The following is a 99,757-nucleotide window of genomic DNA, read 5'->3' as shown; positions in this document are numbered from 1 at the left end:
GGGACCGATCATGACGGTCACGAAGAACAGGCCGAGCACGATGGCCAGTTCGGTCCCCAGGGCGATCAGCCGGTCCCGTTCGCGCTTCGCGAAATTCACGATGTCTGCTTTCACGAAATCCTCGCGCGTTCTCCGAAACCGGTGGTGCGTTCGTCCGGCATGGCGGCGAACCTTAATCGGGTAAGTTCAACAAACCAACTCCGGGGAACATCACATGACACGCACTTTCTTTCTGATCAGCGCACTGGTCCTGCCGCTGACGGCGCAAGCCGCCGAACTGACGGTCCGGATCGACAATATCGCAAGCGACCAGGGCACGATCCTTGTCGCCCTCTACGAAAGCCCGCACGGGTTTCTGAAAGACGATGGCGAGACGGCGGCCAGATCCGTCAAGGCCATGCCCGGGGCTCTGGAAGTCACCTTCGCGGATCTGAAAGCCGGACGCTATGCGGTGGCGATGTACCACGACGCAAATGACGATCGGGAGCTCAATCGGAATCTGCTGGGACTGCCGACCGAAGGCGTCGGCTTCTCCAACGATGCGATCGCCCGCTTCGGTCCGCCCGATTTCGACGATGCGGCGGTCACCCTCTCGGCGGACGAGCGGCGGTCGCTGACGGCCACACTGGCGTACTGACGCGCGGGGGCCGCGGGTTCTGCGTGACTCGACCCGAGAGTGCCGCTATCTAGCCGCTCATGAGTGAGCGTGCTTTCGACCGCGAAGACCTTTTTGTCGCCGCGACCGGCCCGGGATCCGTGATCGCGGGCCGCATCCGGCTGCGCACGCTGGTAGTCGTGCGCTGGATCGCGGTCATCGGACAGATGTTCTCGCTGCTGTTCGTGCGCTACGGGCTGGGATTTGAACTGCCGATCCTGCCCTGCGTGATCACGGTGCTGGCCTCCGCCGGGCTGAACGTGATCCTGGCGGTCCAGTATCCGAACACGGCGCGGCTCTCCAACCGGGGTGCCGCGCTGTTCCTGGCCTATGACCTGCTGCAGCTCAGCGCGCTGCTGTATATGACGGGTGGACTGGCCAACCCGTTCTCGATCCTGATCCTGGTGCCGGTCACGATCTCGGCGACGATCCTGTCGATCGGCAGCACCTTCATCCTGGGCGCGATGGCGTTGCTGTTCACCAGCCTGCTGGCGTTCTATCACCTGCCCCTGCCGTGGTCCCCGGAACCGTTGACCCTGCCGACCCTCTACAGGGGTGCGATCTGGACCGGTCTGGCGCTGGGTATCGTCTTCATGTCGGTCTATGCCGGACGGGTGGCGTTCGAGACGCGCCGCATGTCGGACGCCCTGGCCGCGACCCACACCGCGCTGGCGCGCGAGCAGCAACTCAGTGCCGTCGGCGGGCTGGCCGCGTCGGCCGCGCACGAACTGGGCACCCCGCTGGGTACCATCCATCTGGTCGCCAACGAACTGTCGCGCGAACTGCCGCCGGATTTCGAGCACCGCGAGGATCTGGACCTGCTGGTCAGTCAGGCCGAGCGATGCCGCGACATCCTGGCGGAACTGTCGCGCTCGCCGGGCGACGGCGACGACGCCTTCAAGCTGACGACGATCGTCGGTCTGGTCGAGGCGGCCGTGGAGCCCTATCTGGCGCTGGGTACACCGGTCGATATCGAACCCCAGACCGGCCTGCCGCCCACCGTCTATCGCAGCCCCGAAGTGCTGCATGGGCTGGCGAATTTCGTCGAGAACGCGATCGATTTCGCGCGGACACGGGTCTGGATCCGCATTTACTGGGATGCACAGGACATCACCATCCATATCGAGGACGACGGGCCCGGTATTCCGCTGGATGTTCTGAAGAATATGGGCGAACCTTACCGGACTTCACGATCCGAGAAGGGGGGGATGGGATTGGGCGTTTTCATTTCAAAAACCCTGCTGGAACATTCCGGGGGCCGGGTACAGTTTGCCAACCGGACCGACGAAGGCCGAATCGTCGGTGCCCGCATTGCCATCCATTGGCCGCGTGGCATTATCAATCCCGCGCATCCTGCTGAATCGGCGGGCGGCGTATGACCAACAAGAAGAAAAGATCAGACGAGAGGACACCTCAATGACCGACAGGACCCCCGCCGAGGGAACAGGCCAGATCGACCTGGAAAGTCTGGACGACCGCTCGCTGCTGATCATCGACGATGATCGTCCGTTCCGGCAGCGGCTGGCGCGTGCGATGGAGAAGCGCGGTTTCGATGTGGAGACAGCGGAAACGGTCGAGGAGGGCATGGCGCAGGTGCGCGAGATCCATCCGGCCTTTGCGGTCGTCGATCTGCGCCTGGAAGACGGCAACGGGCTGGATATCGTGACGGTGCTGCATGAAATCCGCCCCGAGGCCCGCGTGGTCATGCTGACCGGATACGGCAACATCGCGACCGCGGTGGCGGCGGTGAAGGCCGGGGCCATCGACTATCTGGCGAAGCCTGCCGATGCGGATGACGTGGCCAAGGCCCTGCTGGTCATCGACGGCGAACGTCCCGCACCGCCCGAGAACCCGATGTCGGCCGACCGGGTGCGCTGGGAGCATATCCAGCGTGTCTATGAATTGTGCGGGCGTAACGTCTCCGAGACGGCGCGGCGTCTGAACATGCATCGCAGGACGCTGCAGCGGATTCTGGCCAAGCGCTCCCCGCGCTGAGACCGGTCCGCTTCAGGCCACCCGGGCCTCGCGGTCGCGGTTGGTCAGGATGGCGTCGATGTGGCGGCCCTGAAACAGGCTGATCCCCAGGCTGCGGCCGAAATCGATGGCGCGCTGATCGTCGCAACGGCACAGCACGATCCGCGTCGGACCGATGCGCTGCACCGCCTTGACCATCTCGACATGGTTCGGGCCCTCGATGTCCCAGGTGTCAGGGGTCCAGACCAGTTTCTGCAGGTCCAGCTTCAGCATCTTCTTCTCGATCAGCGGTGCCGTCAGGTGCGTGACCCCGTCCAGGCACACCCGGTATCCGCGATCCCGGACAAAGTCCCGCGCAAAGGCGAAACCCGCGAAATCGGCGAACAGATCGGCGGGCTGGAATTCCAGCACGATGGTCTTCTTGCTGACCGCGCGCAGCTTCTGGTCGAACTCCAGAAACTGGGGAGACATCACCGTTTCGACGTTGATGTTGATGGAGGTCGACAGCGGGATCGACGCTTCGATGTCAGGCATCGCCCGCAGGATGCGCTTGTCCAGATATTGCGTGAGATATGAAAACAGCGGTGCGCTGGCCGCGAGATCCACGTTGGGCATCACGGTCCGGCGCAGGTCGGCGATCGATACGAAAAGTTCGTTGAAGACAGGCCGGGCCTCATCCTTGGGCGTCAGCGCGCAGACCGGCTGACGACGGAGCAGCGACGAGATATCCATGGAGGCCAGCTGTTCGACCAGCCGGCCCAGATTGTCGGGCTGCAGTGGGATCAAAGTCCTCTTGCGGCGGCTCCTGCCCGTCTCCGCCTGCTTCTTCAGTTCCGCCTTGTGGCGCTGGACGGCCCGTTCCTGAAGCTGCTTGGTGACCTGCAGGAAGGCAGGGTAGTCCTCGATCAGGTCATACCAGTCGAAAATCCCTTTCCCGTCTTCACTGCCGGTCGCGGGATCGTGCGCGAACAGGCGGCGCAGCTTGGCGATCTCGGGTTCCAGATCCAGATAGCTCGCGCCCTTGGCGATCAGAACCTGATCGGCATTGTCCAGGCTGAACAGATAGGCATCGAAGCGCTTGATCGCAGTCGAGAACGTCGCCGCCGCCATCCGCAGCAGCCGTTCCTGGCGGTTCTGCGGCTTCAGTTCGGAATAACGGATATGCAGCGCGACCCGGTCATCGGCATGACGCGAGAGCCGTTCGACAAAGTCCAGCAGGCGATTTTCCTGATCGCTGCGCGATTCCATTCTGCGTCTTGCTCCGGTTGCACGTTCTCTGGGCCAGTTCGCCCGCGAGGGACAAAACTGTCACAGAAGCCTTTGAATTTCTGTTAACGGGATTTCTGCGGGGATTGACGTGCCGAATGAAGGCCGTATGCCTTTGGATCAGTCTCTTTGAGAAGGAGCGCCCATGCGCGTACTGTTCCTCCACAACAACTTCCCGGCGCAGTACCGCCATGTCGCGACGGCGCTCGCGAAGGAAGGCACGCACCAGCTTGTCTTCGGCACCCAGGCGAAAGCCGGCGAGATTCCCGGTGTCACCAAGGCGTTCTACAAGCCGGCCCGCGAGGTGAAGCCCGAGACGCACCATTACGTCCGCAACCTGGAATCGGCGGTGCTGAACGGCCAGTCCGTCTATCGGATGTGCATCGAGCTCAAGAAACGCGGGTTCCAGCCCGATCTGGTGTGCGGCCATTCCGGCTGGGGGCCGACGCTTTATGTGAAGGACGCCTTCCCCGATACGCGCGTCCTGTCCTATTTCGAGTGGTATTATCACGCGCACGGCACGGATGCCGATTTCCTGCCCGACAATGACATCAGCGCCGACGACGAATGCCGTATCCGGACCCGCAACGCCGCGATCCTGCTCGACCTGGCCCACTGCGACTGGGGCCTCTGTCCGACCCTGTTCCAGCGCGACCAGTTCCCGAAGATATTCCACAACAAGCTGACGGCGCTGCACGACGGCGTGGACACGGATTTCTTCAAGCCGAACCCGGACCAGAAGATGATCGTCGGCGATCTGGATCTGTCACATGCCAGGGAGATCGTGACCTACGCCACGCGCGGCATGGAACCCTATCGCGGCTTCCCGCAGTTCGTGGAGGCCGTGGCGAAGCTGCAGAAGACGCGTCCCGACATGCATGCCGTCATCGTCGGCCAGGACCGCGTTGCATATGGCCGCAAGCTGCCCGACGGCAAGACCTTCAAGCAGAAGATGCTGGAAGAGACCGAGATCGATCCGTCGCGCATCCACTTCACGGGCCTGCTGCCCTATGGCGATTACCTGAAGGTGCTGCAGGCCAGTCACGCGCATGTCTACATGACCGTGCCGTTCGTGCTGTCCTGGTCGCTGATCGAGAGCATGGCGACCGGGTGCCTGATCATCTCGTCGGACACCGAACCGGTGCGCGAGGTGATCAAGGACGGCAAGCAGGGTCTGCTGGTGGATTTCTTTGACATCGATCAGCTGGCCGAGCGTATCGGCGAGGCGCTGGACAACCGCGAGAAGCTCAAGCCGCTGCAGCGCGCGGCGCGCGAGGTGGTGCTGAAAGGTTATGCGCTGAAGGACACGCTGCCCAAGCACGTGCGCCTGCTGAAGGAAATCGCGGCCGGCAACATGCCGCCGACCCTGACCCCGCCGAAGCCGGTCAAGCGCGGACCGGGCAGGAAGAAGCGGTAGGATCGGCACGACATCTGCGATGCGCAAATACTTCCGCTGGCGCGGGGTGACAACTGAGAGTGATGCAGCGTGAGCGAGCCACACATCCACGATCTCAGGTTCGAAACACCCACCGGGTTTTTCAGGGCAGGGGCGGTTCCGTACCATCTATGGGAGGCATTCGGGGCTCAGGCACCGGAATGGCCCGTCGATCGGAATGCTGCGCAGAGCATGCCTGAGATAGAAGTCACCAGCATCCGGTCAGGCCAGACGACCGCGGCATTCCGCTTCACATCACCCAACTACGAGACAGCTGACTTCGAATTCCCGCGCGGTCTTGTCGCCGGAAACGGCCTGATCGGCTGTCTGATCCATACCTTCGTGGCCGCGTCGCCCGACTGGATTGCCCTGCATGCGGGGGCGATCGAGATCGATGGCGGCCTGACGGTGCTGCTGGGCGATAACCTGGCGGGCAAGAGCACGCTGTCGGTGGCGCTGATGGCGCTCGGGCACCGGCTCTGGTGCGACGACCGCCTGCCGGTCACGGGAACGGAGACATTTGAAGGCATGTCGCTGGCACTCCGCCCGAAGCTGCGTATTCCCCTGCCCCCCAACGCGCCAGCGGACTTCCAGACGTTCGTCGAGGTGCACTCGGGACCTGAAGAGGGTGAGATGCGCTATCTGATCCCGAAGGACGGCGACGCGGCGGGTTTCGATGCGCGTGCACCGGTCGCACGTCTGGTCGTGCTGAACCGTCAGGGTGCCGGACCCACCGAGGTTGCGAATGCGGCGCTGGGCGAAACGGTCAAGCGGCTGGTCGGCTGCACGTTCGCGCCGCATCTCGATCCGGTCGCGCTGCTGGCCCGGCTCCGGGCACTTGCGGAACAGACGGCGTGTCTGCGCCTGACCTATTCGGACAGCTTCGATGCCGCGAAGCACCTGTCGGCGATGGAGACATCGACATGAAACTCCAGCGCGCGGCAGGCGTGACGGTGTCGGAAATGGACGGCGACCTGTTTCTGGTGCGGCCTGAGAGCGGCGAGATCTGGCATCTGGACGCGATGGGGGCCGCGATCTGGAATGCGGTCGAACCTCCGGTTGCGCGCGACGAGCTGGTTTCCCTGTTCGCCGCGGCCTTCCCGGATCGTGCGCCCGGTGAGATCGCCGGAGACGTCGGCCGGGCGGTGGATGCGCTGCTGGACGGCGCGTTGCTGGAGGAAACAGGACCGTCTGGGTCTTGATTTCCTGAGCGGTTCCGATAAATAGGGTACCAGATTGGTTCTCTATTCAGGATGAGCGCGCCAGGCACATGATGCGGCTGAGCAAAATGACGGATTACGCGGTGGTGATGATGGTCCAGATGGGCCACACGCCGTCGCGGACCTACGCCGCCAGCGCGATCGCGGAAGAAACGGGTGTGCCGCTGCCGACCGTTTCGAAACTGCTCAAGCTGCTGACCCGCGGCGGCCTGTTGACGTCGATCCGCGGTGTGAACGGCGGATATCGCATGGACAGGGAGCCCGAGGATATTTCGGTCGCCGAGATCGTTCAGGCGCTGGAAGGGCCCATTGCACTGACCGCCTGTGTCGATGGTGCCGATGACAATTGCGACGTGGAATCGCTGTGCGGCATGCGCGGTAACTGGAATAAAGTTAACACTGCGATCCGCGGTGCGCTGGAAAGCGTCAGTCTTGCCGACATGGCGGTCCAGCCGATGATTTTCCCGAAGCCCGGCGGGCTGACGAACGAGGAGCGTGTCTGAGATGGCTGCAACCGCAGAAACCGTCAAACAGGTAGAGAGTCTGGCGGAGCGCTACAAATACGGCTTCTCAACCGATATCGAGATGGATTTTGCGCCGAAGGGCCTGAACGAAGATATCGTGCGGCTGATTTCGGCGAAGAAGGAAGAGCCGGAGTGGCTGCTGGAATGGCGGCTGAAAGCCTATCGCCGCTGGCTGGAGATGCCCGAGCCGGAATGGGCCTTCGTGGACTTTCCGCCCATCGACTATCAGGACGCGTATTACTACGCAGCGCCGAAGTCGGGCGACAAGCCTAAGAGTCTGGACGAGGTTGATCCCAAGCTGCTGGAGACCTACGAGAAACTCGGTATCCCGCTCCGGGAGCAGGAAGTGCTCGCGGGCGTCGAGGGCGCGCCGAAAGTGGCCGTCGATGCGGTGTTCGATTCCGTATCCGTCGGCACGACCTACAAGAAGCAGCTTGAAGCCAAGGGCGTGATCTTCTGCTCCATCTCCGAAGCGGTGCAGGAACATCCCGAACTGGTGCGGAAGTATCTGGGTTCCGTGGTGCCCGCCGCCGACAACAAGCACGCCTGCCTGAACACGGCAGTCTTCACCGACGGCAGCTTTGTCTACATCCCGAAGGGCGTGCGCTGTCCCATGGAACTGTCGACCTATTTCCGCATCAATTCGGAAAACACCGGACAGTTTGAACGCACGCTGATCATCGCTGACGAGGGAAGTTACGTCAGCTATCTGGAAGGCTGCACCGCGCCGATGCGTGACGAGAACCAGCTGCACGCCGCCGTGGTCGAACTGGTCGCGCTGGACGATGCCGAGATCAAATATTCGACCGTGCAGAACTGGTATCCGGGCGACGAGAACGGCAAGGGCGGCATCTACAATTTCGTCACCAAGCGCGGTGCGTGCCGGGGGCGGAATTCCAAGATTTCCTGGACCCAGGTCGAAACCGGCTCCGCCGTGACCTGGAAATATCCGAGCTGCATTCTGCAGGGTGACAATTCGGTGGGCGAGTTCTATTCGGTCGCGATCACCAATAACCGCCAGCAGGCCGACACGGGCACCAAGATGATCCATATCGGCAAGAACACGAAGTCGACGATCATCTCCAAAGGCATTTCCGCCGGCAAGGCGCAGCAGACCTATCGAGGTCTGGTGCGTATCCAGCCGGGTGCCGAGGGCGCGCGCAACTACACCCAGTGCGACTCGCTGCTGATCGGCGACACGTGCGGGGCGCACACCGTGCCCTACATTGAATCGAAGAACGCCTCGGCGCGGGTCGAGCATGAAGCGACGACGTCGAAGATTTCCGACGAGCAACTGTTCTACTGCCGCCAGCGGGGGCTTTCGGATGAGGAAGCGGTGGCGCTGATCGTCAACGGCTTCTGCCGCGAGGTGATGCGCGAACTGCCGATGGAATTCGCGGTCGAGGCCACGAAACTTGTTGGGATCAGCCTTGAAGGGTCCGTGGGGTAGTCAGAGGGTCATGCCCGCCTTGCGCGGGCATCCGGCCAAACAAACAACTGGCGGCAACGCCGCTCCGGACCCCCGCACGAGGCGGGGGTGACGAGCAGGAGAGAACAGAAATGCTGAAGATCGAAAATCTGCATGTTGACGTGGCCGGGAACACGATCCTGAAGGGGATTGACCTGGAAGTGCCCGCCGGTGAGGTCCATGCGATCATGGGTCCGAACGGCGCGGGCAAATCCACGCTGTCCTACGCGCTGGCAGGCCGCGATGGCTATGAAGCGACCGCGGGCACGGCGACCTTCAACGGTCAGGATTTGCTGGGCATGGACCCGGAAGAACGGGCGGCGGCGGGCCTGTTTCTGGGGTTCCAGTATCCGGTCGAGATCCCCGGCGTGGCCACGATGACGTTCCTGAAAACCGCCGTGAACGCCCTGAAGCGTGCGCGCGGCGATGACGAACTGTCCGCGCTGGAATTCATGAAGCTGGTGAAGGCCAAGGCCGCCGATCTGAAGATCGACATGGAGATGCTGAAGCGTCCGGTGAATGTCGGATTCTCGGGCGGCGAGAAGAAGCGCAACGAGATCCTGCAGATGGCCGTGCTGGACCCGAAATTCTGCCTGCTGGACGAGACCGACTCCGGTCTGGACATCGACGCGCTGAAGATCGTCGCCGATGGCGTCAACGCCCTGCGCGGACCGGATCGCGGCATGCTGGTGATCACGCACTATCAGCGCCTGCTGGACCACATCGTGCCCGACCGCGTACACATTTTGGCGGACGGGAGGATCGTGAAGTCCGGCGACAAGGGACTGGCGCTCGAACTGGAAGAAAAAGGCTATGCGGCCTTCGGTATCGAGCAGGCAGCCTGATGAGCAACGTGATCGATATCCTGCTGGACGGGCGCGCGGTCCGCAACGCGGATGCTGCCGAACGGCTGCGGCGGTCCGGCCTTCCGACACCACGCGACGAGGCGTGGAAGTTCACCAACCTGCGCCCGCTGGAGAAGTTTTTGACGGACGGCGGTGCGTCGGGATCGCCCGTCGATTTGCCCGCCCCGCTGGTGGATGGTGCGGCGCAGATCGTGGTTCGAAACGGACGTATCGATGGCGAAATTCCGTCCGTTAACGGTATTTCAGTTAATGCATCGGCAGTTAAGACTGATTCCGTTCGAGAGTCGGCTGTCGCCGACATGGTGGCGGCGCTGGCGGACGGTGCGATCAGCATCGGGATCGCGCGCAATGCGGTCGCCGAACAGGCGCTGGAAATCGTCTTCCTCTCGGATGGCAGCGGAGATCGGGCCGGTCATCACGTGTCGCTTTCGATCGAGGCAGCCGCGAACGCCGAAGCCACGATCATCGAACGGCATCTGGGCGACGGCGCTTATCTGAATGCCGTTGCGACCTCGGTGACGCTTGGGCAGAACGCGCGTCTGCGTCACATCAAGGTGCAGGACGACAGCCGAGAGAGCTTCCATCTGGCCGATAGTGCCGTCGAACTGGGCCGCGACGCCCTTTACGACCGGTTTGTGCTGTCGCTGGGCAGCCGTCTGGCGCGTGACGAGGTGCACAGCCTGATCAACGGCGAAGGTGCGGAGCTGCGGCTGCACGGGGCCTACGCAGGTTCGGGTGACCAGCATCTGGATCATACGACGCGTATCGATCACGCCGTGCCGAACACATCCAGCCATGAAGTCTACAAGGGCGTGCTGGATGACAGCGCCCGCGGTGTTTTCCAGGGCGGCATTCTGGTGCGCCCCGACGCGCAGAAGACCGACGGCCATCAGTTGAACAAGGCGCTGCTGCTCAGCCCGAAGGCCGAGATCGACAGCAAGCCGGCGCTGGAGATCTACGCTGACGACGTGAAATGCAGCCACGGCGCGACGACCGGCGAGATCGAATCGGACCAGCTTTTCTATCTGCAGGCGCGGGGCATCCCCGAAGCGGAAGCCCGTGATCTGCTGGTGCAGGCCTTTCTGGACGAGATCTTCGACCAGATTGCGGACGAGACGCTGCGCGAACGCCTGATCGAGCGGCTGCACGAAGCCCTGAACCTGAAGAGCCTGCCCGATGCCTGACACGTCCCCCAATACCCTGAAGAACAGCACGGCCTACGATGTGGAGGCTGTGCGGCGCGATTTTCCGATCCTGTCGGAGAAGGTGTACGGCAAGCCGCTGGTGTTTCTCGATTCCGGTGCCAGCGCGCAGAAGCCGCGACAGGTGATCGACGCCATGTCCGACTGCATGCGGCGCGAATATTCCAACGTGCATCGCGGCGCGCACTACATGTCGGCGGCGACGACGGATGCGCACGAGAACGCACGCGAGACCGTGCAGAAATTCATGAACGCCGCACATGCGGAAGAAATCATCTTCACGGCCAATGTGACGATGGCGATCAATCTGGTCGCACATTCCTACGGCCGCGCTTTCCTGAAAGCGGGGGACGAGGTCATCGTCTCCGAGATGGAGCATCACGCGAACATCGTACCCTGGCAGATGCTGGCGGAGGCGACGGGTGTTGTCCTGAAGGTTGCGCCCATCGAGGATGACGGCACGTTCCTGCTGGAGCGGTTCGCCGAGTTGCTGACCGATCGCACGAAGCTGGTGGCCATCACCCATTGCTCGAACGTGCTGGGCACGCGCGTGCCGGCGAAGGACCTGATCCGGCTCTCGCACGATGCCGGCGCGAAGGTGCTGATCGACGGTGCGCAGGGCATCGTCCACGGTCCGGTGGACGTGCAGGACCTGGACGCTGACTTCTACGCCTGGACGGCGCACAAGCTCTATGGGCCCAGCGGCCTTGGTATCCTCTACGGCAAGCTCGACCTGCTGAACGCGATGCCGCCGTTCATGGGCGGCGGCGAGATGATCGACAAGGTCTCCTTCGCAGGTACCACCTACGCGAAGGCACCGCACCGGTTCGAGGCGGGCACGCCGGCCATCGTCGAGACCATCGGCATCAAGGCTGCCATTGACTACGTGACCGATCTGGGCGCGGACGCGATCGCTGCACACGAACAGGGCCTGCTGGACCATGCCAACGAACGCCTGAGCGCCATCGACGGCGTGCGCCTGATCGGAACGGCAGAAGGCAAGGCCGCGATCGTGTCGTTTCTGGTCGACGGCCTGCACCCGCTGGACGTCGCCACCATCCTGGACCGTCAGGGCGTGGCCTGCCGCGTCGGGCACCATTGTGCCGAACCGCTGATGGACCGGCTGGGCGTCATCGGTACGGTGCGCGCCAGCTTCGGCCTCTACAACACGCTGGGCGAGGTCGATGTGCTGGCCGAATCCATCGAGAAAGCCAAGAGGATGCTGGCATGATGGGAACCTTCGGCACTCAAAGATTTTCTTCCCCCCACGAGGGGGAAGTGGCCGCAAGGCGGTCGATGGGGGGGCAGCCGCAGGCTGTCGCTGAACGGGGCGCCGTTTCGGCTGCGCCGAACCATCCCCATCCCGGCCTTCCCCCCTCAAGGGGGAAGGAGATGCCCGTCGCCAATGACAGATCGAAGAACTGGCAGGCTTTGGAGCGGACGTGCCATGGCCCGCGCTGAGTTCCAGGAATTCGCGGAAACGCTCGAAGCCCTCGACGATGAGGACATGCGCTTCGAATATATCCTCGACCTGGCGAAGGCACAGGACAAGGAACCCTTCCCCGAGGAGTGGCGAACCGATGCCAATCTGATGCACGGCTGCATGTCCCGCGTCTGGATCGTGCATGAAGCGGATGGCGACAGGCACATCTTCCACGGCGCGTCGGAGGCGGCGATCGTGAAGGGACTGGTGCACATGATGACGAAGAGCTTCAGCGGCATGACCGCCGACGAGATTGCCGACTTTTCCGTGGCCGACGTGCGCAGGCTGAACCTGGGCGCGCTGACGACGCAGCGGCAGGTCGGCATGATGGCGATGCTGAAACACATGCAGAAACTGGCCGGGCGGCAGCCTGCGGCAAGCGAGGTCTGAAAATGTCGATGGCAATGGGAAACGGTCCGAGCCTGATGGACTTTGTCGGCGCACCGGAAGATGTGGTGGCCTATGCCGGTGAAAGCCGTGAGGGTCTGACACAGGTCGATGGCGAGAAGGTCGTCGAGCAGTTGAAGACGGTCTACGACCCCGAGATTCCGGTGGATGTTTACGAACTCGGCCTTATCTATCGGATAGACTGCAAGGACAATGGCGACATCGATGTCGACATGACCCTGACCGCACCGGCCTGTCCCGTGGCGGGCGAGATCCCGCAGTGGGTCGCCGACGCCGTCGTGAAGACCGAAGGCGCTGGCCGGGTGATGGTGCAGCTTGTGTTCGACCCGCCCTGGACGCCCGACCGCATGTCGGACGAGGCGCGGCTTGAACTGGACATGTTTTGAGGGAAGGAGAGCAGGCAATGTTTGGCACTCCCGGCGGAAAGCCGATCCTGACGGTAACCGACCGCGCATCGCAGCAGGTGAAAGCCCTGATGGCACGCGCGGAAAAGAAGGGCGAACGTCCGCTTGGCGTGCGCGTCGGCGTGAAGTCCGGCGGATGCTCGGGCATGACCTATGTCGTCGAGTACGCGACCGAGCAGAAGAAGTTCGAGGAAGTGGTGGACGCCGATGGCAACAGTGTCTTCGTCGATCCGACCGCGACCATGTTCCTGCTGGGCGCGGAAATGGACTACGAGGAGACCATGTTCCGCTCCGGCTTTACCTTCAGCAATCCGAACGAGGCCGACCGCTGCGGGTGCGGCGAAAGCGTCTCATTCAAGATCGGTGAAGACGGTCAGCCGGTGACGGCCTGAGTGTGAGCCGCCGTCCGGGCGGTCGGATCTGATCGCATGAGCGAGGCATTGGTTCTCTTCTCCGGCGGACAGGATTCGGCGACATGCCTGGCCTGGGCGCTTGACCGTTTCGATCGTGTGGAAACCGTCGGCTTCGACTACGGGCAGCGGCACCGCGCGGAACTGGATGTGCGTGATGCGGTGCGTGACGGGATCGCCGATGTCCTCAAGGCCGGCGACAGGCTGGGTATCGATCACATGCTCGACCTTGGTCTGCTCGGACAGATTTCCGAAACGTCGCTGACCCGCGAGACGGAAATCGCGATGCGCGATGACGGTCTGCCGAGCACCTTCGTTCCCGGACGGAACCTGATCTTTCTGACGTTCGCCGCAGCGCTGGCCTATCGCCGGGGCGCACGGCACATCGTCACCGGTGTCTGTGAAACCGATTATTCCGGCTATCCCGACTGTCGCGACGACACGATCAAGGCCATGCAGGTTGCGCTCAACCTCGGGATGGAACGACGGTTCGTGCTGGAAACACCCCTGATGTGGCTGACCAAGGCTGCGACCTGGCAAATGGCGGAGGCGATCGGCGGATCGGCACTGGTGGAACTGGTCCGGGAGCGGACGCTGTCGTGCTATCTGGGCGACACCGAAACCCGGCATGACTGGGGCATGGGATGCGGTGACTGTCCCGCTTGCGACTTGCGCCGCACCGGCTATTCGGAGTATCGGAGCGCCTGTTCCTGATCCGAGACCGCTTGTCCATGTCCAGTCCATCGACCGAGAAACGACGCGTCACCGAAGGGGTGATCTTCCTGATCCTGTTCGGGCTGTGTATTCCCGCAGCCAACTGGCTGATCGGGAATGCCGGAACCGTCTGTGAGCCCGGACGGCCCTGCCTGATCCCGGTCGCGCCGGGAATCATGGCACCCAGCGGCGTCCTGATGATCGGCCTGGCGCTGGTGCTGCGGGATCTGGTGCAGCGTCGGCTGGGCGTTGGCTGGGCCTTCGGGGCCGTGATCGCCGGCGCGCTGCTCAGCGGCCTGTTCGCGCCCGGCCCGCTGGTGGTGGCGTCGGCACTGGCGTTCTTCGTGTCCGAAGCCGTCGATCTGGCGATCTACACGCCCTTGCAGAAACGCAATCTGGTGCTCGCCGTGCTGGTCAGCAGCGTCGCCGGACTGCTGATCGACAGCCTGATCTTCCTGTATGTCGCGTTCGGCAGTCTCGACTTCCTGACCGGGCAGGTGCTCGGCAAGTTCTGGATGGTGCTGCTGGCGCTGCCGCTGATCCACCTGATCCGCCGCCGCGACGAACGGCGTGGCATTCAGGCGGTCTGAGCTGATTCAGCCGACGCGTCTCGGCCTTAGAGTCCCAGGACCAGTTTCGCCATGATGTTGCGCTGAATCTCGCTGGCACCGGCGTAGATGGTTGCCGCCCGGCTGTTCAGGTGCTTGGCCATCACCCCGACCGAGTGGTCCGAGCCGACGGGAATGGCGTTCGAAAACGGTGTGCGGGTTTCGGGTTCATAGGGATTGGCGTAATAGCCGATGGCCTCGACCGTCAGCTCCGCGGTCCGCTGCAGGCATTCCGAACCGCGCAGCTTCATCACCGACGAGGCCGCGCCGGGATTCTGTCCGGCGGTCAGTTCGCTCATGGTCTTCTTCTCGAAGTACTCCAGCGCCGTGATCTGGGTTTCGATGTCGGCCAGCTTGGCGCTGAAGTTCGCATCGTCGATCAGCGCGTCGCCCGTGCCGCCGCGCTCCTCGCCCGCGACGCGCTTCAGCTTGGCCACCGCGCCATGCAGGCCGGGGCTGTAGGCGGTGCCGCCGCGCTCGAATTCCAGCAGATACTTGGCGACGGTCCAGCCCTCGTTTTCCTCGCCCATGCGGTTGGCGACGGGCACGCGGACATCGTCGAAGAAGACCTGATTGACCTCGTGGTCGCCGGACATGGTCAGGATCGGATCGACCTTGATGCCAGGCAGGTCCATCGGGAAGACGATGAAGCTGATGCCCTGCTGCGGCTTGCCCTCGCGGCTGGTGCGGACCAGGCAGAACATCATGTTCGCGTGGTGGGCGCCCGTGGTCCAGATCTTGGTGCCGTTGATGACGTAGTCATCGCCGTCCCGCTCGGCCCTGCACTGCAGGCTGGCAAGGTCGGAACCCGACCCCGGTTCGGAGTAGCCCTGACACCAGATATGCTCGCCCGACTGAATCTTCGGCAGGTAGTGGGCCTGCTGTTCCGGCGTGCCGTATTTCATGATCACGGGACCGACCATCCGCACGCCCATGGCGAACAGACGCGGGACGCTGGCGCGCTGGCATTCGGTTTCGAAGATGTACTTCTGCATGGGCGTCCAGCCGGTGCCGCCATGTTTTTCGGGCCAGGCCGGCGTGCTCCAGCCTTTCCTGGCCAGTGCGCGATACCAGTCCATGGAGCCTTCGAAATCGGAAACGACGCCCGCTGTCAGCCGTCCGGCTTCCTTGGCGTTCTCGGTCATCGACGTCGCCAGAAAGTCCCGGACCTCATCGCGAAACCGGGTTTCCTCGTCTGTCAGCGCCAGATCCATAACCATCTCCTCCCATAAGCGACCCGAAGGATACGCAGCCCTGTCACTCGGGCAAGGGGTACTTCTGCAGATAGGGTATGACATCCTCTTCCAGGTCGATCTGCAGCGTGTTCAGGAACCGGACCAGCCCGACGTAGAACGAGATCGCCATCATCAGTTCCACCATCAGTTCGGTGTTGAATTCGGCGGCCAGTGTGTCCCAGTTGCCGTCGCTCATGCGGGTGGTGCGGGTCATCTCCGCGGCGCCGTGAATGATGGCTTTCTCGACAGCGGTGAAATCGGTGTCGGTGCCCTCCAGCTCCGCGATCAGCCTTTCCAGATCGTGGTCGGTGACGCCGAAATCATAGCCCAGCCGGACATGCTGCGCCCATTCGTAAGGCGCGCGCGTGACGTATCCGACGGTCAGGATCGCGAACTCGCGTAGCCGCTTGTCGAATTTCGAATCGAAGCGCAGCCACAGGCCCATGTTCGAGAAGTTCTTCGCCCCGCCCTCGGCGTGACCCGCTGCCCAGTAGAGGTTGATCCGCCGCGACAGCACCTCGCGATTGCTGTCGGTCATGTCGGCTTCGGTCAGGTACGGGATACGGGCCATGGGTGTTTCTCCTCCGGAAATTCGATCGTGACTGTAGGACTATCCCACCGGATTTGTCATCGCGTATGGTGCAGGCGGATTCAGCCGGGGAGGGCCGACATGGCATTCGAGATCGAACTGACGGAAGCGGAGCAGGCGCTGGTCGACGCGGCGGCCGCGTTCGCGCGCGACGAGGTGATGCCCCGCGCGGCGGACTGGGAAAAGGGCCGCATCTACCCCAACGATGTGCAGCAGAAGGCGGCGGCGCTGGGTCTGGCCGGTGTGCTGGCACCCAGGGCGCTGGGCGGGCAGGGTGCATCTGTCACCGCCGCCTGCCGCGTGTTCGAGGAACTGGCCAGCGCCTGCATGGCGTTCACCTTCTCGCTGGTCGTGCACAACAACTTCGTGCTCAGCATCGCCAGCAACGGGTCCGACGCGCAGAAGGAGAAATACCTGCCGGACATGCTGTCCTGCCGGAAGATCGGGACCTTCCTGCTGACCGAACCCGGCGCGGGCTCGGACGCGGCAGCGGTCGCCACGCGGGCCATACCCGACGGTGACGGCTGGCGCATCGAAGGCGAGAAGGCCTGGATCTCCAGCGCCTCCGACGCCGAGATCCTCTCGCTCTACGCGCAGGCCGACCCGGACGCGGGATCGCGCGGACTCATGTGCTTCACGCTGGAAACCGATCGTGACGGCGTCGAACGGACCGGGCCCTATGACATGATGGGTGGCCATGCGCTGGGAACGGGCGGTTTCCGGTTCGACGGCGCACGGGTCACGCAGGCGGATGTGCTGATCCCGAAGGGCGAGGCGTTCAAGGCGGCCATGTCCGGCATCGATTCCGCACGGATCTACGTCGCCGCCATGTCGGTGGGCATGATGCGGGCGGGTCTGGACGCGGCGCTGGACTATGTCGAAAAGCGTCCGGCGTTCGGTCAGACCATCGGCGATTTCCAGGGAATTCAGTGGATGCTGGCCGATGTGGCGACCGACATGGAAGCCAGCCGCCTGCTGACATACAGCGCGGCGGGCCTGCTGGACGCGGGCCGGGATGCGACCATGGCCGCCGCCCACGCGAAGAAGTTCGCGACCCGGGCCTGCCTGACACGGCTGGCCGACTGCATGCAGGTCATGGGAGCGAACGGTTTCAGGCTGACCAACCCGGCGGCCCGGCATCTGGCGACGTCGAAGATGTCCCAGTACATGGACGGTGCGACGGAAATCCAGAACGTCGTGCTGTCGCGCGGTCTGAAGGCGGGACGCCGCTGATCCGGTTTACCCGGACTTAACGCTGATCCGATAGCCTGACGGTGAATTATCTTGCCGGATGGATGGAACAGTGAGCGCGCAGCACGAGCAGAGCCATGACGAGAGGGCCGGTTTCTGGCGCCGCCTGAACACCTGGTGGGCTGGCGACGACCGCGGCGTGACGCCCGTGCGCGAACCGTCTCTCGGCGGCCGGGAAGCGCGGACCTTTGCGGAAAGCGAGATCTGGCCGGCGGAACGGATCCGCGTGCTGAACGGCCTGTTCGGAGACGGCATGATCGCACCCTGGTCCGACCAGATACAGGATCGGTTGGTGCAGGACCTCGACCTTGAGGAAGACTCCCGCGTGGTCGTCATGGGCGGGGGTCTGGGCGGTCCCGCGCATCGCCTGCAGGAGGCGACGGGCGCCAACGTGCTGGCCCTGGATGACCGGGTCGATATCGCCGATCTTGCGCAGGGCTGGTTGTCGGACGCCGGGGCCGTCGCGCGTTTCGATCGGCGGGACTATTTCGATACGGGCCTGAAGCCGGACTTCGCCGATGTCATCATTGCCTTCGGCGGTTTCTCCCATATCCGCGACAAGAAGCGCCTGTTCTCCCATCTGCTGCAGATCCTGCGGCCCAACGGCCGCATCGTGTTCATGGATTTCTTCGTGACCGGCATGGACCCGGAATGTCCCGAAGTCGCCGTCTGGTCGGCGCTGGAGGATCGGCCGCGCTACCCCATGAGCCTCTCCGCGTTCGGTGATCTGGCCTATGACATCGGCTTTGACTATCCCGATTACCGGGATGTGACCGAGGCGCATGTCACCTCGATCCGGACGTCGTTCGGTCGTTCGGTCGATATCATGAAGCAGGCGGGTGCCGATGCCCCGCGCCTGCAACCCTTTCTGGTGGCCGAACTGGAACACTGGAACCGGCGGCTGGCCCTGATGGAAAGCGGTGAAGTCCGCTATTATCAGGCGACCGTGGAATATTTCGGCAAGAGTGCGGTGGTCTGACCTGTCGGCGACGCGGGTCTACCTGGCCCGATCCAGTCCGGGATGCACCTTGTGCCTGGCGATTTCCTCAGGCGACAGGCCGTCGATCTCGTGCGGGAAGACGATCCACCGGTCCGTCTGGTTGACGTAATAGTCGGGGATGCGGTTCGTCCGGTTCAGCGTCGGCTTGTAGAAGACGGTCGCGACCCGAATCTCGCTCGGCGTATTGCGACGGCACTTGCGCTGGATCTCGGTGATCACCGCATCGACGCTGCGGCCTGAATCGAACGTGTCGTCGACGATCAGCAGCTCGTCATCCGCGTCGATGGTATCGATGATGTAGTTCAGACCGTACACGCGCACGTCGCTCTGCTCGCCGGGCCGACGATAGGACGATGTGCGGATCGAGATGTGGTCGTTCTTCACGCCGTAATATTCCAGCACTTCCTGAACCGCGATGCCGATCGGGGCACCGCCGCGCCAGATGCCGACGATGAACGACGGGCGAAATCCGCTTTCGTAGACCTGCAGACCAAGCTCGAACGAATCGCGCAGCAGGTCATTTGCCGTGAGGTAGATCTTTTCCATCGGCGTCTCATACGCGGTCGCTTTTGGAATTCCAAGACCGGACCGATTCATCTATGCCTCGGGGGCCTTATCGTGAGAGGAACCGCCATGACACCGCCGCAGACCATCGCTGACCTGAGGACCCTGATGAACAGCCTGCCAGCGGGGGATGCCGCCGCCCGAACCGCAGCGGCGGCACGGCAGGATCAGCTGGTGAAACCCGCAGGTTCGCTGGGCCGGCTGGAAGAGGTGGCGATCCATCTGGCCCATTGGCAGGGCGCGGAGAAACCGGCGCTGGACAAGGTCACCATCACCATCTTCGCGGGCAGTCACGGCATGACGAAGCACGGTGTTTCGGCCTTCCCGGACGAAGTGAATGCGCAGATGTTCGGCGGATTCCAGGCTGGAATGGCGGCGATCTGTCAGCTGGCGGATGCGTTCGGCGCGCCGCTCGCCGCCATCGACTGCGGCATCGATCATCCGACCGCGGATTTCACCGAAGCGCCGGCCATGACCGAACCGGAATTCCTCGCCGCGATTGCTCAGGGGTTCGACGCGATTTCGGGTGATGAGGATCTGGTGATCTTTGGCGAGATGGGGATCGGCAACACCACGGCAGCGGCAGCCGTCTCAGCCGCCATGCTGGGTGGCGAGGCGGCGGACTGGGTCGGCGCGGGCACAGGTGTCGATGCCCAGGGGCTGAAGCGCAAGGTCGATGTCGTGGCGCGCGGGCTGGCGCGGCACGCACCCCGCGTCGCCGAACCGGTCGAGGCGTTGCGCCGGCTTGGCGGGCGGGAGATGGCGGCGATCTTCGGGGCCTGTCTCGCCGCACGGCTGAAATCGGTGCCGGTGCTGCTGGACGGCTTTATCGTGACGGCGTCGGTGGCGGCGCTGGGTCTTGCGGCTGAAGACGGGCTTGCCCACTGCATCGCCGGGCACGCATCCGAGGAACCGGGGCACCGGCGCCTGCTGGACCGTCTGCATCTGGATCCCCTGCTGCGCCTCAACATGCGCCTGGGCGAAGGGTCGGGCGCGGCCACGGCGCTGGGTGTGGTGAAAGCCGCTGTCGCCTGCCACAGCGGCATGGCCACATTTGCCGAAGCCGCCGTCGCGGGCAAGAATGCATGAATGACTGACTGGCAGGGCATTCTCGGGACACCGACACCGCCCCGGCTGACGCTGGTGCTCGGCGGTGCCCGCTCGGGCAAGAGCCGCCTGGCCGAGGCTCTGACGCGGGCCTGCGACGCGGCTGCGACGCCGGTCTACGTCGCCACCGCCGAAGCCTGGGACGATGAGATGCGCGACCGGATCGCGCAGCATCGCCACGACCGCGGTGCGCACTGGACAACCGTCGAGGCACCGCAGGCGCTGCCCGAGGCCATTCACACTGCGCCCGACGCACCGCTGCTGGTGGACTGCCTGACCCTGTGGCTGAGCAACCGCCTGCTGGCGGAGCAGGATCTGGCCGCCGACCGGGCGGACCTGATCGCAGCGCTGGGCGAACGGCGTCAGCCTGCGGTGCTGGTCTCGAACGAGGTCGGCTTCGGCATCGTCCCCGACAACGCCCTGGGCCGCCGCTTCCGAGACGCGCAGGGCACACTGAACCAGCAGGTCGCCGCGGTTGCAGATTGTGCGATACTGGTCACCGCAGGACTGCCACTGGTGTTGAAACGACCATGAACCTTACCCGCCTGAATGATGATCTCGCCGTCGCGCTGGCATGGCTGACGCGCCTGCCCGTGACATACCCGTCCAATCAGCCACGCCTGTCGGATGCGGCCTGGTCTTTTCCGCTGGTCGGGCTGGTGGTGGGTGCCATCGGTGCCGCCGGGTTCATGCTGTTCGTGGGACTGGGCGCATCGCATCTGACGGCAGGCGCGCTCACGGTCGGCCTGATGCTGCTGCTCACGGGCGGGCTGCACGAAGACGGGCTGGCTGATTTCTTCGACGGGCTGGGGGCCCGCGGCGGGGCGACCGAAAAACTGGCCGCGATGCGTGACAGCCGCGTCGGCACCTATGGCGTGCTGGCGCTGATCGTCATCCTGATCGTCCGGGTCAGCGCGCTCTACGGTGTCGGTACATCGCTGGATGCGCTGGTGCTGGTGGCGGCCTGCGTGATTGCGCGCGCCGCCATGGTCTGGGCGATGTCGGCGCATGCACTTGCCCGCGCCGACGGGGCGGCGCGGCAGGCCGGACAGCCCGACAGCGCGGTCGTCGCGCGGGCGACGGCGCTTGCTCTGGTCATCGTCGCGACGCTCGCGTTCGCCGTGCCTTACGGCATTGCCGGAATTGTTCTGGCACCGCTGCTCGCCTTCGCCGTGGCCGTCAGCGTCTGCCGCCGCGCGCTGGCCCATTTCGGCGGCATGACCGGCGACGTCTATGGCGCGGTATGCCTGCTGTCGGAAACGGCGGCACTGGTTCTGCTGGTTATGATCCTGCCGGTCTGAACCGTCAGACCGTTACCGGCAGGATGGTGAAACCCCGGAACCGCGCACGGCCACCCCGCACACCCTCACCCGCGCGCCGAAGATCGGGAAAGCGGCTGACCAGCCGCCCGACCGCGATGGTGCCCTCGATCCGGGCCAGCGGCGCGCCGAGACAGGCGTGGATGCCGGCGGCGAAGGCGACGTGGCGATTGGGCTGGCGCGCGATGTCGAAGCGGTCGGGATCGGGGAACTGTGCCGGATCCCGGTTCGCGCCGCCGATGGAGGTCATGATCTGCGTGCCCGCCGGCAGCGTCACGTCGCCGAAGGTGATGGGCTCGGTGATGCCGCGATTGCCGATCTGCAGCGGGCTGTCGAACCTCAGCATTTCCTCGACGGCGGATCCGATCAGCTCCGGCTGGTCGCGCAGCCGCTTCAACTGATCGGGATTCTCCAGCAGCGCGTCCATGCCGTTGCCGACCAGATTGGTCGTCGTTTCATGCCCGGCGTTCAGCATGAAGATGCAGTTCTGGATCAGTTCGGTCTCGCTCAGCCGGTCCCCGTCCTCTTCGGCTTCCAGCAGTTCTGCCATGATGTCGTCGCCATAGTCGGCGGGGTTGCGACGGCGGTCGTCCAGCAGATCCTTCAGGAACGTCTTGAACTCCGCCACCGCGACATTGCCCCTTTCCACCATCTCGGGCGTGGCGACGGGTTCGAGCGGCGTCAGGATCGCATTCGACCAGCGCTGCAACGGCTCGCGTTCCGAGGGCGGAATGCCCAGCATGGTGCAGATGACCTCGACCGGCAGCGCGAAGGCGAAGTCGTTGATCAGATCCATGCCGCCCTGCTTTTCCGCCCGATCCAGCAGGCCGTCGACCAGTTCGACCACCCGGCCTTCCAGCGATTTCATCGCGCGTGGCGTGAACGCATGGGCGACCAGCTTGCGGATGCGGGTGTGCGCCGGTGGGTCGCTGAACAGCATCGACTTCGTATGCTGTTCCAGCAGCGGCCCTTCCCCGAACTTCTTCACATACATCTCGGTCTTGTCGGAGAAGGTGGTCTTCGTGCGGTACAGCTTCGTCACGTCCTCGTAGCGCGTGATGAAATAGGTGCCGTCGCTGTTGCGGTGCACGGGATCACTTTCGCGCAGCGCATGATAGGTCGGAAAGGGATCGATCAGGAACGATCGCGGCAGATCGTAGATGTCGAAGTCTGGATCGGTCATCGGTTCAGGTCTCGCTTTCCCGGGTATCGGTAAGACTGACAAGCTCGTCGTTCAGCCGTTTCAGCAGACGTTTCAAGGTTGCGGTGTCCGCTGCGGTCATGCTGCGGGTGATGCGGGCTTCGTAGGCCTCGGCCTCGCGGGAGACATCGGCGGCGATCACCGTCCCGACCGTGCTGAGAGCCACCCGGATCGCGCGACCGTCCTGGTGGCTGCGCGTCCGGTCCAGCAGCCCGGCCTCGACCATCTCCGACACCAGCCGCGAGGTGGATGACAGGGGCATGCTGGTCATCCGGCCCAGATCGTTCAGTCGCTGCGGGCCCTCGGCACGCAGGATCGCCATCACGCGCCACATGGGCAGGGTGATCCCCGCGCGCGCCAGCGGTTCCGCGAATCCCTGCTCGATCCGCGGCCCGATCCGGTTCACCAGAAAGGGCAGATAGTCGTCCAGCCGGATCAGAACATCGGTATCTGTCTGCATCCTGTCATGATATTTCCAGATGGAATTATTTCAAATGGAAATATTAATTACCAGAAACGACTGCCGGGAATGCCCTTGAACGGTCCAACCACCTTCGACGTGATCCAGCCGCCATAGAAATCACCCTCCTGGGCCTGCACGATCTCGCCATCGACGAGGCAGCGCGCGACGCGTGACGGATAGAAACAGATACTGCCTTTCAGGGCAGCAAACGCGCGGGTCGGGGCGGGATAACTCCACCCCGCCTGTTCCGAAACCTGCCCGCCCGTCTCAAGGCTCCAGTATTCGGCAATCCCCTTGAACTCGCAGTAGGATTGTCCGGCAGCGCGGCGCAGGGCGGTTTCATCGATATCGCCGAGAGGGATGTAGTAGGTCGGCGGATGACTGGTTTCCAGGATCCTGAACGACTGTTGCGTCAGTGCGATCTGTCTGCCGCCGAACCAGACTTCCACGGTCTGCGTCGAGGGTTCGAGCCGTGGCGGGCGCGGGTAATCCCAGACCGATTCCTGTCCCGGACCCGGTGCGATGCGGGATAGAGGACCCTTCATGCCGGATCGCGCTTCACGAAGGTGATGATGACTTCGCCCAGATGGATGCCGAACTTCGAGACGTAGGCCCGGTTGATCATCACCCTGTCGTTCTGCTGCCACAGCCAGTCGTCGAAGTGCACGCGCAGCGTATCGCCGTCGAACGGCAGATCGAAATCGTAGCGCCAGTTCAGCGCGTTACCGGCGCGCTCGCCCGTGGCGACGCCGACCACACCCTCAGCCTCGCCTTCCCAGCTATCCGGGCCGGTCTGCCGAATCCGCCAGACACGATTTTCGGTCTCGCCATCGTCGTAGACGAAATCCTCGTCCAGGATCAGCACATCGCCCTCGACGCGGCCTTCGATCACCACGTGAAACTGCCGCCGGACCTTGCCGAAGCGGTCCTGAAACAGACCCCAGGCGTCGGTGGTTCCTTCGAAATAGGCGACCAGATCCAGCGCGGGTGTCTTCTCGCGGTAGTCCTCCAGATTCGGCGAACCGCAGGCGGTGAGCAGAAACAGGAAAGCCGCCGCTACGCCGGCCTTTCGGATCCATCGGGTCATGAGGCTTCTCTCCGCTTTCTGACTGACGACGCATCGAATACGGGATCGCGCCGGAGGCGGATCAATTGACAGTCCCGACGATCCTGCGGAATCCTGCCGCGCGTTACCCCGGCGCTTGCTGGCGGCGAACTGAACGACGGAGGATCCATGGCAGACCCTGTTCCATTACCGGACGACGGGCTGGAACTTGGCGACGACGATGCCAAGGTCTTTCTCTCCTATTCCCGCAGGGACCGGGAGCGCGCGCAGCGGATTGCCGATGTACTGAGAGAGCGGCATTTTGGCGTCTTTCGCGACACCGATGACATCCTGCCGACCGAGGAATGGCGTGGCAGACTGGAGCAACTGATCGCGGAGGCGGATACGGTCGTCTTCCTGCTCAGCCCCCATTCGGCAGCGTCCGAGGTCTGCGCCTGGGAAGTCGATCTGGCGCGCAGCCTGAACAAGCGCATCGCGCCCATCGTCATCGAAGAGGTCCCGGCCGAGGACATTCCCGAGCCGCTGACGCATCTGAACTTCATTTTCTGCACCGAACGCGACCGCTTCGAGGATGCGGTCGACAGTCTGGTCTCGGCGCTGGGTACCGATATCGACTGGATTCGGGAGCACACGCGGATGGCCGGGCTGGCCCGGCGCTGGCAGGATCAGGGCAAGCCCGCGCGTTTGCTGCTGCGGGGGCAGGATATCGCGGATGCCGAACGCTGGCGCGACGGTCGGCCCCGTGAGGCGCCTGTTCTGACGGAGGCGCAGTCGGGCTTCATCGCCGAGAGCCGGCGTCAGGCCCTCAGGCGGCAACGGTGGTGGATCGGCGGATCGTTCGGCGTCGCCGCCGCGACGCTGGCGCTGGCCGCCGTGGCCGTCTGGCAGGGCCAGGAAGCGGACCGGCAGCGCGCGGTCGCCGAAGCCAATGCCGAACGCGCCGAACAGAATGCCGCGCAGGCCGAGGCCAACGCCAGGCGCGCCGATGCGAACGCCGAACAGGCCGCAGCGCGCGCAGAGGAGGCCCAGCAGAATCTGGATCGGGCGCTGAAAACGCAGTCCCGGTTCCTGGCCGATCTGGGGGAACAGCGGACACGGGGCGCGACTATCGATTACGTCGCCGCCATGACGCTCGCACTGGAAGCGCTGCCCGATCTGACACCCGGCCCGGACGGAGAACCACTCTCGGCGCGCCCGGCCACGTCACAGGCCGAAAGGCTGCTCTACGAGGCCGTCACATCGAATCGCGAACTTCACGCAATGTCCGGACATGCCGGGGGAATCGCCTATGCGGACATCTCAGCGGACGGCCGACGCCTGATCACGACGGCAGGCGACTTCACGCCCCGGATCTGGGATCTGACGACCGGGCGCCTGCTGCATGAACTCGATGACCACGGATGGCTCGGCAATCCGGGCACATTCAGCCCGGACGGCAAGCTGGCCGTCACGTCAGAGGCCGACGACAGCAATTATGACCGCAACGTCCGCATCTGGGACGTCGAAAGCGGCGAACTGCTGCACAAGTTCGAGGCCCATGACAGTCCGGTGCTGAGCGCGATCTTCGCCGACGGCGGCAAGGTGATTGTCACGACGTCGCGCAACCGGGACGCCTGCATCTGGCGCACGCAGGATCAGTCGAAATTCTTCTGCCTTGAGGACATACCGGGCGAAATGTACGCGGACGCTTCTGCTGTTTCGCCGGACGGCAAGTGGATCGGCCTGCGCATGAAGAACGAGGTCATTCTCTGGTCGAAGGACAATCCGACGTTCCTCTGGGTGTTGCGCGGTCACAAGGCCAACATCACGAAAGCGGTCTACGGCCCCTACGGAGCCACCTTTGCGACCGGTGCCGCAGACGGTTCAATCGCGATCTGGGATCCTGACACAAGCGCCCCTTACGTCGAGCCCGGCCAGCCGTTCACGCAATCCCCGATCACCGCCATCGCCTACAGCCCTGACGGCAGAGATGTCGCTTTCGGTGCGCAGGACGGGCAGATCGCAGTCATGCGCATTCCCGACGGTCGAGTGATCGAGACATACAAGTTTGAAATCGGCATCGTCGATTCGCTCACCTACAGTCCTGATGGCACGCTGCTGGCTGCCGGCGGCAGTGAAGGCCGCGTTGTCGTTCAGCCGACGGATCGCTGGGATGGCAAGTTGACCATCCAGGGCGTTGACGGAGGCGTGGGCACGTTGAATTTCATGCCGGACGGCAAGCGGCTGGTGACCGGCGGCCGTAATGGCCGGATAAGAATGTGGACGCTGGACTCCCCGAAACTGGCGCGGCATATCGACGGTATCGGTTTCGGTTACGCCATGTCCCCGGATCGCGGCACCTATCTGGCCTCATCAAACCGGGACTCGAATCGTCTCGATATTGTGGACATGGTAACGAGCGAGCGGCGCGTTCGTGTCGATGGCCTCAGAGGGCAGATCAAGGACGTCACATTTTCCGGTGATGGCCAGCGCTTCATGGTTGCCCAGTGGGATGGCACACTGAGCCTGCACAATGCGATGGATGGCAAGCGTCTTGCCGATGCGAAACTGGCCGACGGGGATCTGAAGATCGGCGGCATGGCCGAGATCGGCAACGGTCAGGTGGCGGTGTCCTTCCACAACAACGCCGGACCGCATCCGCCGATCCGCATCATATCCTTCGACGGCGGCGCAGAAGGCGAATTGTCCGGCCCCGGACCCGGTGCGAACCGCACGCTGATCGTCAACGGGGACCGGAGCCGGCTTGCCGCCATGGGAATCAACGATGTCCGGCTCTGGAATCTGACCGATCGGAAGCTTGTGGCGGTTCTGACCGACCACGAAGCCTACATGCGGGCCATCGCCTTCAGTCCTGACGGGACGAAGCTGGCGACGGTCGCCGACGACAGCGTGGTCAGGCTCTGGAATGCGGTGGACGGCAGCCTGATTCACACCATGGAAGGCCATGGCGGCAGGCCCGACGGCTGGCGCGGTGGCGATGTCGACTACATTGTCATCAACACAGTCGCTTTTTCCGACGATGGCAAACAACTCGTGACCGCCTCGAAGGATCGCACGGCCCGCATCTGGGACGTGCAGACGGGCGAAGCCCTTGGCGAACTCACCGGCCACAGCCGCGGCGTGGCGGGCGCGCGGTTCAGTCTGGACGGGACCCTGGTGGCCACGATCTCCGACGACGGCACGGCGCGGGTCTGGGATGTCGCCTCGTCCGAAACGGTGCGCGAGATCCGGTTCACCGACAAGGAACCGAACCAGGTTCAGGCCAGGGATGTGCATTTCCTGCGCGACAGCCACAACGTCTTCATCATTTCCAGTGACGGCGGCATGATCCCTGACTTTGTGCCGGAACTTCAGACGCTGGTGGATATGGCGAAACAGAAAGTGACCCGTTGCCTGCCGACGGATGAGCGCCGGGCCGCGTTCCTCGATCCCGCACCGCCGCGCTGGTGCATCACCGGACCGGGGCTGGAAACGGAGCCGGATCCCGAAAAGTGGCAACCCGTGCAGCCATACCGTGATGCGGTCTGGCGGAACTGGCTTATGGCCCGCGACGCCGGGCAGGACACGCCACTGCCGGAACCGGAGTGAGGTGGGGGCGACCCGTTCAGGGGGCCGGCAGACAGGGCATCAGCGTGTTGTCCTTGTCCACCCAGACAACGATCCAGTACTCACGATCGCCGTCTTCCGCCATCGCATGGGCACCGGGGCACAGGTTCGTCATGATGCCGGGGGATTCGTCCCCATATTGCTCGATATTGCGTTCATAGACAGCCCGGGTCAGGTCCATCTCGATGGCATAGGCGGCCAGTTTGCTGAAGTCGATCTCTTCCCGACTGTAGCGAACGAAGTATTTCGGCGCGCCGGCGATCATGCGCACGGCAACGCCGACCGGATATCCGCCCTGATCATTGCCGGAAACCGTCGGTGTTGGCTGGTTCTGACCGGATTCAGGTACATCGGACGGGACTGCAGCCGTTGTGGTCAGCATCACAGCCCCCAGAAACACCAATGCATATCTGATCATGAAGTGCGCCTTCCTATCGTCACGGGAACTGCAACACTAACCAGCCATATCCCGCGCGTCGATCACGGCCTGCGCCCAATCCTTCGGGCTTTCCTGAGGCAGGTTATGACCTGCGCCCGCGAACGTGCGATAGGCGTAAGGTCCTGTGAACTTCTTCGCGTGGGATCTGGTGTGATCGAACAGGCCCGATGAATCGCCGTCGATGCAGATCGTGGGCACCGCAATCTCCGGCTGCTGCGCGAGTGCCGTCTCGATCTCTGCCACCGCCGGATCGCCCTCGGCCAGCCCGTAGCGGACGCGATAGGAATGGATCACGACATCGACGAAATCAGGGTTATCGAATGAAGCTGCCGAGGCTTCAAAGGTCGCATCGTCGAAAGCCCACGTCGGTGACCATGTCTGCCAGATGTAGCGGACCAGGTCGCGCCGGTTCTGCGTGAGTCCGTTCCGCCCGCGCTCGATCTGGAAATAATACTGATACCAGAAGGCGGCTTCGTATTTCGGCGGCACCGGATTCATCGACCGGGCGACATCATGGATGTTGTAGCTGTTGCCGGTGACCAGCGCCGTCGCGCGTTCGGGCCAGAGCGCGCTGACGATACAGCAGGCCCGACCGCCCCAGTCATAGCCGCCGAGCACAGCCTTGCCGATGCCAAGTGCATCCATGAACTGTTTCAGGTCGTTGCCCAGCACCGCCTGCTCGCCCGAACGCGGCGTCTCATCCGACAGAAACCGCGTCGGACCATAGCCCCGCAGATACGGCACCAGCACCCGCGCACCGGCCTCCGCCAGCATCGGGGCGCTGTCCGCATAGACTTCGGCGTCATAGGGAAAGCCGTGACAGAGAATGACCGGCCAGCCGTCCGACTGACCGTACTCCCGGTAGGCGACGTCCAGAACGCCGGCTTCGATGTGTTTGACAAGCATTTGCCACTGCCTCCTGTTTCTCCTTCCCCCTTCGAAGGGGGAAGGTCGGGATGGGGGTTGGCTGCGGTTCGTCCAGCGAATATGTCTGCCATCAAGACGGAGCCATCAACCCCCTCCGACTGCTTCGCAGCCACCTCCCCCTTCGAAGGGGGAGGTAGATAGTCAGACCACCTCCGGCATGGTCTCCGCCAGCCTGGGCCCGACACGGACAGGATCGATGCGGGTTGCAAGCCCGGTCTTGTCATCGCTCTCGACGAACACACCGCAGACCGTGGCCTCGCCGTCCGCCGGAGCGAAGCGCGCGCCGGGCGTCTTGTGGATGAAGCGGCGGATCGGTTCCGCCTTCTGCATGCCGATGACCGAATCGTAATCGCCGCACATGCCGATGTCGCTCATGTAGGCCGTGCCGCCGGAGAAGATCTGATGATCGGCAGTCGGCGCATGCGTGTGGGTGCCCACGACCATCGTCGCGCGGCCATCCAGATGATGCCCCATCGCCATCTTCTCGCTGGTGGCTTCGGCGTGCACGTCGACCAGGGTGAATTGCACCGTGCGGCCCAGCGGATAGGCGGCCAGCGCCTTGTCCACGGCGCGGAAGGGGCAGTCCATCGCATCCATGAAGATGCGGCCCATCACCTGTGCCACGGCGATCCGCCGTCCGCCGGGCACATCGTAGACACCGATGCCGCGGCCCGGTGCGCCTTCGGGGAAGTTGGCCGGACGCAGCAGGCGGTTCTCGCGCTGGAAGTGAGGCAGGATATCGCGATTGTCCCAGACGTGATTGCCGGTCACGATCACGTCCGTCCCGGCGGCGAACAGGTCGTCGCAGATTGCCGGCGTGATGCCGAAGCCGCCCGCCGCGTTCTCGCCGTTCACAACCACGAAATCCGCCTTCAGCCTTTCGCGCAGTTCGGGCAGCCGCTTGATCGCCGCCTCGCGGCCCGAACGGCCCACCAGATCGCCCAGATACAAAACCTTCAAATGAATCTCCTGATGCCCGCTTCGGTGATCAGGCCGTCCAGCCTGATGTCATGCCTGTCCTGAGGCAGTCGTGGCACAAGCTGGCACTCGAACGCCAGCCCGAAAACCGCCGCGCGGTGACCGTGCGCCCGCCATCTCGCAAGCGTGCGGTCGTAGAAGCCGCCGCCATAGCCCAGCCTGACGCCGCGCCGGTCGATGCCGACCAGTGGCGCGATCACGATGTCGGGCAGGATCAGCGGGGTCCGCGGATCGGGTTCCCGGATGCCCAGGCCGGACAGGATGAAACGGCAGTCCGGCCTGTAGTGCAGGAAGACCAGCGGCTGACGCGTGGCCACCACCACCGGCAGGCCGACGTCGATTCCGGCGTTCGTCAGGCTGCGGACCAGCGGCATCGGATCCAGTTCGTCCCGGAATCCGGCATACAGCCCGACGCGGGCCGCCGGGTACGATCGCAGAAGATTGCGGCAGTGGGTCAGCGCCGCGCGCGCGCGGATCTGACCCCCCCGATGCGGCCGCTGCTTCAGAATGCTTTTCCGAAGCGTTCTCTTCTGCGCTGCCAAATCGTTCAAGCCGCTCTCCCGCCCGCGCCCGCAAGTACCTATATTGAACCGATGAACGCTCAATATCCCATTCTTGCCGATCTTTCCCCATGAGCTATCTGATTCTCGGCCTCGGCGTGCTGATTGGCGGCGGATTGCTGGCAAAGCTGCTGGTCAATGCAGACCCGAAGCGCATCGCACAGGTGATCCGTCTCGGCGGCGGCCTGCTGCTCGGCGCGGCCGGATTGCTGCTGACCCTGCGCGGTGCCTTCTTCATCGGCGCGCCTCTGGCGTTCTTCGGCCTGATGCTGTTCGCGCGCGGTCTGGGCTGGCAGGGCGCGCCTGGTTTCAGCCTGCCGGGCTTTGGCGGTATGGGCGGCGGCGCCCGCTCGAAGGGCGGTGCATCCAGCGTCCGGACCCGGTATCTGGAAATGTCGCTGGACCACGACAGCGGCGAGATGGACGGGCTGATCCGGGAGGGCCGTTTCCAGGGCAACAGGCTGTCCGAACTCGACCAGGCCGATCTGGAAGACCTGCTGCGCGAGACCCGGCTGGACGATCCGGAGTCCGCACGGCTGGTCGAAGCCTATCTGGACAGGGCCTTCGAGGACTGGCGCGGCGCGGCGGAAACGGAGAGCGACAGGGAACAGGCACCTTCCGGCGGGCCCATGTCGCGCCGCGAGGCGCTTGAAATACTCGAACTTTCGGAGGATGCCACCGAAGACGACATCCGCGAAGCCCATCGCCGGCAGATGAAACGCCACCACCCTGATCAGGGCGGATCGGCCTGGTACGCCGCGAAACTCAATCAGGCGAAGGATCTGCTGCTGCAGAAGTGACCGCCTTTGCTTGTCGGACGCTGCCGCGCATGGCAGAAAGCCGGGGCGTGAGATCGGCAGAACGGCAGGTGAGGGCGTATGGGCGCGAAAGTTAAGAAGGCGGTGTTTCCGGTCGGGGGCATGGGCACGCGGTTCCTGCCTGCGACCAAGGCGTTGCCGAAGGAAATGCTGCCCGTCGTCGACAAGCCGCTGATCCAGTACGCGGTCGAGGAAGCCTTCGCGGCGGGGATCGAGGAATTCATCTTCGTGACCGGTCGCGGCAAGAGCGCCATCGAGGATCATTTCGACCATTCGTTTGAACTGGAGCGCATGCTGCAGGACCGCGGCAAGGCGGAAATGATCGAGGTCGCGACATCGATGATGCCCCGCGCCGGGTCCATCGCCTATACCCGCCAGATGGAGCCGCAGGGACTGGGCCATGCCGTCTGGTGCGCGCGCCATCTGGTTGGCGACGAGCCGTTCGCGGTGCTGCTGGCCGACGACCTGATCCTGTCGAAGACGGCCTGCCTGAAGCAGATGGTGGAAGCGCAGTCCCGCATGGGCGGCAACATGATCGCCGTGATGGATGTGCCCGCCGAACACACCAACCGCTACGGTATCCTCTCGCCGGGCTTTGCCCACGACAATCTGGTCGAGGTGAAGGGGCTGGTCGAAAAGCCGAAACCGGAAGATGCGCCGTCCAACAAGGCCGTGATCGGCCGCTATATCCTGCAGCCGGAAGTCTTCGAACTGCTTGAGAAACAGGAACCCGGCGCGGGCAACGAAATCCAGCTGACCGATTCCTTGGCCGCCATGATCGGCGGACAGCCCTTCTTCGGACTGACATTTGAGGGCGAACGCTTCGATTGCGGCGACAAGCTCGGCTTTCTGCAGGCGACCATCGCCTATGCGCTGGCCCGTGACGACATGGGCGAGGGCCTGCGGGACTATCTGCGCGAACTGACGCCGACACTCTAACCGACAGACACAGGACACTCCCATGAAAGTTGCAATGATCGGTGCCGGCTACGTCGGCCTGGTGTCAGGTGCGTGTTTTTCGGAATTCGGGCACGAGGTGATCTGCGTCGATGTCGATCAGCGCAAGATCGACATGCTGGAACGGGGCGAGATTCCGATCTTCGAACCGGGTCTCGATACGCTGGTCGCCAGCAATGTGCAGGCCGGGCGGCTGTCCTTCACCACCGATCTGAAAAGCGCGGTTGCCGAATCGGATGCTGTCTTCATCGCGGTCGGCACGCCCAGCCGGCGCGGGGAGGGCGATGCCGACCTGTCCTACGTCTATCAGGCGGCCAAGGACATCGCCGCGGCGACGGACGGGACCAAGGTCATCGTCACCAAGTCCACGGTCCCCGTCGGTACCGGTGCCCAGGTCAAGCGGATACTGGCGGAGGCCAATCCGTCCGCCGCGTTCCACGTCGTGTCCAATCCGGAGTTCCTGCGCGAAGGCGCGGCCATCGAGGACTTCATGCGGCCCAACCGCATCGTCTGTGGGGTGGAAAGCAAGTACGCCCGCGACATGATGCGTGAACTCTACCGTCCGCTGTTCCTGAACGAGACGCCGATCGTCTTCACCTCGCTGGAATCGTCGGAGATGATCAAGTACGCCGCGAACTGCTTCCTGGCGACCAAGATCACCTTCATCAACGAGATCGCCGACCTGTGCGAGAAGGTCGGGGCGGACGTGCAGTCGGTCGCCCGCGGCATCGGGCTGGACCGGCGCATCGGCAACCTGTTCCTGCACCCCGGCCCCGGCTTCGGCGGCTCGTGCTTCCCGAAGGACATCCGGGCGCTCGCCGCCACGGCAGAAGCCTTCGATGCGCCGCTGCACATCGTGGAGACGGTCAACAGCATCAACGAGAACCGCAAGAAGGCCATGGCCGAGAAGATCATCGCCGCCATGGGGGGTGACGTGACGGGCCGCACCATCGCCATCCTCGGCGTGACCTTCAAGCCGAACACCGACGACATGCGCGAAAGCCCCAGCCTGGACATCATTCCGGCGTTGCAGAAGGCCGGAGCCACGATCCGGGCCTGCGATCCGGAGGGGATGCGCGAGGCCGCCGAGCTGCTGCCCGGCATCGAATGGCTGGATGACCCCTACGATGCGATGGACGGTGCCGACGCGGTGGCGATCCTGACCGAGTGGAACCACTACCGGGCGCTGGACAAGGAGCGGATGAAATCCCTTCTGAACCGGCCGCTGATGATCGACCTGCGTAACATCTACGGTGTCGAGGAGATGGAAGCCGCCGGGTTTACCTATCACAGCGTCGGCCGCATGCCGGTCAATGCGGGAGCCTGAGGCCATGACCGCAGTAGAGGCATCGCCGCATTCCTTTCACCCGACCAGCCTGCGCGAATACGACGTGCGGGGCACCTATGGCACGACGCTGACGGAAGATGACGCGCGCGCGCTGGGCCGGTCGTTCGGATCGATCGTGCGGCGCAACGGCGGCAGGCATGTCGCCGTCGGCTATGACGGACGCCTGAGTTCTCCGCCCTTGTCGGCCGCCCTGATCGAGGGGCTGAACGCCACCGGCTGCGATGTGACCGATATCGGTCTGGGACCAACCCCGATGCTGTATTTCGCGACCTATCACCTGCCCGCCGACGCCGGGATCATGGTCACGGGCAGTCACAATCCGCCCGACATGAACGGCTTCAAGATGATGCTGTCGGGTGGGCCGTTCTTCGGCGCGGACATCCAGAAGCTGGGCGAACTGGCCGCCGCCGCCGACTGGGAAAGCGGCGCGGGCTCATCGACTGTCGCGGACATCTCGGAAGCCTATGTCACCGAAGTCGTCGCCGCCTACCGCTCGGATCGCCAGTTCTCGGTGGTCTGGGACTGCGGCAACGGCGCCGCGGGTGCGGTGATCGACGAGATCGTGCGTCGCCTGCCGGGCCGGCACGTCGTCCTGTACGGCGAGGTGGACGGCACCTTCCCGAACCATCACCCCGATCCCACGGTGCCGGAGAACCTGCGGCAACTGGCGTCCACCGTGCGCGGAACGGGGGCCGACCTGGGCATCGCGTTCGATGGCGACGGCGACCGTATCGGCATCGTCGACAACGAGGGCCAGATGCTGTTCGGCGACCAGATCGTTCTGCTGCTGGCGCGCGCGGTGCTGGCCGAGAACTGCGGCGCGACGATCATCGCCGACGTGAAGGCCAGTCAGGTCCTGTTCGACGGGATTGCCGAAGCGGGTGGCGAACCGTTGATGTTCAAGACCGGGCACTCGCTGATCAAGGCGAAGATGGCCGAGCTGAAAAGCCCGCTCGCCGGTGAGATGTCGGGCCATATCTTCTTCGCCGACCGGTATTACGGGTTCGACGATGCGCCGTACGCCGGCATCCGCTTTCTGGACATGCTCGCGGAAGTGGACGAGAGCGTTGCCGACCTGCGCAAGGGCATGCCCCAGTTCGTGAACACGCCGGAACTGCGCTTCGACTGCGATGACACGCGGAAGTTCGATGTGGTGACCGAGATCGTCGCCAGGCTCCGGGCCGATGGCGTGCGCTTTTCCGACGTGGATGGCGCACGCGTGATGACCGATGACGGCTGGTGGCTGATCCGGGCATCGAACACGCAGCCCGTTCTGGTCGCGCGGTGCGAAGCCTCAAGCGAGGATGGGCTTGCGCGCCTGAAGGCGCTGCTGGTGGATCAACTGGAGAAGAGCGGCATCACGCCTCCGGAAGGCCTGTGATCGCCTCGCTCGGAGATTACCTGACGTAGACGTGCACCTCGGACGTGCGCGCGCCCTGGTTCGTCGTCGAGGCCAGCGAGACCCGGTCCGCCGGCAGCCCCATGCCGGTCAGTGTCTGCAACACTTCATCGGCCCGCTTGCGCGACTGCGATCGCAGCAGTGCGATATCGGCTGGCGATCCCTGGCTGGGCGAGACGGCGACCAGATCGAAGCGCGCACCCGGCTGCTGATCCAGCGCCCGGCTGACCGCGGTATAGAGCGCCTGCTTGTAGTCGACATTCGGACGGTCGAAGCGGATCACCACCAGCGGCCGGCCCGTGGCAGGTGCCGGGGTCACGTTGCGCGCGTTCAGGGCGGCAACCGACGGCAGGTAGGCGCGTGACGCCAGGCTGGCACCGTACAGCTCACCGTTCTTGATTGCGAGTGCGAGGGAACCGAGGTTGCGGCGCTCGTTGCCGACATACGCGGTCTGGCGGCTGACATCCTCGGACAGTTCATTCAGCAGCCGGTCGACGACGACCTGCGTGCGGTTGATGTCGTCTTCCAGCACGGCCAGATTGGCGTGATCCTGGTCGACGGCACCGGAGATGCCATAGGTTGCGCGGGCGGATTCGAGCAGGAATGCCGCCAGGCTGGAATCGGAGGCGACGTCATTGGCCAGCTGGTTCATGGCCGCGATGTCGCGGCTGACGCTGTCCAGTTCGTTCTGCGCCTGATTCCACTGATTGATCAGCACCGGGTTGCCGGGCGTCGAGCCGACCTGAAGCTTGGCTTCCATGGCGGCGACGGTGCCGTGATAACGCTGGGCGTTCTGGATGGTGGAGGTGCGGATCTGCTGCAGGCTTTCGTTGCGCTGGTTCAGGCGCGACTGAAGCTGCTGCAGTTCATCGGAAAGCTGTTGCACCTTTTGCCCGACGATCGTGCCCGTACTGGCCAGATCCCGGGATGCGGGCGCGTTGAACGAACTGCTGCCCAGTGGCGGCTGGCCCGCGACTGCGGACGCGCCCACCACCGTCGTGGACGTGCCTGTGGCGCTGGCAGCGTCGGCGGCGTCAGCGCGCGCCGGTACCTGATCACCTTCGCCAGCCAGCGACGGCCAGACAGAATCAGACAGGTCGGAACAGCCCGCCATCAGGACCATTCCACTCGCTGCTAAGGCCCGTAAGCCGGTCTTAAGCATCCTCAATCGTCCGCCCATCCCTGTCGCGTTGCCGTCTTCTGGCACAAGCCCCGAATCATGTCGATCCTATCTCAAGCTACCTTAAGGTAACAACAAAGCCTTGTTTATACGGACCGGAATACCTGCCAAAAGCCCGCTTGCCAAGGAGAAAGGCATCGCGTATAGCACACGCCGCGCCGGAGGACGTCGGTTCTCCGGCCGGTCGGATACGGCATTGGCGCCGGTAGCTCAGCTGGATAGAGCACCAGACTACGAATCTGGGGGTCGGGGGTTCGAATCCTCCCCGGCGCGCCATTTCTTCCTCGCGGATTGATTTGAGTGCTGCGGGCGAGACGACGCTGCATGCTCGAAAGGCGCCGTGGCCATGCGCACGTCGATCATGTCAGAGACTCGCGCGCAAGAGCGGATCATCTGAGAAGACAGTTCATTTGGTGTTCGTTCTTCGGCCATGGGCCAGGGTGTCCCGCGTTCAGCCCGTATCGGGAGACATGGTCCGGCAAGCTGTTGTTCACCCAATCGCGACCTATGCCATTTCGAGCACCAGATGGCCCAGCTCACCCCGCTTCATTAAGCAAATCGACATATTTCGAGTGCATCCTCGGTTTTTTTCGAGCGCGGAAGGGGCTTCCATGAAAGACTTCAGAACCCGGTCAAATCAGAAGCTCTCGGGTATCCTTACCGTGGCGCTGGTCGCGGTGTTTGTCGTTCTGGTCGCTGTCGTGGGCGGTGCGTCGTTCTGGATGGCTGCGGAGCATGACCGCCTTGCCTCGGACAACACGAAGAAACTGGTCACCAGCGGGTTCGATGGACTGGAGTCGAAATACCGGGCTCTCGTTCAGGACTATGCATTGTGGACCGAACTATATCTCGAATTGGTTGCACCGGAACCTGACACCGACTGGCTCTATGCCAATGTCGGGTCCGTAGCGACTGTCGAACCGAGCGATGTGGACATCGCGACAGTCCTGACGCCTGGCCGCAGCGATATTATGGAGTGGAGGACCGATGGTCCCGAGTCGCCTGCGGCGACATCACTGTCAACCGAAAGTCTGGGAGTCCTGAACAACTTGCTGGTCAGGGAACCCGTTGACAGCAGACGCGGCTATCTGAGCTTTCTCGAAATCGAAGGAGAGCTCTGGATCTTTGCCGCCGCGCGCGTGGTCACGACCGAAGGAACGCCAGCGAATGCGACTGATGAGACACTTCCGAGGGTATACTTCGGTCGCAACCTGTCTGCAGGAATCGTGGCCGGGATCGGCGAGCAGTTCCTTGTCGATGACATCTCGGTAGGTACATCGCCCGTCGCCGGATATGACCATATCGAACTTGAAGCCGGGAAAGGCGGGCCGCCGATCTTCGTCAGCTGGCAGGCGCCGAGCCCGGGGGACCAGATTCTGAGAAACATTGTTGTCCCGATCGCCATCGTACTGCTGCTGACCGGCATTGCGATTGCGACGGTTGCATTGATGGCCGTTCGATCTGCGCGACGTCTCGAGAAGGCCTTGGTCGCAGCGCAGGCGGCAGACCGCAGCAAGACCGAGTTTCTGGCCAATGTCAGTCACGAATTGCGTACGCCAATGAATGGTGTGCTCGGGATGGCGCAGGTTCTCAAGATGGGCAATCTCGACGACCGTCAGACCAAACAGCTTGGTATTCTGATCAACTCGGCAGAGTCGCAGATGCTGATCATCAATGATCTCCTGGAGATATCGAAGATCGAGAACGGCACGTTTGAACTCGACAATACTGCCTTCGATGCGATGCCGCTGTTCATGAATATCGTTGAACTGCAGCAGCCTGCGGCCCATGAGAAAGGAATCGAGCTCGTATTCAGTACGCCGGAGAAGCAGCCGCCGAAACTCCTCGGTGATCCGCAGGCGCTCCGTCAGATCACTACCAACATCGTCGGAAACGCCGTCAAGTTTACCAACGAGGGTCGCGTTGATGTCAGCGTCGACTGCGCCACATCACTTGATCAGACGGTGCTGACGCTAAGGGTGCGCGACAGCGGGCCGGGGATCGCCGAGGAGGACCATCATAGGATCTTCGAACGTTTTGCTCAGGTTGACGAGTCCAGCACCAGAACAGCCGGTGGAACCGGTCTCGGCCTTGCGATCACCAAATCGCTGGTCGAACTGATGGACGGCACGATAGCGCTTGAAAGCAGCGTCGGAAAAGGATCGGAGTTCACGGTGCGGTTGACATTCGAAGTCGCTGCAGTGTCGGAACTCGAAACCGCCCAGGCGGCTTGAAACAACGTACATTCGAAGGGATGCCAGGATGAATTCATCTGCCCGGAAACGGGTCCTGATTGTCGACGATGTCGAGAACAATGCCCGGGTTCTCGAAGCGATACTCATGGTTTTCGATGTCGATATCGAAATCGCCAGAAACGGACATGAAGCTGTTCAGATGGTAATGGACATCCCACTGGATCTGATTCTCATGGATATTGCGATGCCCGGGTTGAATGGCTTCGATGCAACGGTGCAGATCAGGAAATTTCTTGGTGACAGACAGGTGCCGATCATTGCGATCACCGCCGATGTGACACCGCAGACCCTGAACAAGGTCCAACTGGCGAAGTTTGACGCCTTTCTGCCAAAACCGATTGATGTTCCGAAGTTGCAGGCGGTGGTTGCGCAGATGGTCAGTCCGGTGGAAACAGAGAACACAACGATTTCGACAGGATCGCCGACTTCTGAGCACATGCAGGAGCCAGCCGCCCATGTCCATTGAATCGCCGATGAGAGTTCTGGTCGCCGAAGACAACGACACGAACATTGCGGTGCTTTCTACCATGCTGGAAGCATTTGGGTGTGAAATACACCTTGCGCTGGATGGGCAGAAGGCCGTCGATGGTGCCTTGGAATGGCTGCCCGATATCATTCTCATGGACATCAACATGCCCAACAAGGACGGTGTTCAGGCGGCCATTGATATTCGAGCTAGACTACCTGACCCCCGCATTCCGATCGTGGCAGTGACCGGCAATGTGACCCGCAGTTCGCGCCAGCGCTGTGAAGACGCCGGCTTTGATGGATTCATTGAAAAACCCATCGATATCGTGGTCCTGCAAGAAGTTCTCGAAAAGGCTGATCGAGATCGGCAGGTGTCAGGCGACGCCGTGTGAATCCAGCACTGACCCGCCACTTTGGCGGCCGACATGCCCTCAATCCTGTCAAGAACCGCATTTGACCGTTGTCCCGCGCCAGTTACTGTGTGAAACGGTCGATACGAGGTGTCGCCTTCGAGGCGGGCCATTTCTTCTGTCAGACGGTCGTTCTCTCGCTGGAACCTTGCATGACGAGGTTCGTCAGCGCAGGAAGAAGAGTGTCGTCATCGTCAGCCCGATCAGCACGACGAAAGCCCGTAACAGACCGGTTTTCGTGATCCTGCGACTGAGATATCCTCCCGCATAGCCGCCAGAGGCCGCTGCAATGGCCATGGGTATCGCCACGTCCCAGACGATCAGCCCGGCAACGGCGAACGTGATGGCGGACGCCAGCGAGAGGATCGATGACAGGATGCTCTTCAGTCCGTTCATGCCGTGCAGATCGGCATAGCCGAGCAGCCCCAGCGTGGCGAGAAGCATGATCCCCAGCCCGCCGTTGAAGTAGCCGCCGTAGATCGATACCGCGAAGATGGCGGCGGCCGACACGAACGGGCCCGCCACGCCGATGCCTTTCGACTGCATCATGCGGATGGCGGACGGACCGAAGGCAAACAGCAGCGTGGCGACGAACAGCAGCCACGGGACGAGTCCCGAGAAGGCCCGGTCCGACGTCATCAGCAGCAGAACGGACCCCAGCAGACCGCCCGTGACGGAGACCAGAAGGATGGCGCGGATGGACAGGCTGCCTTCACGCCGCAGGTCATGCCGGAAGGCCCATGCGCTGCCGATATATCCGGGCAGTGCCGTGAGCGTCGCCGTTGCGTTGGCCACGATTGGGGGTATCCCGGCATAGACCAGCGCCGGGAACGTCAGGAACGTGCCGCCGCCGGCGACGGCGTTCAGCGCGCCGGCGGCGAAACTGGCGATGCACAACAGCAGGATATCGGTCATCAGCGGGCTTCCTGTTCCATAAGAGGGGCCGCTATCGCACCATCGTTGATTGGTCTGCAAATTGGTCTAGATTTTACCAGGACAGGAGTTGCATTCATGAAACGGGACGCAGCCTTCGAGGCGCTTTCGATGTATCTGGCGCGGGAGATGCCGGGCTTCGGGGACCGGTTGCCCGCAGAGCGCGATCTGGCGAAGGCGATCGGGTGCAGTCGCGCCACCCTGAGGGCCGCGCTGGATCGGCTGGAACAGCAGGGAGAGATCTGGCGTCAGGTCGGGCAGGGCACCTTCAGGGGGCGGCGTCCGAATCACCTGCCCGTGCGCGACAGCGTTCTGATCGAAGGGGCGACGCCCGCCGATCTGATGCAGGCCCGCCTGCTGCTGGAACCCGCCGTGGCGGGCGCGGCCGCCCGGTGCGCAAGCCGCGAGGATGTGGCGTTTCTCAATGCCCGGGTGGATGCGGGCCGCAAGGGGCGTGACCGCACCGCCTGTGAACAGGCGGACGATGCATTTCACACCGCCATTGCAAGCGTTGCGGGCAATCCGGTCCTCACGGGTCTGATGTCCTATCTGTCGGGTGCCCGCCGGCGGGCGGCATGGCAGCGGCAATGGGACAGCACCTATCGCCGGCTTGGCGTTGACGAGTTCCGGATCGATCACAGCGCCCAGCATGCGCATGTCGTGGATGCCATCGCCCGCGGCGATGAAGCCGCCGCATCAACAGCCATGCGCGTGCATCTGCAGACCATCGAGGAAGCGCTGTCCCCGAACGGCCCCGGCGAGGCGGTCAGGTTTCGCCCGTATTGAAGTGATCGTAGATCTGCTGCGCCATGGCGCTGGAGATGCCGTCGACCTGCTCAAGATCCGCAAGTCCGGCGCGCGCGACGCCCTTGGCCGATCCGAAGTTCATCAGCAGCGCCTTCTTGCGGCGCGGGCCGACGCCGTCGATCTCATCCAGCGGTGACTGGCCGATGGCTTTCGAGCGTTTCGCCCGATGTGTGCCAATGGCGAAGCGGTGGGCCTCGTCGCGCAGCCGCTGCAGGTAATACAGCACGGGGTCGCGCTCGGGCAGGCTGAAGGGGGGCTTGCCGGGCAGGTAGAAATCCTCCCGCCCCGCGTTGCGGTCCGGGCCCTTGGCGATGGAGACCAGACCGACGCCCTCGACCTCCAGTTCGCGGAAGACCTCCTCGACGATGCCGAGCTGTCCCTTGCCGCCGTCGATGACGATCAGGTCGGGCCAGTCGTCGGGTTTTTCGGCGCTGTCCTTCTTCAGCCGCTTGAAGCGCCGCGTCAGTACTTCGCGCATCATGGCGAAATCGTCGCCGGGGGTCAGCTCGGTATCCTTGATGTTGAACTTGCGGTAGGCCGCCTTGCGGAAGCCTTCCGGCCCGGCGACGATCATGCCGCCGACGGCATTGGTGCCCTGGATGTGGCTGTTGTCGTAAACCTCGATCCGCTGGGGCGGCGCGTCCAGTCCGAACGCCTCGGCGACGCCCTTCAGCAGCTTCGCCTGCGCCGCGCCTTCGGCCTGCTTCCGGCCCAGCGCTTCCTCGGCGTTGCGGACGGCCTGATCGACCAGTTCCTTCTTGGCGCCGCGTTGTGGCGTCAGCACGGCCACCTTGTGGTTCGCGCGCACGCTCAGCGCCTCGGCGATCAGGTCCTGCGACGGCACTTCATGGCTCAGCAGAAGCTGTTTCGGCGCGGTACGGTTGTCGTAGAACTGACCGATGAACGCCCCCAGCACATCGCCGATCTCGTCGTCCTTCGTGTGGCTGGGGTAGTAGGCGCGGTTGCCGTAGTTCTGCCCGGCGCGATAGAAGAACACCTGCACACAGGTCTGCCCGCCCGCCGTCGAGGCCGCCATCACGTCGGCCTCGTCCAGCCCTTCGACATTCACGCCCTGCTTCTGCTGGATCTGTGCCATCGCCCACAGCCGGTTGCGGTACATGGCGGCGTCCTCGAACTCCAGCGCATCCGACGCGGCCTGCATCTTCCGGCCCAGTTCATCGCGCACGTCCTGACTGCGTCCCGACAGGAAATCCCGCGCCTGGTCGACCAGTTCCAGGTAGTCCGGCTGGCTGACGTAGCCCACGCAGGGCGCGACGCAGCGCTTGATCTGGTACTGCAGGCAGGGCCGCGTGCGCGTCGCGAAGTCATTGTCGGAACAGGACCGCAGGGGGAACGCGCGCTGCAGCGCCGTCAGTGTGTGGTTGACCGCCGTGGCGCTGGCGAAGGGACCGTAATAATCGCGGTCCTTCTCCCGCGCGCCGCGATGTTTCACCAGCATGGGGTAGTCGTGATCGCGGTTGACCTCGATATAGGGAAAGGACTTGTCGTCGCGCAGGATGATGTTGAAGCGTGGCTTCAGGCGCTTGATCAGGTTGGCTTCCAGCAGCAGCGCCTCGACCTCGGTGTGGGTCGTGATGATCTCCAGCTCGCGCGTCATCTGCACCATGCGCGCGATCCGCATCGACAGGCCGCGCGCGCGGGTATAGCTGGTGACGCGGTTCTTCAGGTTGCGCGCCTTGCCGACATACAGCACGTCGCCGCTCTCGCTCAGCATGCGATAGACGCCCGGGCTTTCCGGCACCGATTTCAGCTTCGCCGTCAGAATGGCGAAGCCGTCGGGGGCGGCATCCTCAGTATCGGTCGTCTCGGTTTCGGACATGTCTCCGTCACTTTTCTCCCTCCCCCTTGAGGGGGAGGGCCGGGGTGGGCGCCCCTCCGCCGGGCCGGTCCGCGCTCGTTGGCGTCGCCCCCCCTCCCTCTCCCCCGGGGGGGGGGGGGGGGGGGGGGGGGGGGGCGGTGCGGAGCCGCAGCCTTGGGGTACGGCGTTCATGTTGGTATTCGGCTGCGCCGATTCACCCCCATCCTAACCTTCCCCCCTCAAGGGGGAAGGAACAGGTCAGTCCTGAATGAAGTGCTTGCTCAGCTTCAGGCCCTGACCCTGGTAGTGGCTGCCGATCCCGGCACCGTAGAGCGTCTCCGGCGGTTCCATCAGGCGCTCGTAGACCAGACGGCAGACCCGCTGGCCGTGCGCGATCTCGAAGGGCACTTCATGGCTGCGCACCTCCAGCACGGCGGGTGTGCCGCCGGAACCTTCCGCGCCATAGCCGAAACCGGGATCGAAGAAGCCCGCATAGTGGATGCGGAATTCGCCAAAGGACGTGTCATAGGCGACCATCTCGGCGGCGGAGTCGGGGGGCACGGACACGCGCTCCTGACTGACCAGAATGTAGAACTGGTTCGGGTCCAGGATCAGGGTCTTTTCGGCGTTCGCGTGGATCGGCTCCCAGAAATCCGACACCGGATAGGCTCCGATGCGGTCCAGATCGATCAGCGGCGCATGGCGGCGCGCGCGGTATCCGATCAGGCCGCCATAGGCCTCGCCGGACAGGTCCACCGACATCCACAGGCCGTCGCGGATGGTCGGCCCTTCCGCACCCGCACTGTTGGGGTCCACCAGACTGTCGCGTTCGTGCAGTTCGCGGTGCAGGCTGTCGGATGTGCCGGGCCGGCCCCGCCAGAGCCGCAACTGGTTCAGCCGCTGCCCCGCCGACAGTTTGACCGAGAAGGTGCGCGGCGCGATCTCCAGATAGAGAGGACCTTCGTAGCCCGCCTCGACCGTTTCGAAGCTTTCGCAGGCGTCGGTCACCAGACGCGTGAACACGTCCAGCCGCCCGGTCGAGCTTTTCGGATTGGCCTTGGCCCACATGTCTTTCGGCAGTTTCAGCCGTTCCTGCAGTTCGACCAGATAGACGCAGCCGCGTTCCAGCACGGTCGGCTGGCCCAGATCGATCTCGTGCATCGTCAGGCGGTCGAGCTTGGAGGCGACTGTGTTGCCCTTGCCCGGCAGGAAGCTGGTTCGCACCCGATAGCACCGACGCCCCAGCCGCAGGTCCAGGCTGGACGGCTGGATGATGTCGTCGGGCACACCGCCGTCGGCATGCACAACGCCGTCGGCGACCACGCGGCGCAGCGCCTGTGACGGCAGGATACCCGTGGTACGGGCGCGGTTGGCAGTCTCGGTTGTCATGTGACGTGCTTAGCGGTTTGAAGGGCTTTGGACAACAATCAAGCGCTCTGCACAAGCCCGCACGAGCGCCTGCGGGGAATACCGTATTGTTTCCGACAGGCCTGCTCCCTATCTGCGCCGCCGCGCCGACCGAACCGCCAGCGAATACAACCGCGTCCGCTAGCACCCGCTGCGACGCCCGTGCCTGTTGATCCTGCGCCGGATTCTGGTGTTTATCTCGGGCAACCAACAAAATCCGCACGAGGGAGCGACCCGACCATGAGCGCTGAAGCCTATGCCGCCGATCTGGACATGCAGCCTGCCAACTACACGGCGCTGTCTCCGCTCAGCCTGATCCGGCGGACCGCCGCCGTCTATCCGGAATATACCGCCATCGTACATGGCGACCTGACGCGCACCTGGGGCGAGACCTATGACCGTTGCGTCCTGCTGGGCTCGGCGCTGGCCAAGCGCGGCATCGCCAAGGACGACACGGTCGCCATCATCTGCCCCAACATCCCGGAAATGTACGAGGCCCACTTCGGCGTCGCCATGGCGGGCGCGGTGCTGAACCCTCTGAACTATCGCCTCAACCCCGCCGAGATCGCCTTCATCCTGAACCATGGCGAGGCCAAGGTGCTGATCTGCGACACCGAATTCTCGGACATCGTGAAGGAGGCGCTGAAGTCGGTCGAGCGCGACCTGCTGGTGATCGACGTGGTCGACCCGCAGGGACCGGGTGGCGAGACCCTGGGCGAGATGGACTACGAGGCCTTCCTGAAGACCGGCGACGCGGAGATGGTCTGGTCCCTGCCGGACAACGAATGGGACAAGATCTCGCTGAACTACACCTCGGGCACGACGGGCAACCCCAAGGGCGTGGTCTATACCCACCGCGGCGCCTACCTGAACGCCATCAACAATGCCGTCACCTGGGGCATGGGCAATCACGCGCGCTACCTGTGGACCCTGCCGATGTTCCATTGCGACGGCTGGTGCTTCCCCTGGACCCTGGCCGCCATAGCGGGCGTGAACATCTGCCTGCGCCGGGTCGAGGCCGCCACCATCTATGACGCCATCGCCCGGCATCAGGCGACCCACCTGTGCGGCGCGCCCGTGGTGATGCAGATGATCACCGGGGCCACGGACGAACAGCGCAAGCCCTTCGAGCATCAGGTAAACATGATGACCGCCGCTGCGCCGCCGCCCGCATCCGTGCTGGCCGACATGGCGGAGCAGGGCTTCGAGGTCACCCACGTCTATGGCCTGACCGAGAGCTACGGCCCCTGCGTGGTCTGTGCCTGGAAGGACGAATGGAACGCGCTTGCCACCGAACCGAAGGCGAAGATGAAGGCGCGCCAAGGCGTGCACTCGGCCATGCAGGAAGACCTGATGGTCGCCGACCCCGAGACCCTGCAGCCCGTGCCGAAGGACGCAAAGACCATGGGCGAGGTGATGATGCGCGGCAACATCATCATGGCCGGCTACCTGAAGAACCCCAAGGCGAGCGGCGAGGCGTTCTCCGGCGGCTGGTTCCACACCGGCGACCTGGGCGTCTGGCACCCCGACGGCTACATCGAACTGAAGGACCGTTCGAAGGACATCATCATCTCCGGCGGTGAGAACATCTCCTCGATCGAGGTCGAGGACACGCTGTACAAACACCCCGCCGTTGCCGCCTGCGGCGTGGTCGCGAAACCGTCAGAAAAATGGGGCGAAACCCCCGTCGCCTTCATCGAACTGAAGCCCGGCAAGGACGCCACACAGGACGAAATCATCGCCCACCTGCGGGAGCACCTGGCAGGCTACAAATGTCCCCGCGAAGTGGTGTTCGGGGAGATTCCGAAGACGAGCACGGGGAAAATCCAGAAGTTCAAGCTGCGGGAGATGGTTTGAGCGGGCGCAGGCGGGATGGGGATGGCTGGGTCGGCTATTCTGCCGCCTTCACTGGACGATTGCGCATTGATCGCCATGTTGCACCATTCATCATAGTGATGCACTTTGCAGAATATTTGATTCTCTGGACAAGAACATTGCAGGAACTTATAGATGGTTGGGATAAAGAAAGCTCAGAGGATAACTGTTTCGCTCCATGCTTCAGAGCACGCTTCGCTCTGTGCGTTGGCAGAGCGTTATGATGTGTCTCTGTCATGGCTGACTCGGCAGGCGATTACAGAGTTTCTTGAGCGTTACGAAAATGGTGAGTTTCAGCTTCCTCTGCAGCTCGGAAGTGGGAGATAGAAGAATGAGCAAGATCCTGACGGCGATCGATTTGTTCTGCGGTGCCGGCGGTTTGTCCGAGGGACTCCGTCAAGCGGGATTTTATGTGTTGGCAGGAAACGATTTCGACGAAGCGGCAGGCAGCACCTTCGCTTCGACTCATAAAGAAGCCAAATTTTTGGCAGGCTCGGTCCAGAAGATTTCTGCTACTGATTTCCTGAAGGCGTCCAACTTAAAGCGAGGCGAGCTTGATTGCTTGGTCGGTGGGCCGCCGTGTCAGGCATTCAGCGTCTACAATCATCAACGTGGCATGCATGATGAGCGCAGTCAGCTTTTTCGCGAGTATCTCAGATTGGTCGAGGGCCTTAATCCCCGTTGGGTGATTATGGAGAACGTCACCGGCATAACATCTGCTGGTGCCGGTGAAGCCGTTCAAGCCATTCTCAAGGGACTCAAGGGCCTTGGCTACATCGTTGAGCATAAGATCCTTCGCGCTGAGGAGTATGGTGTCCCACAAGAGCGCCGCCGTGTCGTATTTATTGGAAACCGTCTAGGTCAGCCAATTGTCTGGCCTCATAAGACGCATGGCGACGGCCTTTTACCGTTCACGACAATTAAGGATGCAATTGGGGACTTACCCGCATTGTCGAATGGCGAGAAGCCGGGTGTAATGCCGTATGGTCGAGCTGCCATAGGTCCCTACCAAAAGGCGCTCAGAAATGGATCTAATGCCGTCTACAATCACGCCGCTCCAAGGCTTGCGCCTATCAACATTGAGCGCATGAAGCACATTCCGCCGGGGGGAAGCTGGCGCGACATCCCTGTAGAGTTGCTTCCTAAAGGAATGAAGAAGGCGCGTCGCTGTGACCACACTAAGCGCTATGGCCGAATGACTTGGGACGGTCTTTCCTGCACCGTCCTTACCAAATGCGATTTGCATTGGGGCGCATTCATTCATCCAGACCAAGATCGCGTAATCACGGTCCGAGAAGCTGCACGAATACAATCATTTCCGGACTGGTTCCAATTCGAAGGTTCCAGAACAGAACAATATGTTCAGGTCGGGAACGCTGTTCCGCCTATTCTCGGGCGGAGCATTGGCAAAGCTATTAGAACGGCCGATAGTGCTGAGAATGAATGCCTGCAGCCCATGCTGCTCCCAGTTGCGGGATAGTGGACAAATATCAGGATATGTATGAGCGCGAATCCAGAAGATAGTATCGCCGAGATTCTGGGCCAACCAGCCCATTCTGGTTTCGATCCAGCAAAGAGTGGTTACCGGTGCCCATTCATAGGTAGTGCATGTACGAAGCGCAGCACAGCTTCTGAACACCCTTACCCGATTTGCACGATACGAAAGAGAGACTCATCGCCAGTCTGCGTCTGCCCAAAGCGTTTCTACGCAATCGATTTCCTAGATGAGGTAATTGAGCATGCTTGGCCTGGAATTAAGCCTGAGCATCCGCGTATTGCGCGCGAAGTGCAGATGAAGGATTTCGGCAATGTGGACTTTGTCATTGCCGACACTCCCGATGGCCAGGAAATAAAACAGTTTCTGTCGGTAGAATTACAAGCTATCGATATAACTGGCACAGTACGCGATGCTTACAATGCAATTATATCAGGTGATAGACTTGAAAAAAAGAAGAGCTACGGTCTTAATTGGAAAAATGTTTACAAGCGCTACATTCATCAGATCATTAGCAAGGGTTATTATCATCACCACTGGGGAACGAAGATCGTCGCTGTAATCCAAGATGAAGTCTATGATTATATTTGCCGGGATGCAGATTTTTTCCGAACCGCCAGCCGATCTGATTTCGCGTCTCCACAAGTGAACATCATATTTATGTCGTATCAGTTTATTGATGATGGAAATGGCGGCTATGATCTAGCGCTCGATAAAGTAGAAGGAACATCACACTCCAATCTGCAACAAGCAGTTCTCTATAAATCAGCACCTTCTAGGGACGATTTTTGTCAGAAGATCGCTGCGGCGCTCAACAGGTAGCCAATGATGCGCTTTCTCGGCGGCGGGTGTTGTGTTCAACCTCCCTCAAGGCAGCAGCACCACGCTCTCCGTCGCCTGGCTCGTTTCCACGGCGCGGTGGGCTTCGGCGGTGTCTTTCAGGGGCCAAGTCTGGTTGACGTTGACGGTGACGGCCTGGTTCAGCACCGCGTCGAACAGGTCGACGGCGCCGGTGACGATGTGCTTCGGGTCGGCCATGCAGGGCATGATGGCGGGGCGGCTGAGGAACAGGGAACCGCAGCGTACAGGATTGACCACGTTCGTATCCGGCGCCCGCCGAGCTCTCGGCAATTGATTGCTCTGGCAACTATTCGCTGATACCCTGCGCGTCTCACACCGGGGAGGGCAGGGGCATGGGCGTGGCGGAGCAGGCTGACGCGCGGGGCGGGGCGCGGTTTGTGGATGTTTCCGATCCGGAGCTCTATCGCGCCGATGCGTGGCAGGTGCCGTTCCGGCGGTTGCGGCAGGAAGAGCCGGTGCATTTCTTCGAAACCAGCCTGCACGGGCCCTACTGGGCGATCACGAAACATGCCGACATCATGGAGATCGAACTGAACGACGCGGTGTTTTCGTCGGCGTCGGAATGGGGCGGCATCCAGATTCAGGATGACGGCGATATCGCCAGGCGGAAGAACCTGATCCGCATGGACCGGCCGGAACACACCGGGCACCGGCGCACGGTGGCGCCCATCGTCGCGCCGACGAACCTGGCCAACATGACCGACCTGATCCGCCAGCGCACCGAAGCCGTGCTGGACGGCCTGCCGCGCGGCGAGACGATCAACTGGGTGGATCACGTGTCCATCCCGCTGACCACGATGATGCTGGCGACGCTGTTCGGCTTTCCGTTCGACGAGCGCGAGAAGCTGACCTACTGGTCCGATGTCGGGATCTGCGACGTGAACGCGCCCGACGCGCCCGTGACATCGGAAGACGAACGCCGCGCCGTGCTGGCCGACATGGCCGCGCGGTTCCGCGAGCTGTTCGACGAGCGTGCCGCCAGGGCTCCGTCCTTCGACCTGATCTCCATGCTGGCGCATTCGGACGTCACCCGGAACATGGATGCCGAGACCTTCATGGGCACCGTCATGGTGCTGATCATCGGCGGCAACGACACGACCCGGAACTCCATGACCGGCGGCGTGCACGCGCTGCACGACTATCCCGAGCAGGACAGGCTGCTGCGGTCCGATCCGGACCTGGTGCGCAACATGGTCTCGGAAACGATCCGCTGGCAGACACCGCTGCAGCACATGCGGCGCACGGCCCGGGAAGATATCGAGTTTCGCGGCAAGACCATCCGCAAGGGCGACAAGGTGGTGATGTGGTACATCTCGGGCAACTTCGATGAAGAGGCTTTCGAAGATCCTGACAGCTTCAACATCGCCCGACCGAACGCGCGGCGGCATCTGTCCTTTGGCGCGGGGATACATCGCTGTGTCGGCGACCGGCTGGCGGAACTGCAGTTGCGTATCCTGTGGGAGGAAATCCTGAAACGCGGCCTGCGGATCTCAGTCGAAGGCCCGCCCGAGCGGATCTATTCGGCCAACATCCGCGCTTTCCGGTCGCTGCCGGTCCGGATCACGGTCTGAGCAGGCCGGGACTGCCAAGCCCGCCGGGATCCTCGTCGAAGCGGGGCAGGTCGATGCGGCGGCCGCGCAGTTTCGTCAGGAAGACGCTCAGGATCAGCAGGTTCACCACGCCGCCCGCCGCCGCCGTGGCATAGGACCAGAAGTACGAGCCCGTCAGGTCGAACAGGAAACCGCCTGCCCAGGCGCCCGTCCCCATGCCCAGCCAGCCGAAGAAGACGATCACGCCCAGCGCCTGCGCAGCGATCCGGGCGGGCAGCAGCATGCGTCCGGCGACCAGGATGGTGGCCATGTCGGCGGAATAGAACAGCCCGAAAACGGCGGCGAGCGTATAGACCATCCACAGCCCTTCGGCGAAGGGGAAGAACAGCACCAGCAGGGTCTGCCCGGCGGAGGCGATCATCCAGGCGGGGACCGCGCCCACCATGTCCGACAGCTTGCCGCCCATGATGCGGCCGCCGATCCCGGCGATCATCAGCACCGACAGCACCGAGGCCGCCAGCGACGGGTCGATGCCCCGGTCGCTGACCAGCGCCACCACGTGCACGATCGGCACCGACATGCAGATGCAGCAGAAGAAGGCGGCGGCGCTGAGGAAGATCAGGGTCGTGCGCACCGCGACCGGCGGCGGCGGTTCGGTCGAGGGTGCCGCGTTCGCCGCGCCGCCCGCAACGCTGCGCGATGGCGGATCCCGGACCAGAAGGGCCAGCGGCAGGCCGACCGCCAGGAATGTGATGCCGATGGCCGCATAGGCAGTCTGCCAGTCATAGGCGTCGATCAGCAGGCGCGCCGCGTAGGGAAAGACCGCCTGCCCGAACGCGCCGCCCGCCGCCATCAGGCCGATGGCGAGGCCCTGATTGCGGGTGAACCAGAAACCGACGGCGGCGAACAGGGGTGTGCTGACGGCGCTGTTGCCCAGCGCACCGAAGGCGAAATGCAGCAGATAATAGTACCAGAGCGATCCGGTCTGGCTGAGTGCGAAATAGGACAGGCCCATCATGATTACGCCGAACAGCGCGATGCGCCGCCCGCCGCGCCGGTCCGACAGCCAGCCCCACAGGATGCCGAAGGCTGCCGCCGACAGGGCCACCGCCGTATAGCCGGCCGAGACCTCGCCCCGCGACCAGCCGAAATCTGCGGCCAGCGGCTTCAGGAAGACCCCGACCGAGCCGATGCCGCCGAAGGCCAGCGCCTGCAGGCCGAATCCGACCGCGACCATGATCCAGCCATAGCCGTTGTCGGACCGCGCCGCCGCGCCGCTGTTGTCTCCTCCCGCCATCCGCGCATGGTGGTGCGGATCGGGTCGGCGGGCCAGCACCGTGATCGGATGGCGGCTATGTGTCCGTCACATCAGACGCGGAAAAAGCTGCGCAGAACGCGTTCGTAGATGTCAGTCAGTTTCGCGATGTTGGCGACCTCGCAGCATTCGTCGACCTTGTGCATGGTCTGGCTGATCAGGCCGAATTCGACCACCGGGCAGGCGTTCTTGATGAAGCGCGCGTCCGACGTGCCGCCCGTGGTGGACAGATCCGGTTCGACCTTCAGTTCGTGCGTGATGGCGTCGGACAGCATCTCCGTCAGGTCGCCCGGCGCGGTCAGGAACGGATCGCCGGAATTGCGAAATGTCAGGCTGTAGTCCCCGCCCACGGCCTCGCAGACCGCACGGATTTTTGCTTCCAGTCCGGCGGCATCCTGCAGCGTGTTGTAGCGCACGTTGAAGCGCGCCTCGCCGCTGGCCGGGATCACGTTGGATGCCGTGTTGGCCACATCGACGGTGGTGATCTCCAGATTCGACGGCTGGAAATGATCATTGCCGTCGTCCAGATCGATGGCCGCGATGCCATCCAGCATCTTCACCAGACGCGGCACCGGATTGTCTGCCAGATGCGGGTAGGCGACATGGCCCTGCGTGCCGGTCACCACCAGATGCCCCGAGAACGAACCGCGCCGTCCGATCTTGGCCATCTCGCCCAGCGAGACCGGATTGGTTGGCTCGCCGACGATGCAGGCGTCGATGGTCTCGCCGTTCTCGGCCATCCAGTCCAGCACCTTCGTCGTGCCGTTGATCGCCGGGCCTTCCTCGTCGCCGGTGATCAGGAAGGCGATGGAGCCCTGAATGCCATCGCCGATCACCCGCTCGCTGGCCTCGACCATGCAGGCGATGGCGGTCTTCATGTCGACCGCGCCGCGCCCGTACAGATAGCCGTCGGCGATCTCGGCACCGAACGGATCGAACCGCCAGGCGTTTGCGTCGCCGACCGGCACGACGTCGGTGTGGCCGGCAAAGCAGAAGACCGGACCTTCCGTGCCATGGCGCGCGTAGAGGTTCTGCACGTCGGGCGTGTTCTCGTCCGAGAAGGTCAGCCGGTGGCAGGCAAAGCCCAGCGGTTTCAGCGCGGCCTCCAGACAGTCCAGCGCACCGCCCTCCTCGGGCGTCACGGACGGACAGCGGATCAGGTCGCGGGCGAGATCAAGGGCATCGGTCATCGGGTGAACCTGCTTTCGGCTTCGGCAAGATGGCATCTGCTATCGGCGTGGGGGTCCCCGGGTCAAGCCCGGGGATGGAAAAGGCGCGGATTTTTCGCCTTCAGACGTGCCGAGATCCCCCTTATCCTTCATCCTGCGGATGTCCATCAGGCCTTTCAGTGACGCAGCCTTTCGACTTTTGATTTTGCGTGGGAGGTCCCCGGGTCAAGCCCGGGGACGGAAAAGGCGCGGCTATTCCGCAGCCACGGCGGGCGGGGGGCTGTTGCGGCCGATGTAGCCGTCGCGGGTCTGCGGCAGTTTCATTTCCAGCAGATGCGAGGCGACCGTGGTGCGCAGGACCTGCGCGGTGCCGCCGCCGATGGTGAACATGCGCGCGTCGCGCACCATGCGTTCCATCGGCGTGTCGCGGGAATAGCCCTTGGCACCGAAGATCTGCAGCGCATCGTTGGTGACCTTGATCGCCATTTCCGAGGCGAAGATCTTGGCCTGTGCCGCCGAGTAGGGATCGGGGAACGGGCTGTCATTGACACCACGCGATCGGGCCGCGCCCTGCAGCATCAGACGCGCCGCGTCGACCTGGATCGCCATGTCGGCCAGCATCCACTGCAGGCCCTGGAACTCGGCAATGGGGCGGCCGAACTGAACCCGCTCCAGTGCGTACTGGCGGGCGTGTTCCAGCGCGCCGGCAGCGATACCCAGCGCCATGGTGCCGGCACCGACCCGCTGGCTGTTGTAGGCGTTCATCAGGTCCGCGAAGCCGCGCTTCAGGCCCGAAGGGGGCATCAGCAGACGGTCTTCGGCCAGTTCCAGATCCTCGAAAATCACCTCGGCTTCCGGGATGCCGCGCAGGCCCATGGTCGGCTCGCGCTTGCCGATGCGCAGACCCGCGTCCTCGTCGCGGACCGCCATGAAACCGCCGATTCCCAGTTCCTCGCCCTGTTCGTCGAAGGCGCGGGCAAAGATCAGATGCAGGCGGGAGACGCCGCCGCCGGTGATCCAGTGCTTCTTGCCGTTCAGGACCCACCTGTCGCCATGCTTGCGCGCGCTGGTGATCATTTCGGTGGCGGCCGATCCGGCATTCGGTTCGGTGATGCAGATCGCGGGCTTGTCGCCATCCAGCACGAAATCCGCGGCCATCTTCCGCTGGGCATCGGTGCCGTAGGTCAGCACGGCGGAGATCGCGCCCATATTGGATTCGACGGCGATCCGTCCCGTGACGCCACAGACCTTTGCCATCTCCTCGATCACCAGCACGGCGTCCAGAAACGACCGGCCCTGACCGCCCAGATCCTTCGGGATCGTCATGCCCATCAGGCCGGCGTCGTTCAGCGCCTTCACATTGTCCCAGGGATACTGTTCGGAACGGTCGATCTCGGCGGCACGCGGTGCGATAACGTCCTCGGCCAACTCCCGGGCCTTGTTCCGAAGCGCCTGTTCCTGGTTGGTCAACTGGACCTGCATGGTGTCCTCCGCATCAGTCTTCAGCCATGGATACCATTGGTATCCCCCGAATTTCACGCAGTAGTTTGCGTTTCATCGCCACGCCGAAATCATCGTAGCTGTTGGCGATCTCGATGAAGCTGCCCGGACCGGCAATCACATGGTCCGCGTAGTAGTGGTGGATATTCGGATCGGTGCTGATGATCGGCAGCCCGTTGATCACGATGCCTGCCGCCTCGGCGCGCCGCTTGGCGTGCAGCAGCAGCGGCGGGTGCATGTTCTTGCCGTCTCCGGACACGTCAATGACGCGCCGGTCCGCCCGAAAGGGCAGTCTTTCGAGATGCCGGTTCGCATAGTCGATGGCATCCGCGATCGCCGTGCCGCGAAACCCGAACAGCCGTGGCGTCCGGCGAATGGCCCGCGCGGCAATGGCCGTATCCGTGCCGGTGCGCAGGACCATCCAGTCGAGTGTGACGGCCTGCTCGTCGATGCTGGACCATTGCAGCAGGGAAATCGCGATGGCCGCGTTGGGGCCGCGCTGAATGGTGGCGATGATCTCGGGATCGTTCAGCGAATCCGCGATGCCCTGCATCTGAAGCTGGTACTCCCGCGAATCGACGCTGGCCGAGGTATCGACCGCCAGCACGATGGCGACGTCGACGCGTTCCTGTGCGAACGCCTTTGGGGCTTGCGCGATCAGGATGAACAGACCAACCATGATGCACATGACAGTCCAGAAGGAGCGTCCCGGATGACCGGCAACAGCTATGACAGCGGACGATTGAATCTGCCTTTCGTCGGGCATTGCACCTTCGGCAAGCAGCCCGTCTGCCTCGACTGGGACGCCATCGACGCGGACGCGGCCATCTTCGGCGCGCCTTTCGACATGGGCACGCAGTATCGCGCGGGCGCGCGCTTCGGTCCGCGTGCCGTCCGCGAGGCATCCACGCTGTTCAGTTTCGGACATGGCGGGGCGTACGATCATGAAGACGATGTGACCTATCTGCCGGCGGACAAGGTGCGGCTGGTGGATATCGGCGATGCGGACATCATCCACACCGATACCGCCAAAAGCCACGACAACATTGAATGGGGTGTGCGCAAGATCCTGAAGGCGGGCGCGCTGCCGGTCGTGATCGGGGGCGATCATTCGGTCCATATTCCCTGCATCCGGGCGTTCGACGATCAGGTACCGGTGCATATCGTCCATATCGATGCGCATCTGGATTTTGTCGATGAACGCCACGGTGTCCGCTACGGGCATGGCAACCCGCTGCGTCGCGCGTCAGAGATGTCGCATGTCACCGGTTTCAGCCAGCTTGGTATCCGGAACGTGTCATCGTCCAACCGAAGCGACTATGAGGCCGCGCGGGCTGCTGGATCGGATATCCTGTCGGTGCGCCAGTTCCGCAAGCTGGGGCCGGAAGGCGTGCTGGCGCGGGTGCCCGATGGCGCGCGCTATTATCTCACCATCGATATCGACGGTTTCGATCCCTCGATTGCGCCGGGAACGGGCACGCCCAGCCATGGGGGATTTCTGTACTACGAGATACTGGAGTTCCTGCAGGGCCTGACGGCGCGCGGCGAGGTCGTGGGCATCGATCTGGTTGAAGTGGCCCCCGATTACGACCGCGACGGCACAACTGCCTTTCTGGCGGCGCAGCTACTGATGAACCTGTTGGGCTTCATTTTCCACAGACAGGGTAAATCGGACTGAAGCCGAGGGTTCAGCGCCGCGCCGGGCGGGCGTTCGCCGCATTCCCCAGCCGCAGCAGCAGGTTGCGGCAGATCAGGCCGGAGTCCGAGCCACTCGACCGCATCTCGATCTGGGCGTCCAGCGCCAGCTTGCGCGCGGTGGCCAGCTTGCCCAGCGGCCACTGCGCCAGTTGACGCCGGAACGAGGCCTGACGGTCCTTCGGTCCCAGCCGCGCGGTCTTCATGCCGATCTCCAGGCCCTTGCCGGACTGCTCGAACCCGATCACCGTGTCGAAGCGGTCGAGATGCCGGAACAGCGACGACATGATCATCTCCGGATCGGTCTTCTCGGCCACGCTCTTGTCGAACAGCGACAGCGCCTGAGCCGTCTTGCCTTCGAAGGTCGCGAAGGCGATGGCATCGAAGCCGACCTCCGACTGATCGCCCATGACGGCCTCGACATCGGCCAGTGTGATCGGGCCCGACTGCCCCAGCCGGTAGGTGATCAGCGTGTCGAGCATCTGCCGGTTCGACTGCCGGTCGGGGCCCAGCCGGTCGACGATGGCGGCGCGCGCATCGGGTTCGATGCTCAGGCCCGCCTCGCGCAGGGCGTCCCCGGCCAGCCGATCCAGATCCTGATCGCCATCGGGGTAACAGACCAGCACCGCCGCCATCGGTGATTTCGCTGCCAGCTTTCTGAGGGCATTGGCGGGCTTCAGGTCGTTCGCCTCGAAGATCACGACCGATGCCGGTGGCGGTCCCTCGAACAGGGCGGTGCCCGCGCGCGTCACGACCGCCTGGCTGGCCTCGGTCACACGGATCACGCGGTCGCCCCCGAACATCGATATCTGATTGACTTCATCGGACAGCCGCGCGGGGTCGTCCGACAGGGCCTCCGCATTCAGGCGGACCAGCTGGAACGGATCGAAATCCCTGCCCAGATGATGGCGTGCCAGCCGGTCCGCACGTTCGCGGACCAGCCCCGTATCGGGTCCGAAGATGACGAAGATCCTGTGCGCCGGATCGGGTTTCGAGAGATAGGCTTCAACATGCCAGGGCTTCGGCTCCATGCGCCCGGCCCCCGCCTCAGTCCCGGCGCAGCAGCAGCAGCACGCGCTGCCGGACGGCCTCGCCGGTCAGGCGGCCGACCAGCTTCTCGGCGTCGCGCGTTGCGATCAGGGACGCAAAATCATCGTCGACGACATTCAGTGGCACGACCCTGCGCACCGAACCGGAACCGAGCAGGGTGCCCTCGACATCCACCCGGGCGAGCTTCCAGACGGTATTGAGTCCGACATTGATCCGCGAGGCGGTTTCGTCGGACTGGATGCCGACGTTCTCGCGGGTTTCCTCGACGATCAGGGTCAGGCGGTATTTCGCATCCGGGTTCCGGTCGGGGGCGGCGATGGCGTTCAGTATCGCGTCCCGCGTGGCCTGCCCGACGCGCGAATCGAGCGGATCGACGTAGACGTCCGCCAGTTTCTGCTGCAGGTCTCCGCCCGGCTTGTAGACAGGCTCGAACCCGCAGGCACCCAGAGCCAGCAGACCGGCCAGCACCAGCCCGCCCAGCAGATATCTGCGATCAGACCACGACATTGACGATCCTGTTCGGTACCACGACGACCTTGCGCGGGGGCTTGCCGTCCATGGCACGCTGTACATTCGGTTCGGCCAGCGCCGCCGCCTCGACATCGGCGCTGTTCATGTCGCGCGCCAGATTCAGGATCGCACGCTTCTTGCCCATCACCTGAACCGCGATGGCGACCGTTTCGTCGACGATCAGCGCGGGATCGGCCTCGGGCCAGGCGATATCGACGGCCAGCCCGTCACCGCCCAGCGTCTTCCAGGCCTCTTCGGCGAAATGCGGTGTCATCGGTGCCATCAGGCGCACGATGGTCTCGACGGCGAACCGGCGTTCGGCCCGGTCCGTTTCCGATGCTTTTTCGGCGGCGTTGGTCAGTTCATGGACACGGGCCACGCCACGGTTGAAATGGAACCGTTCCAGATCCCCGGTGAAACCGTCGATGGCACGGTGCGCGGCGCGGACCAGGTCGTGTCCGGTATCGGCGCCGTCCGCGCTGTCGCCGGCAACGGTGCGGACCAGCCGCCAGACACGCTGCAGGAACCGCCATGCGCCGTTCGCGCCCTCGTCGGACCATTCCAGATCCCGGTCGGGCGGACTGTCCGAGAGCATGAACCAGCGGGCGGTATCGGCCCCGTACTTGTCGATGATCGCGCCGGGATCGACGGTGTTGTTCTTGGACTTGGACATCTTCTCCAGCCCGCCTTCGGTCACCTTTGCGCCGGTTCCGATCTGGCGGAACCCGCCGTCGTCGGTTTTCTCGACCTCGCTCGGGTACAGCCAGGCGCCGTCCTCGGCGCGATAGGTCCGGTGGATGACCATGCCCTGCGTGAACATGCCGGCAAACGGTTCGTTCAGGTCGCCGTGCCCGCTTGCCCGCATGGCGCGGGTGAAGAAGCGCGAATAGAGCAGATGCAGGATCGCGTGTTCGATGCCGCCGATATACTGATCGACCGGCAGCCAGTAGGCCATGTCCGCCTGCCGGACGGGTTCGTCCTCGGCATCCGCGCTGGCGAAGCGGGCGAAGTACCACGATGAATCCACGAAGGTGTCCATCGTATCGGTTTCGCGGGTGGCGTCGGCCCCGCAGGTCGGGCAGGCGGCGTTCTTCCAGGTCGGATGATGATCCAGCGCGTTGCCGGGCTTCTCGAAGGTGACGTCCATCGGCAGGGCGACCGGCAGGTCGCTCTCGGGCACCGGCACGACACCGCACTTCGCGCAATGGACGACCGGGATCGGACATCCCCAGTAGCGCTGCCGGCTGAGACCCCAGTCGCGCAGGCGGAAATTCACCGTCCGCTCGCCCTTGTCGCGGGCTTCCATTCGTTCAGCGATGGCGGCCTTGGCTTCGTCGATGCTCATGCCGTCCAGGAAGTCGGAATTCACGATCCGGCCATCGTCGGTGTAGGCCGTGTTGCCGATCTCGAAACGGGCGGCATCCTCGCTTTCCGGACACACGACGGGCACGACCGGCAGATCGTACTTGCGGGCGAAATCCAGGTCACGCTGATCGTGCGCGGGACAGCCGAAGATCGCCCCGGTGCCGTAGTCCATCAGGATGAAGTTGGCGATATAGACGGGCAGTTCACGCCCTTCGATGAACGGGTGGGCGACCTTCAGGCCGGTATCGAACCCGCGTTTCTCGGCACGTTCCATTTCCTCTTCCGAGGTGCCCATCTGTCGGCATTCCTCGACGAAGGCCGCCGCATCGGGGTTCTTCGCCGCGATATCCTGGGCCAGCGGATGTTCCGCCGAAACCGCCATGAAACTGGCACCGAAGATCGTGTCGGGACGCGTGGTATAGATCGTCAGACCATCGTCGGGACCGTCGCCGGTGAAATCGAAGGTCATCCGCAGACCGGTCGATTTGCCGATCCACTGCGTCTGCATCGCACGTACCCGGTCGGGCCAGCGCGCCATGCTGGGGCTGGACAGTTCGGCCAGCAGGTCTTCTGCGTAGGCGGTGATGCGGAAGAACCACTGCGTCAGCTTGCGCTTCTCGACGGTCGCGCCCGACCGCCAGCCCTTGCCGTCGATGACCTGCTCGTTCGCCAGCACGGTGTGATCGACCGGGTCCCAGTTCACCCAGCTTTCCCGGCGGTACACCAGATCCTTCTCCAGCATGTCCAGAAACAGCTTCTGCTGATGCTTGTAGTAGGCCGGGTCGCAGGTCGCGAACTCTCTGGACCAGTCGAGACTGAGCCCCATCGACTTCAGTTCCGCCTTCATGTTCTCGATGTTCTGATATGTCCAGTCGGCGGGATGGACCTTCTTGTCCCGCGCGGCGTTTTCAGCCGGCAGCCCGAACGCATCCCAGCCCATCGGGTGCAGGACGTTGAAGCCCCGCGCGCGCTTGTAGCGGGCGACGACATCGCCCAGCGTGTAGTTGCGGACATGGCCCATATGGATGCGGCCGGACGGATAGGGAAACATCTCCAGCACGTAGTATTTCTCACGCGAGGGATCGGTCTCGGCGCGGAAGCACTGCTGCTCCTCCCAGACCTGTTGCCAGCGGGCCTCGGTCTCGGCGGGATTGTAGCGTTCGTTCATGTCGGTCATGGCTGAATCAGTCGGTATCGGTCGGAAACGGGGCGGCTGGCGGGCCGAGCCTGCCGGTCAGATGCGGCAGGTCCGGGATCAGGCGCTACAGCGCGCCGGACTCCTGTCTCAGGACCAGCGCCCGCGCCAGAATGGAATCGATCATGTTGCTGCTGACCGACGGTGAGGTGGGAACGTCGAACCAGTTGCCGGATTCCCTCAGTTCCTGACGTTCGACATTGATATCAATGGATTCCGCCCGCAATGCGCGTGACGAAAATGCCACGTCGAGCCGGAATCTTTCCAGCGGGGCACCGGGTGCGATGTACCAGTCGGTGTCGATAACGCCGCGTCGGTCATCCACTTCCAGCAGCGGCATGAAGCCGACCGTTTCCAGGGCGGCCTGCCACATGAACGGGTTCGCGGGCGACCCGGCGGTGGCCGCATTTCCGGCGGCCGTGACTTCCGTGGGTGCAACCGGTTGATTCGACGCTGCTTTTGGCTCGTCGTCGGAAAACGGATTCAGCGAGCTGCACGCGCCGAGTCCGAAAATCGCGCTGCAGGCGATCAGTGTGACGGCGAGGCGATGGCGGAAACTGGACAAAGCACGGAGCCTTTCAAAGCGGAATTCGACCCCGGTTTTATCCCTTCGCATCGGGGCGCACAACCGCGAGAGGAGCCGATTTGATGATTGAACTGTGTCCTCCGCGTCATCTAATAACCTTCGGGTAAGGTTTTGACGCAATTCTTCCGGGGCCATGATCATCAAACTGCGTTTCCTCATTGCCAGTCTGGGACTGATCGCAGCCGCTTCGACGGCAGCGGCAGAGGATGCCGAACTGCGGCTGAATTTCAAGAATGCCGAAGTCACCAGGCTCGCGCCGGAAACCTCGGAACTGACGCTGGACGAGATGCTTGCGGTATCCCCCCGGTCGAACGGGCTGAACATGTCGGTTCAGATGCCGGGCCCGACCGGCGACGACATCCCCGAGATCGGACTCGGGTTCGGAGACAGCGCCTACGGCGTGGATTTCGAGTTCTTCACCAACTTCGCAGGCCGGGGCGCGGACCGCGTCGGCCTTTCGGGTATCGGATCGAGCGGCGTCGGTCGCGGACTGTCGCTCAACGAGGATCTGTCGCTGGATCCGGGCGCGCATGCCGATGGTGCCATCTGGCAGTTCGGCGGACGGGTCGGCTACTCCGGCTTCAGCGTCGGCGCGGATTTCGCGCGTGAGCAGGCCAGACGCAACCAGGCCGAATACCGCGACTACCGGCTGGGCGTCAGCTACAAGGGGTCAAGCTGGCTGGTGGGCATGCAGTACATGCGTTCGCTTCAGTCCCGCTCGGAGAACGTGCTGGGCTCTTCAGACGCGCTGGAATTCGGCGGTGTCTGGAACCTGAATTCGTCGGTCGATCTGATCGGCGGCGTGCAGTTCTGGGATCAGGAAGAGATCAGCGCCACCGACAGCCAGTCGCGGGATGCGCTCATCTTCGTCGGAACGCGCATCCAGTTCTAGAGCGTTTTTCGTTTTCATGGAATCACCATGAAAACGAAATAACGCAACTGGCACAGGTAGTTGCCATTCTTGAAAACAGTCTGAATGGTTCCATTCAGACTGTTTCCGCCCTAGAACCGTCCCCTCTTTCACTGAATCGCCGACGCTCGGACTGTCACCCCCGGTTTATCCGGGGCCTTTCCTGAATACCGGACATGCGCCGCGTTTGCCGGGTCGTCCTTTGCCCCCGCACGGAAGCGGGGTGACACCCTGTGCGTTTGGCCGTTTCAATCAAAGGCTGGAACGTTCCAGGACCGCCGGGCGGCCTCAGTCATCAATCAGCACCGTGTGCGGAACACGCCCGATCGGCACCGATCTGACGGCCTTCCTGTTTGCCGTATCGACAATCGTGATGTCGTCGGACAGGCCGTTGGCGACGAACAGCAGACTTTCGCTGCGGTTGAACGTCATGTTCCAGGCGCGCTTTCCGACCAGCACGTAATCCTCGATTTCACCGGTGCCGGTATCGACGAAGGCGATGTGATTGGCCCGCCCGAGCGCCACGACAGCCGTCTTGCCGTCCTTCGACAGGATGATACCGACCGGCGTCACGTCCTCGGATCGCAGTCCGGTCGGGGCGGGAAACGTGATGGTGCGCAGAACCTTGTTGGTGGCCGTGTCGATCACGGTCGCCGAGGCATTCAGTTCGTTCGTCACCCACAACTGGCCGCCATCGGGCGTCAGCGCGAAACGCCGCGGACGGTTGCCCGCAACGACGTTGGCGCGGATCTGCCGGTCCGCCACGTCGATCACGTGCACGATATTGGCGACTTCCGAGGCGACATAGACGGTGTTTCCGTCGGGACCGGCCAGCACGCCTTCCGGCTCCTTCCCGGTCTCGATCGTCGTCAGCCCGGCGATATCCGGTCCATCGCCGTCTCCGTCCTCGTCTTCTTCCTCGCGTTCGTCCGCGTCATCGGCATCTGCTTCTTCCGGCTCCGGGGCCGCCGTTGCCAGATCCGGTACGCCGGTGCGTCCGGCGAAGTGCTGATCCAGATCCAGGATGCCGAGTGCCGAGTCGTCCTCCAGCGAAATGAACAGCGTCCTGCCGTCCTTCGAGAAATCGAACAGCTCCGGATCGTCGATGCCGTCGATGCGATCGACCAGCGCCAGGCTCGCCACATCGATGATATCGATCGCATTACCCCGCCCGCAGGCCACGAAGATGCGCTCCCGGGCGGGGTCGAACTGCAGGTGGCGGGGGCGCGCCGCCGTGGGGATGGTCTTCACGACCGCATAGGTGGACCCGTCCAGTACATAGACGGCGTTGTCTTTCTCGGAGGAGACGAACAACAGTCCGGTGTCTTTCGCCAGCGTCGCGGTCGAGAGCGAAAGCGCGGCGACACCGGCCATCAGCAGGCTGCGGATTCTCATGCCATGTCTCCTCAGGCGTCGCTGCGCGGATCGAAGTTGGGCTGTCGCTTTTCCAGATGCGATTTCAGCCCTTCTGCCGCTTCCGGACTGGTGAAGCCCAGCATCTCCAGCGCCACGGAGGCATCGAACGACGGGCCGGCCATCCGGTACCAGTTGTTCAGTGCATATTTGGTGAAGCGCAGCGCAGACGGTGCGCCGTTGGCCAGCCGCGTGGCGACTTCCAGCGCCTTGTCCTGCAGCGCGTCATCGTCGACCGCCAGCGAGACGAGTCCCATGCGCTCGGCTTCCTCGCCGGTCATGGGCTCGCACAGCATCAGATGGTACTTCGCCTTGGCCATCCCGCAGAGCAGCGGCCAGTTGATCACCGCATGATCGCCCGCGGCGACCCCGAGGCGGGTGTGGCCGTCAACGATCTTGGCCGATTTGGCGACGATGGAGATATCAGCCAGCAGCCCGGCAACCAGTCCGGCACCGACGGCCACCCCGTTGATGGCAGAGACGACGGGCTTGCCGCAGTTGATGATGTTATAGACCAGATCCTTGGCTTCCTTCCACGACCGGACGCGGGCGTGATAGTCCTCGATCATCTCGCCGATCATGCTGAAATCGCCGCCCGCCGAGAAGGCCCGTCCCTTCGCGGTCAGGATCACCACCGACACGTCGGGATCCTGGTCGATGGCGTTCCAGACATAGGTCATGTGGTTGTGGCCGGTCTTGTCCAGCGCGTTCAGCCGTTCCGGCTTGTTCATGGTCAGGCGCAAGACGCGCTCGGCCGGATAGTCGATCTCGAAGGTTTCGGCGAATTCGGCGTAGCGATCGGACATGTGTTCCTCCCCAGGATGGCTTCTGAAACTGTGCCCTGATCGGCAGCCGGGCTCAAGCATCGCGATCCGGTGCCGGATTTGCGCCGGTTGCTGCATATGCTACTGATCAGTAGCCATATTCGAGATCACATCGGTTCGGGGAGGATCAGATGAGCGTTGCAGAACAGTCCCAGACGCGACCCGGCGCGGACCTGCGCTTCGCCGTCATTGGCGCAGGCATGTCCGGCATGCTGGCGGCCATCAAGCTGGAGGAGGCCGGTTTCCCACACGTCGAGATCTTCGAGAAGGCGGGCGATCTGGGCGGTACCTGGCGCGACAATACCTATCCGGGCCTGAGTTGCGACGTGCCCAGCCATGTCTATCGTTATCGCTTTGCGCCCAACCCGAACTGGTCGCACCGGTTCTCCAGCGGGCGCGAGATCTGGGAATATCTCGACGGGGTCGCGCGCGAGTACGGCATCCGCGATCGCATCCGCTTCAACACCGGAATCGACCGGTGCGAATACGACGGAGCGGTCTGGCACCTGACGACGGAAGGTGGCGAGACCGAGACGTTCGACATCGTGATCACCGCGACCGGCGTGCTGCGCGATCCGGTCATGCCGGACATCGACGGGCTGGACGATTTCGAAGGGCCGTTGTTCCATTCGTCACGCTGGGATCACAGCCATGACTGGCGCGGCAAGCGCGTCGGCCTGATCGGCACCGGGTCGACAGCGATCCAGATCACGACCGCGATGGCCGACGAGGTCGGGAAGCTGTCGCTGTTCCAGCGTACGCCGCAGTGGGTGGTACCGGTCGAGAATCCCGAGATTCCCGAGCAGGAGAAGCAGGCGCTGGCAAAGGATCCGGCGCGGATGGACAGCCTGTACGACTATCTGGCCGACCGGTTCCAGAACACGTTCGCGCGTGCCGTGGTGGGTGACAAGGAGGAACTCGCCAAGGTCGAGAAGGCCTGTGAGGAGAACCTGGCGACCGTCAGGGACCCGGAACTGCGGGCGAAGCTGACGCCGGACTATCAGGCGGCCTGCAAGCGCCTGATCATGTCGGACCGGTTCTATGAACAGGTGCAGAAGCCGACCGTCGAACTGGTCACGGACCGGATCGAACGGATCGAGGTCAACGGCGTCCGCACGGCGGATGGCCGTCTGCACGAACTGGACATGCTGGTCTGCGCGACCGGGTTCGAGGCGCACAAGTTCATGCGTCCGATGCAGGTGATCGGGCGTGACGGCCACACGCTGGACGACGAGTGGGCCGAGGCGAACCGCGCCTATCGCTCGATCGGCGTGCCGGGCTTCCCGAACTTCTTCACCATCGTCGGCCCGAACAGCCCGATCGGCAATTTCTCGCTGATCATGATTTCGGAAATGCAGTTTGCCTACATCATGAAGCTGATCGACCAGATCGCCGAAGGCCGCGCCCGCGAGATCGAGCCCAGCCGGGAAGCCACGGATCGCTTCAATGCCGACATCAAGGACGCGATGACCGGCACCGTCTGGGTCAGCGGCTGTTCGTCATGGTATCTGGACAAGAACGGCAATCCGGCCATGTGGCCCTGGGATTTCGAGCGGTTCGCCGACGAGATGGCGGAGCCGGACCTGGGCGATTTCAGGATGGCCTCATGACCGATCTGCCGAACCCCAGGATGCTGCTGCTGGATCGCCGCGGACCGAACCTGTATGTGACACTGAACAATCCCGAGCGCCGGAATGCGCTGTCCGGCGAGATGGTCGAGGAACTGATCGAGGTGCTGGATGCCATCGCGCCGGACCGTTCCGTCCGAACCCTGATCATGCGCGGCGCGGGCGGTTTCTTCTGTGCCGGTGGCGACATCAAGGGGTTCAAGGCGGGGTTTCAGGCCGATGCCGATCCCCGGGCCATCGCCGCCAGCAACCGGACGTTTGGCGATTTCCTGATCCGCCTGAACACTCTGCCGCAGACCGTGATCATGCTGGTCGAGGGCGCGGCCATGGGCGGCGGACTGGGGCTGGTGTGCGTCTCCGATGTCGCCATCTGCGACCAGCACACGCGGTTCTCCATGACCGAGACCAGTCTGGGCATTCCACCCGCCCAGATCGCGCCCTTCGTGGCCGAAAGGCTGGGCATCACCCAGTCCAGGCGGCTGATGCTGACGGGCGCGCGCTTCAAGGGGGAAGAAGCGCTCAAGCTGGGGCTGGTGCATTACTGCGAGGGCAATGCGGTGGGCATGGAGACCCGCCTGGAAGAGGTTCTCGACCAGATCGACCGCAGCGCGCCCGCCGCCAACGCGGCGACCAAGGACATCGTCCTGACCAGCCGGCATACGGACCTGTCGGACACCCTCGATATGGCCGCACGGCACTTTGCCGACTGCATGCTTTCCGATGAGGGACGCGAAGGGGTCAGCGCCTTTCTGGAGAAGCGCAATGCCCGCTGGATCGTCAGGGGAAAATGATGGATCAGGCGGCGGTCATTCGGGATGCGCGACCGTCTGATCTCACCCAGATCACCGGGATCTACGGTCACTGGGTTCGATCGGGCACATCGTCCTTCGAGCTGGAGGCACCGGATCTTGCAGAGATGACCGGCCGGTTCGAGGCCATCGTCTCGGGCGGTTATCCCTATCTGGTTCTGGCGCAGGACGAACGGGTTCTGGGCTACGCCTACGCCGGTGCCTACCGGCCCCGTCCCGCCTACCGTTTCACGGCGGAGGATTCAATATACATGGCGCCGGACAGCGGCGGGCAGGGGCATGGACGGCGGCTTCTGACTGAACTGCTGGCGCGGTTGCGCGCCCAGGATTTCCGCAGTGTGATCGGCGTGGTCGGCGACCCGGACACGAACCGGGCCTCGGTCGCGCTGCACCGGGCCGCGGGCTTCACCGAATTCGGCCGCGCGCGACAGATCGGTTTCAAGTTCGATCGCTGGCTGGACGTCGCCTATCTGCAACTGAAGCTGTGATGGCTGCGATCAGGACTCGCGCCGGGTCTGCAGGTGCGACTATGTTTCTCTGCGACAGGGGTTGATCTGTTCCACGACGATGACAAATATTTCGGGACGTCAGGAGGCACATGTCCAAAAATCAAAAACAAATCTACGATGAAATGTGGGCCGACGAAAACAACGTCCGGCCTGCCTATGCAAATCTTCAACACTGGCTTCAGAACACGCCGCCGGAAGACTTCAATCGAAAGCGCGGTGAGGCGGAATTCCTCTTCAAGAGACTGGGCATCACCTTTGCCGTGTATGGTGAAGGCGGCGATCCCGAGCGGCTGATCCCTTATGATATCGTGCCGCGGGTGCTGACGGGTACCCAGTGGCGCGAGATGTCGGCCGGCATGGAACAGCGCGTGCGGGCCATCAATGCCTTCCTCGCCGATATCTATGGCAAGCAGGAGATCGTCTCCGCCGGCATCGTGCCGGAGGAAATCATCGCCGCCAATGACGCATACCTGCCGCAGATGCGCGGCGTCGTGCCGCCCGCCGGGGTTCACGCGCACATCGCGGGTGTCGATATGGTCTGCGTCGACGGGGATTTTGTCGTTCTGGAAGACAACGTCAGGACACCGTCCGGCGTGTCCTACATGATCGGCAATCGCGAGGCGGAGATGCGCCTGTTCCCCGAACTGTTCAGCCGGCACCGCATCCAGCCCGTCGATCATTATCCGGACGCCCTGCGCGAGAGTCTGGCCTCGGTCTCGCCGAACCAGGACCGCGCACCGCGCGTCGTCGTCCTGACGCCGGGCCGCTACAATTCAGCCTATTTCGAGCATGCATTTCTCGCCGACAAGATGGGCGTCGAACTGGTCGAAGGCACGGACCTGTTTGTCGAGGAAGACATCGTCTACATGCGGACGACCCGTGGCCCCCGCCGCGTCGATGTGATCTACCGCCGGATCGATGATGAATTCCTCGATCCCGCCGCCTTCAACCCCGAGTCGATGCTGGGCGTGCGCGGACTGGTGGATGCCTACAAGGCCGGCAACGTCGCCATCGCCAACGCCATCGGAAACGGCGTGGCGGACGACAAGGCGATCTATGTCTACGTGCCGGAAATGGTCCGCTTCTATCTGGGCCAGGAACCGATCCTGAAGAACGTCACGACCTACATGGGCCGGAAAGCCGACGACCTGCAGTACATCCGCGAGAATCTCGCCGATCTCGTCGTGAAGGAGGTTCACGGTTCGGGCGGCTACGGCATGCTGGTCGGTCCGAAATCGACCAAGGCCGAGTGCGAGGAATATCTCAGGCGCATCGAGGCCGATCCATCGGGCTTCATCGCCCAGCCGACGCTGGCGCTCTCGACCTGTCCGACATTCGTCGGTGAAGGCGTGGCACCCCGCCATGTCGACCTTCGGCCCTATGTCCTGAGCGGCAGCGACAAGGTCACGATCGTGCCCGGCGGCCTGACGCGGGTCGCAATGAAGGAAGGCTCCCTGGTGGTGAATTCCAGTCAGGGCGGCGGCACCAAAGACACCTGGGTACTGGAGGACTGAGCCATGCTGAGTAGAACAGCGGACGACGTCTTCTGGGCGTCACGATACATCGAACGCGCCGAAAATCTGGCGCGGCTTCTGGAAGTGGCCGACCGCATGGCATTGATGCCGGCGGAGACCGACAACACCCGCGAGTGGCACTCGGTGCTGATCGCAGGCGGTGTCGAGCCGCTCTATCTGGAGAACCACAAGCAGGTGACCGAGGACGAGGCGCTGGCCTTCATCGCGCTCGGTCCCGAAAATCCGTCCAGCATCTATAACTGCCTGAAGTCGGCGCGCGAGAATGCCCGCGCCCAGCGTCACACGATCACACGTGAACTCTGGGAAGCGATCAACGAGACGTGGTTCACCGTCCGGGACATGAGCTTCGACACGATGGAGAAGAAGGGCCGCGTCGAGTTCATCGACTGGGTCAAGCAGCGTTCCCATCTTGTCCGCGGCGCCATCGCCGGGACGATGATCCGCGATGACCTCTATAACTTCCTGCGCCTTGGCACCTTCATCGAGCGGGCGGATTCGACCGCGCGCATCCTGGATGTGAAGTATCACCTGATCCTGCCGGAAGGTGCGCCCGTCGGCGGTGCCGCGGACTATTATCAGTGGACGGCGCTGTTGCAGTCGGTGTCGGCACATGTGAACTACAGGCGTCTTTTCGGCGAAGCCGTCGTGCCCAATCGTGTGGCCGAACTGCTGATCCTGCGGCCCGAGATGCCGCGTTCGATCCGCAGCTGTTATGACGAGATCATGCGCAATCTCGACATGCTGTCTCAGGACTATGGCAGGCGGCTGCCCTCGCAGCGGATTGCGGGCAAGCTGCAGAGTGAGCTGAAATACGGCACGGTCGATGAGATCTTCGGCTATGGGCTGCACGAGTTCCTGACCCGCGTGGTCGACCGCAACATCGAGGTGGGCGCGCAGATACAACGCGACTTCCTGCTGGACTCCGCGCCGCCCGAGGAAAGCCAGTCGCAATCACAAGCGATGGCGTAAATCCGCCAATTGCGTTAGTCAGGGCACGATTCTTCAATCTCTGACGAGGGCGCGTTGTGACCTATTGCGTGGGGACCCTGACATCCGAGGGACTGGTGATGCTGGCCGACACCCGCACCAACGCGGGCATCGACCACATTTCCACCTTCCGCAAGCTGCAGACCTGGGGCGATCCCGACGATCGCACCGTGGCGCTGATGTCGGCGGGCAATCTGGCCGTGACGCAGGCCATCGTCGGGCTGCTCAACGAACGCATGGAAGATCCCGAATGGGATCAGACGCAGACCATCCTCGGCGCGCCGTCGATGTTTGCGGTGGCGCGGCTGATCGGTGAGGCGATCCGGGATGTCCGCAAGGTGGACGGCCCGTCGCTGGATCAGGGTGCTGGCGGCTTCCAGGCCTCGTTCCTGCTGGGTGGCCAGATCGCGGGCCGTACGCTGCGGCTCTACCAGATCTACGCCGAGGGCAATTTCATCGAGGCGACCGAGGACACGCCGTTCTTCCAGATCGGGGAGACCAAGTACGGCAAGCCGGTCCTGGACCGTGTCATGCATTTCGACATGCCCCTGAAGGAGGCGGCGAAGGTCTGTCTGATCTCGATGGATTCCACGTTGCGTTCGAACATGTCCGTCGGCCTGCCGCTGGACTTGCTGGTCTGCAAGCGCGACGCGCCGGGCATCTACACCGCGCGGCGCATTCACGAGACCGATGCTGACTATGCCGAGATCCGCAATCGCTGGTCCGATGCGTTGCGGCAGGCCTATCAGGACATTGGCGAAGTCGATCTGAAGGCGGGCTGATGGAAGACGCGCAGGTCGAGCGCTACGCCCGCCACATCGTGCTGAAGGAAGTCGGCGGCGCGGGGCAGCAGAAACTGCTGAAGTCCAGTGTGCTCTGCATCGGGGCTGGCGGGCTGGGGTCGCCCCTGATCATGTATCTCGCGGCGGCAGGTGTCGGGACCATCGGTATCGTCGACGATGACGCCGTCGCCCTGTCCAACCTGCAACGCCAGGTGCTGCACCGGACCGGCGACATCGGTTTGCACAAGACCGACAGTGCGCGCGCCGCCGTTGCCGATATCAATCCTGAGGTGGTGGTGCATGTCCATCGGACCCGTCTGGATGCGGACAATGCCGCCGATCTGATCCGCGACTACGATCTGGTCTGCGACGGTTCGGACAATTTCCTGACCCGTTTCGCGCTGCATGACGCCTGTTTCCGGGCGCGGAAGCCGCTGGTCTCGGCAGCGGTCCTGCGTTTCGACGGACAGCTTGCGACCTGGCGCGGCTACGAGGCGGACAAGCCCTGTTACCGCTGCCTTTATCCGGACATTCCGCCCGAGGAGCAGACCTGCGCACAGGACGGCGTGCTGGGCGCGATCGTCGGAGTCATGGGCACCCTGCAGGCGACCGAGGCGGTCAAGGAACTGCTGCGCCTCGGCGAGGGGCTCGCGGGCCGGCTGCTGATCTACGACGGTCTGGCGGCCAGTTTCCGCACGCTGAAGGTTCGACCTGACCCTGAGTGTCCGCTTTGCGGCAACGGAGGCTCGTAAAGCGTTCCGGCATCCGATTGAAACGGTCGAACGTTCTAGAGGTCGGCGATCTTCACCACCCGTTTGCCGAGGTTCTCGCCCTTCAGCATGCCGATGAAGGCGTCGGGCGCGTTCTCGAAGCCGTTGACGATGTCCTCGGCGACCGACATGCGGCCCGACCGGATGTGTTCGGCCGTCTCTTCGATGAACGACTCGATCAGATGGCTGTGGTCGCGCACGACGAAACCCTGCACGTGAAGCCGCTTGGAGACGATCTCGTTCACGTTCCTCAGGTGATAGGGTTCCTTCAGGTTGTACTGGCTGATCATGCCGCACATCGCAAAGCGGGCGAACGGATTGGCATGCGCCAGCACGGCATCCAGATTGGCCCCGCCGACGTTCTCGAAATTCACGTCAATGCCGTCGCTGCAGAACAGCCGAAGGGCCTCGGGAATCGACGGCACCGTGCGGTAGTTGAACCCGTCGTGGAAGCCGCATTCGTTGGTGAAGAAGCGTACCTTCTCGTCCGAACCCGCCGAGCCGATCACCCGGGCCCCCGCAATCCGCGCAAGTTGCCCGGCGACCTGACCGACGGCACCGGATGCGGCGGACACATAGACGGTCTCGCCGTCCTTCGGCTTGCCGATCAGCATCATGCCGACATAGGCCGTCAGCCCCGGAAACCCCAGCGTTCCCAGATAATGCGACAGGGGTGCCAGATCGGGATCGACCTTGCGCAGGCTTTCGCCGCCCCGGGCCACCGACCATTCAGCCCAGTCCAGCATGCCATAGACGCAGTCGCCTTCGCTGAAGTCCGGGTTGCGGCTGCTGTCGACCACGCCGATCACCCGCCCGAACAGCGGCGCATCGATCTGGAAGCCGCTGGCATAGGCGACGCCGCCGTCATTCATCAGGCCGCGCATGTAGGGATCGACCGACATGTACAGGTGCCGGACCAGCACATCGCCCTCGTCGAGCGGCGGCACCTCGGCCTCGGCGATACGGAAATTGTCCGGTGTGACCCATCCGTCGGGCCGGCTGTTCAGAACGATCTGGCGTGTTGTCGGCATGATATGAGGCCCTCCCCTGAGCCGGCTCATTCTGACAGGCCAGCCCCCGGACCGGAAGAGCGCGTCAGTTCTGCGACGGCTGCGGGTAGAGCGTGGCTGCATCGCCCAGATAGCCGTCCCACGCGAACCAGTAGGCGACATGTCCGGCGACGCGGCGCAGCTTCCGGCCGCCCGGTCCGACAAGCGCCTCTTCGGTCATCTGCCATTCGGTGTCCCCGGCCTGCAGGCGCGAACCTTCCCGATGGAACACCAGCCCGTCACGTTCATAGGCGCGGACGGTCCGGGTGCGGGTATCGCCGATCAGCACGATGGACGTCTCTCCGATCGCATCGTTGATCGCTTCGCCGTCCTCGAAGGCGGCAAGCGGCCAGGCGCGGGCAACGCCGGCCTGGCGAATGCCGAACACCCGGCCTTTCTGGTGAAGGGGGCTGTCGTTCCGGACCCGGGCGGGGAACATCAGGTCGGGGCTGGAAAAATAGTCGCGATAGACCACGCCCGCGCCGTAGTCGCGTCTGAACCCGGTATCCAGCGACAGCACGCGGGTCTGCGGGTTCGCGGCACGCCAGTCGACCCAGCTTGTGACGGCGACCGGCAGTGTCTTCAGCCGGATGCCGCTGAACGCCAGTTCGCCGGTCACCGGCTCCCCGGTGAACTGGTTCCACAGGCTTCTGGTCTGCTGGTCGTACATCAGCTTGTTGGAGCGGTAGAGCAGCCCCGAGGAGCCGAAGACGAACGGTGCTTCACGCCCTTCGACGGCGGTATCGTACAGGATGCCCGATCCGCAAAGCGTGCAGTAGGCCAGTGCCACCGGCTGGCCGCCGACGACATCGTTGAACATCTCGTGCCAGCCCATGATCCGCAGCGGGTAGGCACGCGCGTCACCGTTGATCGAGACGCCGAAAACCAGATCCTGATCCTTCAGATAGTCGGCGTCGCGGGCCGCGATCAGCTTCGGATTGTCCAGCGACGGTATCCCGTCCAGCGCGGGCACGCCGCCCCAGACGATTTCCTCCAGCCGGATGCGCATGTTTTTCGCTTCGGCTTTCTCGCCATCGAAGAAGACGTCGAAGCGGGGATCAATCGAATCGAACAGAATGCGCCGCAGCCGGACATAGTCGTCGTGCGGTCGTACCTGCGGGTTGGCTTCCTGCCACAGCATCCAGTCGAACCAGCCCGACGCTTCATGTCCGGTCAATGCGGTCAGCGCAGCGTCCAGTTCGTCGTCCGCATCGAAGACAAACCGGTGGGCCACGATCAGGGTCGGCGCGATGTCGATGTTTCCGCGTTCGACGAACCAGTTCAGCGCCTCCGTCCGGTTGCCGGAATGGCTCTGGAAGATCGCCATGATCCGTTCGTGCATCTCTTCCCGGCTCACCGGTTCCGCGGTCGCGGCTCCTGCAAGCAGAGCCGTGAACAGCAGCGGCATGATGAATCTGCGGATCATCGTATCTCCGATCTTTCGGTGGCATGTTTCCCGACGATGTGCCGCCTTTCGCGCTGGCGGACCACACACGGTCTCTCAACAGGCGGTGATCAGGCCGGGCCGAACCAGCGGAACCCCAGAATGGTGATGTCGTCGGACGCCGGCGCTTCTCCCGCATGGCCCTTCACGTCCTCATAGATGGCGGTACGCATGGTCCCGGCGTCGGCATCGACCGGCAGTCCACGCAGCAGATCGTAGAGGCGATCATTGCCGTACAGTTCCCCGGCCTCGTTCATGGCTTCGGCGATGCCGTCGGTCGTGATCAGCATCATCTGGCCGCGTTCGAACGTCATTTCGGCGGCCATGTAGGGGAAATCGTCCATCACGCAGATTGGCGGTCCGCCACCGTCTTCCAGCGCCATCACGGCGTCGTCGCCAGGGGCGAAGATCAGCGGCGGCTCATGCCCGGCGTTGCAATAGCGCATGACGCCGGTGTTCAGGTCGATGATCCCGGCGAACAGGGTGACGAACAGCATGTCCGGGTTCTCGCGGCTGATCTCGTTGTTGGCCGCCATGGTGATGTCGTCGATCGCCTCGATCCCGCGCAGCACGGCGGATTTGTACAGCGCCTTCGAGATGGCCATGAACAGGCTGGCGGGCAGGCCCTTGCCCGAAACATCGCCGACGGCCACGAACAGGCGGTCCTCGTCGATCAGGAAGAAATCGTAGAGGTCACCGCCGACATCCCGAGCCGGCTCCAGCATCGCCGCCAGCGAGTACCGCGTGTCGTCGTCATGCACCGGTTCGGGTTGCGGCAGCAGGTTGAACTGGATGTCGCGCGCGGCGTCCAGTTCACCCTGTACGCGCGCGCGCTCCTCGCGTTGAAGCTGCAGGGTACGCGCCAGCGCGCGGCGCTGTGCGGTGGCCAGCTGCAGGGTCGTCAGCAGCATGGCGATGCCGACCAGCACGCCGGACAGCGCGGGCCCGACGGTGAAGATCACGATCTGGCTGGTGGCATAGATCAGCAGTCCGACCGCAAGCACGAACAGCAACGTCACCGCGACTGCCGGTGCGCCGTAAAGGGCACGCAGCCGCGGCACCGCGAAGATGAAGAAGGCGCCGACCACGACGATCAGGCCCAGCTCCAGCATGGGCCCCCAGTTCGGGCGGGAGATGAAGTTCGATTCGTCCATCGCTTCGATGGCCTGGGCGTGAACCTCGACCCCCGGCATCCGGTCCCGCAACGGCGAGGTCGGGAAATCGACCAGACCCTGACCGGTCAGGCCGACCATGACGATGGCGCCCTCCAGACGCGCCAGGGCATCGGAGGCGCCCGTCAGCACATCATGCGCAGAGACATACCGGTCGGCGTAGGGCGGGGAGAATGGCACATAGATGCTGCCGTCCTTCAGCGTCGGGACCGTCCAGTCACCGATCCGCACAGACGCAATGCCGGACGCGTCGCCGGTGACATGAATATCCGCATCCATCGCCACCCGCAGCAGTTCCGCAGCGAAACCGGGGACCGGCTGCCCGTTCACGCTGGCCACGACCGGTATCCGGCGGATGATGGCATCCGGGTCCTCGACGGCATTCACCAGCCCCCGACCGTAGGCCGCCACCGCGATCTCCTCGATGGAGCGGTCGACACCGGGAAAGCGGATCAGATGGTCCAGCGCCGCGAGATCCGAGAACCCGATGGGCGCACGGGCCGGCATCCCGTTCAACCCTGCGCCCTGCCGCGTGCCCGCCAGCGCCAGCACGGAATAGGTCCGGCCCAGCACATCGGCCAGCGTCGCATCGTAATCGGGCAGGGCTTCCAGAAAGGTGCGGACTTCCTGCGGCAGGTCCGGATCGTCCGGGATCGCCCGCGCGGGTGACTGCCGGTCCGGATCCAGAAACAGGATGTCCAGCCCGATGGACGCCGCGCCGGACTCACCGATCCGGCGTATCAGCTGCGCCACCTTCGTCCGGGGCCACGGCCATTGCCCCTCTGTGGCGATCGACCTTTCGTCGACGGCCACGATCACGGGCAGGGTCGACGTCGCTTCGCGCGGGCTGATCTGCTGGTAGATGTCCAGCTGCGTCAGCTGGATCAGGCTCTGGTCATCGACCAGAAATCCGTGCCAGATCAGGCAGCCGAGCAGGACGAGCATGCCAAGGGCCCGTCCGCGCCACAGCGTCAGCACCCGTTGTGCAGGTGACATCTGTGCGCGGATTTCCTCGGGTGCTGCAGCGGGCGGCGGTTCCGTCCCGGACACCGGATCAGGTCTCGACAGTCAGACCGTCATAGGACGCCATGACGGAGAGGGGCGCGGCCTCACCGCGCATGATTTCTTCGTAGCGCCGCGTCTCCGCCTCGACCTGGGCGATCTGGGCATCCGAATAGATCGGTTCGTGATGGAACAGGCAGAGCTGCTTCACGTTGGCCAGATGGCACAGCTCCACCCCGACCATGTTCGACGAATGGCCCCAGTCTTCCTTCAGCGATGTTGCTTCGGCCAGCGAATACATGCTGTCGAAAACCACCACATCGGCATCCTTGAAATACTTCACGAAGTAGGCGGTTTCGTCCGCGTCCTCCAGCTTGTGCTCGGAATCGGTCGAATAGACCGCGACCTTGCCGTCCTGTTCGAAACGGTAACCGTAGGAATCGCCGTGATGAAGCTGTCTGAACGGCGTCACCGACAGGCCGGCGATCTGGTAGGTCTGTTCCGGTTCCAGCTTCACGAACTCGATGTCCGCGCCCAGAAAATCGAAATGCACCGGGAAGCTCGGGTCGGCCTGCTGGCGGCGGTAGGCCTCTTCCAGCACGTCGTGGCAGCCGTGAATGCGCACCTTGTTGCCCGGAATGTAGGCCGGAACGAAGAACGGGAAGCCCATGATGTGATCCCAGTGCACGTGGCTCTGGAACACGTTGTAGACCTGCGGCGCACCGGGGCCATGACGGCCCATGCAGTCGAGCGCGAACCGCCTGGCACCCGATCCCATGTCGCAGACGACATATTCATCGCCGCCGGTCTGAATCTGGACGCAGGAACTCTCGCCGCCGTAGGTGCCGCGCAGGTGAAACGGCAGCGCATCGACGGCGGCTTCGGCATCGCTGTTGCCGCTCTCGGCCAGGGCCTCTACGGCGCCGATGATCTTGTCGCGCACGTGGTCGGCATTCATCGAGGTGGGAATCGAGCCGCGGGTGCCCCAGAACCTGACCTTCACCGGTCTACTCGTCGGTGTAGGCGGCCGCGGCCAGGGCCGACACGGCCTGCAGGGCGGCGGGCATTTCATCGAAGGTCGGGAAGACCTTGTCGAAGTGGCTGATCTGGAAGACCTCCCTGACCACCTCCTGCATCGACGCGACGCGAATGGTGACGCCCTTGGGCGCAGCCTGCTTGTTGGCGATCATCAGGGCGCGCAGACCGACGGAGGAAATGTAGTCGACCTTCGACAGATCGACGACGATCTGACCGTTCTTCTCGATCGCGGTATCGACGCGCGCGGTCAGTTCCTTCTGGAATTCGGCGGCGGAATTCTGGTCGATACGACCGGATACCCGCACGACAATCGCTTCGCCATATTCGGCTGACGTGACTTTCATGATCCCCTCGCCCAAGCAATGCCGCTTCCCTCAGCGTGCGCGATCATAGGCGGGTTGGCCAGCAGCGGCAACGCGGAACGTCGAACCCTTGCGCCGGCTTGACCTTGGGGCAGTGGCGCACAAGTTTCCGGCCTGCCGATGGAAACGCGAAGGGACCGCAACATGGCTGAATATCAACTCCACTGCTTCGGAGAATCGGGCAATGCCTACAAGGCCGCCCTGATGCTCGCGCTCAGCGGCGCGGACTGGGAGCCGCTCTTCGTCGACTTCTTCAACGGCGCGCACAAGAAGCCCGAGTATCTGGCGATCAATGAAATGGCCGAGGTGCCTGTGCTGGTGCACGGGGACAGGACTTTTGCGCAGTCGGGTGTGATGCTCGACTATCTGGCCGAGACGACCGGCAGGTTCGGTCCGCGCGACGATGACGAGCGCCGCGAGATCCTGCGCTGGATGCTGTTCGACAATCACAAGTTCACCTCGTTCACGGCGACCTATCGCTTCATGAGCACCTTCGTGAAGGAACCGGATCCCGGCGTGGTGGCTTTCGCCAAGGGTCGGATGCTGGGCGCGATGCAGATCGTCGACAACCGGCTCAAGGACCGCGACTTCCTGCTGGGCGAGCGGCTGACCATCGCCGACCTCTCGCTGCTGGGCTACATGTACTACACCGACGAATTCGGCATGACCGGCTGGCCCGACCATCCGAACATCCGCGCCTGGACCGAGCGCGTCGCGGCGATGGACGGCTGGCAGCATCCCTACGACATGATGCCGCGAAAATAGATCGGCGCCGGGTTCTCCGGGTTCGGGCTTCCAGCCGACGGGTCAGTTGCCCGAATAGACCGGCTTCCGCTTTTCCATGAAGGCGCGGACGCCCTCGTGAAAATCAGGGCCGCTGGCGCACAGGATCTGGTTGCGGTCCTCCATGGCGACGGCCGCTTCCAGGCTGGGCGCATCGACGGACATGTTCAGGCATTCCTTGGTCAGGCGCAGGCCCAGCGGCGTGGCGTTCAGCAGATCGTCCACGAAGGGCTGCGCGGCGGTTTCCAGATCGGCATCCTCGACGATTTCCGAGACCAGACCCGTGGCCAGCGCCCGCTCGGCGCCGATATAGCGGCCCGTCATCATCAGTTCGCTGGCCACCGACACGCCCACCAGGCGCGGCAGGAAATAGGACACGCCGATATCGCAGGCGGAAAGCCCCAGCCGGATGAAGGCGGCGTTCATCTTGGCACTCTTGCCCGCGATGCGGATATCGGAGGCCAGGGCGAACGCAAACCCGCCGCCCGCGCAGCCGCCATGGATCAGCGACAGAATCGGCTGCGGACATTTCCGCATCCGCATGACGATCTCCGAGATGCGGCGCTGGGACCGCAGCCCGTCGGCGGAGGACCGCGACTCGGGCTGCTCTGAATTGCGGCCCGCGCGTTCCTTCAGGTCCAGCCCGGCGCAATATCCCCGGCCCGCGCCGTGCAGCACGACCACGCGCACGCTGTGATCCATGTACAGACTCTGGAAATAATCCAGCAGCGCGTCGATCATATCGGCGTTCAGGCTGTTGTAGGCATCGGGCCGGTTCATGGTCACCCAGTCCACCGCCCCGCGCTTCTCGATCTTCAGAACCTCGTCAGACATGCATTTTCCTCCCGTTGCAAAAAATGCTCTATTGATTGGGGAGCAAAGGCAAGCGGGGAGGCTTGGACCTTGGGATACAGTTCCATTTTCCGGGACGGCATATTCGATGGCCGGACCTATATCGTGACCGGTGGCGGGACAGGCCTGGGCCGATGTGCAGCGCATGAGATCGTCGCGCTGGGCGGGACGGTGGCGCTGGTCGGGCGCACCCTGTCCAAACTGGAGACGACCGCCGCCGAGATCGAGGCCGAAGGCGGCACCGCGACGTGCCATGTCGCGGACATCCGAGACGAAGAGCGGGTCACGGCGATGATCGGCGAGATCATCGATGCGCACGCCCGGATCGATGGGCTGGTCAACAATGCGGGCGGGCAGTTCTCGGCGAAGATCGAGGATATCTCGGCCAAGGGCTGGGATGCCGTGGTGCGCAACAATCTGACCGGCGGGTTCCTGATGAGCCGCGAGGTCTGGAAGCAATGGATGCGCGACCATGGCGGCGCTATCGTTAACATTACCGCCGAATTCGATCTGGGCCTGCCAGACATGGCCCATTCGGGTGCGGCGCGGGCCGGCATGGACAATTTCACCAAGACGGCGGCCCTGGAATGGGCGCACGCGGGGGTGCGGGTCAATGCGGTTGCGCCGGGCTGGGTCGCGTCGTCCGGCTATGACAATTATCCGCCGGAGGTATCCGCCGAACTGGCCACGCGCGACCGTTATGTCCCGTTGCGCCGCCACGGCGTCGAGGCGGAAGTTTCTGCAGCCATCGTGTTCCTGCTGTCCGACGCCGCCGCCTACATTACCGGCCAGAGCATCGGCATCGACGGCGGCGCACCGCTGGAACGCGGACATCGGCCTTCTGAGCCCGGCGAACGTCATAACCGGGCCTGGGACGGGTTTCATCTGTACCAATCGCCCAGAGCACTGCGGGGTCGTTTGACCGACGACGAGACCTGATCTGGACATGGACCGCAAACTGCATAAATATATGCATACGATCACGGGCATGGCCGGTGCCTGAACGTGATAGCCGCAGGATCATCCGGCGATTGCTGACGGAAGGCTGGCAGGAAGTTTCCCGGAAGGGGTCTCACAGAACGTTCAAGCATCCGAAGGAACCGAAGCTGGTTACCTTGCCGCATCCGCGAAAGGATCTGAAGACCGGTACCGCTCGATCGATCGCCCGCATGGCGGGATGGCTTTGAAATCCGAAAGGTCAGCGAGAAACACGATGCGTTATCTGGCAGTACTGACACCCGACACCGAAGAAGGTGGCTTCACGGTCACCTTTCCCGATCTGCCGGGATGTCTTTCGGAAGGCGACACGGCGGACGCGGCCATCGAGAACGCAGTAGATGCGCTGTCGAGCCATGTAGAAGGTCTGATCAAAGCCGAGATTGCCCCGCCGCCGCCGTCCCGTGTGGAAGACGTTGGCGCGATCGGTCAGGGCGAGGTGCTGGTTTTCGTACCCTTGATCGTCGAAAGCGGCGAGAAGGTCAGGCTGTCGGTATCCCTGGATCGCGGTATCCTGACTGCGATTGACGAGGCCGCCCGCGCGCAGGGTGCCAGCCGCTCGGGCTTCATCGCTTCCGCCGCGCGTCGCGCCATCGCGCAGACATGAAATCGTAATCGAACGAAAGAGGGATCACGCTGTGGCCGTTCTGACATCCAAACTCTCAACGCAGTCCGACGGCTTCAGGCAGAACCGCGCGGATATGCTGGCGAAGATCGAAGGCATTCGGGCGCTGGAACAGAAGGTCCGCGATACCTCGAACGCCAAGGCGGACGTCTTTGCCAAACGGGGCCAGTTGACCCCGCGCGAGCGCATCGACCGGCTGCTGGACAAGGGGTCGCCGTTTCTGGAGATCCAGACGCTGGCGGGGCTTGGCTTTCACGACGATGACGGCGTGGACGACATCATGGGCGGCGGGACCATCATCGGCATCGGCTATGTCGCGGGCGTGCGCTGCATGGTCAACGCCTCCGACAGCGGCATCAAGGGCGGGACGATCACGCCGCTGGGCAGCAAGAAGGCGCTGCGCGGTCAGGACATCGCCCTGAAACAGAAACTGCCGCGCATCAGCCTGATCGAATCGGGCGGGGCGAACCTGAAATATCAGGCCGACCTGTTCGTCGAGGGCGGCAAGACCTTCTATAATCAGGCGAAGATGTCGGCGGCGGGTATTCCGCAGATCACGGTCGTGCATGGCTCGTCGACGGCGGGCGGAGCCTATGTGCCGGGCATGTCCGATTACACGATCATGGTGAAGGGCGGCGCGAAGGTTTTTCTGGCCGGACCGCCGTTGCTGCTGGCGGCCACAGGCGAGGTTGCGACCGACGAGGAACTGGGCGGTGCCGAGATGCACACGCTGGTTTCCGGGGTATCGGAGTTCATGGCCGAGAACGATGCGGACGGCATCCGTCTGGCACGCGAGGTCATGGCCAAGCTGCGCTGGAACGACCGCCTGCCCGCCGCGACGCCGAAGACCTTCGCCGAACCACTATACGATCCGGACGAGATCTGCGGGCTGGTCCCTGTCGACTATCGCAAGCCCTATGACTGCCGGGAACTGATCGCGCGGCTGGTCGACGGCTCTGATTTCGTGGACTTCAAGGCGGAATACGGTGCGGCGACGGTCACCGGCTTTGCCGAGATCATGGGGCATGCGGTCGGGCTGATCGGCAACAACGGCCCGATCGACAATGCGGGCGCGACCAAGGCCGCGCAGTTCATGCAACTGTGCGATCAGTCCGATACACCGGTGATCTTCCTGCACAACACCACCGGCTTCATCGTCGGCACCGAGTCCGAGCGCGGCGGGATGGTCAAGCACGGCTCGAAGATGATCCAGGCGGTCAGCAACATCCGCGTGCCCAAGATCACCCTGCACGTCGGTGCCAGCTTCGGGGCGGGCAATTATGCCATGTGCGGACGTGCCTATGACCCGGATTTCATCTTCGGCTGGCCCAACTACAAGATGTCGGTAATGGGCGGCGAACAGGCGGCGACCGTGCTGAAGATCGTTGCCGAGGCGGGCGCGAAACGGAAAGGCGTGGAGCCCGATCACGACCGGATCCAGAAGATGTATGACGGCATCGTCAGCCAGTTCGACCGCGAGGGGGAGGCGGTCTACAACACGGCGATGATCTTCGACGACGGGCTGATCGACCCGCGCGACAGCCGTAAGGTACTGGGGCTGTGTCTCGATATCTGCCGCGAATCCGGACAGCGTCCGCTGAAACCCAACAGCTTTGGCGTCGGCCGGATGTAGGTCGCCGACAGAACACAATGGGGCGCAGCCTGACGATTTCCCAATGCGCCATCGGGTGTCAGACTTCGCGCTGGCATTCGGCCCATTCCGGTCGGGTCGAAGCGACAGGGGACACTTTCGATGGCGGAAGAACGGGCAGCGTCGGGCGGCGGACGCCGCAGGGGCGGCCGACGGCGCGACGGTGTCGGCGAAGCCGGGCGCGGACCGGAGCAGATCATCGAGCAGCGTCCCTTCAGGCAGCCGCGGCTGCCGTTTCCGCCGACCGAACTGCTTTCGGCGGACGAACTGGAATCGATCCATCGGGCCTCGCTGGATGTGCTGAAGGAAATCGGCATCGACTACATTCACCCGGAAGCGAAGGCCTTGCTGAAGGCCGCCGGGGCGGATGTTGACGCCGACAGTGATCGTGTCCGGTTTGACCCGGATCTGGTCGAAGGTGTGATCGGGCTGGCCCCTTCGGCTTTCGATTTCCATGCGCGCAATCCGGAACACACGGTCCGTTTCGGCGAGAATTATCTGGTCTACTGCGCAGCCGCCAGCGCCCCCAATGCGTCGGACATGCAGGGCGGACGCCGCGCCGGAAACCGCGAGGACTACCGCAATTTCCTGAAGCTGGGGCATCAGTTCAACGCCGTCCACATCTGGGGCGGCTATCCGGTCGAACCCGTCGATATCCACGCGGGCGTGCGGCACCTGGAATGCCTGCACGATATGCTGACCATGTCCGACAAAGCGGTCCACGCCTACAGTCTGGGCCGCGAACGCATCGTCGACGGCATGGAGATGGTGCGCATCGCACGCGGTGTCGATCACGAAACCTTCGATCGCGAACCGTCGGTCATTTCCATCATCAATTCCTCCTCGCCGCTGCGCATGGACACGCCCATGCTGGAAGGCATGATCCAGCTTGCGCGGCGTGGACAGCCGGTCGTGCTGACGCCCTTCACGCTGGCCGGTGCGATGGCCCCGGTCACGCTGGCCGGTGCGCTGGTGCAGCAGAACGCCGAGGCGCTGTCGGGGTTGGTTTTCAGCCAGACGGTGAAGGCGGGCGCGCCCTTCGTGTACGGCGGCTTCACCTCGAACGTGGACATGAAGTCGGGTGCCCCCGCCTTCGGTACGCCCGAGGCCATGCGGACCTCGATTATCGGCGGGCAACTGGCGCGGCGCTACGGGTTGCCGTACCGGTCGTCGAACGTGAATGCGGCCAATGCGATGGATGCGCAGGCGGGCTATGAGAGTGTCTTCTCCCTCTGGGGCGCGGTGATGGGCGGGGTCAACATGCTGAAGCACGGCCTTGGCTGGATGGAAGGCGGGCTGCATACCTCGTTCGAGAAGTTCGTGCTGGACGCGGACCTGCTGCAGATGGTCAGCGAGTTCCTGACGCCCATCGGCGTGACCGAGGCCGATCTGGCCCTGGACGCGATGCGCGAGGTCGGACCGGGCGGTCACTTCTTCGGCTGTGAACACACGCAGAGCCGCTACAAGACCGCCTTCTACAATCCGCTGATTTCCGACTGGCGCAACTTCGAGAGCTGGGAGGAAGCCGGGCGGCCCGATGCCTATGGCAAGGCGAACCGGATCTACCGGGACATGATCGCCGCCTATGAACCTCCGCCCATGGATGCCGCCATCCGCGAAGAGCTTGATGCCTTCGTTGCCAGGCGCACCGAAGAAGGCGGCGCACCGACGGATTTCTAGACAGGTATCGCTCTGCTCAACCCTGATCCCGAACGACTGGAGAATCAAAGACCCATGAACAGTTCAGCCCAGGTCGTCGTCATCGGCGGCGGAGTCGTCGGCACCAGCGTGCTCTACCATCTGACCAAACTCGGCTGGACCGACGTCATGCTGATTGAACGGTCCGAACTGACCTCGGGATCGACATGGCATGCGGCGGGCGGGATGCACACGCTGAACGGTGATCCCAATGTCGCCAAGCTGCAGCGCTATACGATCGATCTCTACAAGGAAATCGAGGAACTTTCCGAGCAGGCCTGCGGTGTGCACCTGACCGGCGGCGTCCTGCTGGCCGACACGCCCGAGCGGATGCAGTGGCTGAAGATGGCCGCGGCACGCGGGCGCTATCTGGGCATCGACTACGATCTGATCTCCGTCTCCGAAGCCAAGGAACTCTTTCCCCTGCTGGAGGAGGAGTATTTCGTCGGGGCCATGTACACCCATGACGATGGTCATCTGGACCCGTCGGGCGTAACCCATGCCTACGCCAGAGCAGCCCGGATCAACGGGGCCGAGATCGTGCTGCGCAACCGGGTGACCGGCCTGAACCAGCGCCCGGATGGCACCTGGAACGTCGAGACCGAACAGGGACCGGTGCACGCGACCCATGTGGTCAACGCCGGCGGCCTGTGGGCGCGCGAGGTCGGGCGCATGGCGGGGCTGGAACTGCCCGTGCTGGCCATGGAGCACATGTATCTGCTGACCGAGGACATGCCCGAAGTCGCCGAGATCAACGAGCGCACCGGCAAGGAAGTGCTGCACGCGATCGACTTCGGCGGTGAGATCTACATGCGGCAGGAACGTGGCGGGATGCTGATGGGCACATACGAGCGTGCCTGCGTGCCCTGGTCGCCCGATGACACACCCTGGGATTTCGGCCACGAACTGCTGCAGCCCGATCTGGACCGGATTTCGCCGTCGCTGGAAGTGGGCTTCAGGCATTTCCCGGCGTTCCAGCGCGCAGGAATCAAGCAGATCATCAATGGGCCTTTCACCTTCGCGCCGGATGGAAACCCTCTTGTCGGGCCGGTGAAGGGCCTCGCCAATTACTGGTGCGCCTGCGGCGTGATGGCCGGGTTCAGCCAGGGCGGCGGTGTCGGTCTGGCGCTGTCGAACTGGATCGTCAACGGCGATCCGGGCTTCGATGTCTGGGCGATGGATGTCGCGCGGTACGGTGACTGGGCCACGAAGGCCTATACCTCCGCCAAGGTGCAGGAGAACTATTCGCGGCGGTTCTCGATCACCTTCCCGAACGAGGAACTGAAGGCCGGACGGCCCCTGCGCACGACACCGATCCATGACCGTCTGAAGACCGAGAACGCGGTGTTCGGCGCATCTTTCGGCGTGGAGCATGCGCTCTGGTTCCAGGAAAAGGACAGGGAACCGGTCGAGGATGTCACCTTCATGCGCTCCAACAGCCACGCGCAGGTCGCCCGCGAATGCGCGGCGGTACGCGAAGGCGTCGGCATGATCGAGACCTCCAACTTCGCGAAGTACGAGGTCACCGGACCCGGCGCCGAGGTCTGGCTGAGCCATCTGCTCGCCAACCGGATGCCGAAGACGGGCCGGATCGTGCTGTCGCCGATGCTGAACGCGGAAGGGGGGCTGATCGGCGATTTCACGGTCGCGAAGGCGGGGGACGAACGCTTCTATGTCTTCGGTTCCGGCGTCGCCGAGACCTATCACATGCGCTATTTCCTCTCGCATCTGCCCGATGACGGGCGGGTTCATGTCCGGGCACTGGGGCTGGAGATGTGCGGCCTGTCGATTGCCGGCCCAAAGGCGCGTGATGTTCTGACGGCGGTCACCGATCAGGATATCTCGGCGGATGCTTTCAGGTTCATGGACTTCCGGGAGATGGAACTGGGCATGTTCCCCGCGAAGGTCGGCAGGATCAGCTTCACCGGCGATCTGGGTTTCGAAATCTGGATGAAAGCCGACTATCAGACACAGATCTATGACCTGCTGCGCGCGGCAGGGGCAGAACACGGGATGGCCCTGTTCGGCGGGCGGGCGCTGAACGGGCTGCGGCTGGAGAAGAACTTCGGCACGTGGGCGCGGGAGTACCGCCCGATCTACGGACCTTATGCAGCCAACCTCGGGCGCTTCGTTGGCACCCGGAAGAATGACTTCATCGGCCGGGACGCGGCATTGCGTGAGCGCGACGAGGGACCGGAACTGCGGCTGGTCGCCCTGAAGGTGGATGCGACAGACGCGGACGTGATCGGCGACGAACCGGTCTGGATCGATGGCAAAGTCAGGGGCTGGATCACGTCAGGTGGCTACGCGCATGCGTCGGACGCGTCGGTCGCCATGGGATATGTGCCGGCCGAATTCGCCGAGGCTGCGGATGCACCGTTCGAGGTCGAGATCATCGGAGAGCGTCGCAAGGCGGAACTGCTGATCGATCCGCTGTTCGATCCGTCCGGTTTACGGATGAGAGCCTGAGCCGGCGAGGCAGAACGACAGTCATCCCCGCGCGTGCCGGGGATGACTGCCGATGGATCAGTGCACGCTGACCGGCATCAGTTCGTGCTGCCGGACGGTGATGAAGGCGAGTTCCCGCGAGGGGGCGATGCCCATCTGCATGCCGTTGGCGGCGAAGATGCCGAAGGCCTTCTGGCCGCCATCGACTTCGACGGGGCGGACGTAGGCCAGCGCCTGCGCGCCGACATTGGCCAGGACTTCCGGGGACATGGTCCGGATCTGATCAATTGCATCAGTCATTGCTCGCCTCCTGCTTCATGCTGTCGCTCAGTACGGGCCGTGACGGCGCGTTCTTCGAGCGGATGTTGATGGTCTTCACCAGCGTCTCCGACACCGGGCGGCTGAGATCGATGTTCAGCAGGCCGTTGTCCAACTGTGCGTCATCGACTTCGATTCCTTCCGCCAGCACGAAAGCGCGCTGGAATTGCCGCGTGGCGATGCCACGATGCAGGAAAATCCTTTCGGAAGTGTCTTCACTGCGCCGGCCCCGAATCACCAGCTGGTTCTCCTCGACCGTCACGCTGAGATCCTCGTCGCCGAATCCGGCGACCGCCAGCGTGATGCGCAGGGACTGTTCCCCGGTCTGTTCGATGTTGTAAGGCGGGTATCCGTCGTTCGCCGACTTGGCGACGCGGTCGAGCACGCGTTCCACGTGATCGAAGCCCAGCAGAAGCGGGCTGTTGAAAAGCGACATCCGTGTCATGGACCGTCCACTCCTTGTTCCAAAGCGAGCCAGACAGACGCGACCGAAGCAGTCGCGCCCTTGACGAACCCTCTTCGAGGCATTCGCTGGGATATATTTATGCGTCGCGCGCTGCCATTCAAGCGGCTGGTGGGTAGTGGGTCAGTTTGAAATCTGACCCGGAAACCTTTGAATTGCAACGTCGCCCGCTCATCTCCATATTCGGGCCATGACCGATAAACCTAAGAGACCGCGCGACGCAAACCAGTTGGCGAAGTCAATTGTGGACATGGCTACAGGGTGCGAGGTCGAGTTTAGTCCCGACACCTCGGCACAGCGTAAAGGCGGAAAAAAGGGCGGAGAGCAGCGCGCAGCTTCACTGACGCAGCAGCAACGTGAGGAAATAGCACGTGTGGCGGCAGAGGCCCGCTGGAAGAAGGACTAAGCCGCCACTTCAACCCCAAATCTGCGCTCTTCAATATCATCCCGGAAATCGAACAGCATTTGAATCGGTTTCTGATCTTCGTGGATAGCGTTGTACGCTTCAACGTCGGTGCTGAGTTGAACGCAGTCACCCACGATCTGTTCACGCCTTTGAATGAAAGCCTTTTGCATGTGGTCCCGTGGCGCATCATTCATGATGGCCCAAAAGGTGTATTGCACTCCACCCCTGGTGACGCGAACCGCATGATTGACTCGATACCGCCGCCCATCCTTGTCGGTCGCGTACTCTTCTCTGAGGGCATCCGACATATCCGATGCGAGTTTGTCCAAAGGATCGACTTCGGGCATCTCGATCATACCCTGTGAGATACCCCAAGCGACCGCTTCGCGAGCGGTAGCAGGTACAGCACCATGTGTGGCCTCATACTTGTGCCAGACTCTTTGTAGTTGCTCTTTGTACTTGGCCATATGCCTTCTCCTACAAGCTTACTGGAACAGGATCGCCCCACCCATCCATGGTCGCTGCGCCTTTTAGGAATTGTCGGATTTTTACTTTATGCTTCGCCAGCCAGCTGTACTTGTTCACCTTGTACTGAGCAGCCATCTTGAATTGCAGCTGCCCAACAACTATTCCTGGGTGGCGTTGTAGTCGCCGGGCTAGACCGAGTGTGTCGCGCTCAGCCATATAAGGATACTTTCGGATCACAAACGAATCGAGGGCGTCTTGGTCTGCACAAAACTGAGATGCGGCGCGGTTTGCTCGCATTTCCTCTTCCGGCAAATTTTCAGCCTCGGGGTCTAGATCAACATCAACCCTCTCACTCGAAATTTTTTCGCGTTGACCGTCCTTATTCAATAGATGTTCAATCTCATGTCGCAATACGAACCAGAAATTATCGATTCTGTCGTGGCGGCAGGTCATCCCGATAACCGGCGACTTTTGATCAAGCCAAAAACAAACACCATCAATATTCGCCTTTGGCAACGTCTCGACGACAACGAAGCGAACACCAGCATCATTAAGAGCGCGCGGGACATTCCGAATTTCTTCGGGATCAACAAGGAATCTTTCCATTTCCGCTAGCGCAGCCAACAGCTTTTTTTCGGAGTACGCAGGGACGATGATTTCTTCCGCGATCTGCATTACCCGGAATAGCCACGCCCATTGAAGTGGCGTCGTCTCGGAGTATTCGCCACCCTTTTTCGCGTTGTGAACGAGGCAGGGCACCTGATCTAAGGCATTTGTGCGGAAGAATCTCATGACCTGCGCTTCTAGAAGCGAAATGTCCTGCGTGTCTTCAAACCATTCGCGCTTGATCATTTCACGAATTGGAAAGACCGACTGAAGCTTTGCCCGGCGTTCAATCGCAGGATCTGCTTCACGAGCAACCGACAATTCGTAAGCTTTTTGAAGATTCAGAAAATACTCAGCTGAAATCCCAAAAGCTTTCGACAGCGATTGTGCCATATCCGGGCTAATCCCTCGCTTGCCGGACATGATAGGATTTATGGCCTGCTCCTTTACGCCAAGAATATAGGCCAAGTCGCGCTGAGCCCAGCCGCGAGCATCTAGTTCGTCACGGATAAATTCCCCCGGATGAGGGACTTCTTTCAACATCGCTGCAATGCTCATGGAATGCCCTCCCTAGTGCGGGTCACCGATAAAGGTGACGGTTGCCACGGCGCTGGCGCCCTCGCCTGAGACCGTGAAGAATATCCTGTACTGCCTGTTCACACGAACCTGCCTAGTCTCATCGCCGTCCCCCTTGCGAATTTTGTAATCCAGCCCGCCGATGTTGAGGAGATCGCGTTCGAAGGTCGCTGCTTCGAGTTTCAGCAGCGTCTTCCTAGCAGCCTTTATCACGGCGACTGGTAGCCCCATCTTGTGAGCCTCGTCTGTGCATATCCGTGCCAGATCGTCGTTCGCGAACTTCACTTCCATGCTGACTCTTCATATAGCGCGCTGGCGGAAAGATCAATAAGCGACTTAACCTCATGCATTTATTTTCGTATATGCTTGACTATTGGTCATTTTGAAATTAGACAGAGCGTATGAACAAGCTTGACGCCAAAAGCCGCGCTCTGATCATCCGACTTCTGGTCGAGGGCAACAGCATTCGCTCAACGGCACGTATCGCGGACGTGTCCAAGAACACTGTCAACAAGCTGCTGATCGAAGCGGGCAAGGCATGCTCAGAGTACCACGACGCCAACGTCCGCAACGTGAGGGCATCCGTTATTCAGTGCGATGAAATCTGGTCGTTCACCTACGCCAAGCAGAAAAACGTTGCGACGGCGAAGGCCGCCCCGGAAGGCGCTGGCGATACGTGGACCTGGACCGCGCTGGACAGCGAAAGCAAGCTGATCGTGTCGTACATGGTAGGTGGACGCGACAGTGAGTATGCCGTCGCTTTTATGGATGATTTGCGTGATCGTCTAGCCACCCGAGTTCAACTGACCACTGACGGTCACAAAGCTTATCTGGAAGCCATAGAGGGCGCTTTCGGCGGAGATGTGGACTACGCCCAACTTGTGAAGATCTACGGCGGTGTGACGGGCTCGCAGGGCCATGAGAAGAAGTACAGCCCCGCCGAATGCACCGGCATTCGCAAACGCCGGGTGGAAGGCAACCCGGATAAGGCGCTGGTCTCCACTTCGCATGTCGAGAGGCAGAACTTGACGATGCGGATGCACATTCGGCGCTTCACACGGTTGACGAACGCTTTCAGCAAGAAGGTCGAGAACCATTGCTACGCTGTCGCGCTGCACTTCATGTATTACAACTTCTGCCGCCAGCATAAGTCGCTCAACAAGCTGACGCCCGCTATGGCAGCTTGTGTGACGGATCGCCTTTGGGATATCGAGGACATCATTGCGCTGGTCGATGAGGCCGCGCCGAAACCCGGTCCTCGCGGTCCATACAAAAAACGCGAGTCCGGAATTTCAAACTGACCCACTACCGGCTGGTGCGCTCCATCGCGGCATGCTATCGCCGGGCAGCACTTTCGACGATCAGCATTCAGGGCACTTCATGGCCACCATCATCGCTCATCCGCTGACGGGCTCCGGCCTGTCAGGCACGATCACTGCGCCGGGCGACAAGTCCGTCTCGCACCGGTCGCTGATGTTCGGTGCCCTGGCTGTCGGACAGACCCGCATCTCCGGCCTTCTGGAAGGTGAGGACGTGCGCGCGACTGCGAACGCGGTGGCGGCGCTGGGCGCAACGGTGGTCAGGACGGGGGAAGGGACGTGGACCGTGGACGGGGTTGGTGTCGGCGGCCTTTCCGAACCCGAGAAGGCGCTGGACCTGGGCAATTCGGGCACTGGTGCCCGACTGCTGATGGGGCTGGTAGCGGGACATCCGATCACGGCGACCTTCACGGGCGATGCATCGCTGTCGAAGCGGCCCATGAACCGCGTGACCGAACCGCTCAGCCGGATGGGCGCCGTCTTCCACGGTCGTGAGGGCGGCCGTCTTCCCATGACGGTGACCGGTCCGGACCTGGCCATGCCCATCGACTACACCAGCCCCGTGGCGTCGGCCCAGGTGAAGTCAGCGGTGCTTCTCGCCGGCCTGAATGCGCCGGGCGTGACGACGGTCCGTGAACCCAAACCCTCGCGTGATCACACCGAAAACATGCTGCGTCAGTTCGGGGCCGACGTGACCTCCCGCACCGGGGACGGCACGAATGTCGTCTCAATCACCGGTCAGCCGGAACTGAGTCCCCAGACGATTGTCGTGCCGGGAGATCCGTCGTCGGCGGCGTTTGCGGTGGTGGCCGCGCTGATCCTGCCGGGCAGCGACGTGACGGTCTGCAACGTCGGCCTGAATCCCCTGCGCGCCGGTCTGTTCGAGGTGCTGCGTGCAATGGGCGGTCGGATCGACGTGCTTGGCGAGCGTCTTGAAGGCGGCGAGCCCGTTGGCGACCTGCGGGTGCGGGGTGGTGCGCTGAAAGGCACGATCGCGCCGCCCGCGAATGCCGCATCGATGATCGATGAATATCCGGTGCTGTGCGTGGCTGCCGCGCTGGCCGAGGGTGCCACCGAGATGCGCGGCATCGAGGAACTGCGTGTGAAGGAAAGCGACCGGATCGCGGTCATGGTCGCGGGTCTGCGCGCGGCGGGTGTCGAGGTCGAAGAGCATGACGACGGCATGACCGTGCACGGCGCGGGCGGAAAGCCACCGGCAGGCGGCTGTAGCATCGACGCCAGCCACGATCACCGGATCGCCATGAGTTTTCTGGTGCTGGGCCTGGCCGCCGCGCAGCCCGTGGAGGTCACCGGTGCCGAGACCATCGCCACCAGCTATCCGGCCTTTACCGCCCACCTGCAGGGCCTTGGCGCCACCATCGAGACCCGCTGAACGAGAGAAGATGTGATGACAGAACCCGGCGTGAACATCCTGCTTGCCCGCATTGCCGACGCGCTCGACCGGATCGCGCCGCCCGCCGTGACCGAACTCGACATCGACGCGGCCTCGGCTTTTGTCTGGAATGCCGAGACGATCAGCCTGATCCCGGTCCCCGCGGTCAATCACGTCGATATGGAACTGCTGAAGGGGATCGACCATGTGCGCGAAATCCTGACCGAGAACACGCGCCGCTTCGCCAACGGCAATCCGGCGAACAACGCGCTGCTGTGGGGGGCGCGCGGCATGGGGAAGAGCTCTCTGGTCAAGGCGGCCCATGCGACCGTCAATGCCGAGATCAGCGACCGGCTGATCCTGATCGAGATCCACCGGGAGGACATCGCCTCGTTGCCGCGGCTGCTGCCGATGCTGAAGGCCCATGGCGACAGCCGTTTCATCCTGTTCTGCGATGACCTCTCCTTCGATCACGACGATACGGCTTACAAGTCGCTCAAGGCGGTGCTGGATGGCGGCATCGAGGGGCGTCCGGACAATGTGATCTTCTACGCCACGTCGAACCGCCGGCACCTGATGCCGCGCGACATGGTGGAAAACGAGCGCTCGACGGCGATCAACCCGTCCGAAGCGGTCGAGGAGAAGGTCTCCCTGTCCGACCGGTTCGGACTGTGGCTGGGATTCCATTCCTGCAGCCAGCAGGACTATCTCGCCATGGTGCGCGGCTATTGCGACCGCTACGGGCTGGATATCGGCGAGGACGACATGAAGGCCGAGGCCCTGGAGTGGGCCACCACGCGCGGATCGCGTTCGGGCCGCGTCGCCTGGCAGTACATTCAGGACCTTGCCGGGCGCCAGGGCAAGCGTCTGGACTGACCTCTGTCGGGGGCTGACCCGGCTCAGGCGGCGCCTGCGACCCGCTCCAGCAGTTGCCATTTCTCGTCCGGCGTCATGTCCCGCGCGACGGCGGCCATCATGATTTCCCGCAGTTCCGCTTCCAGTGACCGCCCCTGCTGGCGCGCGCGCCGCTTCAGCCTGTCCAGCACCTGATCATCCAGTTTTCTGACCGTCACCGTCGCCATCTCGACCTCCAGTTTGTTCTTTTTTTGTTCTAACAAGTCGAACGATGCAGAGTCAATCCGGCTTTCGGTTCTGGCATTCGGTTCAGGCTGGCGTCATCCGGCCCGAGCGCTATGGCCAACCAATCGACCGTCGGTCATAATCGCCGGCATGCCGATATGTGAAGCTGATCCCTGGCGCTTGCAGTATTTCGAGGGCGTCGCATGCCCCGACGATGTGCGCGTGCCCACCGAGGACGGGGACGCCTGGTCGTGGTACCCCGATCACAAGTGGGTCTACAACAAGCTGGAAGTGGCAGAGAGCCAGGGCTTCGTCTGCGGCCCGCACGGGCTGGAGCCGCCATCGTTTCCCGTCTTTTCAAAGCCGGTGTTCAACATGCGCGGCATGGGCACGGGCAGCCGTATCCTGCGGACCCAGCGCGAGTACAAGGCGAATCAGAAACCCGGCCACATCTGGACGCCGTTGCTGGAGGGCGAGCACATCTCGTCGGACGTCGCCGTGGTCGATGGCGATGCGCGCTGGTGGCGGCACACGTTCGGCAAGCCGCTCGAAGGCGGCATGTTCGACTACTGGACCGTGCTTGCCGAACCCAAGGCGGAGATCGAGGCCCATTGCGACGCATGGCTCGGCAAGCACCTGCGCGGCTATACCGGCATGGTCAATTTCGAAACCATTGGTGCGCGGATCATCGAGGTGCATCTGCGGTTCGCCGACCAGTGGCCCGACCTCTACGGCGGTCGGCCCTGGGTCGAGGCGCTTGTCGGGCTGTACGCCAAGGGAGACTGGGATTTCGACGACAGGGACCGGCGCACGGGCTACAGCGTGGTCCTGTTCGGCGGTCACGGGCTGCAGTACCGCCATCCGCCGCCGGAACTGGTGGACGAGGTGCGCCGGATGGACGGCGTGTCCAGCGTCCAGATCACTTTTCACGACGACCGTCCGCCGTCCTGGCATGCCATGCCACCGGGTGGTTTCAGGCTGGCCATCGTGAACTGCTGGGACCTGGAACCGGGGATGCGCGCCCGGGAACGGCTGGCGCTCAGTTTCTGGTCGACGCAGCAACTTGCGCCGGGCCGCAGACGCGCAAAACTGCGCGATAGCGGCTGATCCGCCAGGTGGACCTGACCCGCATCGAAGAGATCGAGAACGTCTGGATTCCGATGCCTGACGGTGCCCGGCTGGCAGCGCGGCTCTGGCGTCCGGTCGATTGCATATCGCGCCCCGTACCGGCGTTGCTGGAGTATCTGCCCTACCGCAAGCGGGACTTCATGCGATCGCGCGACGAGCCGATGCACCGGTATCTCGCGATGTCCGGATACGCGTGCCTGCGGGTGGATCTCCGGGGCAGCGGCGATTCCGACGGCACCATGACGGACGAATACACCCAGCGCGAACTCGAAGACGCGCTGGCGGTGATTGCCTGGATCGCCGAGCAGCCCTGGTGCACCGGTGCCGTCGGCATGACCGGCATTTCCTGGGGCGGCTTCAATGCGCTGCAGGTGGCGGCGCTGCGGCCCCCGGCGCTGAAAGCCATCATCAGCCTGTGCGCTGCTGATGACCGCTACAGCGACGATGCGCACTATAAGGGCGGCTGCCTGCTGAACGAGAACATGCAGTGGGGTTCGATCCTGACCCTGTACAATACGCTGCCGCCCGATCCCGAGATTGCCGGAGAGAGCTGGCGGCAGACCTGGCTGGACCGGATCGCCGCCGCCGAGCCGGCCCCAGTGAACTGGATGCGCCACCCCGCGCGCGACGCCTACTGGCAGCACGGATCGGTGGCCGAGGATTACGACGCCATCGGCTGCCCGGTGTTTCTGGTGGGGGGCTGGGCCGATGGCTATTCCAACGCCGTGCCGCGCCTGCTCCAACATCTGGACGTGCCGCGACTCGGCCTGATCGGGCCCTGGGCGCATACGTTTCCGCATGACGGCGTGCCCGGACCCGCGATCGGTTACCTGCAGGAAGCGCGCCGCTGGTGGGACCACTGGCTGAAGGGCGAGGATACCGGCATCATGGACGAGCCGATGCTGCGCGCCTGGATTCAGGACAGTGTGCCGCCCGCACCGCAGTATCAGCTGCGGCCCGGCCGCTGGGCCGTCGAGCACGCATGGCCCAGCCCGCGCATCGAACGGCAGCGGCTCTGGCTGAACTGGGGTCATCTGGCCGACACGCCCGGGGAGATCGACGAGGTGAGTTTTTCCTCGCCGCATACATTGGGGGTCCGGGCGGGCGAATGGTGCGGCTTCGGCTCGGAAGGCGAAGCCCCGCGCGATCAGCGCGCGGACGACGGCGGTTCGCTGGTCTTCGACACCGACATTCTGGAGCAGGGGATCGACCTGCTGGGCGCGCCCGAACTGGAACTGGAGGTTTGCGCCGACCGTCCCGTGGCCTTTCTGGTCGCGCGCCTGTGCGATGTCGCGCCCGACGGCACGTCGGCACGGATCTCCTACGGCATTCTGAACCTGTGCCATCGCGACAGCCATGCGGAACCGGAAGCTCTGACGCCCGGACACTGGTATCGCGTGAAGCTGAAACTGGACGATCTGGGACAGGCCATTCCCGCCGGGCACCGCCTGCGCATCGGCCTGTCCACCGGATACTGGCCGATGATCTGGCCGGCCCCGGAGCCGGTCACGCTGTCGGTCAGGTTCGGCACCGGCCATCTGGATCTGCCCGTCCGACCGCCCGCACCGGCGGATGCCGCCATGCGGCCCTTTGACGAGCCCGTCGCAGCCGAGGCCGCGCGGCACAAGAAGCTGCAGCACCTGGACATGCGGCGCACGATCGAGATCGACCTCACCACCAACGAGATGATCTACACGCTGAAAGGCGATGGCGGCGAACTCGGCGGCGCGTCGCTCGCGCGGATCGAGGCGATCGGGCTGGATATCGGCTATACGATGATGAAGCGCTATCGCATCCTGGAGGACGACCCGCTGTCCGCGGAGACCGAACTGGTGCAGACCGCGATCCTGAAGCGCGCGGGCTGGCACATCCGCATCGAATGCCGCACGCGGATGACAGCCACGGCGGAGACATTCCAGTTCACGGGCGATCTGGAGGCCTTCGAGAACGAGGTCTCGGTCGGTGCCCGCCACTGGACGCAATCGGTACCCCGACGGTTGCTGTAGGCCTGCAGCCGGCTTCAGACCGCAAAAAATGACACACCGGTCACGCCCTGCAATGGACACCATTCGACTTCGCCCATAGCATCGCGGGCAATATTCGATATCGACGAGGGGAAGCCGATCATGGACACACGCGCAGCCGTGGCGATCGAGGCGGGCAAGCCGCTGGAACTGACGACCGTGCAACTGGACGGGCCGAAGGAAGGCGAGGTTCTGGTCGAGATCAAGGCGACCGGCATCTGCCACACCGATGAATTCACCCTGTCCGGCGCGGACCCCGAAGGCATCTTTCCGGCCATTCTGGGTCACGAGGGCGCGGGTGTGGTCGTCGATGTCGGGCCGGGCGTGTCCAGCCTGAAGAAGGGCGATCACGTGATCCCGCTCTACACGCCGGAATGCCGCCAGTGCGAATACTGTCTGTCGGGCAAGACCAACCTCTGTCAGGCGATCCGCGTGACACAGGGCCAGGGCCTGATGCCCGACGGGACCAGCCGGTTCTCGATGAACGGGGAGAAGGTGTTCCACTACATGGGCACCTCGACCTTCTCCAACTACACCGTCGTGCCGGAGATCGCGCTGGCGAAGATCCGCGAGGACGCACCCTTCGACAAGGTCTGCTACATCGGCTGCGGGGTCACCACCGGCATCGGCGCGGTGATCAACACGGCCAAGGTCGAACCCGGCACCAACTGTGTGGTCTTCGGGCTGGGCGGCATCGGCCTGAACGTCATTCAGGGCCTGCGCATGGTGGGCGCGGACCGGATCGTCGGCGTCGACCTGAACCCCGAGCGCGAGGCCATCGCCCGCACCTTCGGCATGACCCATTTCATCAATCCGGACGACGTCGGGCGCGACAAGGTCGTCGATGCGGTCGTCGAGGTCACCAAGGGCGGCGCGGACTACAGCTTCGAATGTATCGGCAATGTCGAGGTCATGCGTCAGGCGCTGGAATGCTGTCACAAGGGCTGGGGCGAAAGCGTCATCATCGGCGTCGCAGGCGCGGGTCAGGAGATCGCCACCCGGCCCTTCCAGCTTGTCACCGGGCGCGTCTGGCGCGGCACGGCCTTCGGCGGCGCCAAGGGCCGCACACAGGTGCCGCAGATCGTCGACTGGTACATGGACGGCAAGATCAACATCGACGACCTGATCACCCACGTCCTGCCGTTCGAGAAGATCAACGAGGGCTTCGACCTGATGCACGCGGGGGAATCCATCCGCAGCGTGGTGACCTTCTGATACGGAAGTGTCACCCCCGCTTCATGCGGGGGTCCGGAGCGGCTTCGCCGCAGGCTTTTGGTTCGCCGGATGCCCGCATGAAGCGGGCATGACAGGAAACTGCGGGGAGGCAGTGCGACATGACACAGACAATCGATCTTTCGGGGCGGGCGGCGCTGGTGACCGGCGCGGGCAGCGGCATCGGGCGCAAGACGGCGCATGTGCTGGCGGACGCGGGCGCATCCATTGCCTGTACCGACGTGAACCTGGGAACCGCGGAAGAAACCGCCGCGGCGATCAAGGACGCGGGCGGCGAGGCCATCGCCATCGCCCATGACGTCGTGGAAGAGGCGCAATGGGCCAATGCGGTCAATGCCACCACCGAGGCCTTCGGCAACCTGCGCATTATGGTCAACAATGCCGGGATCGAGTTGGTGAAGACCATCGACCAGATCTCGACCGACGATTTCCGCCGGGTGATGGACATCAACGTGCTGGGCGTGTTTCTGGGCATCCAGGCCTGCGCCGATGCGATCCACAACTCGGGCGGCGGGTCGATCATCAACCTCTCGTCGGTGGCCGGATTGATCGGTGCACCGCGTCAGGCGGCCTATTGCGCGTCCAAGGGCGCGGTGCGGCTGATGACGAAGGCGACAGCGCTGGAACTGGCGGGTCTCGGCAAGCAGGTCCGCGTGAACTCGGTCCATCCGGGCATCATCGAGACGCCGATGATGGATGACCTGATCCAGGGCGTGCCCGAAGAGGAACGCGAGGCCCGCATCGCACAGATGCACGCGCGCCACCCCATCGGGCGGCTGGGCCAGCCCCTCGACATCGCCAACGCGATCCTGTTCCTGGCCTCCGACATGTCCGACTTCATGACCGGTTCGGAAGTGGTCGTCGATGGCGGCCTGACCGCGAACTGAGGTTGGTGTGATCCGGTCCATTAAGCGGTCCGGGGCATGGGTGGGAGGTCCTCGGGTCAAGCCCGAGGACGCAAGAGAGCCTGTATTTCCGCCTTCGGACTTGATCCGAAGGCCTCACACGTTCCAACCGGCAGGACAGGGCTGATCGATGACCATCATCCGCCCCGCCACGCCCGATGATCTGGATGCCATGGTGCGCCTGCTCGGCCACCTGTTCGCACAGGAAGCCGAGTTTGCGCCCGATCCGGAAGCCCAGCGCCGTGGCCTCGACCTGATCCTGAACGACGCGGACGCAGGCAGGTTGCTGGTCGCCGAGCGCGACGGCCGCCACATCGGCATGGTCGGCCTGCTCTACACGGTCTCCACCGCGCTCGGCGGACGTGTGGCCCTGCTGGAGGACATGGTCGTCGACCCGATTGCGCGCGGCGGCGGCACTGGCCGGGCCCTGCTCGACGGTGCGATCGCGCAGGCAAGGGCAGACGGTGCTCTGCGCATCACCCTGCTGACCGACGGTGACAACGCAGGCGCGCAACGGTTCTATGCGCGCGCCGGATTCACACGCTCGGACATGGTGGCGATGCGGTTGATGTTGCAGTTGGCTTGAAAGATGGCTTCCCTGCACAACTTTATTCGATTGAGTGCATCAAATTGCAGTGGTAAATTATAAATTTTGTAATCGAGCCATCTAAGGAGAGAATTTGTGTCGCGACGTAGAGCATCAGATATTCCAATTTTGCGCCAAGGAATGACTATTGGACACAATGCTGCAGAAAATGATGAGTCTTATTTAGAAGAATGTTTCGTTCTTTATCCGCCTGTCGAGCAGTGCAGTGATCACGATTCGAGCGCAATGATTGTGGCTGGTCGAACAGGTTCTGGAAAAACAGCTATTTTGCAATATATCGAATCAGTTTCTCAAAATTGTTTTTCAATAGACCCACAAGAAATGTCTATGGGGTACATATCAAACTCTGATCATATAAAGTTTCTGAACATAATAGATGCGAATTTGGATCTGATATTTCAAGCTCTTTGGAAGCACGTATTGTGTATTGAATTTATAAGAATGAAATACAATATCGAAGACTCAAATAGATCTATTAGTGTATTTTCAATACTGGAAAGTGTTATTGGAGTAAACAAGAGGAAAAAAAGAGCAATTGATTATCTGGAGAACTGGCGCGATAAGTTTTGGATAACCGTTGATGAGAATGTCCGAGAAATAGTGGAAAACACAAATGCAAAGATTGAGGCTGAGTTTGGATCTGAGATACGAAAATTTAGGGCGAGAAGCAGCTACGGTCGACAGTTGAGCGCAGAAAAGCGATCTGAACTGAAAGATAGATCAAGAAAAATAGTAAATTCGGATCAAATGTCAGAACTTTCAACAGTAGTTGATATGCTGAAAGAGGTTGATAGTGAAAATAGACAAGAAAAATACGTGATTACAATTGACAGTCTTGATAGTGATTGGGTTGATGATGATATTAGATTCGAGCTGATTCGAGCTTTGATAGAGACTCTTAAATCAATGAGGCGAATAACTAGTTTAAAAATTTTAGTTGCTTTGAGATCAGATATATTAGGACACCGACTCATTAGCTCTCAAGCAGATACGAACTGACGCGAGCTTTATGAGGGCGAGATAGTTCTCGGGGTG

The 99,757-nt window shown here is 63.1% G+C and carries 99 protein-coding genes and 1 tRNA gene; 61 read left to right on the top strand and 39 right to left on the bottom strand.

From position 1 onward, the window contains the following. The first annotated feature begins 214 nt into the window (after nucleotides 1-214). From ACN0X7_RS18425 to ACN0X7_RS18415, 3 genes are read left to right on the top strand one after another with little or no spacing between them, the layout of a single operon-like run. Nucleotides 215-637 carry a DUF2141 domain-containing protein gene (locus ACN0X7_RS18425; protein WP_417519937.1) on the top strand — a complete coding sequence of 141 codons (423 nt, stop codon included), beginning with the start codon at nucleotides 215-217 and terminating at the stop codon, nucleotides 635-637. Between the two features lie 59 nt (nucleotides 638-696). After that, entirely contained in the window at nucleotides 697-2,034 is a 1,338-nt protein-coding gene (locus ACN0X7_RS18420; RefSeq protein WP_417519936.1) for an ActS/PrrB/RegB family redox-sensitive histidine kinase, read from the top strand. Nucleotides 2,035-2,071: 37 nt separating this feature from the next. Then, nucleotides 2,072-2,650 (top strand): ActR/PrrA/RegA family redox response regulator transcription factor, encoded by a 579-nt coding sequence (locus ACN0X7_RS18415; protein ID WP_417519935.1) that lies wholly within the window; start codon nucleotides 2,072-2,074, stop codon nucleotides 2,648-2,650. 12 nt (nucleotides 2,651-2,662) lie between these two features. Here the strand turns inward: ACN0X7_RS18415 and ACN0X7_RS18410 are convergent, their stop codons facing one another. After that, the gene (locus ACN0X7_RS18410; protein WP_417519934.1) at nucleotides 2,663-3,877 is read right to left on the bottom strand and encodes a hypothetical protein; all 1,215 of its coding nucleotides are present in this window, start codon (nucleotides 3,875-3,877) and stop codon (nucleotides 2,663-2,665) included. Nucleotides 3,878-4,040: 163 nt separating this feature from the next. Here ACN0X7_RS18410 and ACN0X7_RS18405 point away from each other — a divergent pair, with 163 nt between their 5' ends. From ACN0X7_RS18405 to ACN0X7_RS18345, 13 genes are all read left to right on the top strand, one after another. Continuing rightward, nucleotides 4,041-5,312, top strand: a complete 1,272-nt coding sequence (locus ACN0X7_RS18405; RefSeq protein ID WP_417519933.1) for a glycosyltransferase family 4 protein — start codon at nucleotides 4,041-4,043, stop codon at nucleotides 5,310-5,312. Nucleotides 5,313-5,522: 210 nt separating this feature from the next. After that, nucleotides 5,523-6,257 (top strand): hypothetical protein, encoded by a 735-nt coding sequence (locus ACN0X7_RS18400; protein WP_417519932.1) that lies wholly within the window; start codon nucleotides 5,523-5,525, stop codon nucleotides 6,255-6,257. Continuing rightward, nucleotides 6,254-6,532 (top strand): PqqD family protein, encoded by a 279-nt coding sequence (locus ACN0X7_RS18395; RefSeq protein ID WP_417519931.1) that lies wholly within the window; start codon nucleotides 6,254-6,256, stop codon nucleotides 6,530-6,532. The genes ACN0X7_RS18400 and ACN0X7_RS18395 overlap by 4 nt, the downstream gene beginning before the upstream one ends. A gap of 68 nt (nucleotides 6,533-6,600) precedes the next feature. Then, entirely contained in the window at nucleotides 6,601-7,053 is a 453-nt protein-coding gene (locus ACN0X7_RS18390; RefSeq protein WP_417519930.1) for an SUF system Fe-S cluster assembly regulator, read from the top strand. A gap of 1 nt (nucleotide 7,054) precedes the next feature. Next, nucleotides 7,055-8,524 carry a Fe-S cluster assembly protein SufB gene (sufB, locus tag ACN0X7_RS18385; protein WP_417519929.1) on the top strand — a complete coding sequence of 490 codons (1,470 nt, stop codon included), beginning with the start codon at nucleotides 7,055-7,057 and terminating at the stop codon, nucleotides 8,522-8,524. 110 nt (nucleotides 8,525-8,634) lie between these two features. Continuing rightward, nucleotides 8,635-9,387 (top strand): Fe-S cluster assembly ATPase SufC, encoded by a 753-nt coding sequence (sufC, locus tag ACN0X7_RS18380; RefSeq protein WP_417519928.1) that lies wholly within the window; start codon nucleotides 8,635-8,637, stop codon nucleotides 9,385-9,387. Then, a complete protein-coding gene (gene sufD, locus ACN0X7_RS18375) occupies nucleotides 9,387-10,592 on the top strand; it encodes a Fe-S cluster assembly protein SufD (protein ID WP_417519927.1) in 1,206 nt (401 codons plus the stop codon). The genes sufC and sufD overlap by 1 nt, the downstream gene beginning before the upstream one ends. After that, nucleotides 10,585-11,841: an aminotransferase class V-fold PLP-dependent enzyme gene (locus ACN0X7_RS18370; protein ID WP_417519926.1), complete on the top strand. Its 1,257-nt coding sequence runs from the start codon at nucleotides 10,585-10,587 to the stop codon at nucleotides 11,839-11,841. The genes sufD and ACN0X7_RS18370 overlap by 8 nt, the downstream gene beginning before the upstream one ends. Nucleotides 11,842-12,057: 216 nt before the next feature. Then, nucleotides 12,058-12,483 carry a SufE family protein gene (locus ACN0X7_RS18365; RefSeq protein ID WP_417519925.1) on the top strand — a complete coding sequence of 142 codons (426 nt, stop codon included), beginning with the start codon at nucleotides 12,058-12,060 and terminating at the stop codon, nucleotides 12,481-12,483. Nucleotides 12,484-12,497: 14 nt separating this feature from the next. Then, nucleotides 12,498-12,887: an SUF system Fe-S cluster assembly protein gene (locus tag ACN0X7_RS18360; protein ID WP_417519938.1), complete on the top strand. Its 390-nt coding sequence runs from the start codon at nucleotides 12,498-12,500 to the stop codon at nucleotides 12,885-12,887. Nucleotides 12,888-12,904: 17 nt separating this feature from the next. After that, on the top strand, nucleotides 12,905-13,297 hold the full coding sequence (locus ACN0X7_RS18355) for a HesB/IscA family protein (protein ID WP_417519924.1): 393 nt from the start codon (nucleotides 12,905-12,907) through the stop codon (nucleotides 13,295-13,297). Nucleotides 13,298-13,333: 36 nt separating this feature from the next. Continuing rightward, nucleotides 13,334-14,029 (top strand): 7-cyano-7-deazaguanine synthase QueC, encoded by a 696-nt coding sequence (gene queC, locus ACN0X7_RS18350; RefSeq protein WP_417519923.1) that lies wholly within the window; start codon nucleotides 13,334-13,336, stop codon nucleotides 14,027-14,029. A 17-nt stretch (nucleotides 14,030-14,046) separates the two neighbouring features. Then, nucleotides 14,047-14,619 (top strand): VUT family protein, encoded by a 573-nt coding sequence (locus ACN0X7_RS18345; RefSeq protein WP_417519922.1) that lies wholly within the window; start codon nucleotides 14,047-14,049, stop codon nucleotides 14,617-14,619. A gap of 26 nt (nucleotides 14,620-14,645) precedes the next feature. Here the strand turns inward: ACN0X7_RS18345 and ACN0X7_RS18340 are convergent, their stop codons facing one another. Both ACN0X7_RS18340 and ACN0X7_RS18335 read right to left on the bottom strand, forming a co-directional pair. Continuing rightward, complete coding sequence (locus ACN0X7_RS18340) at nucleotides 14,646-15,851, bottom strand: acyl-CoA dehydrogenase family protein (protein ID WP_417519921.1); 1,206 nt, start codon at nucleotides 15,849-15,851, stop codon at nucleotides 14,646-14,648. Nucleotides 15,852-15,894: 43 nt separating this feature from the next. After that, entirely contained in the window at nucleotides 15,895-16,443 is a 549-nt protein-coding gene (locus tag ACN0X7_RS18335; RefSeq protein WP_417519920.1) for a carboxymuconolactone decarboxylase family protein, read from the bottom strand. Between the two features lie 99 nt (nucleotides 16,444-16,542). Here ACN0X7_RS18335 and ACN0X7_RS18330 point away from each other — a divergent pair, with 99 nt between their 5' ends. Then, nucleotides 16,543-17,694, top strand: coding sequence for an acyl-CoA dehydrogenase family protein (locus tag ACN0X7_RS18330; RefSeq protein ID WP_417519919.1), 1,152 nt, complete (start codon nucleotides 16,543-16,545; stop codon nucleotides 17,692-17,694). Nucleotides 17,695-17,764: 70 nt separating this feature from the next. Continuing rightward, the gene (locus tag ACN0X7_RS18325) at nucleotides 17,765-18,691 is read left to right on the top strand and encodes a methyltransferase domain-containing protein (protein ID WP_417519918.1); all 927 of its coding nucleotides are present in this window, start codon (nucleotides 17,765-17,767) and stop codon (nucleotides 18,689-18,691) included. An 18-nt stretch (nucleotides 18,692-18,709) separates the two neighbouring features. Here ACN0X7_RS18325 and ACN0X7_RS18320 read toward each other — a convergent pair whose 3' ends face one another. After that, nucleotides 18,710-19,258 carry a phosphoribosyltransferase gene (locus ACN0X7_RS18320; RefSeq protein WP_417519917.1) on the bottom strand — a complete coding sequence of 183 codons (549 nt, stop codon included), beginning with the start codon at nucleotides 19,256-19,258 and terminating at the stop codon, nucleotides 18,710-18,712. Between the two features lie 87 nt (nucleotides 19,259-19,345). Between ACN0X7_RS18320 and cobT the strand changes: the two genes are divergently transcribed. From cobT to cobS, 3 genes are read left to right on the top strand one after another with little or no spacing between them, the layout of a single operon-like run. After that, nucleotides 19,346-20,365 carry a nicotinate-nucleotide--dimethylbenzimidazole phosphoribosyltransferase gene (cobT, locus tag ACN0X7_RS18315; RefSeq protein WP_417519916.1) on the top strand — a complete coding sequence of 340 codons (1,020 nt, stop codon included), beginning with the start codon at nucleotides 19,346-19,348 and terminating at the stop codon, nucleotides 20,363-20,365. Next, nucleotides 20,366-20,917 (top strand): bifunctional adenosylcobinamide kinase/adenosylcobinamide-phosphate guanylyltransferase, encoded by a 552-nt coding sequence (gene cobU, locus ACN0X7_RS18310; RefSeq protein WP_417519915.1) that lies wholly within the window; start codon nucleotides 20,366-20,368, stop codon nucleotides 20,915-20,917. After that, nucleotides 20,914-21,684 (top strand): adenosylcobinamide-GDP ribazoletransferase, encoded by a 771-nt coding sequence (cobS, locus tag ACN0X7_RS18305; RefSeq protein WP_417519914.1) that lies wholly within the window; start codon nucleotides 20,914-20,916, stop codon nucleotides 21,682-21,684. Before cobU ends, cobS begins: the two co-directional genes overlap by 4 nt. 4 nt (nucleotides 21,685-21,688) lie before the next feature. On the opposite strand, the gene ACN0X7_RS18300 is transcribed toward cobS, so the two are convergent. The 4 genes from ACN0X7_RS18300 to ACN0X7_RS18285 are packed head-to-tail and all read right to left on the bottom strand — an operon-like array spanning nucleotide 21,689 to nucleotide 24,453. Further along, a complete protein-coding gene (locus ACN0X7_RS18300) occupies nucleotides 21,689-22,885 on the bottom strand; it encodes a cytochrome P450 (protein WP_417519913.1) in 1,197 nt (398 codons plus the stop codon). Between the two features lie 4 nt (nucleotides 22,886-22,889). After that, on the bottom strand, nucleotides 22,890-23,363 hold the full coding sequence (locus tag ACN0X7_RS18295; RefSeq protein WP_417519912.1) for a MarR family winged helix-turn-helix transcriptional regulator: 474 nt from the start codon (nucleotides 23,361-23,363) through the stop codon (nucleotides 22,890-22,892). A 47-nt stretch (nucleotides 23,364-23,410) separates the two neighbouring features. Next, on the bottom strand, nucleotides 23,411-23,911 hold the full coding sequence (locus ACN0X7_RS18290) for a DUF427 domain-containing protein (protein WP_417519911.1): 501 nt from the start codon (nucleotides 23,909-23,911) through the stop codon (nucleotides 23,411-23,413). Then, a complete protein-coding gene (locus tag ACN0X7_RS18285; protein WP_417519910.1) occupies nucleotides 23,908-24,453 on the bottom strand; it encodes a DUF3833 domain-containing protein in 546 nt (181 codons plus the stop codon). The genes ACN0X7_RS18290 and ACN0X7_RS18285 overlap by 4 nt, the downstream gene beginning before the upstream one ends. 147 nt (nucleotides 24,454-24,600) lie before the next feature. Here ACN0X7_RS18285 and ACN0X7_RS18280 point away from each other — a divergent pair, with 147 nt between their 5' ends. Next, nucleotides 24,601-28,020, top strand: a complete 3,420-nt coding sequence (locus ACN0X7_RS18280; RefSeq protein ID WP_417519909.1) for a toll/interleukin-1 receptor domain-containing protein — start codon at nucleotides 24,601-24,603, stop codon at nucleotides 28,018-28,020. Nucleotides 28,021-28,036: 16 nt separating this feature from the next. Here ACN0X7_RS18280 and ACN0X7_RS18275 read toward each other — a convergent pair whose 3' ends face one another. From ACN0X7_RS18275 to ACN0X7_RS18260, 4 genes are all read right to left on the bottom strand, one after another. Next, a complete protein-coding gene (locus ACN0X7_RS18275) occupies nucleotides 28,037-28,456 on the bottom strand; it encodes a hypothetical protein (RefSeq protein ID WP_417519908.1) in 420 nt (139 codons plus the stop codon). A 36-nt stretch (nucleotides 28,457-28,492) separates the two neighbouring features. Next, a complete protein-coding gene (locus tag ACN0X7_RS18270; RefSeq protein WP_417519907.1) occupies nucleotides 28,493-29,383 on the bottom strand; it encodes an alpha/beta fold hydrolase in 891 nt (296 codons plus the stop codon). Between the two features lie 162 nt (nucleotides 29,384-29,545). Next, the gene (locus ACN0X7_RS18265; RefSeq protein ID WP_417519906.1) at nucleotides 29,546-30,364 is read right to left on the bottom strand and encodes a TIGR00282 family metallophosphoesterase; all 819 of its coding nucleotides are present in this window, start codon (nucleotides 30,362-30,364) and stop codon (nucleotides 29,546-29,548) included. Continuing rightward, nucleotides 30,361-30,933: a 5-formyltetrahydrofolate cyclo-ligase gene (locus tag ACN0X7_RS18260; protein ID WP_417519905.1), complete on the bottom strand. Its 573-nt coding sequence runs from the start codon at nucleotides 30,931-30,933 to the stop codon at nucleotides 30,361-30,363. The genes ACN0X7_RS18265 and ACN0X7_RS18260 overlap by 4 nt, the downstream gene beginning before the upstream one ends. 80 nt (nucleotides 30,934-31,013) lie before the next feature. Between ACN0X7_RS18260 and ACN0X7_RS18255 the strand changes: the two genes are divergently transcribed. The 4 genes from ACN0X7_RS18255 to pgmG all read left to right on the top strand — a co-directional run bounded on the left by ACN0X7_RS18255 (nucleotide 31,014) and on the right by pgmG (nucleotide 35,446). Continuing rightward, a complete protein-coding gene (locus ACN0X7_RS18255) occupies nucleotides 31,014-31,742 on the top strand; it encodes a DnaJ domain-containing protein (RefSeq protein ID WP_417519904.1) in 729 nt (242 codons plus the stop codon). Nucleotides 31,743-31,820: 78 nt separating this feature from the next. Next, the gene (gene galU / locus ACN0X7_RS18250; RefSeq protein WP_417519903.1) at nucleotides 31,821-32,699 is read left to right on the top strand and encodes a UTP--glucose-1-phosphate uridylyltransferase GalU; all 879 of its coding nucleotides are present in this window, start codon (nucleotides 31,821-31,823) and stop codon (nucleotides 32,697-32,699) included. Between the two features lie 22 nt (nucleotides 32,700-32,721). Next, nucleotides 32,722-34,044 carry a UDP-glucose dehydrogenase family protein gene (locus tag ACN0X7_RS18245; protein WP_417519902.1) on the top strand — a complete coding sequence of 441 codons (1,323 nt, stop codon included), beginning with the start codon at nucleotides 32,722-32,724 and terminating at the stop codon, nucleotides 34,042-34,044. A gap of 4 nt (nucleotides 34,045-34,048) precedes the next feature. Beyond that, on the top strand, nucleotides 34,049-35,446 hold the full coding sequence (gene pgmG / locus ACN0X7_RS18240) for a phosphoglucomutase/phosphomannomutase PgmG (protein ID WP_417519901.1): 1,398 nt from the start codon (nucleotides 34,049-34,051) through the stop codon (nucleotides 35,444-35,446). Between the two features lie 16 nt (nucleotides 35,447-35,462). On the opposite strand, the gene ACN0X7_RS18235 is transcribed toward pgmG, so the two are convergent. After that, nucleotides 35,463-36,578 (bottom strand): hypothetical protein, encoded by a 1,116-nt coding sequence (locus tag ACN0X7_RS18235; RefSeq protein WP_417519900.1) that lies wholly within the window; start codon nucleotides 36,576-36,578, stop codon nucleotides 35,463-35,465. Nucleotides 36,579-36,843: 265 nt separating this feature from the next. On the opposite strand from ACN0X7_RS18235, the gene ACN0X7_RS18230 reads away from it, so the two are divergent. The 4 genes from ACN0X7_RS18230 to ACN0X7_RS18215 all read left to right on the top strand — a co-directional run bounded on the left by ACN0X7_RS18230 (nucleotide 36,844) and on the right by ACN0X7_RS18215 (nucleotide 39,759). After that, nucleotides 36,844-36,920: transfer RNA gene (locus tag ACN0X7_RS18230), tRNA-Arg, on the top strand. Nucleotides 36,921-37,255: 335 nt separating this feature from the next. Further along, nucleotides 37,256-38,878, top strand: a complete 1,623-nt coding sequence (locus tag ACN0X7_RS18225) for an ATP-binding protein (RefSeq protein WP_417519899.1) — start codon at nucleotides 37,256-37,258, stop codon at nucleotides 38,876-38,878. A 28-nt stretch (nucleotides 38,879-38,906) separates the two neighbouring features. Further along, a complete protein-coding gene (locus ACN0X7_RS18220; protein ID WP_417519898.1) occupies nucleotides 38,907-39,365 on the top strand; it encodes a response regulator in 459 nt (152 codons plus the stop codon). Continuing rightward, on the top strand, nucleotides 39,355-39,759 hold the full coding sequence (locus ACN0X7_RS18215) for a response regulator (RefSeq protein ID WP_417519897.1): 405 nt from the start codon (nucleotides 39,355-39,357) through the stop codon (nucleotides 39,757-39,759). Before ACN0X7_RS18220 ends, ACN0X7_RS18215 begins: the two co-directional genes overlap by 11 nt. Nucleotides 39,760-39,942: 183 nt before the next feature. On the opposite strand, the gene ACN0X7_RS18210 is transcribed toward ACN0X7_RS18215, so the two are convergent. Next, complete coding sequence (locus tag ACN0X7_RS18210) at nucleotides 39,943-40,692, bottom strand: sulfite exporter TauE/SafE family protein (RefSeq protein WP_417519896.1); 750 nt, start codon at nucleotides 40,690-40,692, stop codon at nucleotides 39,943-39,945. Between the two features lie 96 nt (nucleotides 40,693-40,788). Between ACN0X7_RS18210 and ACN0X7_RS18205 the strand changes: the two genes are divergently transcribed. Continuing rightward, a complete protein-coding gene (locus tag ACN0X7_RS18205) occupies nucleotides 40,789-41,496 on the top strand; it encodes a FadR/GntR family transcriptional regulator (protein WP_417519895.1) in 708 nt (235 codons plus the stop codon). On the opposite strand, the gene uvrC is transcribed toward ACN0X7_RS18205, so the two are convergent. After that, the gene (uvrC, locus tag ACN0X7_RS18200) at nucleotides 41,477-43,357 is read right to left on the bottom strand and encodes an excinuclease ABC subunit UvrC (protein ID WP_417519894.1); all 1,881 of its coding nucleotides are present in this window, start codon (nucleotides 43,355-43,357) and stop codon (nucleotides 41,477-41,479) included. The two genes, ACN0X7_RS18205 and uvrC, sit on opposite strands and share 20 nt — an antisense overlap. Nucleotides 43,358-43,594: 237 nt before the next feature. Beyond that, a complete protein-coding gene (locus ACN0X7_RS18195) occupies nucleotides 43,595-44,725 on the bottom strand; it encodes a 2'-deoxycytidine 5'-triphosphate deaminase (RefSeq protein WP_417519893.1) in 1,131 nt (376 codons plus the stop codon). A 258-nt stretch (nucleotides 44,726-44,983) separates the two neighbouring features. Here ACN0X7_RS18195 and ACN0X7_RS18190 point away from each other — a divergent pair, with 258 nt between their 5' ends. The 4 genes from ACN0X7_RS18190 (at nucleotide 44,984) to ACN0X7_RS18175 (ending at nucleotide 48,935) form a co-directional block, all read left to right on the top strand. Next, on the top strand, nucleotides 44,984-46,600 hold the full coding sequence (locus tag ACN0X7_RS18190; protein WP_417519892.1) for an acyl-CoA synthetase: 1,617 nt from the start codon (nucleotides 44,984-44,986) through the stop codon (nucleotides 46,598-46,600). A 153-nt stretch (nucleotides 46,601-46,753) separates the two neighbouring features. Continuing rightward, nucleotides 46,754-46,945: a ribbon-helix-helix protein, CopG family gene (locus ACN0X7_RS18185; RefSeq protein WP_417519891.1), complete on the top strand. Its 192-nt coding sequence runs from the start codon at nucleotides 46,754-46,756 to the stop codon at nucleotides 46,943-46,945. A 4-nt stretch (nucleotides 46,946-46,949) separates the two neighbouring features. Beyond that, on the top strand, nucleotides 46,950-48,098 hold the full coding sequence (locus tag ACN0X7_RS18180) for a DNA cytosine methyltransferase (protein WP_417519890.1): 1,149 nt from the start codon (nucleotides 46,950-46,952) through the stop codon (nucleotides 48,096-48,098). Nucleotides 48,099-48,119: 21 nt separating this feature from the next. Next, nucleotides 48,120-48,935 (top strand): hypothetical protein, encoded by an 816-nt coding sequence (locus tag ACN0X7_RS18175; RefSeq protein WP_417519889.1) that lies wholly within the window; start codon nucleotides 48,120-48,122, stop codon nucleotides 48,933-48,935. Between the two features lie 45 nt (nucleotides 48,936-48,980). Here ACN0X7_RS18175 and ACN0X7_RS18170 read toward each other — a convergent pair whose 3' ends face one another. After that, entirely contained in the window at nucleotides 48,981-49,151 is a 171-nt protein-coding gene (locus ACN0X7_RS18170) for a hypothetical protein (protein ID WP_417519888.1), read from the bottom strand. Between the two features lie 155 nt (nucleotides 49,152-49,306). On the opposite strand from ACN0X7_RS18170, the gene ACN0X7_RS18165 reads away from it, so the two are divergent. Continuing rightward, nucleotides 49,307-50,545, top strand: a complete 1,239-nt coding sequence (locus tag ACN0X7_RS18165; protein ID WP_417519887.1) for a cytochrome P450 — start codon at nucleotides 49,307-49,309, stop codon at nucleotides 50,543-50,545. Here ACN0X7_RS18165 and ACN0X7_RS18160 read toward each other — a convergent pair. The 4 genes from ACN0X7_RS18160 to ACN0X7_RS18145 all read right to left on the bottom strand — a co-directional run bounded on the left by ACN0X7_RS18160 (nucleotide 50,535) and on the right by ACN0X7_RS18145 (nucleotide 55,187). Next, nucleotides 50,535-51,821 carry an MFS transporter gene (locus ACN0X7_RS18160; RefSeq protein ID WP_417519886.1) on the bottom strand — a complete coding sequence of 429 codons (1,287 nt, stop codon included), beginning with the start codon at nucleotides 51,819-51,821 and terminating at the stop codon, nucleotides 50,535-50,537. The genes ACN0X7_RS18165 and ACN0X7_RS18160 overlap by 11 nt on opposite strands. A 71-nt stretch (nucleotides 51,822-51,892) precedes the next feature. Beyond that, nucleotides 51,893-53,029 (bottom strand): succinyl-diaminopimelate desuccinylase, encoded by a 1,137-nt coding sequence (dapE, locus tag ACN0X7_RS18155; RefSeq protein WP_417519885.1) that lies wholly within the window; start codon nucleotides 53,027-53,029, stop codon nucleotides 51,893-51,895. Between the two features lie 231 nt (nucleotides 53,030-53,260). Next, nucleotides 53,261-54,490 (bottom strand): 3-sulfinopropanoyl-CoA desulfinase, encoded by a 1,230-nt coding sequence (gene acdA / locus ACN0X7_RS18150; protein ID WP_417519884.1) that lies wholly within the window; start codon nucleotides 54,488-54,490, stop codon nucleotides 53,261-53,263. Nucleotides 54,491-54,503: 13 nt separating this feature from the next. Next, nucleotides 54,504-55,187: a DUF1194 domain-containing protein gene (locus ACN0X7_RS18145; protein WP_417519883.1), complete on the bottom strand. Its 684-nt coding sequence runs from the start codon at nucleotides 55,185-55,187 to the stop codon at nucleotides 54,504-54,506. Between the two features lie 33 nt (nucleotides 55,188-55,220). Between ACN0X7_RS18145 and speB the strand changes: the two genes are divergently transcribed. Next, nucleotides 55,221-56,186 (top strand): agmatinase, encoded by a 966-nt coding sequence (gene speB / locus ACN0X7_RS18140; protein WP_417519882.1) that lies wholly within the window; start codon nucleotides 55,221-55,223, stop codon nucleotides 56,184-56,186. Between the two features lie 10 nt (nucleotides 56,187-56,196). On the opposite strand, the gene holA is transcribed toward speB, so the two are convergent. The 4 genes from holA to ACN0X7_RS18120 all read right to left on the bottom strand — a co-directional run bounded on the left by holA (nucleotide 56,197) and on the right by ACN0X7_RS18120 (nucleotide 61,050). Further along, entirely contained in the window at nucleotides 56,197-57,234 is a 1,038-nt protein-coding gene (gene holA, locus ACN0X7_RS18135; RefSeq protein ID WP_417519881.1) for a DNA polymerase III subunit delta, read from the bottom strand. 16 nt (nucleotides 57,235-57,250) lie between these two features. Then, on the bottom strand, nucleotides 57,251-57,760 hold the full coding sequence (locus ACN0X7_RS18130; protein ID WP_417519880.1) for a hypothetical protein: 510 nt from the start codon (nucleotides 57,758-57,760) through the stop codon (nucleotides 57,251-57,253). Continuing rightward, nucleotides 57,747-60,305, bottom strand: a complete 2,559-nt coding sequence (gene leuS / locus ACN0X7_RS18125; protein WP_417519879.1) for a leucine--tRNA ligase — start codon at nucleotides 60,303-60,305, stop codon at nucleotides 57,747-57,749. Before leuS ends, ACN0X7_RS18130 begins: the two co-directional genes overlap by 14 nt. Before the next feature lie 85 nt (nucleotides 60,306-60,390). Further along, a complete protein-coding gene (locus ACN0X7_RS18120; protein WP_417519878.1) occupies nucleotides 60,391-61,050 on the bottom strand; it encodes a DUF3576 domain-containing protein in 660 nt (219 codons plus the stop codon). Here ACN0X7_RS18120 and ACN0X7_RS18115 point away from each other — a divergent pair. Continuing rightward, nucleotides 61,043-61,801: a porin gene (locus tag ACN0X7_RS18115; protein WP_417519877.1), complete on the top strand. Its 759-nt coding sequence runs from the start codon at nucleotides 61,043-61,045 to the stop codon at nucleotides 61,799-61,801. The genes ACN0X7_RS18120 and ACN0X7_RS18115 overlap by 8 nt on opposite strands. A 306-nt stretch (nucleotides 61,802-62,107) precedes the next feature. Here the strand turns inward: ACN0X7_RS18115 and ACN0X7_RS18110 are convergent, their stop codons facing one another. Together ACN0X7_RS18110 and ACN0X7_RS18105 are read right to left on the bottom strand one after the other, a co-directional pair. After that, nucleotides 62,108-63,214 (bottom strand): beta-propeller fold lactonase family protein, encoded by a 1,107-nt coding sequence (locus tag ACN0X7_RS18110; RefSeq protein WP_417519876.1) that lies wholly within the window; start codon nucleotides 63,212-63,214, stop codon nucleotides 62,108-62,110. Nucleotides 63,215-63,225: 11 nt separating this feature from the next. Further along, a complete protein-coding gene (locus ACN0X7_RS18105) occupies nucleotides 63,226-64,038 on the bottom strand; it encodes an enoyl-CoA hydratase/isomerase family protein (RefSeq protein WP_417519875.1) in 813 nt (270 codons plus the stop codon). Between the two features lie 149 nt (nucleotides 64,039-64,187). On the opposite strand from ACN0X7_RS18105, the gene ACN0X7_RS18100 reads away from it, so the two are divergent. From ACN0X7_RS18100 to ACN0X7_RS18070, 7 genes are all read left to right on the top strand, one after another. Beyond that, nucleotides 64,188-65,666: a flavin-containing monooxygenase gene (locus tag ACN0X7_RS18100; RefSeq protein WP_417519874.1), complete on the top strand. Its 1,479-nt coding sequence runs from the start codon at nucleotides 64,188-64,190 to the stop codon at nucleotides 65,664-65,666. Continuing rightward, on the top strand, nucleotides 65,663-66,475 hold the full coding sequence (locus ACN0X7_RS18095; RefSeq protein ID WP_417519873.1) for an enoyl-CoA hydratase/isomerase family protein: 813 nt from the start codon (nucleotides 65,663-65,665) through the stop codon (nucleotides 66,473-66,475). The genes ACN0X7_RS18100 and ACN0X7_RS18095 overlap by 4 nt, the downstream gene beginning before the upstream one ends. Continuing rightward, on the top strand, nucleotides 66,475-66,981 hold the full coding sequence (locus tag ACN0X7_RS18090) for a GNAT family N-acetyltransferase (protein ID WP_417519872.1): 507 nt from the start codon (nucleotides 66,475-66,477) through the stop codon (nucleotides 66,979-66,981). The genes ACN0X7_RS18095 and ACN0X7_RS18090 overlap by 1 nt, the downstream gene beginning before the upstream one ends. Nucleotides 66,982-67,091: 110 nt before the next feature. Then, the gene (locus tag ACN0X7_RS18085; RefSeq protein WP_417519871.1) at nucleotides 67,092-68,516 is read left to right on the top strand and encodes a circularly permuted type 2 ATP-grasp protein; all 1,425 of its coding nucleotides are present in this window, start codon (nucleotides 67,092-67,094) and stop codon (nucleotides 68,514-68,516) included. Nucleotides 68,517-68,519: 3 nt separating this feature from the next. Next, nucleotides 68,520-69,506, top strand: a complete 987-nt coding sequence (locus ACN0X7_RS18080) for an alpha-E domain-containing protein (protein WP_417519870.1) — start codon at nucleotides 68,520-68,522, stop codon at nucleotides 69,504-69,506. Between the two features lie 56 nt (nucleotides 69,507-69,562). After that, nucleotides 69,563-70,306, top strand: a complete 744-nt coding sequence (locus ACN0X7_RS18075) for a peptidase (protein ID WP_417519869.1) — start codon at nucleotides 69,563-69,565, stop codon at nucleotides 70,304-70,306. Then, entirely contained in the window at nucleotides 70,306-71,058 is a 753-nt protein-coding gene (locus ACN0X7_RS18070) for a HesA/MoeB/ThiF family protein (RefSeq protein WP_417519868.1), read from the top strand. The genes ACN0X7_RS18075 and ACN0X7_RS18070 overlap by 1 nt, the downstream gene beginning before the upstream one ends. 35 nt (nucleotides 71,059-71,093) lie before the next feature. On the opposite strand, the gene ACN0X7_RS18065 is transcribed toward ACN0X7_RS18070, so the two are convergent. The 5 genes from ACN0X7_RS18065 to ACN0X7_RS18045 all read right to left on the bottom strand — a co-directional run bounded on the left by ACN0X7_RS18065 (nucleotide 71,094) and on the right by ACN0X7_RS18045 (nucleotide 77,125). Further along, the gene (locus ACN0X7_RS18065; protein ID WP_417519867.1) at nucleotides 71,094-72,107 is read right to left on the bottom strand and encodes an NADP-dependent oxidoreductase; all 1,014 of its coding nucleotides are present in this window, start codon (nucleotides 72,105-72,107) and stop codon (nucleotides 71,094-71,096) included. Between the two features lie 64 nt (nucleotides 72,108-72,171). Then, a complete protein-coding gene (locus tag ACN0X7_RS18060; protein WP_417519866.1) occupies nucleotides 72,172-73,551 on the bottom strand; it encodes a DUF3179 domain-containing protein in 1,380 nt (459 codons plus the stop codon). An 89-nt stretch (nucleotides 73,552-73,640) separates the two neighbouring features. Then, on the bottom strand, nucleotides 73,641-75,737 hold the full coding sequence (locus tag ACN0X7_RS18055) for a CHASE2 domain-containing protein (RefSeq protein WP_417519865.1): 2,097 nt from the start codon (nucleotides 75,735-75,737) through the stop codon (nucleotides 73,641-73,643). 58 nt (nucleotides 75,738-75,795) lie between these two features. Beyond that, nucleotides 75,796-76,746 carry an MBL fold metallo-hydrolase gene (locus tag ACN0X7_RS18050; protein ID WP_417519864.1) on the bottom strand — a complete coding sequence of 317 codons (951 nt, stop codon included), beginning with the start codon at nucleotides 76,744-76,746 and terminating at the stop codon, nucleotides 75,796-75,798. 4 nt (nucleotides 76,747-76,750) lie between these two features. Next, complete coding sequence (locus ACN0X7_RS18045; protein ID WP_417519862.1) at nucleotides 76,751-77,125, bottom strand: STAS domain-containing protein; 375 nt, start codon at nucleotides 77,123-77,125, stop codon at nucleotides 76,751-76,753. A 162-nt stretch (nucleotides 77,126-77,287) separates the two neighbouring features. Between ACN0X7_RS18045 and ACN0X7_RS18040 the strand changes: the two genes are divergently transcribed. Continuing rightward, a complete protein-coding gene (locus ACN0X7_RS18040; protein WP_417519860.1) occupies nucleotides 77,288-77,908 on the top strand; it encodes a glutathione S-transferase family protein in 621 nt (206 codons plus the stop codon). Nucleotides 77,909-77,950: 42 nt separating this feature from the next. Here ACN0X7_RS18040 and ACN0X7_RS18035 read toward each other — a convergent pair whose 3' ends face one another. Then, the gene (locus ACN0X7_RS18035) at nucleotides 77,951-78,760 is read right to left on the bottom strand and encodes an enoyl-CoA hydratase/isomerase family protein (RefSeq protein WP_417519858.1); all 810 of its coding nucleotides are present in this window, start codon (nucleotides 78,758-78,760) and stop codon (nucleotides 77,951-77,953) included. Nucleotides 78,761-78,829: 69 nt separating this feature from the next. Between ACN0X7_RS18035 and ACN0X7_RS18030 the strand changes: the two genes are divergently transcribed. The 6 genes from ACN0X7_RS18030 to ACN0X7_RS18005 all read left to right on the top strand — a co-directional run bounded on the left by ACN0X7_RS18030 (nucleotide 78,830) and on the right by ACN0X7_RS18005 (nucleotide 86,217). Further along, nucleotides 78,830-79,717, top strand: a complete 888-nt coding sequence (locus ACN0X7_RS18030) for an SDR family oxidoreductase (RefSeq protein WP_417519856.1) — start codon at nucleotides 78,830-78,832, stop codon at nucleotides 79,715-79,717. 56 nt (nucleotides 79,718-79,773) lie between these two features. After that, complete coding sequence (locus ACN0X7_RS18025; RefSeq protein WP_417519854.1) at nucleotides 79,774-79,965, top strand: type II toxin-antitoxin system HicA family toxin; 192 nt, start codon at nucleotides 79,774-79,776, stop codon at nucleotides 79,963-79,965. Between the two features lie 26 nt (nucleotides 79,966-79,991). Beyond that, entirely contained in the window at nucleotides 79,992-80,381 is a 390-nt protein-coding gene (locus ACN0X7_RS18020) for a type II toxin-antitoxin system HicB family antitoxin (RefSeq protein ID WP_417519852.1), read from the top strand. 31 nt (nucleotides 80,382-80,412) lie between these two features. Then, the gene (locus ACN0X7_RS18015) at nucleotides 80,413-82,032 is read left to right on the top strand and encodes an acyl-CoA carboxylase subunit beta (protein WP_417519850.1); all 1,620 of its coding nucleotides are present in this window, start codon (nucleotides 80,413-80,415) and stop codon (nucleotides 82,030-82,032) included. A 120-nt stretch (nucleotides 82,033-82,152) separates the two neighbouring features. Next, entirely contained in the window at nucleotides 82,153-83,730 is a 1,578-nt protein-coding gene (locus tag ACN0X7_RS18010) for a trimethylamine methyltransferase family protein (protein WP_417519848.1), read from the top strand. A gap of 54 nt (nucleotides 83,731-83,784) precedes the next feature. Then, the gene (locus ACN0X7_RS18005) at nucleotides 83,785-86,217 is read left to right on the top strand and encodes a GcvT family protein (RefSeq protein WP_417519846.1); all 2,433 of its coding nucleotides are present in this window, start codon (nucleotides 83,785-83,787) and stop codon (nucleotides 86,215-86,217) included. Nucleotides 86,218-86,274: 57 nt separating this feature from the next. On the opposite strand, the gene ACN0X7_RS18000 is transcribed toward ACN0X7_RS18005, so the two are convergent. From ACN0X7_RS18000 to ACN0X7_RS17980, 5 genes are all read right to left on the bottom strand, one after another. Beyond that, nucleotides 86,275-86,496 (bottom strand): DUF1150 family protein, encoded by a 222-nt coding sequence (locus ACN0X7_RS18000; RefSeq protein WP_417519844.1) that lies wholly within the window; start codon nucleotides 86,494-86,496, stop codon nucleotides 86,275-86,277. Then, on the bottom strand, nucleotides 86,489-86,959 hold the full coding sequence (locus ACN0X7_RS17995; protein ID WP_417519842.1) for an Hsp20 family protein: 471 nt from the start codon (nucleotides 86,957-86,959) through the stop codon (nucleotides 86,489-86,491). Before ACN0X7_RS17995 ends, ACN0X7_RS18000 begins: the two co-directional genes overlap by 8 nt. Nucleotides 86,960-87,379: 420 nt before the next feature. Further along, on the bottom strand, nucleotides 87,380-87,850 hold the full coding sequence (locus ACN0X7_RS17990; protein WP_417519840.1) for a hypothetical protein: 471 nt from the start codon (nucleotides 87,848-87,850) through the stop codon (nucleotides 87,380-87,382). Between the two features lie 10 nt (nucleotides 87,851-87,860). Continuing rightward, a complete protein-coding gene (locus ACN0X7_RS17985) occupies nucleotides 87,861-89,015 on the bottom strand; it encodes a HigA family addiction module antitoxin (protein ID WP_417519838.1) in 1,155 nt (384 codons plus the stop codon). Between the two features lie 12 nt (nucleotides 89,016-89,027). Next, complete coding sequence (locus tag ACN0X7_RS17980) at nucleotides 89,028-89,324, bottom strand: hypothetical protein (RefSeq protein ID WP_417519836.1); 297 nt, start codon at nucleotides 89,322-89,324, stop codon at nucleotides 89,028-89,030. Between the two features lie 110 nt (nucleotides 89,325-89,434). Here ACN0X7_RS17980 and ACN0X7_RS17975 point away from each other — a divergent pair, with 110 nt between their 5' ends. The 3 genes from ACN0X7_RS17975 to ACN0X7_RS17965 all read left to right on the top strand — a co-directional run bounded on the left by ACN0X7_RS17975 (nucleotide 89,435) and on the right by ACN0X7_RS17965 (nucleotide 92,621). Then, complete coding sequence (locus ACN0X7_RS17975; protein ID WP_417519834.1) at nucleotides 89,435-90,334, top strand: IS1 family transposase; 900 nt, start codon at nucleotides 89,435-89,437, stop codon at nucleotides 90,332-90,334. 79 nt (nucleotides 90,335-90,413) lie between these two features. Further along, complete coding sequence (aroA, locus tag ACN0X7_RS17970; protein WP_417519832.1) at nucleotides 90,414-91,745, top strand: 3-phosphoshikimate 1-carboxyvinyltransferase; 1,332 nt, start codon at nucleotides 90,414-90,416, stop codon at nucleotides 91,743-91,745. Between the two features lie 15 nt (nucleotides 91,746-91,760). After that, nucleotides 91,761-92,621: an ATP-binding protein gene (locus tag ACN0X7_RS17965; RefSeq protein ID WP_417519830.1), complete on the top strand. Its 861-nt coding sequence runs from the start codon at nucleotides 91,761-91,763 to the stop codon at nucleotides 92,619-92,621. Nucleotides 92,622-92,644: 23 nt separating this feature from the next. Here the strand turns inward: ACN0X7_RS17965 and ACN0X7_RS17960 are convergent, their stop codons facing one another. After that, on the bottom strand, nucleotides 92,645-92,827 hold the full coding sequence (locus ACN0X7_RS17960; RefSeq protein ID WP_417519828.1) for a FitA-like ribbon-helix-helix domain-containing protein: 183 nt from the start codon (nucleotides 92,825-92,827) through the stop codon (nucleotides 92,645-92,647). A gap of 178 nt (nucleotides 92,828-93,005) precedes the next feature. Between ACN0X7_RS17960 and ACN0X7_RS17955 the strand changes: the two genes are divergently transcribed. The 6 genes from ACN0X7_RS17955 to ACN0X7_RS17930 all read left to right on the top strand — a co-directional run bounded on the left by ACN0X7_RS17955 (nucleotide 93,006) and on the right by ACN0X7_RS17930 (nucleotide 99,721). Next, nucleotides 93,006-93,932: a hypothetical protein gene (locus tag ACN0X7_RS17955; protein WP_417519826.1), complete on the top strand. Its 927-nt coding sequence runs from the start codon at nucleotides 93,006-93,008 to the stop codon at nucleotides 93,930-93,932. Nucleotides 93,933-93,940: 8 nt separating this feature from the next. Further along, entirely contained in the window at nucleotides 93,941-95,959 is a 2,019-nt protein-coding gene (locus tag ACN0X7_RS17950) for a CocE/NonD family hydrolase (protein ID WP_417519824.1), read from the top strand. 120 nt (nucleotides 95,960-96,079) lie between these two features. Beyond that, nucleotides 96,080-97,192, top strand: coding sequence for an S-(hydroxymethyl)glutathione dehydrogenase/class III alcohol dehydrogenase (locus tag ACN0X7_RS17945; protein WP_417519822.1), 1,113 nt, complete (start codon nucleotides 96,080-96,082; stop codon nucleotides 97,190-97,192). A 119-nt stretch (nucleotides 97,193-97,311) separates the two neighbouring features. Beyond that, complete coding sequence (locus tag ACN0X7_RS17940) at nucleotides 97,312-98,097, top strand: SDR family NAD(P)-dependent oxidoreductase (protein WP_417519820.1); 786 nt, start codon at nucleotides 97,312-97,314, stop codon at nucleotides 98,095-98,097. Between the two features lie 148 nt (nucleotides 98,098-98,245). Further along, nucleotides 98,246-98,701, top strand: coding sequence for a GNAT family N-acetyltransferase (locus ACN0X7_RS17935; RefSeq protein WP_417519818.1), 456 nt, complete (start codon nucleotides 98,246-98,248; stop codon nucleotides 98,699-98,701). A 96-nt stretch (nucleotides 98,702-98,797) separates the two neighbouring features. Continuing rightward, nucleotides 98,798-99,721, top strand: a complete 924-nt coding sequence (locus ACN0X7_RS17930; RefSeq protein WP_417519816.1) for a P-loop ATPase, Sll1717 family — start codon at nucleotides 98,798-98,800, stop codon at nucleotides 99,719-99,721. The last annotated feature ends 36 nt before the right edge of the window (nucleotides 99,722-99,757 follow it).

Source organism: Minwuia sp., from assembly GCF_048263705.1.
Lineage (GTDB): Bacteria > Pseudomonadota > Alphaproteobacteria > Minwuiales > Minwuiaceae > Minwuia.
Note: the sequence above shows the minus strand (reverse complement) of the source record. Positions and strands in the feature narration are given on the sequence as shown.

Excerpts from the sequence above, each read along its gene's own strand:
- ACN0X7_RS17975 (WP_417519834.1), top strand. The coding sequence starts at position 89,435 with ATGAACAAGCTTGACGCCAAAAGCCGCGCTCTGATCATCCGACTTCTG.
- sufC (WP_417519928.1), top strand. The coding sequence starts at position 8,635 with ATGCTGAAGATCGAAAATCTGCATGTTGACGTGGCCGGGAACACGATC.
- leuS (WP_417519879.1), bottom strand. The coding sequence starts at position 60,305 with ATGACCGACATGAACGAACGCTACAATCCCGCCGAGACCGAGGCCCGC.
- ACN0X7_RS17960 (WP_417519828.1), bottom strand. The coding sequence starts at position 92,827 with ATGGCGACGGTGACGGTCAGAAAACTGGATGATCAGGTGCTGGACAGG.
- ACN0X7_RS18415 (WP_417519935.1), top strand. The coding sequence starts at position 2,072 with ATGACCGACAGGACCCCCGCCGAGGGAACAGGCCAGATCGACCTGGAA.
- ACN0X7_RS18105 (WP_417519875.1), bottom strand. The coding sequence starts at position 64,038 with ATGTCCGATCGCTACGCCGAATTCGCCGAAACCTTCGAGATCGACTAT.
- ACN0X7_RS18170 (WP_417519888.1), bottom strand. The coding sequence starts at position 49,151 with ATGGCCGACCCGAAGCACATCGTCACCGGCGCCGTCGACCTGTTCGAC.
- ACN0X7_RS18400 (WP_417519932.1), top strand. The coding sequence starts at position 5,523 with ATGCCTGAGATAGAAGTCACCAGCATCCGGTCAGGCCAGACGACCGCG.
- ACN0X7_RS18040 (WP_417519860.1), top strand. The coding sequence starts at position 77,288 with ATGGCTGAATATCAACTCCACTGCTTCGGAGAATCGGGCAATGCCTAC.
- ACN0X7_RS18360 (WP_417519938.1), top strand. The coding sequence starts at position 12,498 with ATGGGAAACGGTCCGAGCCTGATGGACTTTGTCGGCGCACCGGAAGAT.
- ACN0X7_RS18395 (WP_417519931.1), top strand. The coding sequence starts at position 6,254 with ATGAAACTCCAGCGCGCGGCAGGCGTGACGGTGTCGGAAATGGACGGC.
- ACN0X7_RS18365 (WP_417519925.1), top strand. The coding sequence starts at position 12,058 with ATGGCCCGCGCTGAGTTCCAGGAATTCGCGGAAACGCTCGAAGCCCTC.
- cobT (WP_417519916.1), top strand. The coding sequence starts at position 19,346 with ATGACACCGCCGCAGACCATCGCTGACCTGAGGACCCTGATGAACAGC.
- ACN0X7_RS18165 (WP_417519887.1), top strand. The coding sequence starts at position 49,307 with ATGGGCGTGGCGGAGCAGGCTGACGCGCGGGGCGGGGCGCGGTTTGTG.
- ACN0X7_RS18185 (WP_417519891.1), top strand. The coding sequence starts at position 46,754 with ATGGTTGGGATAAAGAAAGCTCAGAGGATAACTGTTTCGCTCCATGCT.
- ACN0X7_RS18425 (WP_417519937.1), top strand. The coding sequence starts at position 215 with ATGACACGCACTTTCTTTCTGATCAGCGCACTGGTCCTGCCGCTGACG.
- ACN0X7_RS18215 (WP_417519897.1), top strand. The coding sequence starts at position 39,355 with ATGTCCATTGAATCGCCGATGAGAGTTCTGGTCGCCGAAGACAACGAC.
- ACN0X7_RS18370 (WP_417519926.1), top strand. The coding sequence starts at position 10,585 with ATGCCTGACACGTCCCCCAATACCCTGAAGAACAGCACGGCCTACGAT.
- ACN0X7_RS18045 (WP_417519862.1), bottom strand. The coding sequence starts at position 77,125 with ATGAAAGTCACGTCAGCCGAATATGGCGAAGCGATTGTCGTGCGGGTA.
- ACN0X7_RS18255 (WP_417519904.1), top strand. The coding sequence starts at position 31,014 with ATGAGCTATCTGATTCTCGGCCTCGGCGTGCTGATTGGCGGCGGATTG.
- ACN0X7_RS18010 (WP_417519848.1), top strand. The coding sequence starts at position 82,153 with ATGGCGGAAGAACGGGCAGCGTCGGGCGGCGGACGCCGCAGGGGCGGC.
- ACN0X7_RS18205 (WP_417519895.1), top strand. The coding sequence starts at position 40,789 with ATGAAACGGGACGCAGCCTTCGAGGCGCTTTCGATGTATCTGGCGCGG.
- cobS (WP_417519914.1), top strand. The coding sequence starts at position 20,914 with ATGAACCTTACCCGCCTGAATGATGATCTCGCCGTCGCGCTGGCATGG.
- ACN0X7_RS18340 (WP_417519921.1), bottom strand. The coding sequence starts at position 15,851 with ATGGATCTGGCGCTGACAGACGAGGAAACCCGGTTTCGCGATGAGGTC.
- cobU (WP_417519915.1), top strand. The coding sequence starts at position 20,366 with ATGACTGACTGGCAGGGCATTCTCGGGACACCGACACCGCCCCGGCTG.
- ACN0X7_RS18110 (WP_417519876.1), bottom strand. The coding sequence starts at position 63,214 with ATGAGAATCCGCAGCCTGCTGATGGCCGGTGTCGCCGCGCTTTCGCTC.
- ACN0X7_RS18100 (WP_417519874.1), top strand. The coding sequence starts at position 64,188 with ATGAGCGTTGCAGAACAGTCCCAGACGCGACCCGGCGCGGACCTGCGC.
- ACN0X7_RS18405 (WP_417519933.1), top strand. The coding sequence starts at position 4,041 with ATGCGCGTACTGTTCCTCCACAACAACTTCCCGGCGCAGTACCGCCAT.
- ACN0X7_RS18335 (WP_417519920.1), bottom strand. The coding sequence starts at position 16,443 with ATGGCCCGTATCCCGTACCTGACCGAAGCCGACATGACCGACAGCAAT.
- ACN0X7_RS18345 (WP_417519922.1), top strand. The coding sequence starts at position 14,047 with ATGTCCAGTCCATCGACCGAGAAACGACGCGTCACCGAAGGGGTGATC.
- ACN0X7_RS18280 (WP_417519909.1), top strand. The coding sequence starts at position 24,601 with ATGGCAGACCCTGTTCCATTACCGGACGACGGGCTGGAACTTGGCGAC.
- ACN0X7_RS18175 (WP_417519889.1), top strand. The coding sequence starts at position 48,120 with ATGAGCGCGAATCCAGAAGATAGTATCGCCGAGATTCTGGGCCAACCA.
- ACN0X7_RS18055 (WP_417519865.1), bottom strand. The coding sequence starts at position 75,737 with ATGTCACCTGCACAACGGGTGCTGACGCTGTGGCGCGGACGGGCCCTT.
- ACN0X7_RS17945 (WP_417519822.1), top strand. The coding sequence starts at position 96,080 with ATGGACACACGCGCAGCCGTGGCGATCGAGGCGGGCAAGCCGCTGGAA.
- ACN0X7_RS18190 (WP_417519892.1), top strand. The coding sequence starts at position 44,984 with ATGAGCGCTGAAGCCTATGCCGCCGATCTGGACATGCAGCCTGCCAAC.
- holA (WP_417519881.1), bottom strand. The coding sequence starts at position 57,234 with ATGGAGCCGAAGCCCTGGCATGTTGAAGCCTATCTCTCGAAACCCGAT.
- ACN0X7_RS18005 (WP_417519846.1), top strand. The coding sequence starts at position 83,785 with ATGAACAGTTCAGCCCAGGTCGTCGTCATCGGCGGCGGAGTCGTCGGC.
- ACN0X7_RS18210 (WP_417519896.1), bottom strand. The coding sequence starts at position 40,692 with ATGACCGATATCCTGCTGTTGTGCATCGCCAGTTTCGCCGCCGGCGCG.
- ACN0X7_RS18160 (WP_417519886.1), bottom strand. The coding sequence starts at position 51,821 with ATGGCGGGAGGAGACAACAGCGGCGCGGCGGCGCGGTCCGACAACGGC.
- ACN0X7_RS18390 (WP_417519930.1), top strand. The coding sequence starts at position 6,601 with ATGATGCGGCTGAGCAAAATGACGGATTACGCGGTGGTGATGATGGTC.
- ACN0X7_RS17980 (WP_417519836.1), bottom strand. The coding sequence starts at position 89,324 with ATGGAAGTGAAGTTCGCGAACGACGATCTGGCACGGATATGCACAGAC.
- ACN0X7_RS17935 (WP_417519818.1), top strand. The coding sequence starts at position 98,246 with ATGACCATCATCCGCCCCGCCACGCCCGATGATCTGGATGCCATGGTG.
- ACN0X7_RS18065 (WP_417519867.1), bottom strand. The coding sequence starts at position 72,107 with ATGCCGACAACACGCCAGATCGTTCTGAACAGCCGGCCCGACGGATGG.
- ACN0X7_RS18420 (WP_417519936.1), top strand. The coding sequence starts at position 697 with ATGAGTGAGCGTGCTTTCGACCGCGAAGACCTTTTTGTCGCCGCGACC.
- ACN0X7_RS18285 (WP_417519910.1), bottom strand. The coding sequence starts at position 24,453 with ATGACCCGATGGATCCGAAAGGCCGGCGTAGCGGCGGCTTTCCTGTTT.
- ACN0X7_RS18235 (WP_417519900.1), bottom strand. The coding sequence starts at position 36,578 with ATGGCGGGCTGTTCCGACCTGTCTGATTCTGTCTGGCCGTCGCTGGCT.
- pgmG (WP_417519901.1), top strand. The coding sequence starts at position 34,049 with ATGACCGCAGTAGAGGCATCGCCGCATTCCTTTCACCCGACCAGCCTG.
- ACN0X7_RS18270 (WP_417519907.1), bottom strand. The coding sequence starts at position 29,383 with ATGCTTGTCAAACACATCGAAGCCGGCGTTCTGGACGTCGCCTACCGG.
- acdA (WP_417519884.1), bottom strand. The coding sequence starts at position 54,490 with ATGCAGGTCCAGTTGACCAACCAGGAACAGGCGCTTCGGAACAAGGCC.
- ACN0X7_RS18070 (WP_417519868.1), top strand. The coding sequence starts at position 70,306 with ATGGAAGACGCGCAGGTCGAGCGCTACGCCCGCCACATCGTGCTGAAG.
- ACN0X7_RS18320 (WP_417519917.1), bottom strand. The coding sequence starts at position 19,258 with ATGGAAAAGATCTACCTCACGGCAAATGACCTGCTGCGCGATTCGTTC.
- ACN0X7_RS18120 (WP_417519878.1), bottom strand. The coding sequence starts at position 61,050 with ATGATCATGGCCCCGGAAGAATTGCGTCAAAACCTTACCCGAAGGTTA.
- ACN0X7_RS18300 (WP_417519913.1), bottom strand. The coding sequence starts at position 22,885 with ATGACCGATCCAGACTTCGACATCTACGATCTGCCGCGATCGTTCCTG.
- ACN0X7_RS18245 (WP_417519902.1), top strand. The coding sequence starts at position 32,722 with ATGAAAGTTGCAATGATCGGTGCCGGCTACGTCGGCCTGGTGTCAGGT.
- galU (WP_417519903.1), top strand. The coding sequence starts at position 31,821 with ATGGGCGCGAAAGTTAAGAAGGCGGTGTTTCCGGTCGGGGGCATGGGC.
- ACN0X7_RS17990 (WP_417519840.1), bottom strand. The coding sequence starts at position 87,850 with ATGGCCAAGTACAAAGAGCAACTACAAAGAGTCTGGCACAAGTATGAG.
- ACN0X7_RS18130 (WP_417519880.1), bottom strand. The coding sequence starts at position 57,760 with ATGTCGTGGTCTGATCGCAGATATCTGCTGGGCGGGCTGGTGCTGGCC.
- ACN0X7_RS18295 (WP_417519912.1), bottom strand. The coding sequence starts at position 23,363 with ATGCAGACAGATACCGATGTTCTGATCCGGCTGGACGACTATCTGCCC.
- ACN0X7_RS18225 (WP_417519899.1), top strand. The coding sequence starts at position 37,256 with ATGAAAGACTTCAGAACCCGGTCAAATCAGAAGCTCTCGGGTATCCTT.
- ACN0X7_RS18355 (WP_417519924.1), top strand. The coding sequence starts at position 12,905 with ATGTTTGGCACTCCCGGCGGAAAGCCGATCCTGACGGTAACCGACCGC.
- ACN0X7_RS18195 (WP_417519893.1), bottom strand. The coding sequence starts at position 44,725 with ATGACAACCGAGACTGCCAACCGCGCCCGTACCACGGGTATCCTGCCG.
- speB (WP_417519882.1), top strand. The coding sequence starts at position 55,221 with ATGACCGGCAACAGCTATGACAGCGGACGATTGAATCTGCCTTTCGTC.
- ACN0X7_RS17985 (WP_417519838.1), bottom strand. The coding sequence starts at position 89,015 with ATGAGCATTGCAGCGATGTTGAAAGAAGTCCCTCATCCGGGGGAATTT.
- ACN0X7_RS18220 (WP_417519898.1), top strand. The coding sequence starts at position 38,907 with ATGAATTCATCTGCCCGGAAACGGGTCCTGATTGTCGACGATGTCGAG.
- ACN0X7_RS18275 (WP_417519908.1), bottom strand. The coding sequence starts at position 28,456 with ATGATCAGATATGCATTGGTGTTTCTGGGGGCTGTGATGCTGACCACA.
- ACN0X7_RS18290 (WP_417519911.1), bottom strand. The coding sequence starts at position 23,911 with ATGAAGGGTCCTCTATCCCGCATCGCACCGGGTCCGGGACAGGAATCG.
- ACN0X7_RS18085 (WP_417519871.1), top strand. The coding sequence starts at position 67,092 with ATGTCCAAAAATCAAAAACAAATCTACGATGAAATGTGGGCCGACGAA.
- ACN0X7_RS18145 (WP_417519883.1), bottom strand. The coding sequence starts at position 55,187 with ATGGTTGGTCTGTTCATCCTGATCGCGCAAGCCCCAAAGGCGTTCGCA.
- ACN0X7_RS18020 (WP_417519852.1), top strand. The coding sequence starts at position 79,992 with ATGCGTTATCTGGCAGTACTGACACCCGACACCGAAGAAGGTGGCTTC.
- queC (WP_417519923.1), top strand. The coding sequence starts at position 13,334 with ATGAGCGAGGCATTGGTTCTCTTCTCCGGCGGACAGGATTCGGCGACA.
- dapE (WP_417519885.1), bottom strand. The coding sequence starts at position 53,029 with ATGACCGATGCCCTTGATCTCGCCCGCGACCTGATCCGCTGTCCGTCC.
- ACN0X7_RS18000 (WP_417519844.1), bottom strand. The coding sequence starts at position 86,496 with ATGACTGATGCAATTGATCAGATCCGGACCATGTCCCCGGAAGTCCTG.
- uvrC (WP_417519894.1), bottom strand. The coding sequence starts at position 43,357 with ATGTCCGAAACCGAGACGACCGATACTGAGGATGCCGCCCCCGACGGC.
- sufD (WP_417519927.1), top strand. The coding sequence starts at position 9,387 with ATGAGCAACGTGATCGATATCCTGCTGGACGGGCGCGCGGTCCGCAAC.
- ACN0X7_RS18090 (WP_417519872.1), top strand. The coding sequence starts at position 66,475 with ATGGATCAGGCGGCGGTCATTCGGGATGCGCGACCGTCTGATCTCACC.
- aroA (WP_417519832.1), top strand. The coding sequence starts at position 90,414 with ATGGCCACCATCATCGCTCATCCGCTGACGGGCTCCGGCCTGTCAGGC.
- ACN0X7_RS18095 (WP_417519873.1), top strand. The coding sequence starts at position 65,663 with ATGACCGATCTGCCGAACCCCAGGATGCTGCTGCTGGATCGCCGCGGA.
- ACN0X7_RS18180 (WP_417519890.1), top strand. The coding sequence starts at position 46,950 with ATGAGCAAGATCCTGACGGCGATCGATTTGTTCTGCGGTGCCGGCGGT.
- ACN0X7_RS18330 (WP_417519919.1), top strand. The coding sequence starts at position 16,543 with ATGGCATTCGAGATCGAACTGACGGAAGCGGAGCAGGCGCTGGTCGAC.
- ACN0X7_RS18035 (WP_417519858.1), bottom strand. The coding sequence starts at position 78,760 with ATGTCTGACGAGGTTCTGAAGATCGAGAAGCGCGGGGCGGTGGACTGG.
- ACN0X7_RS17995 (WP_417519842.1), bottom strand. The coding sequence starts at position 86,959 with ATGACACGGATGTCGCTTTTCAACAGCCCGCTTCTGCTGGGCTTCGAT.
- ACN0X7_RS18410 (WP_417519934.1), bottom strand. The coding sequence starts at position 3,877 with ATGGAATCGCGCAGCGATCAGGAAAATCGCCTGCTGGACTTTGTCGAA.
- ACN0X7_RS18080 (WP_417519870.1), top strand. The coding sequence starts at position 68,520 with ATGCTGAGTAGAACAGCGGACGACGTCTTCTGGGCGTCACGATACATC.
- sufB (WP_417519929.1), top strand. The coding sequence starts at position 7,055 with ATGGCTGCAACCGCAGAAACCGTCAAACAGGTAGAGAGTCTGGCGGAG.
- ACN0X7_RS17965 (WP_417519830.1), top strand. The coding sequence starts at position 91,761 with ATGACAGAACCCGGCGTGAACATCCTGCTTGCCCGCATTGCCGACGCG.
- ACN0X7_RS17940 (WP_417519820.1), top strand. The coding sequence starts at position 97,312 with ATGACACAGACAATCGATCTTTCGGGGCGGGCGGCGCTGGTGACCGGC.
- ACN0X7_RS18060 (WP_417519866.1), bottom strand. The coding sequence starts at position 73,551 with ATGATCCGCAGATTCATCATGCCGCTGCTGTTCACGGCTCTGCTTGCA.
- ACN0X7_RS18115 (WP_417519877.1), top strand. The coding sequence starts at position 61,043 with ATGATCATCAAACTGCGTTTCCTCATTGCCAGTCTGGGACTGATCGCA.